The organism is Zobellella denitrificans, assembly GCF_002407485.1.
GTDB lineage: Bacteria > Pseudomonadota > Gammaproteobacteria > Enterobacterales > Aeromonadaceae > Oceanimonas > Oceanimonas denitrificans.
This window is the reverse complement of sequence record NZ_CP012621.1, coordinates 792501-907843: the sequence shown is the minus strand read 5'-3', so window position 1 is coordinate 907843 and position 115343 is coordinate 792501. Positions and strand designations below refer to the sequence as shown.

At 63.7% G+C, this 115343-nt stretch carries 103 protein-coding genes, 5 tRNA genes and 2 rRNA genes (1 of these 110 only partly in view); 46 read left to right on the top strand and 64 right to left on the bottom strand.

Annotation, left to right across the window (positions count from 1 at the left end; translation table 11 throughout):
* A protein-coding gene (locus AN401_RS04320) for a thiol-disulfide oxidoreductase DCC family protein (protein WP_232513382.1) crosses the window boundary here: on the top strand, nt 1–101 show its 3' portion. Its footprint begins 280 nt before the window's first position; only the last 101 of its 381 coding nucleotides appear in the window; the start codon falls outside the window, past its left edge; it ends in the stop codon at nt 99–101.
* A gap of 19 nt (nt 102–120) precedes the next feature.
* On the opposite strand, the gene AN401_RS04315 is transcribed toward AN401_RS04320, so the two are convergent.
* The 10 genes from AN401_RS04315 to ribH form a co-directional block, all read right to left on the bottom strand.
* The gene (locus tag AN401_RS04315) at nt 121–1458 is read right to left on the bottom strand and encodes a hypothetical protein (RefSeq protein WP_096778631.1); all 1338 of its coding nucleotides are present in this window, start codon (nt 1456–1458) and stop codon (nt 121–123) included.
* Nucleotides 1459–1657: 199 nt separating this feature from the next.
* Nucleotides 1658–3751, bottom strand: a complete 2094-nt coding sequence (gene fusA, locus AN401_RS04310; protein WP_094038573.1) for an elongation factor G — start codon at nt 3749–3751, stop codon at nt 1658–1660.
* A gap of 332 nt (nt 3752–4083) precedes the next feature.
* Nucleotides 4084–5019, bottom strand: coding sequence for an ABC transporter permease (locus AN401_RS04305; RefSeq protein WP_198401802.1), 936 nt, complete (start codon nt 5017–5019; stop codon nt 4084–4086).
* A 5-nt stretch (nt 5020–5024) separates the two neighbouring features.
* Entirely contained in the window at nt 5025–5999 is a 975-nt protein-coding gene (locus AN401_RS04300; RefSeq protein ID WP_094038575.1) for an ABC transporter permease, read from the bottom strand.
* Nucleotides 6000–6342: 343 nt separating this feature from the next.
* On the bottom strand, nt 6343–7899 hold the full coding sequence (locus tag AN401_RS04295) for an ABC transporter substrate-binding protein (protein ID WP_094038576.1): 1557 nt from the start codon (nt 7897–7899) through the stop codon (nt 6343–6345).
* 20 nt (nt 7900–7919) lie between these two features.
* Nucleotides 7920–9659 carry a dipeptide ABC transporter ATP-binding protein gene (locus tag AN401_RS04290; protein ID WP_096780297.1) on the bottom strand — a complete coding sequence of 580 codons (1740 nt, stop codon included), beginning with the start codon at nt 9657–9659 and terminating at the stop codon, nt 7920–7922.
* 681 nt (nt 9660–10340) lie between these two features.
* Nucleotides 10341–10820, bottom strand: coding sequence for a phosphatidylglycerophosphatase A family protein (locus AN401_RS04285; RefSeq protein WP_094038577.1), 480 nt, complete (start codon nt 10818–10820; stop codon nt 10341–10343).
* Nucleotides 10820–11785: a thiamine-phosphate kinase gene (gene thiL / locus AN401_RS04280; protein WP_096778630.1), complete on the bottom strand. Its 966-nt coding sequence runs from the start codon at nt 11783–11785 to the stop codon at nt 10820–10822. The genes AN401_RS04285 and thiL overlap by 1 nt, the downstream gene beginning before the upstream one ends.
* Before the next feature lie 47 nt (nt 11786–11832).
* On the bottom strand, nt 11833–12243 hold the full coding sequence (nusB, locus tag AN401_RS04275) for a transcription antitermination factor NusB (protein ID WP_094038579.1): 411 nt from the start codon (nt 12241–12243) through the stop codon (nt 11833–11835).
* A 13-nt stretch (nt 12244–12256) separates the two neighbouring features.
* The gene (gene ribH / locus AN401_RS04270) at nt 12257–12724 is read right to left on the bottom strand and encodes a 6,7-dimethyl-8-ribityllumazine synthase (protein WP_094038580.1); all 468 of its coding nucleotides are present in this window, start codon (nt 12722–12724) and stop codon (nt 12257–12259) included.
* 393 nt (nt 12725–13117) lie between these two features.
* On the opposite strand from ribH, the gene pflB reads away from it, so the two are divergent.
* From pflB to AN401_RS04255, 3 genes are all read left to right on the top strand, one after another.
* Nucleotides 13118–15400 carry a formate C-acetyltransferase gene (pflB, locus tag AN401_RS04265; protein WP_096778629.1) on the top strand — a complete coding sequence of 761 codons (2283 nt, stop codon included), beginning with the start codon at nt 13118–13120 and terminating at the stop codon, nt 15398–15400.
* 287 nt (nt 15401–15687) lie between these two features.
* Complete coding sequence (gene pflA / locus AN401_RS04260; RefSeq protein WP_096778628.1) at nt 15688–16431, top strand: pyruvate formate lyase 1-activating protein; 744 nt, start codon at nt 15688–15690, stop codon at nt 16429–16431.
* Between the two features lie 145 nt (nt 16432–16576).
* Nucleotides 16577–17458, top strand: a complete 882-nt coding sequence (locus tag AN401_RS04255) for a DMT family transporter (protein ID WP_096778627.1) — start codon at nt 16577–16579, stop codon at nt 17456–17458.
* Nucleotides 17459–17630: 172 nt separating this feature from the next.
* Here the strand turns inward: AN401_RS04255 and AN401_RS04250 are convergent, their stop codons facing one another.
* The 12 genes from AN401_RS04250 to glyA all read right to left on the bottom strand — a co-directional run bounded on the left by AN401_RS04250 (nt 17631) and on the right by glyA (nt 27884).
* Nucleotides 17631–17978, bottom strand: a complete 348-nt coding sequence (locus AN401_RS04250; protein ID WP_096778626.1) for a HopJ type III effector protein — start codon at nt 17976–17978, stop codon at nt 17631–17633.
* Between the two features lie 23 nt (nt 17979–18001).
* A complete protein-coding gene (locus tag AN401_RS04245; RefSeq protein ID WP_096778625.1) occupies nt 18002–18661 on the bottom strand; it encodes an alpha/beta hydrolase in 660 nt (219 codons plus the stop codon).
* Between the two features lie 3 nt (nt 18662–18664).
* A complete protein-coding gene (locus AN401_RS04240) occupies nt 18665–19204 on the bottom strand; it encodes a HutD/Ves family protein (protein ID WP_096778624.1) in 540 nt (179 codons plus the stop codon).
* 36 nt (nt 19205–19240) lie between these two features.
* Nucleotides 19241–20029, bottom strand: a complete 789-nt coding sequence (gene siaD / locus AN401_RS04235) for a biofilm regulation diguanylate cyclase SiaD (RefSeq protein ID WP_094038587.1) — start codon at nt 20027–20029, stop codon at nt 19241–19243.
* Complete coding sequence (siaC, locus tag AN401_RS04230) at nt 20022–20399, bottom strand: biofilm regulation phosphoprotein SiaC (RefSeq protein ID WP_094038588.1); 378 nt, start codon at nt 20397–20399, stop codon at nt 20022–20024. Before siaC ends, siaD begins: the two co-directional genes overlap by 8 nt.
* A gap of 20 nt (nt 20400–20419) precedes the next feature.
* Nucleotides 20420–20962: a biofilm regulation protein kinase SiaB gene (gene siaB / locus AN401_RS04225; protein ID WP_096778623.1), complete on the bottom strand. Its 543-nt coding sequence runs from the start codon at nt 20960–20962 to the stop codon at nt 20420–20422.
* A 13-nt stretch (nt 20963–20975) separates the two neighbouring features.
* On the bottom strand, nt 20976–22979 hold the full coding sequence (siaA, locus tag AN401_RS04220) for a biofilm regulation protein phosphatase SiaA (RefSeq protein WP_096778622.1): 2004 nt from the start codon (nt 22977–22979) through the stop codon (nt 20976–20978).
* Nucleotides 22980–23110: 131 nt separating this feature from the next.
* Nucleotides 23111–24220: a bifunctional 3,4-dihydroxy-2-butanone-4-phosphate synthase/GTP cyclohydrolase II gene (ribBA, locus tag AN401_RS04215; RefSeq protein WP_094038591.1), complete on the bottom strand. Its 1110-nt coding sequence runs from the start codon at nt 24218–24220 to the stop codon at nt 23111–23113.
* 13 nt (nt 24221–24233) lie between these two features.
* Nucleotides 24234–24887 (bottom strand): riboflavin synthase, encoded by a 654-nt coding sequence (locus tag AN401_RS04210; RefSeq protein ID WP_094038592.1) that lies wholly within the window; start codon nt 24885–24887, stop codon nt 24234–24236.
* Complete coding sequence (gene ribD / locus AN401_RS04205) at nt 24887–26002, bottom strand: bifunctional diaminohydroxyphosphoribosylaminopyrimidine deaminase/5-amino-6-(5-phosphoribosylamino)uracil reductase RibD (protein WP_096778621.1); 1116 nt, start codon at nt 26000–26002, stop codon at nt 24887–24889. Before ribD ends, AN401_RS04210 begins: the two co-directional genes overlap by 1 nt.
* On the bottom strand, nt 26003–26452 hold the full coding sequence (gene nrdR, locus AN401_RS04200; RefSeq protein ID WP_094038594.1) for a transcriptional regulator NrdR: 450 nt from the start codon (nt 26450–26452) through the stop codon (nt 26003–26005).
* Nucleotides 26453–26630: 178 nt separating this feature from the next.
* Nucleotides 26631–27884 (bottom strand): serine hydroxymethyltransferase, encoded by a 1254-nt coding sequence (gene glyA / locus AN401_RS04195; RefSeq protein ID WP_094038595.1) that lies wholly within the window; start codon nt 27882–27884, stop codon nt 26631–26633.
* A 288-nt stretch (nt 27885–28172) separates the two neighbouring features.
* On the opposite strand from glyA, the gene AN401_RS04190 reads away from it, so the two are divergent.
* The 3 genes from AN401_RS04190 to AN401_RS04180 are packed head-to-tail and all read left to right on the top strand — an operon-like array spanning nt 28173 to nt 29568.
* Nucleotides 28173–28790, top strand: a complete 618-nt coding sequence (locus tag AN401_RS04190) for a chaperone protein TorD (protein ID WP_232513381.1) — start codon at nt 28173–28175, stop codon at nt 28788–28790.
* Nucleotides 28790–29140, top strand: coding sequence for a DUF2956 family protein (locus tag AN401_RS04185; protein ID WP_096778619.1), 351 nt, complete (start codon nt 28790–28792; stop codon nt 29138–29140). The genes AN401_RS04190 and AN401_RS04185 overlap by 1 nt, the downstream gene beginning before the upstream one ends.
* A complete protein-coding gene (locus AN401_RS04180) occupies nt 29140–29568 on the top strand; it encodes a YqaA family protein (RefSeq protein ID WP_198401801.1) in 429 nt (142 codons plus the stop codon). Before AN401_RS04185 ends, AN401_RS04180 begins: the two co-directional genes overlap by 1 nt.
* A 58-nt stretch (nt 29569–29626) precedes the next feature.
* Here AN401_RS04180 and betA read toward each other — a convergent pair whose 3' ends face one another.
* The 5 genes from betA to speB form a co-directional block, all read right to left on the bottom strand.
* Nucleotides 29627–31312, bottom strand: a complete 1686-nt coding sequence (gene betA / locus AN401_RS04175; protein WP_094038599.1) for a choline dehydrogenase — start codon at nt 31310–31312, stop codon at nt 29627–29629.
* Complete coding sequence (locus AN401_RS04170; RefSeq protein ID WP_096778618.1) at nt 31305–32786, bottom strand: cytosine permease; 1482 nt, start codon at nt 32784–32786, stop codon at nt 31305–31307. The genes betA and AN401_RS04170 overlap by 8 nt, the downstream gene beginning before the upstream one ends.
* A gap of 3 nt (nt 32787–32789) precedes the next feature.
* Complete coding sequence (locus tag AN401_RS19935; RefSeq protein ID WP_176441993.1) at nt 32790–32963, bottom strand: hypothetical protein; 174 nt, start codon at nt 32961–32963, stop codon at nt 32790–32792.
* A 102-nt stretch (nt 32964–33065) separates the two neighbouring features.
* Entirely contained in the window at nt 33066–34574 is a 1509-nt protein-coding gene (locus tag AN401_RS04165; RefSeq protein ID WP_096778617.1) for an aldehyde dehydrogenase family protein, read from the bottom strand.
* Between the two features lie 69 nt (nt 34575–34643).
* Nucleotides 34644–35615: an agmatinase gene (speB, locus tag AN401_RS04160; protein WP_094038602.1), complete on the bottom strand. Its 972-nt coding sequence runs from the start codon at nt 35613–35615 to the stop codon at nt 34644–34646.
* A gap of 145 nt (nt 35616–35760) precedes the next feature.
* Between speB and AN401_RS04155 the strand changes: the two genes are divergently transcribed.
* The 15 genes from AN401_RS04155 (at nt 35761) to AN401_RS19670 (ending at nt 49832) form a co-directional block, all read left to right on the top strand.
* Entirely contained in the window at nt 35761–36693 is a 933-nt protein-coding gene (locus AN401_RS04155; protein ID WP_094038627.1) for a LysR family transcriptional regulator, read from the top strand.
* A gap of 211 nt (nt 36694–36904) precedes the next feature.
* Nucleotides 36905–38695, top strand: a complete 1791-nt coding sequence (locus AN401_RS04150) for a DUF294 nucleotidyltransferase-like domain-containing protein (protein WP_096778616.1) — start codon at nt 36905–36907, stop codon at nt 38693–38695.
* Complete coding sequence (locus tag AN401_RS04145) at nt 38695–39303, top strand: 3'-5' exonuclease (RefSeq protein ID WP_094038604.1); 609 nt, start codon at nt 38695–38697, stop codon at nt 39301–39303. Before AN401_RS04150 ends, AN401_RS04145 begins: the two co-directional genes overlap by 1 nt.
* 182 nt (nt 39304–39485) lie before the next feature.
* Nucleotides 39486–41435: an acetate--CoA ligase gene (gene acs, locus AN401_RS04140; RefSeq protein WP_096778615.1), complete on the top strand. Its 1950-nt coding sequence runs from the start codon at nt 39486–39488 to the stop codon at nt 41433–41435.
* Nucleotides 41436–41711: 276 nt separating this feature from the next.
* Nucleotides 41712–42161, top strand: coding sequence for a type II 3-dehydroquinate dehydratase (gene aroQ, locus AN401_RS04135; RefSeq protein ID WP_094038606.1), 450 nt, complete (start codon nt 41712–41714; stop codon nt 42159–42161).
* A gap of 35 nt (nt 42162–42196) precedes the next feature.
* The gene (gene accB / locus AN401_RS04130) at nt 42197–42661 is read left to right on the top strand and encodes an acetyl-CoA carboxylase biotin carboxyl carrier protein (protein ID WP_094038607.1); all 465 of its coding nucleotides are present in this window, start codon (nt 42197–42199) and stop codon (nt 42659–42661) included.
* Nucleotides 42662–42670: 9 nt separating this feature from the next.
* Nucleotides 42671–44011, top strand: coding sequence for an acetyl-CoA carboxylase biotin carboxylase subunit (gene accC, locus AN401_RS04125; RefSeq protein ID WP_094038608.1), 1341 nt, complete (start codon nt 42671–42673; stop codon nt 44009–44011).
* 203 nt (nt 44012–44214) lie between these two features.
* Nucleotides 44215–44580, top strand: coding sequence for a RidA family protein (locus tag AN401_RS04120; RefSeq protein WP_096778614.1), 366 nt, complete (start codon nt 44215–44217; stop codon nt 44578–44580).
* Nucleotides 44581–44589: 9 nt separating this feature from the next.
* Nucleotides 44590–44832: a DUF997 family protein gene (locus tag AN401_RS04115; RefSeq protein ID WP_094038610.1), complete on the top strand. Its 243-nt coding sequence runs from the start codon at nt 44590–44592 to the stop codon at nt 44830–44832.
* Nucleotides 44822–46276 carry a sodium/pantothenate symporter gene (gene panF / locus AN401_RS04110; RefSeq protein ID WP_096778613.1) on the top strand — a complete coding sequence of 485 codons (1455 nt, stop codon included), beginning with the start codon at nt 44822–44824 and terminating at the stop codon, nt 46274–46276. The genes AN401_RS04115 and panF overlap by 11 nt, the downstream gene beginning before the upstream one ends.
* 153 nt (nt 46277–46429) lie before the next feature.
* On the top strand, nt 46430–47305 hold the full coding sequence (gene prmA, locus AN401_RS04105) for a 50S ribosomal protein L11 methyltransferase (RefSeq protein ID WP_096778612.1): 876 nt from the start codon (nt 46430–46432) through the stop codon (nt 47303–47305).
* Between the two features lie 189 nt (nt 47306–47494).
* Nucleotides 47495–48460: a tRNA dihydrouridine synthase DusB gene (gene dusB, locus AN401_RS04100; protein WP_094038613.1), complete on the top strand. Its 966-nt coding sequence runs from the start codon at nt 47495–47497 to the stop codon at nt 48458–48460.
* 26 nt (nt 48461–48486) lie between these two features.
* Nucleotides 48487–48786 (top strand): DNA-binding transcriptional regulator Fis, encoded by a 300-nt coding sequence (gene fis, locus AN401_RS04095; protein ID WP_094038614.1) that lies wholly within the window; start codon nt 48487–48489, stop codon nt 48784–48786.
* A 649-nt stretch (nt 48787–49435) separates the two neighbouring features.
* Nucleotides 49436–49621, top strand: a complete 186-nt coding sequence (locus tag AN401_RS04090) for a hypothetical protein (RefSeq protein WP_096778611.1) — start codon at nt 49436–49438, stop codon at nt 49619–49621.
* Between the two features lie 67 nt (nt 49622–49688).
* Nucleotides 49689–49832 (top strand): hypothetical protein, encoded by a 144-nt coding sequence (locus AN401_RS19670; protein WP_157772155.1) that lies wholly within the window; start codon nt 49689–49691, stop codon nt 49830–49832.
* A 321-nt stretch (nt 49833–50153) separates the two neighbouring features.
* Here the strand turns inward: AN401_RS19670 and AN401_RS19930 are convergent, their stop codons facing one another.
* The 13 genes from AN401_RS19930 to AN401_RS04025 form a co-directional block, all read right to left on the bottom strand.
* Entirely contained in the window at nt 50154–50282 is a 129-nt protein-coding gene (locus AN401_RS19930; protein ID WP_232513380.1) for a hypothetical protein, read from the bottom strand.
* Nucleotides 50283–50284: 2 nt separating this feature from the next.
* On the bottom strand, nt 50285–50449 hold the full coding sequence (locus tag AN401_RS19665; protein WP_157772153.1) for a hypothetical protein: 165 nt from the start codon (nt 50447–50449) through the stop codon (nt 50285–50287).
* A gap of 288 nt (nt 50450–50737) precedes the next feature.
* A complete protein-coding gene (locus AN401_RS04080) occupies nt 50738–51034 on the bottom strand; it encodes an addiction module antidote protein (protein ID WP_096778609.1) in 297 nt (98 codons plus the stop codon).
* The gene (locus AN401_RS04075) at nt 51027–51326 is read right to left on the bottom strand and encodes a type II toxin-antitoxin system RelE/ParE family toxin (RefSeq protein ID WP_456300613.1); all 300 of its coding nucleotides are present in this window, start codon (nt 51324–51326) and stop codon (nt 51027–51029) included. The genes AN401_RS04080 and AN401_RS04075 overlap by 8 nt, the downstream gene beginning before the upstream one ends.
* A 390-nt stretch (nt 51327–51716) precedes the next feature.
* Entirely contained in the window at nt 51717–53120 is a 1404-nt protein-coding gene (locus tag AN401_RS04070; protein WP_096778607.1) for a helix-turn-helix domain-containing protein, read from the bottom strand.
* A gap of 263 nt (nt 53121–53383) precedes the next feature.
* A complete protein-coding gene (locus tag AN401_RS04065; protein WP_096778606.1) occupies nt 53384–53863 on the bottom strand; it encodes a hypothetical protein in 480 nt (159 codons plus the stop codon).
* Nucleotides 53864–53875: 12 nt separating this feature from the next.
* Nucleotides 53876–54064 carry a helix-turn-helix transcriptional regulator gene (locus AN401_RS04060; protein WP_096778605.1) on the bottom strand — a complete coding sequence of 63 codons (189 nt, stop codon included), beginning with the start codon at nt 54062–54064 and terminating at the stop codon, nt 53876–53878.
* 88 nt (nt 54065–54152) lie between these two features.
* Nucleotides 54153–55088, bottom strand: a complete 936-nt coding sequence (locus tag AN401_RS04055) for a hypothetical protein (protein ID WP_096778604.1) — start codon at nt 55086–55088, stop codon at nt 54153–54155.
* 19 nt (nt 55089–55107) lie between these two features.
* On the bottom strand, nt 55108–56331 hold the full coding sequence (locus AN401_RS04050; RefSeq protein WP_096778603.1) for a tyrosine-type recombinase/integrase: 1224 nt from the start codon (nt 56329–56331) through the stop codon (nt 55108–55110).
* A 289-nt stretch (nt 56332–56620) separates the two neighbouring features.
* Nucleotides 56621–57547 carry a sensor domain-containing diguanylate cyclase gene (locus tag AN401_RS04045; RefSeq protein ID WP_096778602.1) on the bottom strand — a complete coding sequence of 309 codons (927 nt, stop codon included), beginning with the start codon at nt 57545–57547 and terminating at the stop codon, nt 56621–56623.
* Nucleotides 57548–57666: 119 nt separating this feature from the next.
* Complete coding sequence (locus tag AN401_RS04040) at nt 57667–58107, bottom strand: Spy/CpxP family protein refolding chaperone (RefSeq protein ID WP_094038616.1); 441 nt, start codon at nt 58105–58107, stop codon at nt 57667–57669.
* A gap of 560 nt (nt 58108–58667) precedes the next feature.
* Nucleotides 58668–60146, bottom strand: a complete 1479-nt coding sequence (locus tag AN401_RS04030; RefSeq protein WP_096778601.1) for a S8 family peptidase — start codon at nt 60144–60146, stop codon at nt 58668–58670.
* A gap of 151 nt (nt 60147–60297) precedes the next feature.
* Nucleotides 60298–60828, bottom strand: coding sequence for a glycine betaine ABC transporter substrate-binding protein (locus AN401_RS04025; protein WP_157772151.1), 531 nt, complete (start codon nt 60826–60828; stop codon nt 60298–60300).
* Nucleotides 60829–61174: 346 nt separating this feature from the next.
* Between AN401_RS04025 and AN401_RS20375 the strand changes: the two genes are divergently transcribed.
* Nucleotides 61175–61900, top strand: a complete 726-nt coding sequence (locus tag AN401_RS20375) for a hypothetical protein (RefSeq protein WP_096778599.1) — start codon at nt 61175–61177, stop codon at nt 61898–61900.
* Between the two features lie 108 nt (nt 61901–62008).
* Here AN401_RS20375 and AN401_RS04015 read toward each other — a convergent pair whose 3' ends face one another.
* Entirely contained in the window at nt 62009–64078 is a 2070-nt protein-coding gene (locus AN401_RS04015; RefSeq protein ID WP_094038620.1) for a BCCT family transporter, read from the bottom strand.
* Nucleotides 64079–64251: 173 nt separating this feature from the next.
* Here AN401_RS04015 and AN401_RS04010 point away from each other — a divergent pair, with 173 nt between their 5' ends.
* Nucleotides 64252–64515, top strand: coding sequence for a hypothetical protein (locus AN401_RS04010; protein ID WP_096778598.1), 264 nt, complete (start codon nt 64252–64254; stop codon nt 64513–64515).
* A 90-nt stretch (nt 64516–64605) separates the two neighbouring features.
* Nucleotides 64606–65094, top strand: a complete 489-nt coding sequence (locus AN401_RS04005) for a Mut7-C RNAse domain-containing protein (protein WP_096778597.1) — start codon at nt 64606–64608, stop codon at nt 65092–65094.
* On the opposite strand, the gene AN401_RS04000 is transcribed toward AN401_RS04005, so the two are convergent.
* From AN401_RS04000 to aspA, 6 genes are all read right to left on the bottom strand, one after another.
* The gene (locus tag AN401_RS04000; protein WP_096778596.1) at nt 65091–66536 is read right to left on the bottom strand and encodes an NAD-dependent succinate-semialdehyde dehydrogenase; all 1446 of its coding nucleotides are present in this window, start codon (nt 66534–66536) and stop codon (nt 65091–65093) included. The two genes, AN401_RS04005 and AN401_RS04000, sit on opposite strands and share 4 nt — an antisense overlap.
* A 184-nt stretch (nt 66537–66720) precedes the next feature.
* Nucleotides 66721–68214 (bottom strand): alanine/glycine:cation symporter family protein, encoded by a 1494-nt coding sequence (locus AN401_RS03995; RefSeq protein ID WP_096778595.1) that lies wholly within the window; start codon nt 68212–68214, stop codon nt 66721–66723.
* 743 nt (nt 68215–68957) lie between these two features.
* Nucleotides 68958–69716, bottom strand: coding sequence for a M15 family metallopeptidase (locus AN401_RS03990; RefSeq protein WP_096778594.1), 759 nt, complete (start codon nt 69714–69716; stop codon nt 68958–68960).
* A 67-nt stretch (nt 69717–69783) separates the two neighbouring features.
* Nucleotides 69784–70809 carry an AbrB family transcriptional regulator gene (locus AN401_RS03985; RefSeq protein ID WP_096778593.1) on the bottom strand — a complete coding sequence of 342 codons (1026 nt, stop codon included), beginning with the start codon at nt 70807–70809 and terminating at the stop codon, nt 69784–69786.
* 139 nt (nt 70810–70948) lie between these two features.
* Nucleotides 70949–72250, bottom strand: coding sequence for an anaerobic C4-dicarboxylate transporter (locus AN401_RS03980; protein WP_094040729.1), 1302 nt, complete (start codon nt 72248–72250; stop codon nt 70949–70951).
* Nucleotides 72251–72335: 85 nt separating this feature from the next.
* Nucleotides 72336–73775 (bottom strand): aspartate ammonia-lyase, encoded by a 1440-nt coding sequence (aspA, locus tag AN401_RS03975; protein WP_094040730.1) that lies wholly within the window; start codon nt 73773–73775, stop codon nt 72336–72338.
* 289 nt (nt 73776–74064) lie between these two features.
* Here aspA and AN401_RS03970 point away from each other — a divergent pair, with 289 nt between their 5' ends.
* The 6 genes from AN401_RS03970 to frdD all read left to right on the top strand — a co-directional run bounded on the left by AN401_RS03970 (nt 74065) and on the right by frdD (nt 78480).
* Nucleotides 74065–74676: a Crp/Fnr family transcriptional regulator gene (locus AN401_RS03970; protein WP_096778592.1), complete on the top strand. Its 612-nt coding sequence runs from the start codon at nt 74065–74067 to the stop codon at nt 74674–74676.
* Between the two features lie 67 nt (nt 74677–74743).
* Nucleotides 74744–74926, top strand: a complete 183-nt coding sequence (locus AN401_RS03965; protein WP_094040732.1) for a YgaP family membrane protein — start codon at nt 74744–74746, stop codon at nt 74924–74926.
* A gap of 116 nt (nt 74927–75042) precedes the next feature.
* On the top strand, nt 75043–76818 hold the full coding sequence (gene frdA / locus AN401_RS03960; protein WP_096778591.1) for a fumarate reductase (quinol) flavoprotein subunit: 1776 nt from the start codon (nt 75043–75045) through the stop codon (nt 76816–76818).
* Entirely contained in the window at nt 76818–77543 is a 726-nt protein-coding gene (locus AN401_RS03955; protein ID WP_096778590.1) for a succinate dehydrogenase/fumarate reductase iron-sulfur subunit, read from the top strand. Before frdA ends, AN401_RS03955 begins: the two co-directional genes overlap by 1 nt.
* Nucleotides 77544–77553: 10 nt before the next feature.
* The gene (frdC, locus tag AN401_RS03950) at nt 77554–77943 is read left to right on the top strand and encodes a fumarate reductase subunit FrdC (protein ID WP_096778589.1); all 390 of its coding nucleotides are present in this window, start codon (nt 77554–77556) and stop codon (nt 77941–77943) included.
* A 168-nt stretch (nt 77944–78111) separates the two neighbouring features.
* On the top strand, nt 78112–78480 hold the full coding sequence (frdD, locus tag AN401_RS03945; protein WP_096778588.1) for a fumarate reductase subunit FrdD: 369 nt from the start codon (nt 78112–78114) through the stop codon (nt 78478–78480).
* Between the two features lie 5 nt (nt 78481–78485).
* Here frdD and yfbV read toward each other — a convergent pair whose 3' ends face one another.
* A complete protein-coding gene (gene yfbV / locus AN401_RS03940; protein ID WP_094040737.1) occupies nt 78486–78926 on the bottom strand; it encodes a terminus macrodomain insulation protein YfbV in 441 nt (146 codons plus the stop codon).
* 280 nt (nt 78927–79206) lie between these two features.
* Here yfbV and AN401_RS03935 point away from each other — a divergent pair, with 280 nt between their 5' ends.
* The 5 genes from AN401_RS03935 (at nt 79207) to AN401_RS03915 (ending at nt 87052) form a co-directional block, all read left to right on the top strand.
* Nucleotides 79207–80409, top strand: coding sequence for an acetate kinase (locus AN401_RS03935; RefSeq protein ID WP_094040738.1), 1203 nt, complete (start codon nt 79207–79209; stop codon nt 80407–80409).
* A gap of 9 nt (nt 80410–80418) precedes the next feature.
* On the top strand, nt 80419–82584 hold the full coding sequence (pta, locus tag AN401_RS03930; protein ID WP_094040739.1) for a phosphate acetyltransferase: 2166 nt from the start codon (nt 80419–80421) through the stop codon (nt 82582–82584).
* Between the two features lie 133 nt (nt 82585–82717).
* The gene (tpx, locus tag AN401_RS03925; RefSeq protein WP_094040740.1) at nt 82718–83218 is read left to right on the top strand and encodes a thiol peroxidase; all 501 of its coding nucleotides are present in this window, start codon (nt 82718–82720) and stop codon (nt 83216–83218) included.
* Nucleotides 83219–83466: 248 nt separating this feature from the next.
* Nucleotides 83467–84375, top strand: coding sequence for a TIGR01777 family oxidoreductase (locus AN401_RS03920; protein ID WP_096778587.1), 909 nt, complete (start codon nt 83467–83469; stop codon nt 84373–84375).
* Nucleotides 84376–84400: 25 nt separating this feature from the next.
* Nucleotides 84401–87052 (top strand): bifunctional diguanylate cyclase/phosphodiesterase, encoded by a 2652-nt coding sequence (locus AN401_RS03915; RefSeq protein WP_096778586.1) that lies wholly within the window; start codon nt 84401–84403, stop codon nt 87050–87052.
* Here the strand turns inward: AN401_RS03915 and AN401_RS03910 are convergent.
* A complete protein-coding gene (locus AN401_RS03910; protein ID WP_096778585.1) occupies nt 87049–89487 on the bottom strand; it encodes an ABC transporter permease in 2439 nt (812 codons plus the stop codon). The genes AN401_RS03915 and AN401_RS03910 overlap by 4 nt on opposite strands.
* Entirely contained in the window at nt 89474–90163 is a 690-nt protein-coding gene (locus AN401_RS03905; RefSeq protein WP_094041168.1) for an ABC transporter ATP-binding protein, read from the bottom strand. Before AN401_RS03905 ends, AN401_RS03910 begins: the two co-directional genes overlap by 14 nt.
* Between AN401_RS03905 and AN401_RS03900 the strand changes: the two genes are divergently transcribed.
* Entirely contained in the window at nt 90162–90764 is a 603-nt protein-coding gene (locus tag AN401_RS03900; protein WP_094041169.1) for an arylesterase, read from the top strand. The genes AN401_RS03905 and AN401_RS03900 overlap by 2 nt on opposite strands.
* Here AN401_RS03900 and AN401_RS03895 read toward each other — a convergent pair.
* The 6 genes from AN401_RS03895 to gltX form a co-directional block, all read right to left on the bottom strand.
* Complete coding sequence (locus AN401_RS03895; protein WP_096778584.1) at nt 90761–91432, bottom strand: DNA-3-methyladenine glycosylase I; 672 nt, start codon at nt 91430–91432, stop codon at nt 90761–90763. The two genes, AN401_RS03900 and AN401_RS03895, sit on opposite strands and share 4 nt — an antisense overlap.
* 193 nt (nt 91433–91625) lie before the next feature.
* Nucleotides 91626–91701, bottom strand: a tRNA-Ala gene (locus AN401_RS03890).
* A gap of 20 nt (nt 91702–91721) precedes the next feature.
* Nucleotides 91722–91797: transfer RNA gene (locus tag AN401_RS03885), tRNA-Ala, on the bottom strand.
* 115 nt (nt 91798–91912) lie between these two features.
* A tRNA-Ala gene (locus tag AN401_RS03880) sits at nt 91913–91988 on the bottom strand.
* 38 nt (nt 91989–92026) lie between these two features.
* Nucleotides 92027–92102: transfer RNA gene (locus AN401_RS03875), tRNA-Ala, on the bottom strand.
* A gap of 258 nt (nt 92103–92360) precedes the next feature.
* Nucleotides 92361–93773 carry a glutamate--tRNA ligase gene (gene gltX / locus AN401_RS03870; RefSeq protein WP_096778583.1) on the bottom strand — a complete coding sequence of 471 codons (1413 nt, stop codon included), beginning with the start codon at nt 93771–93773 and terminating at the stop codon, nt 92361–92363.
* 222 nt (nt 93774–93995) lie between these two features.
* Here gltX and AN401_RS03865 point away from each other — a divergent pair, with 222 nt between their 5' ends.
* On the top strand, nt 93996–94544 hold the full coding sequence (locus tag AN401_RS03865) for a LysM-like peptidoglycan-binding domain-containing protein (protein WP_094041172.1): 549 nt from the start codon (nt 93996–93998) through the stop codon (nt 94542–94544).
* 31 nt (nt 94545–94575) lie between these two features.
* On the opposite strand, the gene ligA is transcribed toward AN401_RS03865, so the two are convergent.
* Together ligA and zipA are read right to left on the bottom strand one after the other, a co-directional pair.
* Complete coding sequence (gene ligA, locus AN401_RS03860; RefSeq protein WP_096778582.1) at nt 94576–96618, bottom strand: NAD-dependent DNA ligase LigA; 2043 nt, start codon at nt 96616–96618, stop codon at nt 94576–94578.
* Nucleotides 96619–96678: 60 nt separating this feature from the next.
* Nucleotides 96679–97725, bottom strand: a complete 1047-nt coding sequence (zipA, locus tag AN401_RS03855; RefSeq protein ID WP_096778581.1) for a cell division protein ZipA — start codon at nt 97723–97725, stop codon at nt 96679–96681.
* A gap of 347 nt (nt 97726–98072) precedes the next feature.
* Here zipA and cysZ point away from each other — a divergent pair, with 347 nt between their 5' ends.
* Nucleotides 98073–98831, top strand: coding sequence for a sulfate transporter CysZ (gene cysZ, locus AN401_RS03850; RefSeq protein WP_096778580.1), 759 nt, complete (start codon nt 98073–98075; stop codon nt 98829–98831).
* On the opposite strand, the gene AN401_RS03845 is transcribed toward cysZ, so the two are convergent.
* Both AN401_RS03845 and AN401_RS03840 read right to left on the bottom strand, forming a co-directional pair.
* A complete protein-coding gene (locus AN401_RS03845; RefSeq protein WP_094039967.1) occupies nt 98795–99343 on the bottom strand; it encodes a DUF882 domain-containing protein in 549 nt (182 codons plus the stop codon). The two genes, cysZ and AN401_RS03845, sit on opposite strands and share 37 nt — an antisense overlap.
* 160 nt (nt 99344–99503) lie before the next feature.
* Nucleotides 99504–101012 (bottom strand): L,D-transpeptidase family protein, encoded by a 1509-nt coding sequence (locus AN401_RS03840; RefSeq protein WP_096778579.1) that lies wholly within the window; start codon nt 101010–101012, stop codon nt 99504–99506.
* A gap of 279 nt (nt 101013–101291) precedes the next feature.
* Here AN401_RS03840 and cysK point away from each other — a divergent pair, with 279 nt between their 5' ends.
* From cysK to dsdA, 6 genes are all read left to right on the top strand, one after another.
* Nucleotides 101292–102260, top strand: coding sequence for a cysteine synthase A (gene cysK, locus AN401_RS03835; protein WP_094039969.1), 969 nt, complete (start codon nt 101292–101294; stop codon nt 102258–102260).
* A gap of 249 nt (nt 102261–102509) precedes the next feature.
* Nucleotides 102510–103019 carry a PTS glucose transporter subunit IIA gene (gene crr / locus AN401_RS03830; RefSeq protein WP_094039970.1) on the top strand — a complete coding sequence of 170 codons (510 nt, stop codon included), beginning with the start codon at nt 102510–102512 and terminating at the stop codon, nt 103017–103019.
* Nucleotides 103020–103085: 66 nt separating this feature from the next.
* The gene (locus AN401_RS03825) at nt 103086–103367 is read left to right on the top strand and encodes an HlyU family transcriptional regulator (RefSeq protein ID WP_094039971.1); all 282 of its coding nucleotides are present in this window, start codon (nt 103086–103088) and stop codon (nt 103365–103367) included.
* Nucleotides 103360–105387: a tRNA(Met) cytidine acetyltransferase TmcA gene (locus AN401_RS03820; RefSeq protein ID WP_096778578.1), complete on the top strand. Its 2028-nt coding sequence runs from the start codon at nt 103360–103362 to the stop codon at nt 105385–105387. The genes AN401_RS03825 and AN401_RS03820 overlap by 8 nt, the downstream gene beginning before the upstream one ends.
* A 73-nt stretch (nt 105388–105460) precedes the next feature.
* A complete protein-coding gene (locus tag AN401_RS03815) occupies nt 105461–106792 on the top strand; it encodes an alanine/glycine:cation symporter family protein (protein ID WP_094041244.1) in 1332 nt (443 codons plus the stop codon).
* 91 nt (nt 106793–106883) lie between these two features.
* Nucleotides 106884–108254: a D-serine ammonia-lyase gene (dsdA, locus tag AN401_RS03810; RefSeq protein WP_096778577.1), complete on the top strand. Its 1371-nt coding sequence runs from the start codon at nt 106884–106886 to the stop codon at nt 108252–108254.
* Here the strand turns inward: dsdA and AN401_RS03805 are convergent.
* A complete protein-coding gene (locus AN401_RS03805) occupies nt 108231–108842 on the bottom strand; it encodes a transglycosylase SLT domain-containing protein (protein WP_094041248.1) in 612 nt (203 codons plus the stop codon). The two genes, dsdA and AN401_RS03805, sit on opposite strands and share 24 nt — an antisense overlap.
* A gap of 212 nt (nt 108843–109054) precedes the next feature.
* Here AN401_RS03805 and AN401_RS03800 point away from each other — a divergent pair, with 212 nt between their 5' ends.
* A complete protein-coding gene (locus tag AN401_RS03800; protein ID WP_094041249.1) occupies nt 109055–111316 on the top strand; it encodes an arginine/lysine/ornithine decarboxylase in 2262 nt (753 codons plus the stop codon).
* Nucleotides 111317–111885: 569 nt separating this feature from the next.
* Here AN401_RS03800 and AN401_RS03795 read toward each other — a convergent pair.
* The 3 genes from AN401_RS03795 to AN401_RS03785 form a co-directional block, all read right to left on the bottom strand.
* Nucleotides 111886–111962 (bottom strand) — tRNA-Asp (locus AN401_RS03795).
* 67 nt (nt 111963–112029) lie between these two features.
* Nucleotides 112030–112144, bottom strand: a 5S ribosomal RNA gene (rrf, locus tag AN401_RS03790).
* An 80-nt stretch (nt 112145–112224) separates the two neighbouring features.
* A 23S ribosomal RNA gene (locus AN401_RS03785) occupies nt 112225–115114 on the bottom strand.
* Nucleotides 115115–115343 lie beyond the last annotated feature (229 nt).

The following is a 115343-nucleotide window of genomic DNA, read 5'->3' as shown; positions in this document are numbered from 1 at the left end:
TCCTGGCCTGGCTTATCGGCCTGCCGCTGATCCGCCCCTGCCTGTCCTGGCTCTACCGCACCTGGGTCCGGCAGCGGCTGGAGCGGGAAGGACGGCTCTAGGCCGCGTCCGCCGGCCCTGTTATCCCTCCACCCCGAGCAGGGCGGCCAGCAACCAGATGGCCAGCACCACCAGCACCGACATCAGCCCCAGATAGCCCAGGTTCCAGCGCATGATGCGGAACGAATCCAGCCCGTAGCGGCCCTGAAACGCCAGGTTAATGCCGGACAGGGGGCCGGCGGAGGTGCCCACCGCCCAGGACGACAGAAACACCAGCGCCAGCAGGGTATGGTCGGGCGACAGCGGCGCCAGCACGGCGCCGGCCAGGGCGATGCAGATGATGGGGTGAATGCCCAGCAGCGCCAGCAGCACCGTGGCCAGGTAGCTCAGGCTCGCCTCCAGGGGGCCGAAGCCATCGAGCGGCAGGGTAGCGCCCCAGGCACCGAGCAGGGTATCCAGGCCATAGCCCAGCACGCCGGCGGCGAGAAACAGCGCCAACTCGTTGCCCATCTGCGGCAGGCGGCCGTTCACCAGTTGCCCCAGCGTCGCCACCGGCGAGCGCCGGCTGGCCACCACCACCGCCAGGCTGAGCGCCGGCGCCAGCAGGGTGATCACCGCCAGGATCGACAAGGCCGGCCGCCACTCATGCAACAGTAACACCGCCGCCGCCAGCAGGGCCGGCAACACCAGGCTGCCCGCATGCAGGGGATAGCCCCTGAACTCCTGTATCGACGCCCGCTCTCCCCCTTGCCGGCTCAGCTGCCAGAAGGTGAGCGCCATGGCCAGCAGGGCCAGCGGCATGCTCACCAGCCAGAGGCGGGCCAACTGCGCCCCGGGCGCCACGCTCAGGGTCACCGCCATGGCGGCGAAGAAGGGGGACCAGAAGGCGGCGGCGGTGAAGCCCCGGATCAGCACTATGGCCTGCTCCCGGCTGACGCTGCCTCGCCGGGCCAGGCGATCGCCGATGATGAACACCGACGACAGGTTGATAACGGAGCCGAACAGGTGCACCGCCCCCAGGGTGGACGCCAGCGCCCGCCGCCCCCGGGGCAGCCGCTCCTCCCGCTCGGCTCCGGGCCGGCTGACCAGTCCCAGAAAGCTCACCGCCACCAGCATCGACAACAGGGCGCTGTTGCTGGCGAGGATCCGCTCCGCTGCCACGGCCGCGCCCTGCCCGGCACTCCAGGCCAGGCACAGGCCGCCAACGGCCAGCAACAGCAAGGCCTGGGTCCGGTTGCGCCGGGCCAGCCCCGGCCACAGCAGGCCCGCCGCCGCCCAGTAGCCCGCCCCGGCCCAGCTCCCCGCCAGCGGCAGGCCCAGCAACCCGGCGGCCACCAGCGCCATGGAAAGCAGGATAAGCCCCCCGGCCAGGCGCCGGCGGGAACAGGAGGCAATGCGGTCGAGCAACAGGGAAAGCACGGTGTGGTTCTCGTCGTCAAGGAGCTGAACAGGCCGACGATGATAAAGCCGGGGCGCCGGCGATGCACACCAAAAGATAAGGACAACCCCGGGCCGCTCCCTCTCGTTCGGCGTCCCACCCTATTAGCCGGTCTGGCGCCCATAAAAAAACCGCTGCCGGGGCAGCGGTTTTTGTTGAATGCAGAGGCTTACGCCGGCATTACTTCTTGGCTTCGGCGGCCTTGCGCTCTTTCACCTGGGCAACCACTTTCTCGGCCACGTTGGCCGGGCAAGCGGTGTAGTGCGAGAACTCCATGGAGAACTGGCCACGACCGGAGGTCATGGTACGCAGGGAGCCGATGTAACCGAACATTTCGGACAGGGGAACTTCGGCCTTGATGCGCACACCGGTCACGCCGGCGTTTTGATCCTTGATCATGCCGCGACGACGGTTCAGGTCGCCGATGACGTCACCCACGTTGTCTTCCGGGCTGAACACGTCAACCTTCATCACCGGCTCCAGCAGTTGCGGCTTGGCTTTGGCGATGGACTGACGGAAGGCGCCCTTGGCGGCGATTTCGAAGGCGATGGCCGAGGAGTCAACGGCGTGGTAGGCACCGTCGGTCAGCTCGAACTCAACGTCCAGCACCGGGAAGCCGGCGATGGTACCGGTGTTCATCATGCTGCCGAAACCTTTCTCGACCGCGGGCCAGAATTCCTTGGGTACGTTGCCGCCGACCACGGAAGACTTGAACACGAAACCGGTGTTCGGCTCGCCCGGACGGATGATGTAGTCGATTTTACCGTACTGACCGGAACCACCGGACTGCTTCTTGTGGGTGTAGCTGTCTTCCACTTCGGCGGTGATGGTTTCACGGTAGGCCACCTGCGGCTCACCCACGATCAGCTCGACGCCGTAGGTACGCTTGAGGATGTCGACCTTGATGTCCAGGTGCAGTTCGCCCATGCCCTTGAGGATGGTTTCACCGGAGTCCACGTCGGTTTCCACGCGGAAAGAGGGATCTTCGGCGATCATCTTGCCGATGGCGATGCCCATCTTCTCGGAGCCGTTCTTGTCCTTCGGCGCAACGGCGATGGAGATCACCGGCTCGGGGAACACCATGGCTTCCAGGGTGCAGGGGTGCTTGACGTCACACAGGGTGTGGCCGGTCTGCACGTTCTTCATGCCGATGATGGCGATGATGTCGCCGGCCTGGGCGGATTCCAGGTCGGTACGCTGGTCGGCGTGCATTTCCACCATGCGGCCAACCCGCTCGGTCTTGCCGGTGGCGCTGTTGAGGATGGTGTCACCCTTCTTGATGCGGCCGGAGTAGATACGCACGAAGGTCAGGGCGCCGAAACGGTCGTCCATGATCTTGAACGCCAGGGCCTTCAGCGGGGCCTCGGGATCGACGATGGCGTACTCGCCGGTTTCCTTGCCTTCTTCGTCGGTCAGCGGCTGCGGGTCGACTTCGGTCGGGCTCGGCAGGTAATCGACAACGGCGTCCAGCACCAGCTGCATGCCCTTGTTCTTGAACGCGGAACCACAGAAGGCCGGGAACAGGGCCATGGTACGGGTACCCTTGCGGATGCAACGCTTGATGTCCTCGATGGAGGGCTCTTCGCCTTCCATGTAGGCTTCCATCAGGTCGTCGTCCTGCTCAACGGCGCTTTCGACCAGTTTCTCGCGGTATTCTTCCACCAGCTCGACCATGTCGGCCGGCACGTCTTCCACGGTGTACTTGTCGGGGTCACCGCTGTCGTCCCAGACATAGGCCTTGCGGGTCAGCAGGTCGACCACGCCCTTGAACTCGTCTTCGATGCCGATGGGCAGCACCATGACCACCGGGTTGGCGGCCAGCACGTCGCGGGTTTGCTGAACCACGCGCAGGAAGTCGGCACCGATACGGTCCAGCTTGTTGACGAAGATGATACGGGCAACGCCGGATTCGTTGGCATAGCGCCAGTTGGTTTCGGACTGGGGCTCAACGCCGCCGGAACCACAGAAGACGCCGATACCGCCGTCCAGTACCTTCAGGGAGCGGTACACTTCAACGGTGAAGTCAACGTGTCCAGGGGTGTCGATAACGTTGAAACGGTTGCCTTTCCAGAAGCAGCTGACGGCCGCGGACTGGATGGTGATACCGCGCTCGGCTTCCTGTTCCATGAAGTCGGTGGTGGATTCACCGTCATGTACTTCACCCAGTTTATGGATCTTGCCGGTCAGCTTGAGGATACGTTCGGTGGTCGTGGTCTTGCCCGCGTCGACGTGAGCAAAGATACCGATATTTCTGTATATGGATAAGTCAGACATGATGCAACTTTATATGGTTGATTGAAAAATAGACGGGCATGCTAAGAGTACCGACACACCGCACCTCAGATTTTGAGGCGCATATTATGCAGTAGAACCCGGGTCTGAGCAAATGGCCAGAATGCCGGTGCGAACATTTTTCACACAAGCAGCGGCCTTCGGCCGCTCTTCCGGCACCCGGCCGGCGTCCGTATCTGCTCCCGCGCTCCGGGTTTCCCCGCTTTCGGCTCCCGGCACCCGTCGGCGGTGGCGCCATCAAGGGCCTGGCCCCCGGCTGACCAGGCCGGCCCATACGCCCCGGCCTGGGCCGGGGCTTATGGACCGGAAGCGGCTCATCCCTTGTACACCTTGGGATTGAACACATCCCGCAGCCAGTCGCCGAGCAGGTTGATCACCAGCACCAGCACCACCAGGTAGATGCCGGGGAAGGCGGTGATCCACCAGGAGCCGGAGAAGATGTAGCTGAAGCCCATGCTGATCAGCGACCCCAGCGAGGGCTTGTCCACCGGCATGCCGAGGCCGAGGAAGGACAGCGCCGCCTCGCTCATGATGGCGTTGGCCACCTGCACCGTGGAGATGACCAGTATCGGCGACAGGCAGTTGGGCAGGATATGGCGGAACATGATGCGCATGGATCTGAAGCCCATCACCCGGGCCGCCTCCACGTATTCCTTTTTCTTCTCCGCCAGCACGGTGGCGCGGATGGTGCGGGCGTACTGGGGCCACTCGGCCAGGCCGATGATCACTACCAGCATCAGCACCGCGTACCGGGCATAGAAGTCGGCGCCCAGGGTGGCCTGGAACACCGCCGAGACGATGATGGCCACCATCATGGTGGAGAAGGACAGCTGCACGTCGGCGATGCGCATCAGGAAGTTGTCGATGCGCCCGCCGAAGTAGCCGGCGGACAGCCCCACCACGATGCCGATGGCCAGCTGAAGCGCCACCGCGCCCAGGCCGATCATCAGCGACACCCGGGAGCCGTAGAGGATGGTGCTGAAAATGTCGCGGCCCTGCACGTCGGTGCCGAGCATAAAGCGCTCGTCGCCGCCCGGCAGCCAGCTCGGCGGCAATTCGGAGTCGAGGATGTCGATACTGGCCAGATCGTAGGGGTTGTGGGGGGCGAGCAGCGGCGACAAAAAAGCCGCCGCCGCCAGCGCCACAAACACCGCAAAGCTGACCATGGCGACCTTGTCGCGCAGAAAGTGATACAAAAAATCCGACCGCTTGAAGCGGGCCCAGCGGCTCAGGCTGACGTCTGTATTCATGGTGCTCATCCCTTGGCGGCCAGGTTGACGGTGGGGTTGACCAGGCCATAGATCAAATCGACGATGGTGTTGGTCACCACGAAGATAAAGCCGACGAAGATCACGTAGGTGGTGATCAGCGGCGTGTCCACCCGGTTGATGGACTCGAGGAACAGCAGGCCGATGCCCGGCCACTGGAACACGGTTTCGGTGAGGATGGTGTAGGCCACCATGGTGCCGATCTGCACCCCACCCACGGTGATCAGCGGCAGCAGGGTGTTCTTCAGGGCGTGGATAAACCAGATGCGGTACTTGTCCAGCCCCTTGGCCCAGGCGAACTTGACGTATTCGGCGCTGAGCTGCTCCAGCATCTCGGAGCGCACCAGGCGGATGAACAGCGGCAGCATGATGGACGACAAGGCGATGCTCGGCAGTATCAGGTTGCGCAGGCCCTGCCAGTTAAAGAGCCCCGACTCCCAGCCGAGCGGGCTGGTGGTGGTGCCCCGGCCGTAGGCGGGCAGCCAGCCGAGTTCGATGGAAAACACGTACATCAGCAGGATGGCGGTGAGGAAGACCGGCACCGAAATACCGATGATGCTCACGCCCATGATCGCCTTGGACAGGAAGGATCTGGGCTTGATGGCCGAATAGACCCCCAGCGGTATGCTCAGGGCGATGATGATAAGGCTGGCACAGAACACCAGCTCAAGGGTCGCCGGCAGCTTCTGGAAGATCACCTCCAGAGTCGGCTGCTTGAAGAAATAGGAAGTGCCGAAGTCGCCCCGCAGCGCGTTGCCGACGAAGCGCCCGTACTTGACCAGGAAGGGATCGTTCAGTCCCATCTCGGCCCGCATCTGCTGGCGCACCTCTTCCGACACCGATTGGCCCACCAGCTCGCGCAGGGGGTCGCCCAGGTTGTCCTGGATGGAAAAGGCCACCAGGCTGATGACAAACATCACGATCAGGGCCTGGAACACCCGTTTCAGTAAAAACGTCAACATGACCTGAAAGTTTCCTTGTAATAAAAAGACGCGGAGGTATCCACATCAGCTTGATGACAACGTCGTTGTCATGGCCGCATAAGTCGGCCAAAGGGCCAACTCCGCCGACACGCCGTAAATCCGTCCCTGGAGGCTCCGCCGCGCCCTCCCTGGCGCGGAGGGTCGGCGGAGCCGTTCCCTTTGTCCGCCAGCTTTGGCATAGGTGTTGCCCGCCTGGGTAAACCTGACGCCTTGTCAGCCGTCTGACGCGGGGGTATCCGCGTAACCGGCGACACCTTCAGGCTCGGTGGCCAGGGACCGGGGATCTGTGACCGTTCCCCGGCCCCGACTCCCCGGTTTTTAATTACTCCTTCACCACCAGATCGCCCAGGTAGGGGAAGTCCATGGCGTTGACGATGGGCTCGGCTTCCAGGTTGTTGCGCGCGCCCCAGGCCAGGTTCTGCCAGTGCAGCGGCACGAAGGCGGCGTCGTCATAGAGGATGCGCTCGGCCTGCTGCAGCATGGCCTCCCGCTTGGGCAGGTCGGTTTCCAGGTTGGCCGCCTCGATCAGGCCGTCCAGCTTGGGATTGGAGTAATGGCCGCAGTTGTACTGGCCGCGACCGGTTTCGCTGTTGCGGGTCATGGTCAGGAACTCGGAGAAGTTGGCGGTGTCCTCGGTGTCCGAGTGCCAGCCGATCATCAGCATGTCGGCATCGCACTTGTCGAACTCGGGCCAGTACTGGGCCACCGGCATGGTCTTCAGATCCACGTCGATATTGATGCGCGCCAGCATCGCCTTCACCGCCTCGGCGATGCGGAAGTCGTTCACGTAGCGGTTGTTGGGGGCGATCATGCTGATCTTGAAGCCGTCCTTGTAGCCGGCCTCCTCCATCAGCTGCTTGGCCTTGTCCAGATCGAACAGCGGCACCAGTTCGGGGTTGTGGCCGAAATAGCCGGCGGGCGGCTGCTGGCCGGCGGTGGTGGCGAAGCCGCGCATGATGCGCTGGACGATGCCGTCCTGGTTGATGGCGTAATTCACCGCCTGGCGTACCCGCACGTCCCTGAACGGCTCGAAGCGGTCCTGGTTGAGCTGGAAGGTGATGATGCGGGTGCCCGGTTCGGTCACCAGTTTGACGTTGGCGGCCGCCTTGACCCTGTCGTGGTCGTTGGGGGACACCGGCTTGATAAAGTCCACGTCGCCGGCCAGCAGGGCCGCCACCCGGGTGGCGTCTTCCTTGATCGGCACCAGGGTAATGTTATCCACGTTACCGGGCGACTGGGTGTCCCAGTAGTCGGCGTTGCGCTCGTATTCCACCTTGACCCCCTGCTGGCGGAACTTGAGCTTGAAGGGGCCGGTGCCGGACACATTGGTGGAGGCGAAGGAGCTGCCGTGCTTGACCACTTCTCCCTTGTCCTTGCCCTCCTCGGTGGTGCCGCTGTAGAACTTGGAGTCCATCGGGAACAGGTAGGTGACGGTGTTCAGCACCAGCGGGAAGGGACCCGAGGTCACCAGATCCACGGTGTGGTCGTCCACCTTCACCGCCTTGACGAAGGGCTCGAAGATGGCCTTGAAGTCGGGGGATTCCTTCAGCCGGTCGAAGGTCCAGATCACGTCGTCGGCGGTCAGCTCGTTGCCGCTGTGGAATTTGACGCCCTGCCGAAGGTGGAAGCGCATGGTTTCTTCGTCGATCCGCTCCCACTTCTCCGCCAGCCGCGGCTCGAAGTCGAATTCCTTGGTCCAGCGCACCAGGGGGTCGAACAGCAGGTGCGACATCTCCAGGGTCTGGCCCGACAACTGCTCGTGGGGATCCATGGAAGTGGGATCCGAGTCGTAGGCGATGGTGATGTCCGCCGCCTGCAGGCTGAAGGCGAAACCGGCGGCAAGCAGCGCCGCTGTTACTTTGTTGAGTCCTTTTTTCATTTCACACTCCGTCGATGGGATTAGTTTTGGCCGGCGGCCACGTCTGAAATATCCAGACCTTCCCGGGACATGCCCTTGAACTCGGGCATCAGGGAAATCAGCGAGCGGCTGTAGGGATCCGCCGCCTTGGTAAACAGCTGTTCGGTCGGTGCCACCTCCACCAGGGTGCCTTTCTTCATCACCCCGATGCGGTCGCACATCTGCCGGATCACCGGCAGATCGTGACTGATAAACAGCATGGTGAGCTTGAGTTCATCCTGCAGATCCTTGAGCAGGTTGAGGATTTGTGCCTGCACCGAGACATCCAGCGCCGAGGTGGGCTCGTCGCAGATCAGCAGCCGTGGCCGGGTGGCCAGGGCCCGGGCGATGGAGATGCGCTGGCGCTGGCCGCCCGAGAATTCGTGGGGGAACTTGACCCCGGCGGCCCGGCCCAGGCCCACATAGTCGAGCAGATCGGCGACGATGCCCCGGATCTGCGCCTCGTTATCCGCCAGTTGGTGGAAGCGGATCGGCTCGGCGATGATGTCTTCCACCCGCATGCGCGGGTTGAGGGAGGAATAGGGATTCTGGAACACCATCTGCATCTGCCGGCGCAGGGGACGGCGTTCCTGCTCGGTCTTGATGGCGGTGAGCTCTATGCCCTCGAACCAGATCTGGCCGCTGTCGGGCGGGTAAAGCCCGGTGATGGCCCGGGCGATGGTGGACTTGCCGGAGCCCGACTCCCCCACCAGGCCGAAGGTCTCGCCTTCGATGATTTCGAAGCTGACGTCATGGGTGGCCTGCAGGTATTCCCGGCGCGAGGGAAAGATGGAGTCCTTGGTCACGAAGCGCAGGTTGCAGTGCTCCACCCTGAGCAGGGCGCCCTGGTATTGCCGCTGATCCTGACGCCGGCCCAGCCAGTGGGTTTTCAGATCCAGGTGCACCATTTCCCTGGCGTCCTCGATATAGGACACCAGCGGAAAGCGCACCAGCTTGACGTCGGAGCGGGGCACAGCGGAGATAAGGCTGCGGGTATAGGCATGTTCGGGGTTGCCCAGCACCTTCTGGGTGGGGCCGATTTCCACCAGCCGGCCGCGGTACATCACCGCCACCCGGTCGGTCACGTTCGACACCACGCCCATGTCGTGGGTGACCAGCATGCAGCCCACGTTGCGCTCCTTGCACAGGGTGCGGATGAGGGTGAGGATCTGATCCTGGATGGACACGTCCAGCGCCGTGGTGGGCTCGTCGGCGATGATCAGCTCCGGATCGCACGACAGGGCGATGGCGATCACCACCCGTTGGCGCATGCCGCCGGAAAACTGGTGCGGATACTGCTTGATGCGCAGCTCGGGCTGGGGAATGCCCACCGCCTCGAGCAGGGACACCGCCTTCTTGCGGGCCTGCTCGCGGCTCAGTTCGGTGTTGGCCAGCAGGGTCTCGACCATCTGGTATTCCACCGTGAACAGCGGATTGAGCGAGGTCATGGGATCCTGGAAGATAAAGCCGATGCGCCGGCCGCGCACGGCGCGAATGGCGGCGGGCTCCAGGTCGGAAATTTTTTCCCCGTCCAGGTAGACGTCGCCGCTGGCGATGCGCCCGGGCGGGCTCAGCAGATCGATAACGGCGTTGCCGATGGTGGACTTGCCGGCGCCGGACTCGCCGACCACCCCGAGGATTTCCCCCTTCTCGATGGTGAAGGACAGATCCTCGACGGCGGCCATGACGCCGTGGCGGGACGGATACTCGATCCGCAGGTGTTTCACTTCTAGCAGGGACATCTTCATCCTTAACCGGGGCAAGCCCCGCTGTACCGCATCCTTTCCAACCGCCCGGGCGGCCGGCCTTTAGTGTCTCTCGCGGCCGGCCCGGGGCTTTCGGCCCGGAGCCGCCTTCCCGCCCGGATCATGGACGGGCGCGAGAAAGTAACATTTGCAAGCATTGTAAGCCTGTTCACGAAAAACTGAATCGCAGTTATCCGGAGCCAGCTCACAATTTTAGCAACAAATATTAAACATGAGTTTTTAATCAGAATTTATGACTAAACCTTCAAATCAAGATAGATCAGCGCGAACCAAAAAAGAATAGAAACTTTGCTCTAAAAAGCAAGTGCGGAAACACCCAAAGGTGATGTCGGCCAGGTAAAAACCGGTGAAAAACGTTTTCCCCGCCTCGGGTTCGGCCCGGAATAAACCAATCCCGGCGAGTTCCCAAAGCAATGGCAGGCTCGGCTTCAGCCGCGTGGAACAACGCCGCTCCCCATCGCCTGCAGGAGCGCGCGGTTGACACCGCGCCCAGGGTGGCTGCCCCAAAATCCGTCATGTCCGCGAAGGCGGACAGCCAGAAGCGGCCTGCACGGGTCTTGCGGCTGGCTGAGTTTGATAGACTCCCGCCTGCGCGGGAGTGACGAGGGGCCGCGGGAGTAACGACAGTGCAGGATCCCGCGGTTAAAAGCGCGGGGGTTACAAGAAGGCGGCCAGCCCCTGCAGGCAGGCCAGGGCGAACAGGCCGGCGATAACATCGTCCAGCATGATGCCGACGCCGCCGTGCACCCGGCGGTCGAACCAGCGGATGGGCCAGGGCTTGGCGATGTCGAAGAAGCGGAACAGCACGAAGCCGGCCGCAATCCAGCCCCAGCCCGCCGGCGCCGCTATCATGGTGATGCCGAAGCCGATGATCTCGTCCCACACGATGGCGCCGTGATCATGCCGGCCGATGGCCCGGGTGGCCGCCTCGCAGATCTTGATGCCGGCCACGAAGCCCAGCACCAATAGCCCCAGATAGGCCCACAGCGGCAACCCCTGCACCAGCAGGTAGAGGGGAATGGCCGCCAGGGTACCCATGGTGCCGGGCATCACCGGGCTCAGGCCGGAGCCGAAGCCCAGGGCCAGCAGGTGCAGCGGGTTGGACAGCTTGAGCGCCGCCAGCTCGGGTTTTCTCATCAGGCACTCCGAAAATGATCCCAGCTCTGGGCCTGCAACCGATAGGGCTTGCCCTCGGCCAGCAGTTCCACGCCGGGTTCGCCGGCCAGGATGCGGCCGATGCGGGTGAACTTGACCCCGCAGTGGGCCAGGGCGGTCTCCAGCTGGCCGCGGTGGGTTTCCGGCACGGTAAAGCACAGCTCGTAGTCCTCGCCGCCGGTCAGGGCCAGCTCCCAGCCCCGTTCCCGGGGCACGGACGCCTTCATGGCCTCGCTCAGGGGCAGCTGCTCCAGCTCCAGCTGGGCACGCACCCCGGAGGCGGTGGTGATATGGGCCAGGTCACCGGCCAGGCCGTCGGAGATGTCCAGGGCGCTGGAGGCGATGTCGCGCAGCGCCTGGCCGGCCAGGATGCGGGGGTGGGGATGTTCGAACTTGGTGCGCACAAAGTCCAGGTGCTCGTCCGGCACCGCGATATGGCCGAGCCGCTGCTGCAAGCCCAGCGCCGCATCGCCCAGGGTGCCGGTGACGTAGACGCCGTCCCCCACCCGGGCGCCGCTGCGCCGCAGGCCCTTGCCCTCGGGCAGGGTGCCGTGCACCGTCACGGTGATCGACAGGGGTCCTTTGGTCATGTCGCCGCCCACCAGGGCCACGTTGTAATATTCCGCCAGCTCGAAAAAGCCGGCGCAAAAGCCTTTTATCCAGCCTTCGTCGACCGCGGGCAGGGTCAGCGCCAGCGAAACCCAGCGCGGATCCGCGCCCATGGCCGCCAGATCCGAGAGGTTCACCGCCAGGGCCTTGTGGCCCAGGGCCACCGGATCCATGTCGGCGAAGAAGTGCACCCCGGCAACCAGGGTATCCGTGCTCACCGCCAGCCAGGTCTGGGGCGGCACCTGCAGCAGGGCACAGTCGTCCCCCGGCCCCATCAGCACGTCCTTGCGGCCGCTGTCGGCGGTAAAATAGTGTCTTATTATTTCAAATTCATTCATAGAAAATGAAAAGCCAGCGGCTGCTGGCTTTTTCCCGATGCTTGTCGTTATTTTTTCAACTGCTTGACAACCTTGTCGAGCACGCCGTTGACGAACTTGTGGCTCTCTTCGGCGGCGAAGGCCTTGGCCAACTCGATGGCTTCGTTGATCACTACCCGATAAGGCACATCCTCACGCCGGGTCAGCTCATAGGTGGCCAACCGCAGCACCGCCTTGTCCACCATATCGAGATCGGCCAGCGGACGGGACAGGTAGGGGGAAAACACCGCGTCCAGCTCGGCGGCGTGTACCGAGACCCCGAACAGCAGATCGCGGAAATAGTCCAGATCCACGCCCTTGGTGTCCTGCTCCAGCAGGAACTGCTGGGCGATGTCGGCCACGTTATCCTTGGTCATTTGCCACTGATAGATGGCCTGGGTGGCGAGGCGGCGGGCCTTGCGGCGTTCAGACGGTTTCAATGCAGTACTCCTCTTAGTCCAGCGCTTGCAGGACGTTGATCATTTCCAGTGCGCTGAGGGCCGCTTCCGCGCCCTTGTTGCCCGCCTTGGTGCCAGCGCGCTCGATGGCCTGTTCGATGTTTTCGGTGGTCAGCACGCCGAAGGCGATGGGCACTTCGAATTCCATCATCACGCTGGCCATGCCCTTGCTGTTCTCGTTGGCCACCAGGTCGAAGTGGTAGGTGCCGCCGCGGATGACACAGCCCAGGGCGACGATGGCGTCGTACTGGCCGCTCTTGGCGAGCTTCTTGCACACCAGCGGGATCTCGACCGCGCCGGGTACCCGTACCAGGGTGATGTTGTCGTCCTGTACCTGGCCCTGACGCTTGAGCACGTCTAGGGCGCCGGCCACCAGGCTGTCGTTGATAAAGCTGTTGAAGCGGGCGACCACGATCGCCACCTTGGCCTCGGGCGCGGCCATCAGCCCTTCGATTACCTTCATGGGAATCCTTGTTTGAACAAAAGTGCGCACATTCTAGCACAACCAGAGACTGACAAAAGCCTGAGTCCGATTAAGCGCTGATAGCGTCCCGCCGAAAAAATGGATCTGTTTTTTATTACCACATTGTATCACTCCAGTTATGTCCAAAGTGGTAGCGCAATGCTTTCTTTACTATGCTGTAACACGGCATGAAGTCTGGTGATTAAAGGAGGGGCTCGTAACGGGCCCATCGATGGCCACAGGTGAAAGTGTAGTAAAATTACATAAATTCAGAAGCCAAGGTTGATCCAGATCAACGGCCGGCCACCCCCTCGGCAGTAGTCTGAAGCCATCAGGTAATGGCGCCCGCACCTTGTCCATTCGGGCGTCGCCAGCCGTTCAGCGGAGGTTTTTATGGCACAGGTCAACAACAATTTCGAGCACGCCTGGCGCGGCTTCGGTGGCGAAAACTGGCAACAGGAAGTCAATGTACGCGACTTCATCCAGGCCAACTACAGCCCCTACGAGGGCGGCGACGGCTTCCTGGCCGGCCCTACCCCGGCCACCCTGGCCCTGTGGGAGCAGGTGATGAACGGCATCGCCGAGGAAAACCGCACCCACGCCCCGCTCGACTTCGACACCGACAATCCGTCCACCATCACCTCCCACGCCCCCGGCTACATCGACCGGGAGCTGGAGCAGGTGGTCGGCCTGCAGACCGAGGCGCCGCTCAAGCGCGCCATCCTGCCCTATGGCGGCGTGCGCATGGTCGAGGCCTCCTGCCAGGCCTATGGCCGCGAGCTGGACCCGCAGGTGAGCAAGGTGTTTTCCGACTACCGCAAGACCCACAACCAGGCGGTGTTCGACCTTTACACCAAGGACATCCTCAACTGCCGCAAGTCCGGGGTGCTCACCGGCCTGCCCGACGCCTACGGCCGTGGCCGCATCATCGGCGACTACCGCCGCTGCGCCCTCTACGGCGTGGACTTCCTGATCCGGGATAAAAAGGCCCAGATCGCCTCCACCCAGGCGGATCTGGAGGCGGGTATCGATCTGTCCCGCACCCTGCAGCTGCGCGAAGAGCTGGCCGAGCAGGTGCGCGCCCTGGCCGATCTCAAGACCATGGCCGCCGGCTACGGTTTCGACCTGGGCCGCCCCGCCGCCAATGCCAAGGAAGCGGTGCAATGGCTCTACTTCGCCTACCTGGCCGCCATCAAGTCCCAGAACGGCGCCGCCATGTCGCTGGGTCGCACTTCCACCTTCCTCGATGTGTATATCGAGCGGGATCTGCGTGAAGGCAGCCTCACCGAAGCCCAGGCCCAGGAGCTGGTGGATCACTTCATCATGAAGCTGCGCATGGTGCGCTTCCTGCGTACCCCCGAGTACGACGAGCTGTTCTCCGGCGATCCCATCTGGGCCACCGAGTCCCTGGCCGGCATGGGCCTGGACGGCCGCCCCCTGGTCACCAAGACCAGCTTCCGCTACCTGCACAGCCTGTACAACATGGGCCCCAGCCCGGAGCCGAACCTGACCGTGCTCTGGTCCGAGCAACTGCCGCGGGCGTTCAAGGAATACGTGGCCAAGGTCTCTATCGACACCTCCGCCATCCAGTACGAGAACGACGATCTGATGCGCGCGGACTTCGACTCCGACGACTACGCCATCGCCTGCTGCGTGTCGCCCATGGTGGTGGGCAAGCAGATGCAGTTCTTCGGTGCCCGCGCCAACCTGGCCAAGACCCTGCTCTACGCCATCAACGGCGGCGTGGACGAGAAGCTGAAAATCCAGGTCGGCCCCAGGGCCGAGCCGCTCAAGGGCGAGGTGCTGGACTATGAGCAGGTGATGAGCCGCCTCGACAGCCTGATGGACTGGCTGGCCACCCAGTACGTGACCGCCCTCAACGTGATCCACTACAGCCACGACAAGTATGCCTACGAGGCCATCCAGATGGCGTTCCACGACAAGGACGTGGTGCGCACCATGGCCTGCGGTATCGCCGGGCTGTCGGTAACCGCCGACTCCCTGAGCGCCATCAAGTACGCCAGGGTGAAACCGGTGCGCGACGAGTCCGGACTGGCGGTGGACTTCGAGATAGAGGGCGACTTCCCCAAATTCGGCAACAACGACGACCGGGTGGACGACATCGCCTGCGATCTGGTGCGCCGTTTCATGGACAAGATCAAGGCCCATCCCTGCTACCGGGATGCCATTCCGACCCAGTCGGTGCTGACCATCACCTCCAACGTGGTGTACGGCAAGAAAACCGGCAACACCCCGGACGGCCGCCGCGCCGGCGAGCCCTTCGGCCCCGGTGCCAACCCCATGCACGGCCGGGATGAAAAAGGCGCCCTGGCGTCGCTGACCTCGGTGGCCAAGCTGCCCTTCAGCCACGCCAAGGACGGTATCTCCTACACCTTCTCCATAGTGCCGAAGGCGCTGGGCAAGGATGAAGGGGGCCGGCAGCGCAACCTGGCGGCGCTGATGGACGGCTACTTCCATCACGAGGCCGGACGCGAGGGCGGCCAGCACCTCAACGTCAACGTGATGAACCGGGAGATGCTGCTCGACGCCATCGAGCATCCGGACAAGTACCCCCAGCTGACCATCAGGGTGTCGGGCTACGCGGTGCGCTTCAACGCCCTGACCCCCGAGCAGCAACGGGATGTGATCACCCGGACCTTTACCGAGTCGATGTAAAAGACGGGGGCTGGGGACTGGAGACTACAGTTATATCAGTGAAACAGACTGTCAGCCATTCTCCAGGCGGTCTCAAACAGACAACACTCAAGTCAAATCAGAAGGCCAAAGGGAGCGGCTCCGCCGACCGTCACATGCCAGGGATGGCATGTGCGAGCGTACAGGGAGGTATTTACAGCGTGTCGGCGGAGTTGGCCCTTTGGCCGACTTTCTCTTTAATGGCAAGCCATGCCGAAAATCCTGAACTCGGCATTTGGGCATGGCACCGACACTCCTGGGGAGGAACCATGGCCATTAGCGGACGAATCCATTCCACCGAAAGCTGCGCCACCGTCGACGGTCCCGGCATCCGCTTCCTGGTGTTTATGCAGGGCTGCCTGATGCGTTGCCTGTACTGCCACAACCGGGACAGCTGGGACACCGACGCCGGCCGCGAGGTCACGGTGGCCGAGCTGATGCCGGAGCTGCTCAGCTACCGGCCTTTTATGCGGGCGTCCGGCGGCGGCATCACCGTGTCCGGCGGCGAACCTCTGCTGCAGATGCCCTTCGTCACCGAGCTGTTCGAAGCCTGTAAGGCCGAGGGCCTGCACACCTGCCTGGACACCAACGGCTTCGTGCACCATCACGACGCCGCCCTCGACCGGCTGCTCGACAGCACCGATCTGGTGCTGCTCGATCTCAAGCATATCCGCGACGAACAGCATATCCCGCTGACCCAGGTCAGCAACCGCTTCGCCCTGGCGCTGGCCCGTTACCTGGCCGAACGGGGCCAGGCCATGTGGATCCGTCACGTGGTAGTGCCGGGCTGGAGCGACGACGAGGCCGACATCGACGCCCTGGGCCGCTTTATCGCCAGCCTGGGTCCGGCGGTGGAAAAGGTGGAGCTGCTGCCCTACCACAATCTGGGCAGCCACAAATGGGCCAGCTTCGGCCAGGCCTATCCGCTGGAAGGGCTTATGCCGCCCGGCACCGAAAAAATGGCGGCGCTCAAGGCCATCATGGAACGCCACCACCCCAACGTATCCGTTTGAGATCCTACCTTGCGCATGTGGCCGAGATTCGCGAGTGTGAAAATGCTCACGAATAACATAGAGTAGACGACTCAGTTACCATCGAAACTGTCGATGGCCATCACCACCGCCCGCCGGGCGGACTCTCTATATCGGGGTGTCGAGTATGCTGCCGGAACGGCGAGGCGATCTGTTCATTCTCACTGCCACCCTGCTGGCCTCCGCCGGCTGGCTGTTTTCCAAGGAAGCCCTCAACGGCCTGCCGCCCGCCGGCTTCGTCGGCTGGCGCTTCCTGCTCGCCGCCCTGCTGCTGCTGCCCTTCTGCTGGCGGCAGTTGCTGGCCATTCCCGCCGCCAACCTGCTCAAGGCCGGCGCCGTCGGCACCATCATGGGCATGAACCTGCTGTTCTGGATACTGGCGGTGTCCCACAGCGAGGGCATCGGCGAGGGAGCCTTTATCATGAGCCTGTCGATGCTGATGGTACCGCTGGTGGCCTGGCTGCTGTTCAAGGAGCGGCCCAACCGCGCCTTCTGGACCGCCCTGCCCATCGCCGTCTCGGGCCTGTTCCTGCTCACCATGGGCAGCGGCCTCAGCCTGTCCCTCGGCCAGTTGCTGTTCCTGCTGGCGTCGCTGTCGATGGCGCTCTATTTCAACCTCAACAGCCGCTTTGCCCGCCGTATTCCGCCGGTGGCCCTGACCTTTCTGCACCTGGCGGTGACCGGGGTGATGAACCTGCTCTACTCCGCGCTGTTCGAGCAGTGGCCGGAGCGGATACCGTCCCAGACCTGGGGCTGGTTCGCCGCCAGCGTGCTGCTGGCGACCTCGCTGCGCTTCGCCTGCCAGACCATGGGCCAGAAGTTCAGCAACGTGGCCAATGCCGCCATCATCATGATGCTGGAGCCGGTGTGGACGGTATTGATCAGCGTGTTCTGGTATCTGGAGCCGATGCCGCCCCAGAAAATCGCGGGCTGCGTGCTGATCCTGCTGGCCCTGCTCAGCTACCGCAGCCGCAACCTGCTGGCCTGGTACCGCACCAGGTGGAAGTGAGCAGGCTCCCGCTGCAGGGTCGAATTTATTCGACCGAACCCCGGCGCCGTTGGTGGGTGGTCCACTGAAGTGGACCCTACGGCAGGCTCCGGTGCATCCTGTAGGGTCGAATTTATTCGACCAGAAGCAGCTCCGGGTATTCGGACGGTCGATTGAAACCGACCCTTGGGCCTTACGCCTTGGGAGCCAGCGGCTGAGCCGAAAACTCGATGCCGAGCCAGCCGGTTTTGATAAAGTTGCGGATATTCTGGTGGTCCCGGCCCTCGGGGTTGCCAAGCACGTCGTCACGGTAGAAGGCGCCGAAGCAGGCCAGGGTTTCTTCCTCGCTGAAGCCTTGCAGGCGGGCGAAGGCGAACAGCTTGCAGGAGCCGTTGTTCTGCCCCGCCGGGTTCTCCTGATCGCCGTTGGTAAAGGCGGTGGGAGTGAAGTCATAGAGGCTGTCGACCAGGGCGATCACCTCGGCGAATTCGATTGTTTCGGGGGCCTGCTCGAGCTTTTGCTGCAATTCGTTGATGTTCATTTGCTTACCTTGGTTATTGCGGATTAGGCCGGCGCCAGGGCACGGCACAGAAAACGGGAAATATCCCGGATCTCGGCGGCACAGACGCTGTGCTCCATGGGGTAGCTGTGGTATTCGGGCAGGAGGCCGAGCCGCTCCAGCTCCCGGCAGGCCTTCTGCCCCAGCAGCTCGGGCACCACCGGATCCCGGCTGCCATGCAGTACCTGCACCGGCAGTTGCCGGTTGGCGTCATTGAGTTCCAGGCTGGCGGCGGTCGCGAAATAGGTGGACATGGCGACCAGGCCGCCCAGGGGCCGGTCGAAGCCGAGCGCCGCCTCGTAGGCCACGGCGCCGCCCTGGGAAAACCCGGCCAGCACGATGCGGCGACTGTCGATGCCCTGCCCGATTTGTTGCTCAATCAAGGCCTGCACCGCCCGGGCCGAGGCCCGCAGCTGGGTCTCGTCCACCTTGCGCTCTATCTCCAGCGACAGGATATCGTACCAGGCCGGCATCACGAAGCCGCCGTTGACGGTGACCGGAATGGCCGGCGCATGGGGAAAGAGAAAACGCACCCGCAGCTCGGGTGGCAGCCCCAGCTCGGGCACTATGGGGGCGAAATCGTGGCCGTCGGCGCCCAGGCCGTGCAGCCAGATCACGCAGGCATCGGGCTCAGGCCCGGTCTCTCGTTCGATATAGGGCAGCATGGTTCAGGCTCCGTCAAGGGGATAAAGGGTGATTTCCACCAGCACCTCGGCCTGCTCCCCGGCCGCCAACGCCAGGGCTTCCCCCGGCGCCAGCACCCAGAGCTCGGGCACGTCGGCATGCCGGTACAGCAGGCGGGCCCGGGGGTGCTCGCTGCGGTAGCGCTGGCCGGGCGCCAGACGGTGAACCGCCGTTTCGGCCCGGCCCCAGTGGCGGGCGGCCATCACATTGAAGTCCAGGCAGGCACCGCCCAGCAGCCGGCAGTCCACCGCCGTCTCGCCGTTGAAGTGCAGGGGGACAAAGGGTTCCGTCATCCGCCGCCGTTCGCCGGCCATCTCCAGTTCGAAACCGTCGCCGTCCACCAGCATCAGAGTGCGATCGATGCCGGGAAAGAAGGAAAAGGGGCCGCTTTGCCCCACCCGGGCCATGGAGACCCGCAGTTCGAGATCGCCCTCGACGGGTTGCCGGTACAGTTCCCGGGTGGTGCCGCCGCCGTTTTTCCAGGGCATGTCGACGAAGTCCGCCGGCCCCAACAAGGTTGCCATTTGTCTCTTTCCTGAATTGAAGTTTGCCTGTCCCGCTCAGGGGACGGCCACCTGCAGCCGGTCCCGGCCGCTGCGCTTGGCCCGGATCAGCTCGCCGTCGGCCCGGTTGATGGTCCTGTCCAGCGCTTCATGGGGCTGATAGGCGGTGAGCCCCACGCTCACGCTGAGCAGCAGTTGCTCGTCGATGTCCGCCAGCCGCAGGCCGCGCACCGCTTCCATGATCCGCTCGACCAGTTGCCGGGCCTGCTCGAGGCGGGTATCCGGCAACAGCAGCATGAATTCCTCGCCGCCCCAGCGGGCACAGAGATCGTAACCGCGCAGCTGGCCACCGATGGCCTGGGCCAGCAGGCAGAGCACCCGGTCGCCCACGTCGTGACCGAAGGCATCATTGATGCGCTTGAAATGATCCACGTCCAGCATCGCCAGGCAGAACGGGGCACTACCGCGCCGGCAGCGTTCCTGCTCCTCTCCCAGCCGCTCCATCAGCAACCGGCGGTTGGCCAGGCCGGTGAGGGGATCGCGCAGGGCCGCCTGCTTGAGCCGGTCGTTGAGTTCGAGCAGGCTGCGCTGGTAGCGATCGGAAATGCGGGTGATCTTCTCCAGCCGGCGCAGTTGCCTGTCGTACTGCTGCAACAGATCCTCGGTCTGGGAGCGGGCCAGATCATAGCTGCAGTCGGAGATGCGCAGCAGCCGCTCCAGCCGGAGGCGATGCTCCCTGTCCCGCTCCAGCAGCACCTTCAATACCGGCAGCAGGGGGTTGTCCCTGTGCTCCGGGGCGCTCAGCAGCCGTTCCAGCTCGGCGTCGTCGGGCAGCCGGCTAGTCATGGGGCAGGATATCGAAGGGGAAGCTGCAGTCTTCCCTGAACTCCTCGGCCAGCTCCACCACCCGTTCGTTGTCCGGATCGTAGAACCACTGCACCAGCACCTGCCGGCCCTGCCCGAAGGCCGCCTCCAGCAGGTCGAAGATGTCCATCATGGCCTTGACGCTGCTGGTGTTCATGTAGATGAGCCTAAGCTCCAGGCGCAGCGGGCGCTCGGCCTGTGCCAGAAACTGTTCCACCCATTCGATCACCTCGTTGAAGAACTCGAAGGAGTTTTCGGGATAGGAGTCGCCGCTCATGGCGACCACGCCGGTATCCGGGTTGCAGAGAATGTCCGGGGTGGATCGGGTTCCTGTGATATTCAACGACTTCATAGCTAATTCCGGGTTCACGCTCATATTACCGCCAATAAACTGAAAAACCCCCGGCCTTCGCCGGTGTCCACCAGCTTGGCCGTCATCGGCCGGGAAGACTTCCTGGCCACGTCCAGCAGGCCCAGACCGGCACCGGTGCCGCTGTCTTCCGCCCTCGGCTGGCGCAGCTGGGTCTTGTAGGCCGCCTTCAGCGCCGCCTTGTCCATGCCGGCCAGCTGTTCGATACGCCGGCACAGGGCCTGGCCATCGGCCAGCTCGACCCGGTTGCCCGCCAGCACCATATAGTGGCCGTCCTCTCCCCGCGCCACCACCACGGTGGCGGCGCCGTCGCGCTCGCTGTAGCCCATGCGGCCGGCGTAATGGCGGATGTTCTGGGTCAGTTCGATATAGACCCCGAACACGTCCATGGCCGCGGCGGGCAGGGCATTCTCCGCCTGCAGGTAGTTGCGCAGGGCATTGCCGATTTCCTCGATAAGACTACGGGAAATGGGACCGTTGAAACAGAGCAGTATCTGGTTTTCGTTGAATTGCTCCCGGATCGAAAGCAGGTCTATGGCTGGCATCGGAATCCCTCGTTCAGCATGCGTCGATTTTAAAGGCGAGCAGGGTAATGTCGTCCCGCTGCGGATGGCTGCCCCTGTAGTCGTCCAGCGCCTGGCGCAGCGCCTCGGCCTGCTCCGCCAGGGGCAGCCGGGAATGGGTACGCAGCAGCTCCCGGAAGCGGCTGCCGCCCAGGCCAAAGCCCTTGGTGCCGCCGGCCTGATCCAGGTAGCCATCGGTGGCCAGGTAGTAGATATGGTCGGCACTCAGGGGAATGCGGCTGTCCTCGAAGCGGGCATCGCGCCTGTCCAGCAGGGTCCGCCGGCTGCCCTTGCATTCCTCCACCCGCTCGCCGTCGCTGTAATAGAGCGACATCTTGGCGCCGGCGAACACCAGTTGGCCCGCGCCCGGATCCACGCAGGCCAGGCCCACGTCCATGTTGGTGGCCAGGCCCCGCGGCAGATCGCAGTCCTGCAGCATGCCGCGCAGGGTCGCATCCGCCAGCGTCAGCACGGCCGCCGGTGACGTCATGCCCCGCTCGCGGATGGCGTGATCCAGCGCCGCCCGGGCCAGCATGGTCATCAGCGCGCCCGGCACCCCGTGGCCGGCGCAGTCGACCACGCCCACCAGGAAGCGTCCCTCCTCGCCGGGATGGAACAGGTAGAAGTCGCCGCCTACCACGTCCCGCGGGTGCCAGAGCACGAAGTGGTGCTCGCCCAGCACCTGGGTCAGTTGTTGATCCGGCAGTATGGCGCGCTGGATCAGGCTGGCGTAGTCGATGGAGTCGTTGATCTGCTGGTGGGCCTGGCGCATCCGGCGGTTGGCCTCTTCCAGCTCGCGGGTACGGTGTTGCACCTTCTGCTCCAGCTCCCGGGTGTGGCTGCGCACCTTGTCGGCCATCACCCCGAAGGCCTGGCTGAGATCGCCGATTTCATCCCCCGAGGGCGGCGGCAGGGAGACATCATAACGGCCCTGGGCGATGGCGGTGGCCGAGCCCTGCAGCCGGCGCAGGGGCCTGAGCATGATCCTGTCCACCGCGTAGACCAGGGCCAGCAGCAGCACCGCCAGCATGACGACGAAGGCCGCGAGGGCGCTGTTGACGAAGCCGGCCTCCAGCACCTGGGCCGCGTTCATGTCCACCGCGGTCACCAGGTACCAGCCCAGTTCGGGAATGAAGCTCACCGCCAGCAGCTGGCGCCGTCCGTCCAGGCTGAACCAGCCGGTACCGACGGTGTCGGGGGCCGACGCGGCCTCGCGCATCAGTTGGCCCAGGCGTTCGCCCTCGGCCGTTGAACCGAGCAGTTCGGGCAGGGTGCGCTGCTCGCCGCGGATGCCGGCGGCCGACCCCAGGGCGATCAGCGCAGGGTCCGGATGAGCCTGGAAGGCGCCCCGCTCGTCGATGATCATGGGCGTCACCCCCAGCTCGTCGGTGGCGATGAACTCCTGGATAAAGCGGGTCAGATCGATGCCGGTACCGGCCAGGCCGAGGGGACGCCCCTCCTCCTCCACCAGCACGTTCAGCCACACCCGGGTGGTGCCGAGGCGGCTGTCGCGGTTGACGTTGATATTGAGCTTGTCGCCGCTGGCCAGGATATTGAAAAACCATTGGTCGTCGGCGCTGTCGGGGTCGAGCCGGTACTGGGGGGCGCCGGTAAAGGGCTTGTCCGGCTCCCGGTAGTAGTAGTCGCGGCTGCCGGCGCTGATCAGGAAGTAGGAATGACTGCTGAAATCAGCGGCGAAGCCTTCGGCTTCACGGAACAGCAGGGCCTTGCCGGCCTCGTCCGCCTCGTCCCGCAACCATTGGCGGGTCAGCACCGAGTCGGCGAAACGCCGGGCCAGGGCCAGATCCCGGGACAGGGGCACCAGCAGGTTCTGCCGGTTGAGCTGGGTGAAATTGCGGGCATAGGCCTGGCCGAAATGCTCCTGCACCGAGGCCAGCATCCGCCAGCCGATGCCGCCGGCCGGGACGAAGGCGAGCAGGCAGGCAATCAACAACGCGAGCACGGACTTTGCCCTGAGTCCCCGACCCCAGATGGCCATAGGCTCTCCTGTTACCTTGATTGGCTGTTCCTTTGGTGAGGCGGCCATTGTTGCCCCATCCGGACCAAAACTCAATCGGCGCCGAATAAAAAGCCCGCTCGGAAGCGGGCTTCGTGATCGGGGGCCGGCCATCAGTCGGTGATGTAGTCCACCACTTCCAGGCCGAAGCCGGACAGGGCATGGTAGCGCTTGGGCGAACTCAGCAGCCGCATCTTGCCCACACCCATGGCACGCAGGATTTGCGAGCCCACCCCCACCCGGCGGGAGGTGCCCTGCCACTTGGCGCCCTCGGGCCGCTCGCCCCGGTCCACCGCCTCGAAGGTGCGCACCAGGGACAGCAGGTGATCCGGGGTTTCCTCCTTGCCGAGGATCACCAGCACGCCGCCTTCCTCGGCGATGCGGGCCATGGACTTGGTCAGCGGCCAGGTGCGGGCGGCGTGGCGGTCGGTCATCAGCACGTCGGTCAGCACGTCGTGGATATGCACCCGCACCAGGGTCGGCTGCTCGGCCTGGATCTCGCCCTTCTTCAGGGCGAAGTGCACCTGGTTGTCGATGGTGTCGCGGAAGGTAACCAGTTCGAAGTCGCCGTATTCGGTGGGCAGATGGCAGCGGGCCACCTGCTCGATGGTGGTCTCGTTCTGGTTGCGGTATTCGATCAGATCGGCGATGGTGCCGAGCTTGATGCCATGCTGTTCGGCGAACTTCTCCAGATCCGGGCGCCGGGCCATGGTGCCGTCTTCGTTCAGGATCTCGACGATCACCGCCGCCGGCTCCAGTCCCGCCAGCCGCGCCAGGTCGCAGCCCGCTTCGGTGTGGCCGGCGCGGGTCAGCACGCCGCCGTTCTGGGCCTTGAGCGGGAAGATATGGCCCGGCTGCACCAGATCCGCCGCCTTGGCATCCCTGGCCACCGCCGCCTGCACGGTGCGGGCCCGGTCGGCGGCAGAAATGCCGGTGGTAACGCCTTCGGCGGCCTCGATGGACACGGTGAAGGCGGTGGAGAACTGCTCGGTGTTGCGGCTGACCATCAGCGGCAGATCCAGCTGGCGGCAACGGGCCTCGGTCAGGGTCAGGCAAATCAGCCCCCGGCCGTATTTGGCCATGAAGTTGATGTCTTCCGGCCGCACATGCTCGGCGGCCATGATCAGGTCGCCCTCGTTTTCCCGGTCCTCGTCATCCATCAGGATGACCATTTTGCCCTGACGAAGATCGTCGATGATTTCCTGGGTACTGCTTAAGGCCATGGTGTTCTCCTTGTTATTTCACGAATCCGCTGGCGGCCAGGGTCGCCAGCGTCAGTCCGCCCTGTGGTGATGCGGGCGCACCGCTCAGCAGGCGCTCCAGATAACGGGCTATGATATCCACCTCCAGGTTGACCGACCGGCCCGGTTGCCAGTCGTCCAGGGTGGTTTCTTGTAATGTATGGGGTACCAGGGTCAGTTTAAAGGCCGCCCCGGCCACCGCGTTCACCGTCAGGCTGATGCCGTCGACGGTAATGGAGCCTTTTTCGGCGATATAGCGGGCCAGCTCCCCGGGCGCCTCCACCCACAGCTCCAGGCTGCTGCCGAGCCGGGCGCGGCTTTTCACCCGCCCCACCCCGTCCACATGGCCGGAGACGATATGGCCGCCCAGCCGGCTGGTGGGCAGCAGCGCCTTCTCCAGGTTGACCCTCTGCCCCGCCTGGTAATCGGCGAAGCCGGTGCGGGCGATGGTTTCGCCGGACACGTCGGCACAGTAGTAGTCCTTGCCCAGTTCGGTGACGGTGAGGCAGACGCCGTTGGTGGCGATGGAGTCGCCCAATTTGACGTCGGACAGGTCCAGCCCGGGACAGTGGATCCTGATCACCGACTCCTTGCCCTGACGGCGGATGGCCGCAAGCAGGCCCGTGGCTTCAACGATACCGGTAAACATCAGTTTATTACCCTTGCAGTCAGTTTAAGATCACCACCCACCCGGCGGCAGTCGCGCCATTCGAGCCGGGGCACGGCATCCATGGCGGTCAGCTCCGGCAGCTCGAACAGGCCGCGGGCGCCGCTGCCCATCAGCTTGGGCGCCTGGTAGAGCACCAACTCGTCCACCAGCCCCTGGCCGAGCAGGGCGCCGCACAAGGTAGCCCCCGCCTCCACCCACAGTTGGTTCAGCTGGCGCCGGCCCAGCTCGTCGAGCAGCAGCGGCAGGTCGAGTTTGCCGTTGTCGGCGAGCGGCAAGACGCATTCTTCCACCTGGGGGCCGAAGCCGCCGCTCACCCGGCCGCGCAGCAGCAATACGGGGCCGGGCACGGCGAACAGCCTCAGCCCCGGATGCAGCCGGTTGCGGCTGTCGATCAGGATGCGCAGCGGCTGGCGCAGCCCGGCCTCGGGGTACTGCTCCCGCACCGAGGCGGGCAGCTCATGCCAGCGCACGTTGAGGGCGGCGTCGTCGGCCAGCACGGTGTCGGCCCCGGACAGCACGGCGCAGCTCAGGGCCCGGTGGCGCTGTACGTCCCGCCTGGCCTCGGAGCCGGTGATCCACTTGCTCTCGCCGTTGGCCAACGCGGTACGGCCATCGAGGCTGGCAGCCAGCTTGACGGTCACGAAGGGCCGGCCGGTGCGCATGCGGTGCAGAAAGCCGACGTTGACCGCCTCCGCCGCCGCCGTCATCAGGCCGGCCTCGGCCCGGATGCCCGCCGCCTGCAGCATGGCCAGTCCCCGCCCGGCGACCCGGGGGTTGGGATCCACCATGGCCGCCACCACCCGGGCCACTCCGGCGTCGATCAGGCCCTGGGCACAGGGCGGGGTGCGGCCGTGGTGGGAGCAGGGCTCCAGGGTGACGTAGGCGGTGGCGCCCCGGGCTCGGGGGCCGGCCTGGCGCAGGGCGAACACCTCGGCGTGGGGTTCGCCGGCTTTTTGGTGATGGCCCTCGCCGACCAGTTCGCCTTCATGGACGATAACGCAGCCCACCGCCGGATTGGGGCTGGTGGTAAAGCGGCCACGACCGGCCAGGGTTAGCGCCCTGGCCATCCAGGACGCATCTTCTTTGCTGAACACTTATTGCTCCAGACGGGCTATTTCCTCGCCGAATTGGCGCAGATCCTCGAAACAGCGGTAAACGGAGGCGAAGCGGATATAGGCGACCTTGTCGAGCTGCTTGAGCTCTTCCATCACCAGGTTGCCGATAAGCTCTGACTTGACTTCCCGCTCGCCGGTGGCGCGCAGCTGGGACTTGATGCGGCTGATGGCCTGCTCGATGGCCTCGGTGCTGACCGGCCGTTTTTCCAGCGCCCGCTGCATGCCGGCTTCCAGCTTGTCTTCGTTGAAGGGCTCGCGAATGCCGGTGGTCTTGATCACGCGGGGCATCACCAGCTCGGCGGTCTCGAAGGTGGTAAACCGCTCCCTGCAGGCATTGCATTCCCGCCGCCGGCGTACCTGCAGGCCGTCCCCCACCAGACGGGAGTCGATGACCTTGGTTTCGGTTGCGTTACAGAAGGGGCAGTGCATGGTGCCTCCGCGGAGCCGGCGATGGCCCTAGTGTAAAGAAGCGGGTTGGAGATTGCCAGTGGGACGGGGACTGGGGATTAGGGACTCGGGATTAACCAGTCCCCAATCCCCAGTCCCTAATCCCGGCCCTAACAAAACGGGGTCCGAAGACCCCGTTTGATATTGCCGTCAACGACAATCAGGCATAGACCGGGAAGCGGCGGCAGATATCCAGTACCTGCTCCTTCACCCGGGCGATGGTGGCGTCGTCGTTGATGTTGTCGAGCACGTCGCAGATCCAGTTGGCCAGCTCGCGCACCTCGGCTTCCTTGAAGCCGCGGCGGGTCACCGCCGGGGTACCGATACGGATGCCGGACGTCACGAACGGAGAGCGCGGATCGTTGGGCACGGCGTTCTTGTTCACGGTGATGAAGGCGCGGCCCAGGGCGGCGTCGGCTTCCTTACCGGTGATGTCCTTGTCGATCAGGTCGAGCAGGAACAGGTGGTTGTGGGTACCGCCGGACACCACCTTGTAGCCGCGCTTCTGGAACTCGTCGGCCATGGCCTGGGCGTTCTTCAGCACCTGGCCCTGGTACTCCTTGAACTCGGGCTCCATGGCTTCCTTGAAGGCCACCGCCTTGGCGGCGATGATGTGCATCAGGGGACCGCCCTGGCCGCCGGGGAAGACGGCGGAGTTCAGCTTCTTCTCCAGCTCTTCGTCGTTGGAGGCGGACAGGATCAGGCCGCCACGGGGACCGGCCAGGGTCTTGTGGGTGGTGGAAGTCACCACGTGGGCGTGGGCGATCGGGCTCGGGTAGTGACCGGCGGCGATCAGACCCGCCACGTGGGCCATGTCCACCATGAACCAGGCACCGACCTTGTCGGCGATTTCGCGCATGCGCGCCCAGTCGACCAGGCCGGAGAAGGCGGAGAAGCCACCGATGATCATCTTGGGCTTGTGCTCGACCGCCAGGCGCTCCATCTCTTCGTAATCCAGCACGCCCTGCTCGTTGATGCCGTAGGGGATGATGTTGTACATCTTGCCGGAGAAGTTGGCGGGAGAGCCGTGAGTCAGGTGGCCACCGTGAGCCAGGTTCATGCCCATGACGGTGTCGCCGGGCTTGACCAGGGCCATGAAGACGGCGGCGTTGGCCTGGGAGCCGGAGTGGGGCTGGACGTTGGCGTAGGTGGCGCCGAACAGCTGCTTGGCGCGCTCGATGGCCAGCTCTTCGGCGATGTCGACATACTCGCAGCCGCCGTAGAAACGCTTGCCCGGGTAGCCTTCGGCGTACTTGTTGGTCAGCTGGGAACCCTGCGCCTGCATCACCCGGGGGCTGGTGTAGTTTTCGGAAGCAATCAGCTCGATATGCTCTTCCTGACGCTGGGTTTCATCGCTGATGGCCTGCCACAGCTGGGGATCATAATCGGCGATATTCATGTCACGCTTTAACATCCGTTTCTCCTGACTCGTGCGGTTATCACTGTTGGGGCTAGAGTTTACCCCCAAGGCGCGGCCCGGCCTAGCCCCGGCGAGGAAGTTATCAACATTTTTTTATCTTTATGTTGAAAAGTTCACAAAAAGTTGAAGGAAGCATAACAAGCTCATCATGCTCCCGCTACCGGGCCACGGGCTGGATATAGCGCCCAAACCCGATAGAATAGGCGTTTTCGCCCGTGGCGACGGGATCCGCCGGCCGCGCCGGGCACCCAAACAAATGTTGAGGGGAATATGCAAGATTTCATGGTTACCTCGCACCGCCGAGCCGAACTCTATCACTGGTTTACCGCCCTCTTCGCCGCCCCCCTGGCCGACAGCGAGATCCGCGAGTTCAGCGGCTACGACATGCACGCCTTCCTGGACAGCCTGGCCACCCTGGATCCCCTGAAGGCCGCCACCGAGGCCTTTCGCCGGCAGGCCGAGCGGGTGGCCCGGCTGAAAAAGCCCCATGCGGAACTGACTGAGCAGTACGGCCGGCTGTTCGGCCAACCCTCGCTGCTGGACACCTCGACCCTGGCACCGCCGGAAGACGAAGCCCTGGTGCTGATGTCGGTGCTGCTCAAGCAGCATGGCACGCACTTGGACGATGACGATCCACTCAATATCTGCAACCAGCTGGAAATGATGGGCACCCTGGCCCTGGCCGCCGCCGGTGCCGCCGAGCGGGGGGACGAGCCGGCACGCCGGGCCCTGCTCGACCAGCAGCGGGAGCTGGCCAACCAGCTGATCATCGGCTGGCTGCCCACCTTCGCGGCCGCCTGCCGGGAGCAGGACGAGTTCGGCTTCTATGCCGCCGCCGCCGAACTGCTGCAGGCCATGTTCAGCATGGATCTGCACTACCTCAACAACGTGGCCGACTGATGCGTTACCAAAAGAACAGGCCCGCCGAGGCCTCGCCCCAGACCCAGAGCGAGGCCGAGCGCATCGCCCGGGCCACCCAACGCCCGGGCCAGACCAAGGAGCAGACCCGACTGATCGCCCAGGGCATCCAGAAGGGCATAGAGGAATACAAGAAGCAGCAGAAGGCGAAGGCCCGCGCCGCCGACAAGGCGCGCAAGCAGCAGGCCCGCCGCCAGGATGAAGATGCGGCGGACGAGGCCTTGCCGCTGGACGAGGCGCCGGCCCCGTCATCCAGCGCCCTGCTGCCCTGGCTGCTGCTGGCGCTGAGCTGGCTCGGCTTCGGCCTCTATCTCTGGCTCATGCGCGGCTGATGGATTTTTTTATCGTCTTCGCCAGCAGCCTGCTGGCCGCCACCGTGGCGCCCTTCGCTTCCGAGGTGGTGCTGACGGCGGTGCTCAGCCGCCAGCCCGACGCCGCCGTGCTGCTCTGGGCCCTGGCCAGCGTGGGCAACACCCTGGGTTCGGTGGTCAACTGGTGGCTGGGCAAGTACCTGCTGCACTACCAGGACAGGCGCTGGTTTCCGGTCAAGCCGGTGCAGCTGGCCCGGGCCCAGCACTGGTTCAACCGCTTCGGGGTCTGGACCCTGCTGCTGGGCTGGCTGCCGGTGGTGGGCGATCCCCTCACCTTTATCGCCGGGGTGATGCGGGTGCGGCTGGCCCTGTTCGTGACCCTGGTGTTTATCGGCAAGGCCGGCCGCTACCTTACCGTGATCTGGTTCGCCGAGCGGTTGTTGCTGTAACCCGGGCAAGCGTCGCCCCCCGACCGGATGTCAGTCCACCCGGCAAGTCACGGGCGAGTCAGTTTCCCACCTTGCGCACCGGCTCTCGGCTGCGCTGTGCTGTTTCCCAGTTGGGGGCAAGCCCGATCTCCACTTCCGACGCGGTCAAGGGTTCACACCCGCGGACCAAATCGGCAGCTCGCTCGGCCAGCATAATGGTCGGCGCATTGAGATTACCGTTAGGCTCGGTGGGGAACACCGACGAATCGATCACCCTCAGCCCCTGGAGGCCGTGAACACGCAGTTCGGAGTCGACTACCGCCATCTCGTCTTCGCCCATGCGGCAGGTGCCGCAGGGGTGATAAGTGCTTTCCAGGTTGTCGCGCACGAAGGCATCGATCTCCGCATCGCTTTGCACCTCGGGGCCGGGGGCGATCTCCCGGTCGCGGAAAGGATCCATCGCCGGCTGGCCGATGATTTCCCGGGTCAGTCGCACACAGCGGCGAAAGCCTTCCCTGTCCTCTTCCCGTTGCAGGTAGTTGAAGAGGATCCGCGGATGCTCGTAAGGGTCGGCCGAGCGGGCCCGTACATATCCCCGGCTCTTTGGCTTGTTCGGCCCGGTCAACACCATGAAACCATGGCCCTTGATCGGCTTGTTGCCATCGTAACGCATGGCGGCGGGTAAGAAATGAAACTGGATGTCGGGCCAGCGCAGTCCCTGCTCGGAGCGGATAAAGCCCCCCGCCTCAAAGTGATTGGTGGCACCCAGGCCATCCTTGAACAACAGCCAGCGCAGACCAATCATCAGCTTGCTCAGCGGATCCATCTTGCCGTTCAGGGTCAGCGGTTGCTTGCAGCCAAACTGGATGTAGACCTCCGCATGATCCTGCAGGTTCTCACCGACGCCGGGCAGCTCATGCTGCAGTTCGATACCGGCCTGACGCAGCACGTCGGCCGGGCCTATGCCGGAGCGTTGCAGCAGATGCGGTGAACCTATGGGTCCGGATGCCACCAGCACTTCACGGTTGCAATAGACCCGGTGCATCCTGCCCGCGCAGTCGTATTCGACCCCGACCGCGCGCTTGCCTTCAAGGAGGATCCGCCGCGTCATGGCCTGGGTGACCACGGTCAGGTTGGGCCGTCCCATTGCCGGTCGCAGGTAGGCGTTGGCGGTAGAGCAACGCACCCCGTTTTTCACCGTCATGTGCATGGCACCGAAGCCTTCCTGCATAAAGCCATTGGTGTCCTCGGTCTTGATATACCCCGCCTCGACCCCGGCCTCGACCCAGGCGCGATACAATGGGTTCTGCATCCGATTGCCGTTGGTGGTGCCAAGGGGACCGGCGTCCCCCCGATAGTCGTCCCCTCCCAGTTCGTAACTCTCGGCCCGCTTGAAATAGGGCAGACAATGGCGGTAACCCCAGCCTCTGGCGCCGAGCTGCTCCCATTCATCAAAGTCATAGGCATGGCCCCGAATGTATACCAGCCCATTGATCGACGAAGACCCCCCCAACACCTTTCCCCTTGGGCAGTGCACGCGCCGCCCGTTGAGAAAGGGCTCCGGCTCGGTCTGATAGCGCCAGTTGAACTTCTTGGTATTCATTGGAATCGAGAAGGCGCTGGGCATCTGGATCAGCACACTGCGATCGCTGCCGCCATACTCCAGCACCAGCACCGAGGTGGCGGGGTCTTCGCTCAGGCGGTTAGCCAGCACACAGCCGGCAGAGCCCGCCCCCACTATGATGTAGTCGTAATGCTTAGTCATTGCTGAAACCTCGTACATTGGAATCGAGCATCTCGGCCCGCCCTTGGTCGCCCTGAGGGTAGGCCCCCCAGCCCAGGCGGGCGGCAAGCGCCCGGGTCAGGCCATAGTGCAATAGCCCGGCGAGGGCGCAGGACGGGATGGAAGCCGAAATGAAGGTGAACAACTCGGTGTTGGCCAGGGTCTGCGGGTTAAACAGCACCACGTAGATGGCGAAACCGGCCACCAGTGCCACCAGGGCTATCGGATTGAAGCCTTTCCAGTAGTGATAGGGCGATTGCCGCTCATGGGTATAGAGGTAGCGCAGGTTCAGGCGTTGACGGCGCAGAAAAAAGTAATCGGCAATACCGATCCCCGCCAGCGCACTGTTCAGCGCGGAGGTCCATACCAGGAAGATAAAGAAGCCGTCGTAGATGCCCGGGCCAAGGAGCACGATCAGCACCGGCACTATGCAAAACGCCACCACCAGCAATTCCCACTTCAGCGCCCGTAGCCCGGCACCGGCGAGCTGACGCAGCCCGACAATAGCGGTGTAGAGGATGTTGATCATGCTGGTCACGTTGGCGAAGGCCACAAAGCCCAGGGCGATAATGCCGAACACCAGACCACCGATGTGCGTCATCCACACCGTCGGATCACTGTTGCCGAGTGCCGCCGCCGCCAGCAGGCCCACCACTTCGCCCAGCGCCGCCGCACAGAAGATACCAATGATGTTCGGCCAGAACGCCGTCCGCTGGTTCTTGCTCAACCGGGCCAGGTTGCCGATATAGGGCCACCAGGAAAAGCCGGCCGCCATGTTCACTTCCACCGCGATCATGAAGTTGACGCGTTTACTGTCGAAGGGCGCATCCAGAGCCGGCAGAGCCATCAGTTCGGCAAACGAATGCTGGCCAAGGATCAGATAAAGCATGACCCCCATGATCAGCACCAGGGCGGGAGCGACTATGGTATTGAACACCTTGATCGAGGTCGGTCCCCTGGCCACCACCAATGCGGTGAGCAGGATGGCAAAGGCACCGGCTGCCAGCACCAGGACACCATTGGGATCCGTCTGGTGATCGCTGATCAGCGAGCCCAGGCCATCGATGGAACGGCCGAACATCAGCCCCAGTACGGCCAGCCAGCCCATGGTCAGCAGTACCACCGCCAGGACGTAGACCAGACGGCTGCCATTGGCGCCGAACATGCTGCGCAGGAAGGTGAACTGCTCGGTGCCATACTTGCCGCAGGGCACGCAGGTCGAGAAGGTCGCCAGCAATACCCCCAGAATATTGCCGATGATGATGGCGGCAATACCTTCCCTCGGACCGACAAACAGCGCGGTCGCACCGCCGATCAGGAAGGCCCAGGTAGCAATGGCCAGGGCCGAGTTGGCATAGCTGAACTCCCAGAAGCCCCACACCCGCTCGGAGGGCAGCAGCGGCGTGTCACCGCGTTCCGCCTCCAGGCTGTGATTGATGTGCTCATGCTGCGTCATGACTCAGTACCCCCACAGGTAGCAGCCGATGACCAGTACCAGCGTCATCAGGATGATGGCGATGTAGTCCGCCGCGCGCAGCGCACCAGGCCATTCATCGTTCTTCTCCATTTCCTCGTAGACGCGTATACGCCTTTCCAGCTCCTGAGCCCTTGCGATGTCTGCTTGATTTTTCATCGGGGTATAACCTCCTGGTTGTTTCCGGTGGTGCTCTGGCGAGCGCCGCGATGCATCCGGCATCTGATGTCTGTGCTGGCTGGTGATGGCCTGGCGTGCTGCTCAGGGCAGCGTTATCCAGACCGCCTTGGTCTCCAGCAGGTAGTCGAGCTGTTCAGCGCCAAGATCCTTGCCATAACCGGACTGCTTGTAGCCGCCGAACGGCATGGACGGATCTATGGTGCTGTGCGCGTTGACATACACGGTGCCTGCCTGCAACAGCGGGATCAGGCGGTGAACTCGCCCGAGATCGTTGGAGTAAAGGGCCGCCGCCAGCCCGAAGGGCGAGTCGTTGGCCAGCGCCACGGCTTGCTCTTCATCGTCGAAAGGAGCCGTGACCAGAACGGGACCGAAAATTTCTTCCCGCACAATGCGCATATCATTACGACAGTTCACGAAGACGGTCGGCTCGACGAAATAGCCGGGCCCCTCGGCTGGCTGCCCCCCGTAGTAGAGTTCGGCGCCTTCTCGCCGGCCGATCTCGATATAATCCAGCACCCGTTCCTGCTGCTGCCTGGAGACCAGCGGGCCGATAAAACAGTCGGGGTCCAGGCCCGGCGCCAGTTTCAAAGTGCGGGTGTAGTCAACGAGCTCGCGCAGGAACTGGTCATAGATACTGCGATGGACATAGGCCCGGGTACCGGCATCACAGACCTGGCCGGAATTGAAGAAGGCGCCATTGGCCACGGCCCGGGCGGCAGCGGCGACATCGGCGTCGGCCAGCACCAGCACCGGCGACTTGCCGCCCAGCTCCAGGGTCAGCCGCTTCATTTGATCCATGGCCGCCTTGCCCACGGTGCAGCCCACCGGAGTGGAGCCGGTAAAACTCAGCTTGTCGATACCCGGATGGGTCGACATGGCCTCACCCACCACGCTGCCGCGACCGGTGACGATATTGACCACCCCATCCGGAATGCCGGCTTCCTGCACCAGTTCGGCGAAGCGCAGCGCTGACAGCGAGGTCAGCTCGGCCGGTTTGACCACCAGGGTACAACCGCATGCCAGTGCCGCCCCAAGCTTCCAGGACAGGGTCTGCAACGGGAAGTTCCAGGGCACGATGACACCGACCACGCCAACCGGCTCCTTGCGCGTGTAGGCCAGATAATTGCCCGGCAGAGAAGGCTCTGCGGTGCGGCCGTGGATCTTGCTGGCCCAACCGGCGAAATATCGGAAGGTGTCGATGGTGCCCTGGATATCAACCTCCCGGGCCTGGACAACGGATTTGCCCGTGTCGATGGACTCGAGTTCGGCCAACTCCGCGGCATTCAGCTCGATCAAATCGGCCAGCCGATGCAACAGCCGCTCCCGCTCGAGCGGTTTGAGCCGACGCCAGGCTCCACCGTCGAACTGGGCGCGGGCGGCCTGCACAGCCCGTTCAAGATCGGCCCTGGTGGCCATGGGAATACGAGTCAGCACACCCTCGGTATAAGGCTCGACAACCTCGGCGCTGGCGCCGTCGCTGGCCTCCACCCAGGCACCACCGATAAACATCTTCTGGGGCTTGGTGAGGAATCGCTGCGTCGCTTCGCTGATCCCGAAATGCTGTAAGTAGTGCTTTACCTTGCTGTCCATGTCGTGTTCTCCAGTCTGCGCACGTCGGCGCTGGCACATAGTGATTGTCTGGAAGCCCTGCGGGCGCACTCAGCGCGCCCGTGCCCGCTCGTGAAAAATGAAGCCGATGCTGTTCATCAGCAGTTGCGCCGCCAGGATCGACGTCATCCCTGTCGGATCGTAGGGTGGCGCCACTTCCACCAGATCCATGCCGACGATACGCCCCCGGCTGCGCCTGGCCAGCGCCTGTATGATTTCAAGCACCTCGTAATAGAGGAACCCGCCATGGCTGGGGGTACCGGTGCCGGGGGCAATGGAGGGATCGAACCCGTCGATGTCGATGGTGATGTAATAATCGATGCCCTGGGGGATCGTCTCCAGTACGCCGGCGGTACCGAGATGGCGCACATCCCGTACCGAAAGAATGTGCGAGCCGGCATCTCGGGCGGCCTGGTAGTCGTCGCGGTTGGAAGAGGAAACGTTGCGGATGCCCAGCTGCGTCATGCCGGTGATATGCGGCATCTCCGACGCACGCCGCAGCGGGTTTCCATGGCCGTAGCGCACGCCATGACGCTCATCGACAAAATCCAGGTGGGCATCGAAATGGATGATGTGAATGGGTCCCTGCCCCTCATAGGCCTTGATCACCGGGGCATGAATAGAATGATCTCCTCCCAGCACCACCGGCATGGCTCCGGCTCGCAGGATCTGGCGCACCGCGTACTCGATATTGGCATTGCTCCGATTCATATCGGTATGCACGATGTCGGCATCCCCCACGTCGACCAGGCGGACATCCTCCGCGGTCAGATAGAGCACATCGTCCTCGTGGTCGTAGGCGCCCGCGTGTCCGAAGGAGAACAGGGTGGATGCCTCCCGGATCCCGCGCGGCCCAAAACGCGCCCCGGGCCGCCACTGGGTGCCCATGTCGTTTGGCGCACCGAGAATCGCCACGTCCGCATCGATGGCTTCCCAATCGGTGCAGACCGGCGACTTGGCAAAGGTGCAATGCCCCACAAATGGCAGGTTCAGGCGGCCGGATTCGTAACTGTTGTTCGACATCGTTAGGCATCTCCATTGACTGACGGGAGCGACGCTGAAGCGCGACGCCGTTGACGTGACTATATGCGTGGATATTTGTAAAAAAAATGATAAATTCCAGATGTTCATATCGCATTTACCGATGCAATTAGTAGAGGAAACGGGCGTGATACAGCTGCATGATGTCGATCTGAAACTGCTCAGGGTGTTCGCTACCATCGTCAAATGCGGGGGGTTTTCCGCCGCCCAGGCGGCGCTCAACTCCGGTCAGTCGACCATCAGCGAACAGATGGCCCATCTGGAAGCCAGGCTGGGGGTCAAGCTCTGCCAGCGCGGGCGCAGCGGCTTTCGGCTGACCGAGCAAGGCGTGGCGGTGCACGAGGCGACCCTGCGGCTGCTCGCGGCGGTCGAAAATTTCTGTATGGACGCCGACGTGCTCAAACAGCAGATCAGCGGTAGGCTCAACCTGGGGATTATCGACAGCACCATCACAGATCCCGACTCCCCCATACCGCAAACCACCCAGCGCTTTGTGTCCAGGGGCCACGACGTCCATCTCAACGTGTACATCGGCTCGCCGGCGGAGCTGGAGGAGCGAGTGCTCGACGGGCGCCTGCATCTGGCCGTGGGGCACTTCCCTATTCATGTCTCCGGACTGTGCTATTCGAGGATCTATCAGGAAGTATCCGGACTGTTTTGCGGACGCCGCCATCCGCTTGACAGCCATCCGGCAGAGGGGGCCGAGCTGCTCAGGCAAATTGGCAACAGCCGTATCGTTGTCAGAGGCTACATGCAGGATCAGGAACTGGATCTGCTCAGGGTCGACAAGGCGGCCGCGACGGTGGACAACATAGAAGCCCTGGCTATCCTGATTATCTCTGGCGCCTATCTGGGTTTCCTGCCCGTGCACTTCGCCGCTCAGTGGGTAAAAACCGGCGACATGCGTCAGTTGGCCGCCACAGAGTTGCGGTTGATATCGCCCTTTGACGTTGTCACCCGTCGTGGCGTTACCCCACCGCCTATCCTGCGTGCCTTTCTTGAGGATCTCTCGGCCTGTTCACGCAACGGCGGGCATTCAATTTCTCCGGGGCGGCCATAGAGTAGAAGGCAATGTGAAAATTCAGATAAATACGTCCACCCTTAACGATTCCCCGATAAGGCTGGCCAGTGGCCGGAGGTTTGTCTTTTCGTCGTCAGTTTTTAGATAGTCACGCCTCCGGTCGAGGGCTCCTGTACTGCGACTAAAGTCGGCTGGACAGCCCCCGGGCGGCGGCGATACTGGAGGTGAACGCCGGGGCAAGGAGCCGCACATGCAGGATCAGTTCAACTTCGATCATCCCCCCTTCGACACCCTGACCGCCGAGCAGCGCCAGGACCTGCTCGATCAGACCGATATCGCCTATTTCGACCGGGGCGAGACCATACTGCGCCCGGGCCAGCTGATCGACAGCCTGCATATCATCCTCAAGGGGGTGGTGGAGGAACGCCACGCCGAACGCAACGAGATCTACGCCCACTACACCACCGACGATCTGTTCGACATCCGCGGCCAGTTCGACGGCGAGTGCCGCCACAGCTACGTGGCGCTGGAAGAAACCCTGTGCTTCGTGCTGCCCACCCAGGCCTTTCTCACCCTGATGACCGACAACCCGGATTTCGCCGCCTGGTTCCAGCGGGATCTGCAGGGCCGGCAACGGACCGTCTCTTCCCAGAAGAACCTGTCGGAATTCATCCTCACCCGCATCGACAACGGCAATATCCAGCCGGCCATGGTGATCGACGGCCAGACCTCCCTCTACCAGGCCACCCTGCTGCTGAAAACCCATCACCTGGAGTCGCTGATCGTCACCCACGACGGCAGCTTCGGCATGCTGACCGGCACCGATCTGCTCTACGGCGCCGTGCTGGAGGAAAAGCCCAACACCGAGCCGGTGCACGAGCTGGCCAGCTTCAACCTGATTGCGGTGCAGAAGGGTGACTTCCTGTTCAACGCCCTGATGCTGATGATCCGCCACAAGATAGAGCGGGTGGCGGTCAAGGAGCAGGAACAGCTGGTGGGCATACTGGAGATGACCCAGCTGCTCAGCCAGTTCTCCACCCATTCCCATGTGCTGGGGCTGCGCATCCTGCGGGCCGGCAGCATCGACGAGTTGGCCGAGGCCGCCGCCACCCTCGGCATGCTGGTGGAAAACCTGCACAACAACGGGGTACGCCTGCCCTTTATCATGAAGCTCTTGGCCAGCCTCAACGAGCAACTGATGCGCAAGGCCTTCGAGTTCGCCTTTCCGGCCCGCTACCACGAGCGGCTGGCGCTGATGGTGCTGGGCAGCGAAGGCCGGGGCGAGCAGATCCTGAAGACGGATCAGGACAACGCCCTGGTGCTGGAGGACGGGCTGGACGCGGCCGAGATCCTGCCCTTCGCCGAGCAGTTCAGCCGCTACCTGGAGCGGCTCGGCTACCCGCCCTGCCCGGGCAAGGTGATGGTCAACAACCCGGAGTGGGTACACTCCTTGAGCGCCTGGCAGGAACGGATCCGCCTCTGGGTTCGCCAGAATACCCCCCACAGCCATATGCAACTGGCCATCCTCAGCGAGCCGCATTTTATCGCCGGGCGGGAATCCCTGGTGCGCCAGCTGCAAAAACAGCTGCTGGAGGCGGTGCGCGGCCAGGAGCTGCTGCTGAGCGAATTCGCCGCCCAGGCGCTCAGGTTTCACACGCCGCTGACCTTCTTCGGCGATATCAAGCAGTCCGAGCAAGGCCTGGACATCAAGCGCGGCGGCATCTTCCCCATAGTACAGGGGGTACGGGCCCTGGCCCTGGAGCAGGGCATCACCGAAAACGGCACCCTGGAGCGAATCCGCCTGCTCACCGACAAGGGTATCTTCGAGCCGGACTTTGCCGACAACCTCAGCGCCGCCCTCATCCTGTTCTGGCAGTTGCGGCTGGAGCAGCAACTGGCCCGGGGTGGCGACGGCCTGAGCCAGCAGATAGACGCCGCCCGCCTGCCCCGTCACCACCGGGACCTGCTGCGCCACGCCCTGCACGTGGTGAAGAAGCTCAAGCAGCAGCTGGAGTTTCACTTCCAGATCCGGGACCTCTGATGCTGCCGCTCAAGCGCCTCTGGCTGGCCCGCAAGTTCGCCCACACCCCCTGGCGGCACCTGTTCGAACCCTACAAGGGTGACGAGATCATCGCCCTCGACACCGAAACCACCGGCCTGGATCCCCGCCAGGCGGACGTGCTCAGCATCGCCGCCGTGCCCGTCAAGGGCAACCGGGTGCTTACCAGCCAGCGGCTGGAGTTGACCCTGGCCGCCAGCCCCAAGCTCACCGGCGACAGCATCCGCATCCACGGCCTGCGCCACCAGGATCTGCGCCAGGGCCTGTCGCCGGAGCAGGCCCTGACCCAGTTGCTGGGCTTTATCCAGAACCGCCCCCTGCTCGGTTATCACGTGCTGTTCGACATCGCCATCCTGAGCCGGCTCACCCGGGAGCGGTTCGGCTTTCCCCTGCCCAACCGCCATGTCGAGCTGGCCCATCTCTACCGCCGGCGACGGCTGATGCAGAATCCGGAGGTGGAGCCCAACCTGGGTTTCGAGCACATGGCGTTCGATCTCGGCGTGCCCCTGCTCGAGCGCCACACCGCCTTCGGCGATGCCCTGACCACGGCGCTGATGTTCCTCAAGCTGCGCCAGCGCCGGGCGGCCTGAAACCGGGCCATTCCGGGCTGGATTGTCGACAACAAGACCGTATACTGGGGTAAACAAAACGGCAACAAGCCAGCACCGGGTTGTGATGGCGATGTTGCATCGCTAGCCGAAAGTCTAATTGAGCCAGGCGACCATCTGCGTCACCTTGTTACACAATGGTTATTGCACCAAGGAGCGGAATAATGAGTGAAGTCAAGGTTCATCCGGTCAAGGCCCATATCGCCCAGCACGCCCTGCTGGACGAGGCCGGCTATCAGTCCATGTATCGCCAGTCCATCGAGGATCCCGATGCCTTCTGGGGCGAGCAGGGCAAGCAAATCGACTGGATCAGGCCCTACACCAAGGTCAAGAACACCTCCTACGACCCCGGCCATATCAGCATCAAGTGGTTCGAGGATGGCACCCTCAACCTGTCCGCCAACTGTATCGACCGCCACCTGGCCACCCGGGCCGACGACATCGCCATCATCTGGGAAGGCGACAGCCCCGAGGAAGACAAGAAAGTCACCTACCGGGAACTGCACGAGCAGGTATGCCGCTTCGCCAATGTGCTCAAGGCCCAGGGGGTGAAGAAGGGCGACGTGGTCAGCATCTACATGCCGATGGTGGTCGAAGCCGCCGTGGCCATGCTGGCCTGTACCCGCATCGGCGCCGTGCACTCGGTGGTGTTCGGCGGCTTCTCCCCCGACGCCCTGGCCAGTCGCATCATCGACTCCAGGGCCAAGGTGGTGATCACCGCCGACGAGGGCCTGCGTGGCGGCCGCCGGGTGGCGCTCAAGGCCAATGTGGACGAGGCCCTGACCAATCCCAAGGTGGACACGGTGGAAAAGGTCATCGTCTACCGCCGCACCGGCGGCAACATCGCCTGGCACCCGCACCGGGACCTCTGGTGGCATGAAGCCACCCAGGCCGCCCGCCCCGACTGTCCGCCCGAAGAGATGAACGCCGAGGATCCGCTGTTCATCCTCTATACCTCCGGCTCCACCGGCACCCCCAAGGGCGTGCTGCACACCACCGGCGGCTACCTGGTGTACGCGGCCATGACCTTCAAGTACGTGTTCGACTACCACCCGGGCGACATCTACTGGTGCACCGCCGACGTGGGCTGGATCACCGGCCACAGCTACCTGATCTACGGCCCCCTGGCCAACGGCGCCACCACCCTGCTGTTCGAGGGGGTGCCCAACTACCCCAAGACCAACCGCATGGCGCAAATCGTCGACAAGCACCAGGTCAACATCCTCTACACCGCCCCCACCGCCATCCGCGCCTTTATGGCCAAGGGCGATGAGGCGGTGGAAGGCACCAGCCGCGCCAGCCTGCGCATCATGGGCTCGGTGGGCGAACCCATCAACCCCGAGGCCTGGGAATGGTACTACCGGGTGATCGGCGACGAGCGCTGCCCCATCGTCGACACCTGGTGGCAAACCGAGACCGGCGGCATCCTGATCACCCCGCTGCCCGGCGCCACCGATCTCAAGCCCGGCTCCGCCACCCGTCCCTTCTTCGGCGTGCAGCCGGCGCTGGTGGACGGCGAAGGCCAGGTACTGCAGGGCGCCACCGACGGCAACCTGGTGATCCTCGACTCCTGGCCGGGCCAGATGCGCACCGTGTTCGGCGATCACGACCGCTTCGAGCAGACCTATTTCTCCACCTTCCCCGGTACCTACTTCACCGGTGACGGCGCCCGCCGCGACGAGGACGGCTACTACTGGATCACCGGCCGGGTGGACGACGTGCTCAACGTGTCCGGCCACCGCATGGGCACCGCCGAGATCGAATCGGCCCTGGTGGCCCATCCCAAGATCGCCGAGGCTGCCGTGGTCGGCGTGCCCCACGAGATCAAGGGCCAGGGCATCTACGCCTATGTCACCCTCAACGCCGGCGAAGTGCCCTCCGCCGAGCTGCACAAAGAGGTGAAGGACTGGGTGCGCAAGGAAATCGGTCCCATCGCCACCCCGGACGTGATCCACTGGGCCGAGGGCCTGCCCAAGACCCGCTCCGGCAAGATCATGCGCCGCATCCTGCGCAAGATCGCCACCGGCGAGACCGACTCCCTGGGCGATACCTCCACCCTGGCCGATCCGGGCGTGGTCGACCGGCTGATCGAAGAACGCAGCCGGGTCGCCTGAGCCAGGCTCCGCTCATCCAACGCCGCCTTCGGGCGGCGTTGTCGTTTCCGCCCTTGACCAACGGACAAAAGCTGACCAAAGCAGCCCGCCTTGCCCTGCCCCGTCACACTTTATCAGGTCATTAGACCAGTAAAATGCTGTCAATTTTCATGAAATCACTATAATTGGGCGCACCGAGCCAAACGGCACGATTTTGGTTGCCCATCGGGGCCAAAACCGGCTAGGCTCCATGTGACCCGATGTGTAACCCGCAAGATTGACGAGGATTGCTGCATAATGGCCGATAAATTCCGAATTCTGCTGCTCAACGGTCCCAACCTGAACCTGCTGGGCCAGCGCGAACCCGGCATTTACGGTCAGGACAGCCTGAGCGACATCGTGGCCCGGCTGACCGAACAGGCCGGCAAACGCGATATCGAACTCAGCCACCTGCAATCCAATGCGGAATACCAGCTTATCGACGCCATCCACCAGGCCTTTGGCAAGCAGGATTTCATTATCATCAATCCCGCCGCCTTTACCCACACCAGCGTGGCCATTCGCGACGCCCTCCTGGGGGTGAAGATCCCCTTTATCGAGGTGCACCTGTCGAATGTGCACGCCCGCGAGCCTTTCCGCCACCATTCCTACCTGGCCGACAAGGCGGTGGGGGTGATCTGCGGCCTGGGCGCCGATGGTTACGAATTTGCCCTTGAAGCGGCGGCCCGTTATCTGGCCCGCCGTTGATTTCTGCACAGCACCAACAAACAAAGAGAACGCTCATGGATATTCGTAAAATCAAAAAACTGATCGAACTGGTTGAAGAATCCGGCATCGCCGAGCTGGAAATCTCCGAAGGGGAAGAGTCCGTTCGCATCAGCCGCTACGGCGCCCCGGCGCCGGCCATGGCCGTACCCCAGTATCATGTGCAGGCCGCCCCGGCTCCGGCCGCACCCGCCAATCCGGGCAATCCCGCCCCGGCCCCGGTTGCCGAAGCCGAGCCCGAACTGAGCGGCCACGTGATGCGCTCCCCCATGGTGGGCACCTTCTACCGCGCGCCCAGCCCGGGCGCCAAGAACTTCGTGGAAGTGGGCCAGAGCGTCAAGGCCGGCGACACCCTGTGCATCGTCGAAGCCATGAAGATGATGAACCAGATCGAAGCCGACAAGTCCGGCGTGCTCAAGGCCATCCTGGTCGACAACGGCCAGCCGGTCGAGTTCGACGAGCCCCTGTTCATCATCGAATAAGGAATTGCCATGCTGGATAAAGTAGTCATCGCCAACCGCGGTGAAATTGCCCTGCGGATACTGCGCGCCTGCAAGGAGCTCGGGATCAAGACGGTGGCGGTGCATTCCACCGCGGACCGTGAACTCAAGCATGTGCTGCTGGCCGACGAGTCCATCTGCATCGGTGGCAACCAGGCCAACCAGTCCTACCTGAACGTGCCCTCCATCATCGCCGCCGCCGAGGTGACCGACGCCGTGGCCATCCACCCCGGTTACGGCTTCCTGGCGGAAAACGCCGACTTCGCCGACCAGGTGGAGAAGTCCGGCTTTATCTTTATCGGTCCCCGCGCCGACACCATCCGCCTGATGGGCGACAAGGTGTCCGCCATCGAAGCCATGAAGAAGGCCGGCGTACCCTGCGTACCCGGCTCCGACGGCCCCATCGGTGAGGATGCCAAGAAGAACGCCACCATCGCCAAGCGCATCGGCTACCCGGTGATCATCAAGGCCGCCGGCGGCGGCGGTGGCCGCGGCATGCGGGTGGTGCGTGCCGAGAGCGAGCTGGAGAAGGCCATCGCCATGACCAAGGCCGAGGCCGGTGCCGCCTTCGGCAACGACATGGTGTACATGGAGAAGTTCCTGGAGAACCCACGCCATATCGAAATCCAGGTGCTGGCCGACGGCCAGGGCAACGCCATCCACCTGGCCGAGCGCGACTGCTCCATGCAGCGCCGCCACCAGAAGGTGGTGGAAGAGGCCCCGGCCCCGGGCATTACCGCCGAGATGCGCAAGTTCATCGGCGAGCGCTGCTGCAAGGCCTGTGTCGATATCGGCTACCGCGGTGCCGGTACCTTCGAGTTCCTCTACGAGAACGGCGAGTTCTACTTCATCGAGATGAACACCCGTATCCAGGTGGAGCACCCGGTGACCGAGATGATCACCGGCGTGGATCTGATCAAGGAGCAGCTGCGCGTCGCCGCCGGCCAGCCCCTGTCCATCACCCAGGAGCAGGTGGTGGTGCGCGGCCACGCCATCGAGTGCCGCATCAACGCCGAAGATCCGCAGACCTTTATCCCCAGCCCGGGCGAAATCAAGCGCTTCCACTCGCCGGGTGGCCTGGGCGTGCGCTGGGACTCCCACATCTACGCCGGCTACCGGGTGCCGCCCTACTACGACTCCATGATCGGCAAGCTGATCTGCTACGGCGAAAACCGCGACATCGCCATCGCCCGCATGAAGCACGCCCTGAACGAGCTGGTGATCGACGGCATCAAGACCAATATCCCGCTGCACAAAGAGATCATGAGCGATGAGAACTTCCGCAACGGCGGAACCAACATCCACTATCTCGAGAAGAAGCTGGGTCTGTAAGACTGGCGGCCTCAAGCCCCTCGCAACGGCGCCGCAAGGCGCCGTTGTTGTTTTCGGCAGGGTCGGCCTCATCGACTGCCCCCCCCCCCCGGTTTATTCCGCATCCTGACGCAATACATGGGCATCATGGCCCGGCTGCCTTTTCCCACCCCTTCCTTTCCCGCTAAAATAGCCGCCCGAAGCCCACCTGACAGAGTCATAGCATGAAGATCCATCGCATCAACCCGGCCCAGCGCTGGTCCGACATTACCGTGTTCAACGGCATCGCCCATTTCGTCGAGGTGCCGGAAGGCGACCTCGGCGCCGACATCCGGGGGCAGACGGCCCAGGTGCTGGCCCAGGCCGAGCTGGCCCTGGCCAAGGTCGGCAGCGACAAGACGCGGCTCTTGTCCGCCACCATCTACCTGACCGACTTCGCCAACCTGGCCGCCTTCAACGCGGTGTGGGACGCCTGGTTCGCCCCCGGCACGGCGCCCAGCCGCGCCTGCGTCAAGGCGGAGCTGGCCAGCCCCGGCTACCTGGTGGAAATCGCCTTCGTCGCCGCCGCCGGCGAGGAATACCAGGCTTAAGCCCGCATAATGAATCCCATTGTATCCGTGGCCCGGCGCGAAGCCCTGCTCAGCGTGCTGCTCGCCCTGCTCTATCTGGCCGGCTGGGCCGCCACCGCCTATCTGGTGCCGCCCGGGCTGACCCTGGCCGGCTGGCCGCTGTGGTTTGTGCTGAGCTGCCTGTTCAATCCGCTGCTGTTCGTGCTGCTGTGCGCCCTGATGGTACGAGTCTGCTTCAGGCCCGTCGCCCTGGGAGACCACCATGAATCCTGAGCTGCTGCTCCCCCTGGTCATCTACCTGGCCGCCATGCTGGGCCTGGGCGTCTGGCTCGGCCGCCGCCCGGCCCGGGGTGGTTTCGTGCAGGACTACTTCCTCGGCAACAGATCCATGGGCGGCTTCGTGCTGGCCATGACCATGGTGGCCACCTATGCCTCCGCCTCTTCCTTTATCGGCGGGCCGGGCGCGGCCTACCGGCTGGGACTGGGCTGGGTGCTGCTGGCCATGATCCAGGTGCCGACGGTCTGGCTCACCCTGGGCGTGCTGGGCAAGCAGTTCGCCCATATCGCCCGCCGGGTGGAGGCGCTCACCATCAACGACATGCTCCGGGCCCGCTACCAGAGCCCGCTGGTGGTGGTGCTGGCGGCGCTCGGCCTGCTCGCCGCCTTCGTCGCCACCATGGTGGTGCAGTTTATCGGCGGCGCCCGGCTGCTGGAAACCGTGACCGGCCTGCCCTACGAGGGCGGCCTGGTGCTGTTTGCGGTGACGGTGCTGCTCTATACCCTGATCGGCGGCTTTCGCGCCGTGGTGATCACCGATGCGGTGCAGGGGGTGCTGATGCTGCTCGGTACCCTGGTGCTGCTGGCCGGGGTACTGCACGCCGGCGGCGGGGCGGCGGCCCTGTTCGCCGGGCTGGCCGAGATCGATCCCGGCCTGGTCCGCCCGCAAGGGCCGGACGAGATGCTCGGCATCAGCTTTATGCTGTCATTCTGGGTGCTGGTGTGTTTCGGGGTCATCGGCCTGCCCCATTCGGCGGTGCGCTGCCTGGCCTACAAGGACAGCGCCGCCATGCACAGGGGCATCGTCATCGGCACCCTGGTGGGCGCCCTGCTGATGTTCGGCATGCATTTCGCCGGCGCCCTGGGGCGGGTGCTGGTACCCGATCTCACCGTGCCCGACAAGGTGATGCCCACCCTGATGCTGGCGGTGCTGCCGCCGCTGGTGGCCGGGCTCTTCCTGGCCGGCCCCATGGCCGCCATCATGTCGACCATCGACTCCCAGCTGATCCAGGCCTCGGCCACCCTGGTCAAGGATCTCTACCTCAACTACCTGAGCCGCACCCCGCCCTCGCCCGCCGCCATCAAGGGCGCCAGCAGGCTGGTGACCCTGGTGCTGGGGCTTGTCGTGCTGTGGGCGGCCCTGAGTCCGCCGGACATGATCATCTGGCTCAACCTGATGGCCTTCGGCGCGCTGCAGGCCATCTTCTTCTGGCCGCTGGTGCTGGGGCTCTACTGGTGGCGGGGCAACAGCGCGGGGGCACTGGCTTCCATGGTCACGGGGGCGCTCGGCTACGGCCTGCTGCTGCACTTCGGCATCAAGCCCCTGGGCCTGCACGCCATAGTGCCGAGCCTGGCGCTCTCGGGCCTGGCCTATGTGCTCGGCTCCCTGCTGACGGCGCCCCCGCCGGACGAGGTGCGCCGCCTGTTCGGCCGGCACTGAGACCGCCACCGGCCACCATGAAAAACGCCCCGGCCGCAATGCGCGGCCGGGGCCGAATCCAGTCCGATTCACAAGGTAAGGTCTGCCTGCCGACAGGACAGCAGGCCACACCGATGGTAGAATCTTCCCTTTACAGATTCATGAAATGACGCCATGCCCTGGATACAAATTCGCATCAACGCCACCGAAAAGACCGCCGACAAGGTCAGCAACATGCTGATGGGGCGCGGCGCCCAGGCGGTGACCTACATGGACGCCGAAGACAAGCCGGTGTTCGAGCCCCTGCCCGGTGAAACCCTGCTGTGGGACGACACCGTGGTGATCGGCCTGTTCGACGCCGAGACCGATCCGGCGCCGGTGATCGACTTTATGCGCAAGTTCTACCGCAAGGATCTGGTGTACAAGGTGGAGCAGCTGGAAGACAAGGACTGGGTGCGGGAGTGGATGGACAGCTTCCATCCCATGCGCTTCGGCCGGCGCCTGTGGATCTGCCCGAGCTGGCGCGAGGTGCCGGAGCCGGAGGCGGTCAACGTCATGCTGGATCCGGGGCTGGCCTTCGGCACCGGCACCCACCCCACCACGGCGCTGTGCCTGGAGTGGCTGGACGGCCAGGAGCTGGCCGGCAAGACGGTGATCGACTTCGGTTGCGGCTCCGGCATCCTGGGACTGGCGGCGCTCAAGCTGGGTGCCAAGGAGGTGATCGGCATCGACATCGACCCCCAGGCGCTGCAGGCCAGCCGGGACAACGCCGAGCGCAACGGCGTGGCCGAGCGGCTGCGCGTCTACCTGCCGCAGGATCAGCCCGAGGGGCTGCAGGCCGATCTGGTGGTGGCCAATATCCTGGCGGGACCGCTCAAGGAGCTGTCGCCGCTGATCAGCTCGCTGGTCCGGCCCGGCGGCCAGTTGGCCCTCTCCGGCATACTGGAGACCCAGGCCGAGGGCCTGAACCAGGTGTACCGGCAGTGGTTCGACATGGAAGCCCCGGTGTTCCGGGAGGAGTGGTCCCGCCTGAGCGGCCACAAGCGCTGACAGGCCGTTCCGGCGGCCGGCCCAGCCGCCGCCAGGCCGCACCGGCAAGGGCAACCAGCCGGTTTTTTACACAAAAAATGCCCCTGCATCTTGACTTATAAAAAAATGCGATCCGGTCAATTTGTGACCTTTTCAGCATCCCAAAAAATGCGTAAGATACGCGACCCTGAGCCGAGACAGCCCCGTCCCATGGAAATTGGTCCTTACAAATTGTCCGCGCCGCTGCTGGTGGCGCCGATGGCCGGCGTGACCGACAGGCCTTTCCGCACCCTGTGCCTGCGCATGGGGGCCGGTATGGCCGTGTCGGAGATGATGTCGTCCAATCCCCTGCTGCGGGATTCCGACAAGTCGCGCCGGCGTATGGATCATGAAGGGGAAACGGGTGTCCGCTCCGTACAGATTGCCGGTGCCGACCCGGAACTGATGGCCGATGCCGCCCGGTTCAACGTGGACCAGGGCGCGCAGATCATCGACATCAACATGGGTTGCCCGGCGAAGAAAGTGAACAAGAAGATGGCAGGCTCCGCCCTGCTGCAGTACCCGGATCTGGTCGAGTCTATCGTCAGCGCCGTGGTCAAGGCAGTGGCGGTTCCGGTGACCCTGAAGATACGTACCGGCTGGGATCCGGACCACCGCAACGGCGTGCAGATTGCCCGCATCGCCGAAGACTGCGGCATCCGGGCCCTGGCCGTGCATGGCCGCACCCGCGCCTGCATGTACAAGGGGGAAGCGGAATACGACACCATCAGGGCAATAAAGCAAGCCGTCTCCATTCCCGTTGTCGCCAACGGGGATATCGACAGCCCGGAAAAGGCGCGTTTTGTACTGGATTACACCGGCGCCGATGCCATCATGATTGGCCGGGCTGCCCAGGGACGGCCATGGATTTTCAGAGAAATCCGCCACTATCTTGAGCAGGGCACCACTCCCGCACCGCTCCCCAAGGACCAGGAGCGGGCCATGATCCGGGAACATGTTGCCGCATTGCACGAGTTTTACGGTGAGGCGATGGGCGTACGGATCGCCCGGAAACATGTGGGGTGGTACCTGCAGGGAAGTGACGCGGGCCGTGACTTTCGCAGTGATTTCAACGCCCTCGAGGCAGCCGGGCAGCAGCTCGACGCCTTGGAGCGATATTTCGCGAATATAGCTTAAACGAACAAAAGAAGAGCAGACCCGATATGTTCGAACAAACTACGACTTCCGATGCACTGGTTACTACTACTAAATCTCCGACCTCCGAGCAGCCTACCCAGCGCCCGCTGCGCAACTCGGTGGAGCAGGCCCTGCGCAATTACCTGGCCCAGCTCAACGGCCAGGAAGTAACCGAGCTGTATGAGTTGGTCCTCGCCGAAGTCGAAGCGCCCATGCTGGACGTGATCATGCAATACACCCGCGGCAACCAGACCCGCGCCGCCAACATGATGGGCATCAACCGCGGCACCCTGCGCAAGAAGCTGAAGAAATACGGCATGAACTGATAGCTTGACTGCAAGTTATTGACAGTAAAGGCGCTTTACCTAAAAGGTGGGCGCCTTTTCTGTTTTATGTGATACCCCATGTGATACCCGGTGCCGTGTGATACCCCATAAGGCGGTTATCCCCTCCCCCTCACGCTCCCCAGTCTCCAAGCTCCAGTACCCCACAAATCCGCGCCCTATTCGGCTCTGACACTCGCTGCTCAGTCGCTCGGCCCGGAAAAAGTTTCCCAGCCTGCGGCGATACGGAAAGAGTTGGGCTGCGGTCCCGCTAGCCTTAATGGTCCACAGGATAAGATCCCCGCATCTGGGGAGGTGGTGTTCATCTGCCCAGATGATAAGGTGGCCCGAAGCAACCAAGACAAAGTCAGAAACCCACGTTGCAACCATCGCGCTTTTACGCCCGTAGCCTTCCGGTCGGACCGTCGGGTAGAGAGTGATCCAACTGAAGGGCGAGAAACGATAGGGGTGTTTGTAGATCAAAATCTTAACAGTTCTTAACACATCTCCCCTAAGCAGAGCTTGCCCCAAATCATTACGTCCCTGCCCTCGCGCCCCTTTTATGGACTGCAGAAATACAACTAAATGACCATTCAGAGAATATAAACCATGGGGAAATGATGATAGATTTCAGCTATCGTCCGGCTGCTTGATGAACGCCGAGCTCATTCACCAGCTACAGAGGACCGTTGATGAAGAGGCCAGCGGCGCAGCAACCCATCCTCTGAAGATTGTCGAGGCGGGGTGCTTTGACGCTGGCAAGCACGACTATCAGCTTGAGATCGAGCACCTGAATGCTAAGCTGGGGCGGATACTGAAACGACTGGAAGAAAAATAATAAGCTTCGGATGAAACGGAGCTTAACCACCGAGCCGGTACAGGCGCAAACCAACAAGGAGTCTCCTATGGACGCCGCCAGCGTGCCTTTGTTCTACCTGCTCGATCCGGGCTTCCTACTGTTCTTACTGGTCGGTGGGGTCGGTTATGGCCTGATCAAACTGCTGTGGTGGCTGTATGGGTGGTTTTCTGACTGGCGGGCCAGCCGCTGACCCTGAGCCGGCGGCCCAGGGGTTATTCCGCTGCCGCCCCCCACCCGCCGGTAGATGCTGGGGCTGGTCTCGCCGCGGATGCGCTCTTCCAGCCGGGGGTTGAGGCTAATGCCACCATCCATGCGCTCGCTGGTGCGAATGCGGGCGCGCAGCGACTACCGTACCGCCCCGGCGTCCACCTGGTAATCCGGGTGGGCGTCGTTGAACTTGCCCTGCTCGGCATAGGCCCGGTCTTCCGTCTGGTCGTTACCGGCCTTGATCGCTAGCACCAGCTTTGTTCAGCACCTTGCTATGCTGGCGGTGCCTGACGTTAAAGCTCAGTCAGTCCTGGGCGATCTCGTTGTATTGACCGTGTTTCTCACTGCGGTAGGTGTCCATGGCACGCTTGGTGTTCAGGTGCTGCTTCAACACCGGGATGGCTCGCCCCACTTCCTCGAACATCCGGTCCATCGTTACCGTGCCCAGCAGCTTGGGGTAAGGTTGGTCAGCTTGCGGCTGAACCTGCCGTCCACATGCTTATAGGTCGGCATCCTGGCGGCCTTGGTCAGGGTGGCGCACAACCAGTCGGCCTGCACCGCCAGCAGGCCGAACTCTTCCTCGGTAATATGAACGAACACCTCTATCCGCCTGCTGTAATTCGTCCAGGGTACCGCAGTGCCGCTCCGCTGCCACAGATGCTTGAGGTCGGTTTGGTTCCTAGCTTCGACTATTCGCCCAGGAATTTGGCGGAGAACCAGCTCTTCAAACGTGCCCAGACCGAAATATCCAAGGACTTCATGTCGAAAGGTTCCCCTCGCCCGAAGCCGTGATTGCAGATTCTCGGCGGCAAGGGTAAATGCTCCGAGGTAGGCGCCTTCGATGACGCGTCCACATCTTGCGGGTTCTGTTTTATGTCCATCAACTTCTTAACCATGTTCAACATGGGCACGGGCGGTAATGTCCACGCCCAGCGCCTTGGTCACGGCCATGATGGTCTTCAGGGTCGGGTTGCCCCGTTCGCTGAAGCTCCGGTAAAGCTGCTCGCGGGACAGGCCGGTTTCCCTGGCCAGCTCGCTCATGCCCCTGGCGCGGGCGGCAATGCCGATCGCCTTGGAGATATAGGCGGCGTCCCCGGTCTCCATTGCATCGGCGATAAACTCGGCGATGGCCTCCGGGCTGCTCAGGTACTCGGCGGGGTCGAACTCGGTGAATGCTTCAGCCATGGTGCTGTTCCCTCCATTCCTTCAACAACTGGTGAGCGGTCTCAATATCCCGGCGCTGACTTCCCTTGTCGCCGCCGCATAGCAGCAACACCAGCACCTCACCCTGCTGGTAGTAGTAAACCCGGTAGCCCGGCCCGTAGTGAATACGCAGTTCGCTAACGCCCTGCCCCACCGGGGCCACGTCGCCGGCCAGGCCGGCAGCCAGCCGGTTGATCCGGGACACTACCCGGGCCCTACCGGTATCGTCCTTCAGCTTCTTCAGCCACTGCCGGAACTTGGTTGATTCGATCACCTTCATGGCGTGAATTGTAGTTTATAACCTACATGGTAACAACAGGCGCCGACATAGGATTCACCCGGGCGGCCATGGCTGTTATGCTGCGACTCAGCCCGTGAACCCAGTCCACACGGCCAAAGCCCTGAAGCCTGCCCAGCGTCAGGGCTTTTTCTTGCCTGTGGCTCCCGGCTGCGTTCGCCGGCGTTGCCGGCCAAGCCGCCCGGCACGCGGTGCCGGTAGTAAGGCGCTGCGGTCGTTGTTGGCCTTTCGCCCAAATTTCGCCGCCGGCGGCCAATTGTGCTGGCACCCCTTGGGAATCCCCTTAATGACAAAGGGCTGGTATATAAACATATAAGAGCACACATCATGTCCACCTCTACCCGGCTGACCATATAAGGGGACACATCATTTCACCCCCTCACAGCTCCAGGCATTCAGCGCCCGCTGTACGGTCTTGGTTGAGATCCCCAGCCGCTCGGCCACTTGCTGCCGGCTCAAGCCCTGGGCGGCCAGCTCCCGCGCTCGCTGCCGGCGTTCCACCTGGGTGCGCTGGCGCTCCTGCTGATACTGGGCGGCAGCCCTGATACCCTGGCTTCTTCTGCGCTTCTCCATTCGTTTGGCGTGCCGTAAAAGTTTCTCCGGCTTGCCGATCAGGATCAGCATATGGGCCTGCTCCTGCTCGGTAATGGCCAGGTCGTCGATAATGCGGGCATTGGTCAGCCGGTAACGCTGGTTCCTCCCGCTGCTGGCCGGGTGCCCCACGCTTTCCCGAAATCGCGCCAGCAGGGTGCCCAGCCGCACCGGCAGCCGCTCGAGAGCATACTTGCCGTGCGGGTCGTTGAAGCATTCGGCGGCGTACTGCTGGCACTCCCTGAGTAGCGTCCGCTCGTCGTGGCAGAAGTCGGCGGCGGCCTGGGCAAAGGCAAACAGGGCCCGGGCCCGGTGATCACTCAGCCCTTCCCGCAGGGCCGCCAGGGTTTTCAGATCCTCCATTCGGGCGGCGGCCAGGGTGCGGGCATTGAGCAACTGCCTCACGCTCTGCCGGTCCCCCTCTGGCTGCCGGCGCTCGCCCGGGGCCCGCTTCACCGGGGCCGGGTAAGTGCGCTCGTACCACCGGAGCAAGGGCCGCTCCAGCTCGGCGAAGTCTACGGGCTGCGCCAGCTGCGCATAACTCACCTGGTGGCCGTTGCGCTGGTTCACACTGCCGGCCAGCCGCAGCACCCGGGCGGCGTCCCGTGCCTTGGGATCGGCGCCAAAGTCCGCCAGCCGCCGGATAAGCAGATCCTCCACCCGTTGCCAGCGGCCAAGGATCTTGGTTCTCAGCTCGGCCTGGGCGCTGCCTTTGCCCTTGTCGGTACCGATGAAAAAGGGCGCCTTAAGCGCCCATATCAGGTAGATGCCCCGGCCACTGTCGGCGGCCAGGGTCGGCAAGGGTAAATCCCCCGCATTCTCCAGCACGGCCTGTAACCGCTCCCGGTAGCTCAGCCCGACCAGGGCCGGGATCTGGTATGTGTCCAGATCCACAAAGCAGGCGTTCAGGTGTACCACATTCGCCACACTACGCCGGCGGAAAGGGGCCATGCCGTTCTGGCTCATGTACACATCGGCAGCTTCCAGAGCAGCCAGTTGCTCAGCCTGTTCCGAGGCGGTGGCCAGCGGGCAGCATTGTTCACGCCAGCTATCCCCATTTACAGCAAGGGTCACATGGCTGGCGCGTGCCTGTGGGGAGCCGTGGATCAGCTGGACATGCTCGCGGGGCCCAAAGTCCAGGGCGTACTGATTCAGACGAGCTTTTCGTGCTGCGCTCATGGTGCCCCCTTGCCAGTGGCAAGCAGAGGTAATAGCCCCTTGGCCTTGTCCCTCAATCCATACCCAAAGCACATGGACGCCGACAAGCCGGGGGCCTGCATGGCGGGAATGGGATCAAATTGTCCTGACTGCCTCACAGCCTGCGGGTATCTAATCCGCCTGCCTTGCCAGGTGTCTAACTCGGCATCGGTGATGACACACGGGGAAACCGGGGGACACAATGCCCCCTCGTGGGAATAGCGATTCATGGGGAAAGCTCCGGGTCAGGCGCTGGCGGTGGCTGCAGTGATAGTGGCTGTAGTGGTGGTGGATAAATCTGGATACTGGCCGGCGATGCGGGTCATTCGTTCCGGCGACAAAGTCGGCGCATTGCGCTTTCGCCGCTGGCGGTTTACATCCGCCAGCACCTTGAGGCAATCGGCCCGGGTCTGAATCCGCCAGCGGTTATGTCGCCCTTCGTTGGTGCCGCTGGCATCCTGGCCCGCATCCAGTTTAATCCCCAGCTCACGCTCAAGCAGCGACGGTATATTCCTGCTGGACGTGGCCCCGCTATGGTTCAGCATACTGAGCACGGTCACACCCTCCGGAGACTCGGCCAGGAACAAGGCAACCCGCTCCCGAATTGTTGCCGGGCTGCTCACTGGCTCCCGTTCGGTGCCGGTGCTACCATTACCGAGCGTTATGCTGCTGTGTTGAAGGGCTTGGACTTGTGCGGAGTTCAGGCCCTTTTTGCTGTCGGTCATGCGGCGTCCCCCTTATGCGGCCTTCAGGCCGGAAATCCATTTTTGAATATCCGACTCGCGCCAGCGGATCACGCCGCCCAGCTTTACGCTTTTTGGAAACTTGCCGGCTTTCTCCCAGCGCCAGATCGATACCCGGCTGGCGGGCACCAGAGCCTGAACCTGTTTGACATTTAACAGACGATCTTGATTCACAGCGTTCATAAATCCCCCTCGTGGGTTACTTGTTGTTACAAGGGGTATTCTGTGGTTTATGGGCAGGGAAGAGTGGAAGTTATGGAAAACTTCCGTGCTAGTTTGAAAACTTCCGCGATCTCTCCATCCAGTCAATAAACGATTTATATGTCATTGGACAGGCTATCCCCTTGGCTGCCAATGCTTTTGATAGCACCTCATCGAAAAACGTCTTGTGTTTCATGTCACCAAGGCGCTTACCTTCCTGGGTAAAGTGCAAATCAATCAGTGCGACAATCAGGTCAGACTGCTTCGCGGTTACCTTGGGTTCTCTCGTGGACTGTTCTGCCGCTTCCCGCTCTCTGGCCTGCCGCGCCAGTTCGGCGTCGTTGTAGATGTTGGGCAACGGCTCGCCAGTGGTGATGCTATGCCATAAGCCCTCTAGGTCTGGACGCAGAACCCATAGGTCTCTTTTAGTGAAAGTAATGACCTCCTTTGTATGAAACCTAAAGGTGCGGCAACCGCCATTACCAAAGCCATATGCCGGTTCAAAATAGTGGTACATAAAAAAGCCACCAAAATCTAAAGGCTCCAGATTCAGCTGTTCATCAACCTCAAAGTCTTTAAAATTACCAACTGTCCACATTCCAACCACAGAGGTTGGGATACGTAAAAGTGGCTCAGCATATTTATCTTCAGCCAGTTCAATAGGGTTAACTCTTGACAGCTCATCTATGCATTTTTCTACTGAAGCTTCCAAATCCTCCCTTGGGGGGCAGACGAAAGAGGAATAGCCACCAGGTGCGCCACTCAACCACAGCCTCTCAACTCCCTCAAGTAGCGACTGAGCATCTTTACAGTCTGATAAACCCACTTCCGATGGCCTAAAATCCAGCTCACCTACAAACCTATCCATCTGTACAGCTAGCTGAATCGCACTTATCTTATGCCAGTGAATAATATCCTCCACCTCACAGCCCAACATTCGGGCGGCTCGGTCGATACGGCAATACTCCAGGGGGAGCAACGGCGCTAACTCTCTACCTTTGGTCATGGTGTTGTGCTCTCTACGGTTATGCGGTGCGGCTGAATGAAGCCGGGATCACGTTGTCCGGGGCCTCGGCCAGCAGTTCCAGGCGGTCGAGCCAGCGGTTCAGCACCTCCAGCTTTTCCGGCAGGTACTGGCTGCGGTTGTACACGGCGAACACGCCGCCCAGTTCGTGGCCGGCCAGCAGCTCCACCACATGGGGCGGGGCGCCCAGGTCGGCGTTCTTGGTGATGAAGGTGTGCCGCAAGTTGTGCAACGTCCAGGGCTCCCTGTGCTTCAGCCGCTTGTGAAAGGTGCGGCCCTGCTGGCTCACGGCCTCGGGCTTCTTGAGCGGGCCCAGCAGGTAAGGGCCATCATTGGAGCGGCGCATTTCTTCCAGCCAGGGAATGACCCGTTCGGGAATGGGCCGGACAATGCGGGTGCCGCTCTTGCTGTTGGCCTCGGGCACGGTCCACAGCCGGGCGTCAAAATCCCACTCTTCCCAGGTTGAAAGCCTGATCTCCTGGGTGCGGGCGCAGAACACGATGATCAGCCTGAGCAGATCCCGGTAATAGGGCTGGACGCCGTTGTTATCGAGCCAGCGCCACAGGCCGCCCAGTTCGGCATCGGTGAGCACCCGGTCCCGCTTGCCCTGCTTCTTGCCCACGTCCGGTATTGTCAGCCCTTCCAGGGCGGTGCTGGTGGCGTAGCCGCGGCGGTCGCAGTAGCGCAGCGCCTGCTTGCACATCTGCAGCACATAGCCGGCGGCCACCGGGGAACCGTTGTGGCTGATCCGCTCCAGGGCGGTGAGCCACTGGCGGCGGTCGGCCAGGTTGAGCGGTAGCTTGCCGATATGGGGGAAGATGTGGACCTCGAGCTGGCGCCGGTGCTTGTCGTGGTTAGCGCGGTTGTGGGCGGCGTAGTTGTCCAGCCAGTATTCCAAGGCATCCCGTACCGTGACCGGCTTCAATGCCTCCTGGGCGGTAGCATTGAGCTTGAAGCGGGGATCCTCGTTGTTGGCCAGCCACTCCCGGCACTGGTCACGCAGCTTGCGGGCGGCGGCCAGGGACAGCTCCGGGTACTTGCCCAGCAGCAGCCGCTCCAGTTTTCCGCCCCTGCCGCCCAGCCGATAGCGGAAATACCAGGACAAGGAGCCTGACTTGATCAGCCGGGCGGATAACCCGTCACCATCGGTAATCCAGGTTTCCCGCTCGGGCGGCTTGCGGATCAGTCCCTTTATCTTGTTGTCGTTCAGCTGGTTGGTGGCCATGCTTCACCATGTCATGTGATACCCCGTGTGATACCCCAATCATAGTATTTCGCAGAAAATAAGGGAATCAACATGAAACAACATGAGCCACAAAAGCCAACTAATTCCTTATCTATCAAATGGTTGCGTCAATCAACATGGAATGACATGAACAGCACTGAAACAGGTTATGTGGTAATACGGCATGAACTGATAGCTTGACTACAAGTTATTGACAGTAAAGGCGCTTTACCTAAAAGGTGGGCGCCTTTTCTGTTTTTGAACCCACACCAGACGAGGCATCCTCCGCTTAGCCGGCCTCGATACGGTTGCGCCCCGACTGCTTGGCCCGGTACAGCAGCCTGTCCACAGACTCGATAAAAGCCAGGGGACAGTCTTGCTCTCCGGGCACCAGGCTGGACACCCCCAGGCTGAGGGTGACGGTCGGCGTGGCAAGCGCCGCCGGATGGGGCAGGGCCTGCTCGGTAAGCAACTGCCGGCAGCGCTCGGCCACGGTGCGAGCGGCGCGGGCATCGCTCTCGGGCAGGATCAGCGCGAACTCCTCGCCGCCGAAGCGGCCGACGAAGTCCCGCGGCCGGGTCGCAGCCCGGCTCAGGATCCGGGCCACCGTCCGCAGGCAATCATCCCCCTGGAGGTGGCCGAAATGGTCGTTATATTCCTTGAAATTATCGATATCCAGCAGGATCAATGCCAATGGTTGGCATCGGCGCCGTGCGTCGTTCCACTCCTGCTCCAGGGTGGCGTCGAACATGCGCCTGTTGGCTATTCCGGTGAGACCGTCCTTGTAGGACAGCTCCTCGAGTTCCTTCTGCAGCCGGATCAACTGCTGCTCGGTATGCTTGCGCTCGCTGATGTCGAACATAAAACCGACCAGCGACTCCACCCCGCCCTCTTCGTTGCGCACCACGTGCACCACATCCCGGATCCACACATAGTCCCCGTCCCTGGTCAGGGCCCGGTAATCGGCCTCGTGATCGGTGCCCGCCTGGGACTGGCTGACGCAAAAGCCCACCACCCGCTCCCTGTCCTCCGGATGCATGCGCTCCACCCAGTCGTTGACGCTGACCCAGCTGTCCGGCGACCAGCCCAGCAGCGTTTCTATCTGGGGGCCGATATAGCTGAAGGTCATGCTGTGCCAGTCTATCTTCCAGGGAATCGCCTTGGTGGACTCCAGCAAGGTGCGGTAGACATCCCGGTCGGCATCAAATCCATTCATACCACTCATTGCGACATCTCGTTGGCAGGGGCAATAAGCGCCAGCTTATGACGGAGAGCGTCATGAGTCCATGACAATACACGGGCGGCGGACAAGGCCGCCCGTATCCTGGTGGGCGGTTATTGTGGTTTCAGGATCTCGTTCATTTTTTCCTGGGCATCGAGCCGCAGCTCCAGCATCTTGAGATGGATATCGCTCATCTTGCGGTGCATCTCCAGGATGGCAGCCTTGTCCGCCGGGGCGTCGGGCATCATCTGGCCAGCCTGCAGCTTGTGCATTTCCTGCATCAGCTCCCAATGGGAAGCGTGCAGTTCCTGCTGCAGGGCCGCCAGCGCCTGCCGCTGCTGCTCGGTCAACGGCCCCTGGGCCCCCGCCATCCAGCCCGGATGCATGCCCATGGGGCCGCAGGGCATGCCGCCCCCCATCATGGGCCCCATTCCCATGCCGGGGCCCTGCATCATGCCCATGCCCGGTCCCATGCCTTGGGCCAGGGCTGTGCCCCCCGTTCCCAGCGCCATGGTCAGCACCAGTGCCCGCTTCCATGAAAATCGCCTGTTCATAGCTTGTCCTCCAAAGGGTATAGACGGCGCCTCGCGGTCACCGCCCGCTTAGGCTAGCCCGGCTTTCCGAATACCACCATGACCCAGGTCAAGCCTGGCCGGCTTTCGTCTGTGCCCAATCGCAAGATCATGACCCATTTGGCCTTGCTCCCGCCGCCAGCTTCGGATAGATAACGCGCGCCGAATTTCCGGCATCACGGTAGAGATACTCATGGAACCCAGTAGTTGTAGCTTACAGACAACCACTTCCGAACCTATGACAGGTCGGGGGCTGGCCCTGGTGCGCCGGACCGCGCCGGACGCCGAGACCATCTACCAGCTCTATGTGCTGGACGAGCGCCGCCGGCTGGTCGGTACCCTGTCCCTGCGGGAGCTGATCCTCAACAGCCCCGCCTCCAGCGTGCGGGCGCTGATGACGAGCTGGTGCAGGCCGAGGTGGATCTGCCCCAGGAAGAGGTGGCGAGCCTTATCAGCCGCTACGACCTGCTGGCCCTGCCGGTCTGAGCCGATGGCTCCGAGCAGGGCGTCCGCCAGGCGGACACCCTTTCCCCTGAGCCGTTTTAGTTGCAGGGTTGGGCGCCCACCGTGGCCGGGGCCCAGGCAATCCCTTCCCTCTCCCCATCGAAAGACTGGCTGATAAAAGGATGGGACAGGGGGGCCTGACCGCGCCGAGTGGCGTGACAGCCGATAAGGGTACGTACCCCGTCCGGGGGCAGGGCTGCGTCAGCCTGCAGCATCAGGGCCGCCAGCCCGGCCACATGGGGCGCCGCCATGCTGGTGCCGTTCTTCTCGGTGGTGCCGCCGCCCACCGCCAGGGACAGTATGCCCTTGGGCTGGATGCCGCCGCAGGTGTTGTCCTCCCGGGTCGAGCCGGGCGCCGATACCAGCACGCCGGCGCCGTCGGTGGTGAAGTAGGAGGCGGTGTCCGCCAAAATGCTGCCGCGCAGGGCCCGGCACTTGTTGGTGCCATCCATTGCGGTGGTGCTGGCCACGGCCATCACCTGGGGACAACCGGCGGGCACCAGGTCGGAGATCTCCTTGTTGGGATCGTTGCCAGCGGCGGCCACCACCACCACGCCCCACTGGTTCAGCAAGGTCAGGCTATCGCTGATCAGGGCGGCGCCGCTGTCTTCCTCTCCGAGCTGGCAGTTACCCGGACGAGCCAGGCTCATATTGACCACATGCAGGCCCCCGGTGGCGGCCTGACTGGCAATATACTCCAGCCCGGCGATCAGGTTGGAATCGTAGCCGTTGCCGGTGCTGTCCAGTACCTTGACCGAGGCGATGGCCGAATCCGGCGCCACGCCCACCACGTCGATATCGTTATGGCGGGCACCGACGATACCCGCCACATGGGTGCCATGGCCATTGTCGTCGATGCCGCCATCCGTTACGCAACTGGCCGTCGAGGCGGTGCCCAGGCAGCTGACGCCGCCGATATAGCCGCCAATACCGGTGCCGCTGTCTGGCTGCAGATCCGCATGGCTGCCATCCACCCCGGTATCCACCACCCAGACGGTCACGCCCAGTCCGGTGGCGCTGGGCCCGGTGGTCCGGTTCCACACCTGATCGGCACCGATACGCTGGACCCCGGCGGGGATGGGGTTGGAAGTGCCCGGCTCGGGAGGCTGGGCTCCACCATCATCATTCTTGCAGGAGGGCCAGGGACTACACCTGTTGGGCGGGGCGGCTATGCCCAGCCGCCGGTCGGGGAGCAGCCGGGCGATGCGCTGATCATTGACCAGGGCCCAGTAGACCCGCTCGTTCGGCACCAGCACGGCGGCGCCGTTGAGGGCGGGAAAATCGAAGCGCACCACGGCGCCGGCTCCCCTCAGCAGCTGTGCCCCCCTGCCCGGCGCCTGGGCCTCGCCGAACTGCACCAGGGCCATGCAGGGGGTGGCCAGGGATTCGATAGCCTGGCCGGGATCGGGGCAGGGCTCGAAGTCCGCCCGCATCAAACCTTGCGCCGGCTGTGCCGAAACGGCACCGGCCAGCAACAGTCCCGCCATCCCGAGCAGGATGTTCCGGATATAAGACATGCCATGTTACTCCTTTAACATTGAAATACCGCCAGCCTGGCAGCCGGTCCTGTTATCCCGCTTGTCCCTCTCTCCAGTAAAACTTAGCCGCCCCGTGCCGGTCCGGACAGCCGGCGGGCAACATTATCCTCGGCCCGGGCAGCAAACGATTTCATTCGGCACCCTCTTTGCGTGCCAGCCAGGCCCTGGCCGCCCGGGCGGGGTCGCCGGTTGCCTGCCACTCGGCCAGCACCCACTCCAGCTCTTCCCGTTGCCAGCGCATTCCGGCCAGCAGCTCGAGCGCCCCGGGCGCGCCCTGTTCCAGGGCCCGGCGGGCCAGGGTATGGGGCCTGTCGCCTTCGGGCCACTCCCCTTCCTCCAGCCGTGGTCCCAGGTAGTTGGGGCCCAGATCGTGCAGCCGCTCGAAAAAGCGCTCCACAAAGGGGGCCGAGGCTTCGGGCATCCAGATACTCAGGCTGGCGTCCGCCTCGCCGGCCCACAGCCGCTGCCAGCGCTGGCCCAGGTTGGCGGACGCCACCGTCACCTCGAAGCCGGCCCGCTCCAGCACGGCCGCGGCCATATGGCTGCTGGCCAGCTCCTGCCGGCTCTCGCCGCTGAGCAGGCGGATCTCCTGCTGCGGCTCGCCGCCACAGGCGCTCAGTAACAGGGCCAGCACGGCCCCCAATCTTGCCATCCGCGTCATCGCCGTCTCCTGAAAAGGGACAAGAATGCCAAAAAGCCGTCCCCGGATCATGCCTTCCGTTGCTGCCCACCGGTCGCGCCTGTCACAGGACGCGACAAGCACCGCTGCACGCAGGGACTGTCGCACCACCGCCGCTCGCCCCTGCCGCCGGGAAAACCGCCTTGGCCATTGAACCGACAGGGCTTTTCCGCGGCCGTGCCGCCAGGCAGGGGACTATTTTTTTACCCCCCTGGCCTCTTTTTGGTCAATTTATGGTAACGTGCGCGCGCCTGTTCCATGGAGTGCGGCCCTGCGCCGGACTCGTATAGGTAAACCCTTGTTTTTAATAAATTAAATGGATTCTCAGATGCGTCTGTTAACCCTGCTGAAAGCGGCCGTGCTCAGCCTGCTGCTGAGTGCCTGTGTGGCCCCCATGCTGGCCATGGGCCAGGGCCAGTTGATGTGGGCCCTGCTCAAACCCATGGTGGGGCTGGATCCCAACACCACCAACCTGTTCGAACAGCCGGTGATCAAAACCCGGATGACCGGCCTGCTCGGCCCCCATTACGATACCACCATCAACCTGCTGCGCACCGCCACCGAGCTGCAGCAGGAAGGTCCGCTGTTTTACCTGGCTTCCCGCTATAACCCGCTGGAAGGTCCGGAACGGGCCGGTCTGGTGTGGAACTCGGAAACCAACCAGATGGCGGCCCTGCTCAACACCGGCGAGCAGACCAAGGTGTTCACCGAATCCCATACCGGCCGGGCGGCAGTCTGGCCCGCCGCCCTGCAGGACTGGCTGAACCACAACACGGCCCCGGCCATGCTGCCCCTGGCCGGCCCCGATACCAATGCCGAGGCACCGGCGCTGGCACCGCAAACCCTGCAGCCGCCAGCGCCGCAGGCCGAGCCCGCCCTCAGCCAGTTGCAGGCCGAGCTGGCCGCAACCCGCGCCCAGTTGCAGGCGGCGGAGCAGCAATTGAAGCAGCTGGAAACCGCCCCTCAGCCCCAGGCACAAGCGCAGCCCCAAGCCCAACCGGCCGCCGGAGACGACAAGGAAGCCGCCATGGAAGCCATGTTCAACGGCAACTGAGTTCCCCTCCCGGCTCGAATCGACTCGTGTACCACCCGGGCTGCTCCTCTGCAAAAAGGGCAAGCCCGCACAGCCTGCCCCTTGGTGTTAACAACCTAAAGATCCCGGTCACGTTTTGGCCGGGCTTTCCTCCCCTTCCCGGGCGGGCGGGGTGTCATCGTCGTGCTCTTCCATCTTCCAGGGCAAAATCCCCGGCGAGATATGCAGGAAGTGCAGGTACTTCTCGAACTGATCCAGGATGTCGCTGATGATGTCCGGTTGATCGTAGCCATAAACGTCATAGGCCTGGCCACCCCGGCGCAGGAACACTTCGGCCCGGTAGTAATGGTCGTCGCCGTCCAGATCCCGCTCCGTCTCGGGGAAGGCGAAGTCGGGCATGGCATAGGCGCGCAGGCGGATCTCGTAGATAAACTCCACCTGCCCTTCCTTGAACACCTCGAAGCGGGCCCGGCACAGCTCCTCATCCAGGTTGACCTCGGCTTCCCAGCCCTGCTGTTCCAGCTCCTGCTCCACTTTCTTCATGCTTTCCAGTGCGGTACCGAGAATAAAACCCTCGACCTTGTCCCGGGGTGGAAAATCCACCAGGCTGGCCAGCCGTTTCTTCCAGAAACCGGGCCCCTGCCTGCCCGCTCCCTGACGGGAATGCATGTGGTGCTGCAGGCTGACCTCGTGATGGCCTTCGATGATCAGGGCCCGCCACATGCCGATGGCGGCGATCAGCATGATGATGGCAAACGGCAGGGCGCTGACGATGGAAGCGGTCTGCAATGCGCTCAGCCCCCCGGCCAGCAGCAGCGCCGCCGCCACCAGCCCTTCGGTGCTGGCCCAGAACACCCGCTGCCAGGCAGGGGTATGCTGGGCACCGCCCGAGGCGAGGGAATCGATCACCAGGGAGCCGGAGTCGGAGGAGGTGACGAAGAAGGTGATGATCAGGAAAACGGCCACAAAAGACACCATGCCGGTCAGCGGCAACCGCTCGAACAGCTTGAACAGGGCGATGGCGTGGTCCGCCTGCACCTCGTCGATCAGCCGGGTGTAGCCTTCCACCATGATCATGTGCAGGGCGGTGTCGCCGAACACCGAAAACCACAGGAAGGTGAAGAAGGTGGGCACCACCATCACCCCCACCACGAACTGGCGGATGGTACGGCCCCGGCTGATCTTGGCGATAAAGAGGCCGACGAAGGGCGCCCAGGCGATGGTCCAGCCGAAGATGAACAGGGTCCAGTTGCCGATCCAGTCGCTGGCGGTGTAGGCCTGCAGGTTGAAGGTGCGCTCCACTATGTTGCTCAGGTAGCTGCCGGTGTTCTGCATGAAGGTGTTGAGGATGAAGACGGTCGGCCCCACCGCAAACACGAACAGCATCAGCGAAATGGCCAGCACCATGTTGAGGATCGACAGCCGCTTCACCCCCTTGTCCATGCCCGCCACCACCGAGAAAATGGCAAGGGCGGTGATCACCACTATGGCGATGATCTGCACCCCCGTACTGACCGGAATGCCCGGCCAGAGGTAGTTGAGGCCGGCATTGATCTGGGCCACCGACAGTCCCAGGGTGGTGGCGATGCCGAACAGGGTGCCGAGAATGGCGAAGGTGTCCACCGCATGCCCCAGGGGACCGTGGATGCGATCGCCGATCAGCGGATACAGGGTGGAACGCATCGACAGCGGCAGACCGTGGCGAAAGGCGAAATAGGCCAGGGCCAGCCCCACCAGGCCGTAGATGGCCCAGATATGAAAGCCCCAGTGGAAAAAGGCGATCTGCATGGCCTGCTTGGCCGCGTCCACCGTCAGGGCCGGCCCTTCGGGGGGAGAGGCGTAGTGCAGCACCGGCTCGGCCACGCCGAAGAACAGCAGGGCGATGCCGTAGCCGGCGGAAAACAGCATGGCGAACCAGGCGGGAAAGCTGTATTCCGGCTCGGCGTGATCCGGCCCCAGCTTGATATTGCCCCAGCGGCTAAAGGCCAGGGAGACGATAAACACCAGGAAGATGGCCACCGACAGCATGTAGAACCAGCCAAAGTGGGTGGTGATATAGGCCAGGGTACGGGAAAAAATCTCTCCCGCCAGTTGCGGGTTGCTCATGGTGCCGACCACCATCAGGGCGATAACGATCACCGCCGGGATAAACACCGGCATCAGCAGGGTGGACGAGGGTCGGGATGACGCTGTACTCATGGCGGCTCTCCTGTGATGGAAATGGAAACACCAACAAGTGCCATTAGACACCCGCCTTGTAGAGTGTAGCCAGTTCGCCGGTAAATTCCGTTCGGTCTCCTCTTCCGTCAGCCCGCTCTCCATCGGCAATGCTAGATTTAAAGGGCAGAGCCCATCCCCGGAGGATCATAAAAATGAAGCTATATAGCCTGCTGTTTGCCGCTTGCTGCCTGCTGGCCCTTCAGCCCCAGGCCCAGGAGTCCCGCTCCGTGGTGGTGCTGAAAGGCACCACCCAAAGCATAGAAGTATTGGGAGAAGAGCCGGCACCGGCGGCGGGAGTGGAAATGGACGTGGGCATGGACGTGAAAGAGGCAGACGCAGCCCTCCCCGATAAGGAAGAAGAGGTTGAAGTGCCGCCGGCAGAGCCAGAGGATGAGAACGAAACCAGTTCCGACTGAGCCACGCAGAATAGATACGATGACAGTGCCAGCCAGGAGAACAGGAGCGACATGACCGCAAGCGCAAAGACGGCATGGAGATGAGAGTGGATGGGCAGACACCAGGCTCCCCGCTTTGTGGCCGACGCCATGCTGGGGCGGCTGGCGCGCTGGCTGCGGGTGCTGGACTACGACACCTGCTACCAACCCGAACTGGACGACCACCAACTGGTGGAACTGGCCAATGCCGAAGGGCGGATACTGCTCACCCGGGACAGGCACCTGGTACGCTTTCTGCGCCCGGCCCGGGTCCTGCTGATAGACGCATCGGTTCCCCTGGAACAGCTGGAGCAGGTGATCCTGGCTTGCCGGCTCCCACCGCCGACGGCACTGTTCCGCCGTTGCCTGCTGTGCAACACGCCCCTGTGCCCGGCCCGGCCCGGGGAGCTGAGCGGCCACCCGCCGCCACTGCCCCCCGAGGGCACGGCGCCGGTGTTCCAGTGCCCCCGTTGCTGCCGCCTGTACTGGCCGGGCTCCCATACCCGGCGCATGCGCGAGGCGCTGTACCTCGCCCTGCCCGGCTGGCTGCCCGGTGGCTAGCCCAGCCCGCCCAGGTTGATGTATTTGGTTTCCAGAAACTCCTCCAGGCCGATGCGCGCACCTTCCCGGCCCAGCCCGGATTCCTTGACCCCGCCGAAGGGGGACACCTCGTTGGAGATGATGCCCTCGTTCACCCCCACCATGCCCGATTCCAGCGCCTCGGCCACCCGGATCACCCGGTTCAGATCCTTGGTGTAGAAGTAGGCGGCCAGGCCGAAGGGGGTGGCGTTGGCGCGGCGCACGGCCTCGGCCTCGTCCTGGAAGCGGAAGCAGGCCGCCACCGGGCCGAAGGTTTCCTCCTGGGCCAGTTGCATGCCTTCGTGGGCCTCGCGGATCACGGTGGGCTGATAGAAGGTGCCGCCAAGCTCATGGCGCGCACCGCCACACACCAGTTGGCCGCCCTGGGCCAGGGCGTCCGCCACATGGCGCTCCACCTTGGCCAGCGCCGCCGGGTTGATCAGCGGCCCCTGCTGGGCGCCGGGAGTCAGGCCATCGGCCACCTTCATGGCGGACGCGGCCTCGGCCAGGCGGCTGACGAAGGCATCGTAGATGCCGTCCTGCACGAAGAAGCGGTTGACGCACACGCAGGTCTGGCCGGTGTTGCGGAACTTGGAAGCCAGGGCCCCGGCCACGGCCGCGTCCAGATCCGCGTCGTCGAACACGATAAAGGGGGCGTTGCCACCCAGCTCCAGGGAGAGTTTTTTCACCGTGTCGGCGGCCCTGGCCATCAGCAGTTTGCCCACCCGGGTGGAACCGGTAAAGGACAGCTTGCGCACCGCCGGGCTCGCCATCATGGCCTCACCGATGGCCGGCGCATCGCCGGACACCAGGTTGAGCACCCCGGGTGGCATGCCCGCCCGCTCGGCCAGCACCGCCAGCGCATTGGCACAGAGGGGGGTTTCTTCCGAGGCCTTGGCCACGGCGGTGCAGCCGGCGGCGATGGCCGGCCCCACCTTGCGGGTGAGCATGGCGAAGGGGAAATTCCAGGGGGTGATGGCGGCGATGACACCCACCGGCTCCTTCACCACCCAAAGCCGGTTTTCCTGCCTGGGACTGGGGATGGTTTCGCCGTAGGCGCGCTTGGCTTCTTCCGCGAACCATTCGAGGAAGCTGGCAGCATAGGCCACCTCGCCTTTGGCCTCGGTCAGGGGCTTGCCCTGCTCCAGCACCATCAGCTCGGCCAGCTCATCCTGGTGCTGCATCATCAGTTCATACCAGCGGCGCAGCACGGCGCCCCGCTCCTTGGGCGTGGTCTTGCGCCAGCTGACCAGGGCCCGCTCGGCGGCGGCGATGGCCTCGTCGGTTTCGGCGCCGCCGCAGCGGGCCACCCTGGCGATGACCTCGCCGCTGGCCGGGTTGCGCACCTCGTAACTGTCGGGGCTGGTACGCCACTGGCCGTCACAATACCAGCCGGTTTGCCACAGGGGGTTGGAAGTATCCATCTCTCGCCTCTCCTTAAGGGGGAATATGCAGCCATTTCTTTGTTAGAGAGTAACGTCAGCTGAACAGGGTGTATAGGTGCACGCGGGGTCCCGGGGTGGGACCAGCAGGATGAGACTGACGCTGGCATAAAGAAAAGGCCGGGAGGATGACTCCCGGCCTTGCAACAAAGGTTTTCGATTTGGCTTAGCTGCGTTCCGCCTCGGCGTCGGCAACCACGTCATCACCAACCTGAGCAGCCTTGGGCTTCTTGTCCTTGACCCAGTGATCGGCGTTCTTGATACCCAGCTTGGTGGGATCGAAGGTGGGATCCAGGCCCTTGGCCTTCTGCGCCTCATAGTCCTTCAGGGCGATCAGCGCCGGCTTTTGCAGCAGCAGGATGGCGACGATGTTCAGCCAGGCCATCAGACCCACACCGATGTCACCCAGGCCCCAGGCCAGCTCGGCGGTACGGACGGCGCCGTACACCACAGAGGCCATCAGTGCGATTTTGAGGGCGAAGATCAACCAGGGACGGTGTACCTGACGGTTGATGTAGGCCACGTTGGTCTCGGCGATGTAGTAGTAGGCCAGGATGGTGGTGAAGGCGAAGAAGAACAGCGCCACCGCCACGAAGATGCTGCCGAAGCCAGGCATCACCGACTCGACCGCCGCCTGGGTGTAACCCGGGCCGGCAGACACGCCCGGCAGTTTTTCAACGATGGCTTCGCCGGCCTTGCCCATGACGTTGTAGGCACCGGTGATGATCACCATGAAGGCGGTGGCGGAGCATACGAACAGGGTGTCGATGTACACGGAGAAGCTCTGCACCAGACCCTGCTTGGCCGGGTGAGACACCTCGGCGGCGGCGGCGGCGTGAGGACCGGTACCCTGACCCGCTTCGTTGGAGTAGATACCGCGCTTCACGCCCCACTCGATGGCCAGGCCCAGGATGGCACCGAAGCCGGCCTGCAGGCCGAAGGCGCTACCCACGATCAGGCTGATCACGCTGGGCAGCTGGCTGACGTTCATGATGATGATCACGAAGGCCACCAGGATATAGCCCAGCGCCATAAAGGGCACCACCACCTGGGTGAAGTGAGCGATACGCTTGATACCACCGAAGATGATCAGGCCCAGCAGCACCACCACGGCGGCGGCAGACACTGAAGTGGGAATGCCGAAGGCATTCTCGATACCGGAAGCGATACTGTTGGCCTGTACGCCCGGCAGCAGCAGACCGCAGCCGATGATGGTGGCAAAGGCGAAGATCCAGGCGAACCACTTGATGCCCAGGCCTTTCTCGATGTAGTAGGCGGGACCGCCACGATACAATCCGTTGTCGTCTTTTTCCTTGTAGATCTGCGCCAGGGTCGACTCGATAAAGGCGGTACCGGCACCCAGGAAAGCCACGACCCACATCCAGAACACGGCACCGGGACCACCGAAGGTGATGGCGGTGGCCACACCGGCGATATTACCCGTACCAACCCGGCCGGACAGCGACAGCGCCAGGGCCTGGAAGGAGGAAATACCGGCGGGAGAGGATTCGCCCTTGAACATCAGGCGGACCATTTCTTTGATGTGACGGACTTGCAGGAAGCGGGTACGCAGAGAAAAGTACAGACCTACACCCAGACACAGATAGATCAGGGGCAGGCTCCAGATATAACCATTAATGGCATCGACTAATGCACTCATACTAACGTCCTTTGTTCTGATTTAGGATGTCTGCTTGGGCAGAACATTGTCCTGACAGGGGCTTTCTATTAACGATCAAACCTAGTCCAATCGATAAGTGCAGAGAAAATTACTCCGCTATCCGGCTTAACACAAGTAGGACTACCGATTAGAATTTCTTATCAATAGCCCACCCGATGGTTAACAACAGGGCAACAGCCCGCAGCAAGCCGGTTACCCTGCTTATACCCCAGTCCCGCAAGAAACTTCAACCCATTGTTTTTAAAGAAATAAAATTAAAACACCCCGTTTACCACCCGGCTTCAAAAAAGCGTCTTCCGGTTTACATAAGGTAAAAACTGTCTGGGTTTTGCCACCGGTACAATTTTAAAATATGTAAGCAATATCACATTTTCATTTGCTAAAAAGTAAGCGGTTGTAAGTGGAATTAACAAGTCGTTCGCCAGAACCAGCGTTTTTAATGAATAAAAAATCAACCGAAACAGTATAAAGTATCGTCATCCATGCCCCCCGCTCGCCGGCGTGGCCCCCAGAAGCTGCGCCACCGGAAAGCAACAATAATAGAGCAAAAGCACAAAAAAAACAGAACACAGCTCCACGCGCGGATCCCTCGCCCCGCCACTCAGGGCGGCAGGAAAACACCGCCCTGTGCAGATCTATGCCTTGCTGGTGAAGCGCAGGCGAGCCGCCCGCGCCCCAAGAGTGGTCGCCGCCCGAGTTTTACACCATGCGGTGCTCTTGCTCTAGCGGGGAAAAACCGCCACCTGCCGCTGCCAGCGCTGTTGCAGGCCGGGCAGTGACATGGCCCCGAACAGGGCCTGGGGAGCCTGGCTGTACCAGGCCCAGGACTGGTTGCCGTAGTCGAAGTGCCACCACTCGCTGGGCAGGTTGGTGAAGCCGGCGCGGATCATCACGCTGTGCAGCAGGCGGCGGTTTTCGATCACCTCTCCCTCCCGCGGGCCGGGCCGGGCCACCGCCTCGAAGGCGGCGCTGTAGGACCAGGGGCTGATGTCGTCGAACTCGGTGCCCATGTCGAGCAGCCGTCCTTCGCCGTCGCACAGGGTCACGTCGACGGAGCCGCCGGTCAGGTGCGGGCTGGGGGCGCGCGGATCGGCGCTGGGCGGGGCCACGAAGTGGCGGGCCCGGGCCTGGTGCTCGGCCTCGCTGCCGGCCGGATCATGGTCGCGCATGGCCGCCAACAGGGTGTCGAACAGATACTGCTGTACCGCCAGCGGGCGCCAGCCGTCCAGCACCACCAGCTCGATGCCGGCCGGCAACAGCCGGGCCGCCTGCTGCAATCGGGTCAACACCGGAGCACGCACATGGCACTCGGCCAGGGCGCCCGGCACCCCCAGGTGAAAATAGGCCGGGTAGACCCGGATGGGCGAAGTGACCAGGCCGAGCGGCACCAGGGGATCGCCCGTCTCCTCGATGGGCAGGGCCTGCAGCCGGCTCCAGTCCGGCTCGGGATGGGATGGGATCGGCTGGGACAGGAAATTCATAGGGACTCGCGGTACTTTTGGGAATGCCCCAGACTGGCCAATGCCGGCCGTTTTTGCAAGCCCGCCGTCAGTCCCCCTTTTCGGGCTCGGCCGCCCGGGCCTGGTAACGCTGCATCAGCCAGCCGCCGCCCAGGCTCAGCAGCACGATGCGCACCACATGATGGAAGATCACCCAGGAGGGCTCCTCGCCGGTGACCAGCGCCAGGTAGATCATCGCCTCCAGCCCGCCCGGGGCATAGGCCAGCCACACCTGGAACACCGACAGATCCAGTTGCCAGGCCACCAGAGCGGCCCACAGCAGGGACACCAGCGAGCTGGCCAGGCAGATCACCAGGCCGATGCCCAGCAGCCCGACCAGTTCCCGCGGCGGCAGGGGGCGGATGCGGCAGCCCAGCAGGGCGCCGAGCAGCAGCATGGACAGGGGCAGCATCCAGCCGGCCAGCACCATGCCCTGGGGATGCTGGCCGGCGAAGACGCCGCCCACCAGCATGCCCCCCAGCAACGGGCTCACCGGCAGCCGCAGGCGACGCAGGCCCCGTCCCAGCACCAGGGCAACGGCCAGCAGCAGCAGGCTGAGCCCGTGGGACAGGGCCTGTTCGCCGGGCAGGGGCACCTGGTTGACCCAGCCCAACCAGAGCACCAGGGTGACGCCGCTTATCAGCAGCATCACCCTTACCGTCTGCGACAGCACCACCCGCAGCGGGTTGTCGAGCTCCGACGCCAGCGCCGCCATCACCGACAGGGCCCCCGGCGAGGCCGCCAGCATGGCCTCTTCCCGGGACCAGCCGAGCCGGCGCAACAGCCCCTGCACCAGGGGCAACTGGGTGGCCAGGCACAACAGCAGGCCGCCCAGGCTGATCAGCAGGGAAGATCCCGCCGGCAATTCGGTGCTGACGCGCAGGCCCACACTCAGGCCCAGCACCAGTTGCACCAGTTCGAGGCTGTGCGGCGGCACCCGGGTGGCGAGGCCGCGCATGGAGCAGAAGGCCACCAGCACCATGGCGCCGACCAGCCAGTCGGAGGGAAAGCCGAGCCAGTGGGCGGCACCGCCCCCGGCCCCCGCCAGCAACAACGTCAGGAGGATAGATCGCATCGGGGTATCCGGGCCGGCCACCTCCTGTGCCCGGCCTGTTCAGGCATGGGCGGCCGGAGAAGATCCCGTTCGCAGCAGGCCGCCGAGAGAAAACAGGAAAGGCGATTATTTCCCTTTCTCGGTCAAAGCTCAACCAGGACTAGAGCAGCAGGCCGCCGAACACAAAGCCCAGCATCACGCTCACCGCTATGGTCACCACCCCGGGCACGAAGAAGGGATGGTTGAACACCGCCTTGCCGATGCGGGTGGAGCCGGTGTCGTCCATCTCCACCGCCGCCAGCAGGGTCGGATAGGTGGGCAGCACGAAGAGCGCGCTGACCGCCGCGAAGGAGGCCACCGCGGTCAGCGGATCCACGCCGATGGCCAGCGCCGCCGGCATCAGCGCCTTGGTGGTGGCGCCCTGGGAATAGAGCAGCATGGAAGCGAAGAACAGGGTCACCGCCAGCAACCAGGAATAGGTTTCGAGCAGGCCGCCGGCGACCAGCTTGATGTCGTCGATATGGTTGGACACGAAGGTGTCCCCCAGCCAGGCCACCCCCAGTACGCAGACGCAGGCCGACATGCCGGACTTGAAGGTGGCCATATTGGAAATCCGGCTCGCATCCAGCTTGCAGCCCAGGGTGATGGCGCCGGCGGCCGTGAGCATAAAGATCATGATGGCCGCATCCCGCGGCAGCACCGGATTGGTGATCAGTCCCACCTTGTCGGAAATGGCGGTGGCATAGAGCACCACGGCGCCGATGGCCAGCAGGAAGTAGAGCACCGAACGCCGGGCGCCCGCCTTGATCTCGACGGCGCTCCCGCCCCGGAGTTTGACCAGCCCCTTGGCCAGTCGCTCCCGGTACACCGGATCCTCCGCCAGCGGCGCCCCCAGCAGGTTGGCCACCAGGGCGCCCACCAGGCAGGCCAGGAAGGTGGCCGGAATGCAGATGGCCAGCAGGGTCAGGTAGTCTACCCCCAGGGGCTCGAGGATGCCGGAAAAGAACACCACCGCCGCCGAAATGGGCGAGGCGGTAATGGCTATCTGGGAGGCGACCACCGCGATGCTGAGCGGGCGGGACGGGCGTATGCCCTGCTCCTTGGCCACCTCGGCAATCACCGGCAGGGTGGAAAAGGCGGTGTGGCCGGTGCCGGCGAACAGGGTCATGGTGTAGGTGACCACCGGCGCCAGAAAGGTGATGTATTTGGGGTGTCGGCGCAGCAGCCGCTCGGCCAGGCTGACCAGGTAGTCCATGCCGCCGGCCAGCTGCATGGCGGCGATGGCGGTGATCACCGACATGATGATCAGGATCACCTCCACCGGAATGGCGCCGGGAGTCAGCCCCAGCCCCAGGGTCAGCACCAGCACTCCCAGGCCGCCGGCAAAGCCGATGCCGATACTGCCCATCCTGGCGCCCAGGGTGATGGCCGCCAGCACAATCAACAACTCGAAGATAATCATTTCCACTCTCCCGCCGACCGACCCGCCTCCCTGCCGGTGATGAGCAGCATAAAAACGGGCTCCGTCTTGAGCCCGTCGCTTCAGGTTAGTCCTGGGCCCGCACGTAGCGCCTGGCCCGGTATTGGGGACGCATCAGGTTGTCGATGGACAGGATCTCGTCGAGCTGAGCGGGAGTGAGCAGGCCCCGCTCCAGCACCACTTCGCGCACGCTCTTGCCGGTTCTGGCGCAAATCTTGCCGACGATGTCGCCCTCGTGATGGCCGATATAGGGATTGAGGTAGGTGACGATGCCGATGGAGTTGAGCACATAGTCCCGGCACACCTCGGGGTTGGCGGTAATGCCGGTCACGCACTTGTCGCGCAGGGCCACACAGGCCTTCTCCATCAGGTTGAGGGATTCGAACATGGCCTGGGCGATCACCGGCTCCATCACGTTCAGCTGCAGCTGGCCGCCCTCGGCGGCCAGGGTGACGGTGACGTCGTTGCCGATCACCTTGAAGGCGGCCTGGTTGACCACCTCCGGGATCACCGGGTTGACCTTGGCCGGCATGATGGAGGAACCCGCCTGCAGCTCGGGCAGGTTGATCTCGTTGAGCCCGGCGCGGGGACCGGAGGACAGCAGCCGCAGATCGTTGCAGATCTTCGACAGCTTCACCGCCAGCCGTTTGAAGGCGCTGTGCAGCATCACGTAGGCGCCGCAGTCGGAAGTAGCTTCAATCAAGTCTTCCGCCGGCACATAGGCCTGGCCGGTGATCTCCGCCAGTTTGGCGATGGCCAGGCGGGAATATTCCGGCGGGGTGTTGAGCCCGGTGCCGATGGCGGTGGCCCCCAGGTTGACCTCCAGCAGCAGCTCCCGGCACAGGCGGATGCTTTTCACTTCCTCGCGCAGGGTGACGGCGAAGGCATGGAATTCCTGACCCAGGCTCATGGGCACCGCGTCCTGCAACTGGGTGCGTCCCATCTTGAGGATGTCCGCAAACTCCGCCGCCTTGGCCTCGAACGCCTCGATCAGCCGCGCCAGGGCCGTCAACAGGTGTTCGCAGCTGTTGAACAGGGCCACCCGGAACCCGGTGGGATAGGCGTCGTTGGTGGACTGGCACTTGTTGACGTGATCGTTGGGGTTGACCACGTCGTAGCGCCCCTTGGGCAGCCCCATCAGCTCCAGGGCGATATTGGCCAGCACCTCGTTGGTGTTCATGTTGACCGAAGTGCCCGCCCCGCCCTGGAAGACGTCGACGGGAAACTGATCGAAACCCTTGCCGGTGCTCAGCATCAGGTCGCAGGCGTCCACTATCCGGTCGGCAATGCGCGGCTCTATGGTGCCCAGTTCGCCGTTGGCCAGGGCCGCCGCCTTTTTGGTCAGCACCATGCCACGCACCAGATCGGGAAAATCGGAAATTTTCTGGCTGCTCAGGCGGAAATTGTCCAGCGCCCGCTGGGTATGGATGCCGTAGTAATGGTGGTTGTCCACCGCCAGGGTACCCAGCAGGTCTTCTTCGATACGAATGGGGATCATGTCGTTCATGTCCGGCCTCGACGTTATTCTAAATTGGCGGGCCCGGAGCGGTCGGCTCGGGGCATGGCGTCATGCTACCCCCAAGGGGGTAAGGAAATATTGATCCAGGGCACTAAAAGCCACCCTTTGAATCCATAGCCACACAATCAACCGAAATCAACAAACGATAAAGACGGATAAGCCAAAACGTAACCGGATGACGCCATAGAAGACCGGCTCCATCCTGGCGAGAGAGATTCCGTCCGGAGCCCGCCCGGACTACCATGGTCCTTCCCTCGTCCGGTTTAAGGAGACCCCCATGACCCCCCTGCCCGCCCCCCTGGCCGATTTGCGGCAATACTGCCATCAGTTGGAGCTGCCCGCCGGCCAGCAGCTGATGTCCCCGGGCCAGGCCTGCCAGGGGTTTATCTGGGTACTGTCCGGACAGGTAGCCGTCAGCCTGCTCGGTCGACAGGGCCGGGACGTGGAGCTGTACCGACTGAACCCGGGCGACAGCTGTGTACTCACTACCTCCTGCCTGTTCGGCAACAGCCCCTTTCCCGCCACCGCCGCCACTACCCGCCCCTGCCGCCTGCTGCTGTTGCCCGAAGCCGAGTTCAACCGGGCCCTGGAACAGTCGCCGTCCTTTCGCCGGTTGGTGTTCGCCAGCCTGGGGGAACGGCTGGCCGCCCTCATGGCCCAGATTGAGAGCATCGCCTTCGACTCCATCGACAGCCGGCTGGCCCGCGCCCTGCTGGCGCCAGGCCACGACGAGCTCGCCGTCACCCACGAGCAGCTGGCCCAGCGCATCGGCTCCGCCCGTGAAGTGGTGTCGCGCCGGCTCAGCCATTTCTCCCGTCAGGGCTGGCTGAGCCTGTCCCGCGGCCATATCCGGTTGCTCAATGCCGATGCCCTGCGACGGCTGTTGTGACTTTGTCACTGAGCCAGGGCGTTACCGGTGCCATACTGGCAGCACCATCCCCGACGGAGAGAACGACATGGTGAAGAACATAGGCAGTGTGGACAAGGCGTTGCGCATCCTGCTCGGCCTGGTGCTGATCGCCCTGGTCTTTGTGGGACCCCAGACCCCCTGGGGCTGGATAGGCCTCATTCCGCTGGCCACCGGCCTGATCAACTTCTGCCCGCTGTACCGACTGCTCGGGATCAGCACCGGCAAATAATCGAAAGGGCCTCATTCAAGGCCCTTTTTACTCCCGCTTTATGACGCATATCAAGGCGGCCTCGAGCAATTACTACTAAAGTGGTGCACAGTAACTCCCAGCTACAGGAGAGACCTGTGCAAACCCTGACCCTCGATATCGCCGTGGTCGGCGCCGGCGGCGCCGGCCTCAGGGCCGCCATCGCCGCCGCCGAGGCGGATCCCTCACTGTGTATTGCCCTGCTGTCCAAGGTCTACCCCATGCGCTCCCACACGGTGGCGGCGGAAGGCGGCGCGGCCGCCGTGATCAAGGACGAAGACAGCCTCGCCCAACACTTCGACGACACCGTTTCCGGCGGCGACTGGCTGTGCGAGCAGGACGTGGTCGAGCGCTTCGTGGCCGAATGCCCGCGGGAAATGACCCAGATGGAACTTTGGGGTTGTCCCTGGAGCCGCAAGGAGGACGGCAGTGTCAACGTGCGCCGCTTCGGCGGCATGAAAACCGAGCGCACCTGGTTCGCCGCCGACAAGACCGGCTTCCACCTGCTGCACACCCTGTTCCAAACTTCGATAAAGTACCCGCAGATCAAGCGCTTCGACGAGTTCTTCGTGCTCGACCTGGTGGTGGCCGAGGGGCGGGTGCAGGGTCTGGTGGCGCTGCACCTGGCCGAAGGGGAGCTGGTGCTGATCCGCGCCCGGGCGGTGATCCTGGCCACCGGCGGCGCCGCCCGGGTGTTCCGCTACAACACCAACGGCGGCATCGTCACCGGCGACGGCATGGCCATGGCCTACCGCCATGGCGTGCCCCTGCGCGACATGGAGTTCGTGCAGTACCACCCCACCGGCCTGCCCGGCTCCGGCATACTGATGACCGAGGGCTGCCGGGGCGAGGGCGGCATCCTGCTCAACCGCCACGGCTACCGTTACCTGCAGGACTACGGCCTGGGCCCGGAAACCCCGCTCGGCGAGCCGAAAAACAAGTACATGGAACTGGGCCCGCGGGACAAGGTATCCCAGGCCTTCTGGCACGAGCTGCAAAAGGGCAACACCATCCCCCACCCCCTGGGCGAGGTGGTGCATCTGGATCTGCGCCATCTGGGCGAGAAAAAACTGAAAGAACGGCTGCCCTTTATCTGCGAACTGGCCAAGGCCTATGTCAACGTAGATCCGGTGAAGGAGCCCATCCCCATCCGCCCCACCGCCCACTACACCATGGGCGGCATCGAGGTGGACAAAGAGAGCCAGACCCGGATCCGGGGCCTGTTCGCGGTGGGCGAATGCGCCTCCAGCGGGCTCCACGGCGCCAACCGGCTGGGCTCCAACTCGCTGGCCGAGCTGCTGGTGTTCGGCCGCCAGACCGGGGAAGCGGCGGCCCGGCTGGCGGCGGAGAAGCGCCCCTTCGACGAGGCGGCCATCGCCGCCGAGGCGGGCCGGGTGCAGCAGGGAGTCGAGGCGCTCAGGCAACAGCAGGGGGATCAGAGCTGGGCCGACATCCGCGACGAGCTGGGCCGGACCATGGAGGAAGGCTGCGGCATCTACCGCCGGGAAGATCTGATGCAGGCCACCATCGACAAGATTGCCGAGCTGAAGGCGCGCTACCGCCATATCGCCATCCGGGACCCGGGCCGGGTGTTCAACACCGATCTGATCGGCGCCATCGAGCTCGGCTACTGCCTGGACGTGGCCGAGGCCATGGCCCACAGCGCCATCCGGCGCAAGGAATCCCGCGGCGCCCACCAGCGGCTGGACGAAGGCTGCCGGGAGCGGGACGACGAGCGCTACCTCAAACATACCCTGGCCCACTACCGGGCCGACGGCGCGCCCGACATCGGCTACAGCGAGGTCCGCATCACCCGCTCGCGGCCGGCCAGACGGGTTTATGGCGCCGAAGCGGAACAAGGGGAGAAAGCCTGATGAGCCAGCTGAAAACCGTGCAGATACTGCGCTACGATCCGGAGCGGGACGACGAACCCCGCCTGCAGCGCTACGACATCCCCTGGAACGACACCACTTCGGTGCTGGACGCTCTCAACCATATCAAGGACCAGATAGACCCCAGCCTGACCTACCGCTGGTCCTGCCGCATGGCCATCTGCGGCTCCTGCGGCTTTATGGTCAACGGCGTGCCCAAACTCGGCTGCAAGACTTTCCTGCGGGACTACGACGAATTGCGCATCGAGCCGCTGGAGAACTACCCCATCGAAAAGGATCTGGTGGTGGATCTGGCCCCCTTTGTGGAGCGGATCGAAGCCATCAAGCCCTATATCATCGGCAACGACAGAACCGTCGAACAGGGGCCCAATACCCAGACCCCGGCGCAGATGGACACCTACCACGGTTTCTCCCAATGCATCAACTGCGGCCTGTGTTACGCCGCCTGTCCCCAGGTGGGACTCAACCCCCGCTTCCTGGGACCGGCCGCCATCACCCTGGCCCGCCGCTACAACCTGGACAGCCGGGATCGAGGCAAACACGAGCGGATGACGCTTATCAACGGCGACGACGGCGCCTGGGGCTGCACCTTCGTCGGTTACTGCTCCGAGGTCTGCCCGAAGGAGGTGGACCCGGCCGCCGCCGTCAACCAGAGCAAGATAGACTCGGGCGTCAGCTACCTGCTGGCCGCCCTGCGTCGCAACTGAGGGGAAAACCATGAGTGTCCGCAAACCCTATATCCGGGAGATGAAGGCCGACTGGTGGCTCAAGAAGCGACCTTACCGCTTCTACATGCTGCGGGAAGCCACAGTGCTGCCGCTGACCTTCTTCAGCCTCTGCCTGCTGGCCGGGCTGTGGAGCCTGGGCCGGGGCCCCGAAGCCTGGGCAGGCTGGCTGGCCTTTATGGCCAGCCCCCTGGTGATAGTGCTGAATCTGCTGGCCCTGGCCGGCAGCCTGTTCCACGCCGCCACCTTCTTTCTGATGATGCCCCAGGTGATGCCGGTGAAGATCAGGGGCGAACGGCTGCCGGCGGTGAAGGTGGCGGCGGCGCAATGGGCGCTGACCGCCGCCATCAGCCTGTTCTGCCTGCTGTGGTTTTTAAGCTAAATACCGCTTCTTAAAAGTAAATTCATTATCGGCAGCGACCGGGTGCTGCTAAGCAGACCCTTCGCGCCAGGGATGGCGCGGCGGAGCCCCCAGGGATGGGTTTACGGCGTGTCTGTGTGCAGCACACGGTCGATGTGGCCTGATTAGGACAACGACTTAGGAGTCGATATGAAACCCATCCATCCCCATCCCCGCCGCTCGGAAGAGCCCATCTGGTGGAGCCTGTTCGGCGCCGGCGGCAGCTGGTTCGCCATGATCACCCCCATTACCGTGCTGCTGGTGGGCGTACTGGTGCCGCTGCGGCTGCTGAGTCCGGAATACCTGGCCTTCGAGCGCGTTTACGGCTTCGCCACCGGTTGGATCGGCGCCCTGTTCATCCTGGGCTCCATCATACTGCCCCTGTGGCACGCCATGCACCGCCTCCACCACGGCACCCACGATCTGCGGCTGAACCTGGGGGTCATGGGCAAGGTGCTCTGCTACGGCTTCGCCGCCCTGGTGTCGCTGCTGGCCGTTATCCTGGTGCTGGGGCTGTAGCCGGCTTAAATATCGTTGATAAAGGACTTGTCCAGCTGTTTGAAGGCCAGGTTGAGGGTTTCCCCCAGCTCGTAGTAGCGGGGGCGGGATACCGGCTCCTTGACCGGGATGCCGGCGGCGGCGATCTTCTCATGCAATTGCCAGTACCAGTTGACCAGGGCCGGCGGCAACAGGGTATCGGCCCGTTTGCCGAGCCAGTACAGCCCCTGCAGCGGCAGGCTGGCCAGAAACATCACCGAGGCCACCACGCTGGGCCAGTACTGGGGCGCGCCGAACTGGAACTGGAGCAGCAGGCTCAGGGTCACCAGCGCCGGCATGGTACGCATGCCCACGCTGGTGGCGGCGATCACCCGGTATTCCGGAAACAAAGGCGCCAGCCGCCGCTCCCTGGGCCAGATCCCCAGATAGGCCTTGCCTCTATGCAGGGTAGTGGTGAAAACGCCCATGATACCTCCCGGGGCCGACAGCGCCATTTTGTTGGTAAGTTACAGTTCATCAATGCAGATCAAAAAACCGCTCTAATATTCTGTTATTTTATGACAAAAACAGGGTATTATCGCCCCCTAAAAATTACCGGTACCCCCGGTACCGTCAGGGATGGTAACGGCGTTATTCCCGCTTGGGAATGCGTCTAACCTTAAGGATAGAGTTTAACCGACATTTATTGCCCGGAAATCGCCTCCGGACAGCAAGATTTTCGTAACCCCTGACGAAAAGGTTCCATACATGACTAGCAAGCTGGTACTCGTCCTCAACTGCGGCAGCTCCTCGCTCAAATTCGCCATCCTCGACGCCGAAACCGGCGATGAACGCCTCTCCGGCCTGGCCGAGTGTTTCTACCTGCCCGAAGCCCGCATCAAGTGGAAACTCGACGGCGAAAAGGGCAACGCCGAGCTGGGCGCCGGTGCCGCCCACCAGCAGGCCCTGGACTTTATCGTAACGAGCCTGCTCAACCCCAACCCCGAGCTGCTGCAGGGCCTGGTGGCCGTGGGCCACCGGGTGGTGCACGGCGGCGAACAGTTTACCCATTCGGTGCTGATCGACGAGACGGTGATCAAGGGCATCGAAGACTGCGCCAGCCTGGCCCCCCTGCACAATCCGGCCCACCTGGTGGGCATCGCCTCGGCGCGCAAGTCCTTCCCCGCCCTGCCCCAGGTGGCGGTGTTCGACACCGCCTTCCACCAGACCATGCCCGAGCAGGCCTACCTCTACGCCATTCCCTACCGGCTGTACCGGGAACACGGCATCCGCCGCTACGGCATGCACGGCACCAGCCACTATTTCATCGCCCAGGAAAGCGCCCGCCTGCTGGACAAGCCGGTATCCGAGCTGAACATCATCAGTTGCCACCTGGGCAACGGCGCCTCGGTCTGCGCCATCAAGAACGGCGAGTCGGTGGACACCTCCATGGGCCTGACCCCGCTCGAGGGGCTGGTGATGGGCACCCGCAGCGGCGATATCGACCCGGCCATCATCTTCCACCTGCACGACGTGCTGGGCTACAGCACCGACCGCATCAACACCCTGCTGACCAAGGAGTCCGGCCTGCTGGGCCTGACCGAGAACACCAGCGACTGCCGCTTCGCCGAAGACAACTACCACAGCCTGCCGGAAGCCAAGCGGGCCCTGGATATCTTCTGCTATCGCCTGGCCAAGTACATCGCCGGCTATACCTGTGCCCTCGACGGCCGCCTGGACGGCATCGTCTTCACCGGCGGCATCGGCGAAAACTCCGCCCTGGTGCGGGAACTGACCCTGTCCTACCTGGGGCTGCTCGGCTTCAAACTGGACGCGGACGCCAACCTGGCTGCCCGTTTCGGCAAGGCCGGCCGCATCACCGCCGAGGGCAGCACCCCCGCCTGGGTGTTGCCGACCAACGAGGAATGGGTGATCGCCCAGGACGCCCTGGCCCTCAGCCGTCAACAGTAAGGGGATATCATGGCCAGAACCATAATGCTCATTCCCGTCAGCAGCGGTGTCGGCGCGACCTCGGTCAGCCTCGGCATGGTGCGCGCCATGGAGCGCAACGGGGTCAATATCAGCTTCTTCAAGCCGGTGTCCCAGCCGCGCTCCCGGCGCAAGGGGCAGGATCATTCCACCGCGGTGATCGCCAACGCCTCCAACCTCACGCCGCCGGAGCCCTTCGCCCTGAGCTACGCCGAGAGCATGATCTCCGCCGGCAACCTGGACGTGCTGCTGGAAGAAATCGTCGCCCGCTATGAAAAGCACGTGAAGGACAGCGGCGCCGAGGTGGTGGTGGTCGAGGGCCTGATCCCCACCGACAAGCAACCCTTCGCCAACCGTATCAACTACGACGTGGCCAAGGCGCTGGACGCGGACATGGTGTTCATCACCCAGCCCGGCAGCGACAGCAGCCAGCAGTTGAAAGAGCGGCTGGAGCTGGCCTGTGCCAACTTCGGCGGCGTGGTCAACAAGCGCATCGTCGGCTGCATCATCAACAAGGTGGGTGCACCGGTCGATGAGCAGGGCAACACCCGCCCCGATCTCACCGAGATGTTCAATCCCCACACCAAGGGCGAGGTGTCCCCCAACCTGGAGGTGCTGCAGGTGTTCGGCAAGACCCCGCTGCGCATCCTCGGCTGCATTCCCTGGAACACCCCGCTGGTGGCGCCGCGGGCGGTGGACCTGGCCCGCCACCTCAACGCCGTCGTCATCCACGAGGGCGAGCTGAACAGCCGCCGGCTGCAGAGCGTGACCTTCTGCGCCCGCGCCATCCACAACATGGTGGAACACTTCCGTCCGGGCAGCCTGCTGGTGGCCTCCGGCGACCGTTCCGACGTCATCGTTTCGGTCTGCCTGGCGGCCATGAACGGGGTCAAGATCGGCGCCCTGCTGCTCACCGGCAGCTACCATCCCGAGCCGCAGATCATGGCCCTGTGCCAGCGCGCCATCGAAACCGGGCTGCCGATCCTGATGGTCAATACCAACACCTGGCAGACCGCGGTCAGCCTGCAGCACTTCAACCTGGAGATACCGGTGGACGATCTCGGCCGGATCGAGCTGGTGCAGGACTACGTGGCCGGCCATATCGACAAGCACTGGATCGAATCGCTCAGCGCCAAGTCGGCCCGCAGCCGCCGCCTGAGCCCGCCCGCCTTCCGCTACCAGCTCACCGAGCTGGCCCGCCGCGCCGCCAAGCGCATCGTGCTGCCGGAAGGCGAGGAGCCGCGCACCATCAAGGCCGCCGCCATCTGCGCCGAGCGGGGCATTGCCCGGCCGGTGCTGCTCGGCAACCACGACGCCATCATGCGGGTGGCCGCCCAGCAGGGCGTGGTGCTGGATGAAAAGGTGGAAATCGTGGATCCGGTGCAGGTACGCGGCAACTATGTGGAGCGCCTGGTGGAGCTGCGCAAGTCCAAGGGCATCACCGAGGTGGTGGCCCAGGAGCAGCTCGAGGACAACGTGGTGCTGGGCACCATGATGCTGGAGCGCAACGAGGTGGACGGCCTGGTGTCCGGCGCCATCCACACCACCGCCAACACCATCCGCCCGCCGTTGCAGATCATCAAGACCGCCCCCGGCAGCTCGCTGGTGTCCTCGGTGTTCTTTATGCTGCTGCCGGATCAGGTGCTGGTGTACGGCGACTGTGCCATCAACCCGGATCCCACCGCCGAACAGCTGGCGGAGATCGCCATCCAGTCCGCCGAGTCGGCCCAGGCCTTCGGCATAGAGCCACGGGTGGCGATGATCTCCTACTCCACCGGCACCTCCGGTACCGGCGCCGACGTGGACAAGGTGCGCGAGGCCACCCGCATCGCCAAGGAGAAGCGCCCGGATCTGGTGATCGACGGCCCGCTGCAGTACGACGCCGCCATCATGGAGAACGTGGCCAAGTCCAAGGCCCCCAACTCGCCGGTGGCGGGCAAGGCGACGGTGTTCATCTTCCCGGATCTGAACACCGGCAACACCACCTACAAGGCGGTACAGCGCTCGGCCGAACTGGTGTCCATCGGCCCCATGCTGCAGGGCATGCGCAAGCCGGTGAACGACCTGTCCCGGGGCGCCCTGGTCGACGACATCGTCTACACCATCGCCCTCACCGCCATCCAGGCGGCCCAGCAGGCGGCCAAGGCCCACGGCTAAACCGCTCTTCACGCCGCCCTCCCCGGGCGGCGTTTTCATTTGTCCGTGCCGGCGAGTCCAGCAAAAATAAAAACCTTTTCCTTATCGTGAAAACTGGTAACTTAGCCTTAACTTTCACAGAAGGAGAAAAACCATGTCCGCAGTGACCTTCCAGGGCAATCCCGTGGCCGTGTCCGGCCAGTTCCCCCAGGCCGGCCAGGCCGCTCCCGACTTCATCCTGACCGGTGCCGATCTCACCGATATCCGCCTGGCCGACTTCAAGGGCCAGAAGCTGCTGCTCAACATCTTCCCCAGCATCGATACCGGCGTCTGCGCCACCAGCGTGCGCAAGTTCAACGAGAAAGCCGCCACCCTGGCCAACACCAAGGTGCTGTGCGTGTCCATGGATCTGCCCTTTGCCGCCAGCCGCTTCTGCGCCGCCGAAGGCATCGAGAACGTGCAGGTGGCCTCCGCCTTCCGTCACCCCGAGTTCCTGAAGGCCTATGGCGTGGCCCTGAGCGACGGCGCCCTGCGCGGCCTGTCCGCCCGTGCCGTGGTGTGCATCGACGAGCAGGGCCAGGTGGTGCACGCCGAGCGCGTGGCCGAGCTGACCGAGGAGCCCGGCTACGAGGCGGCCATCGCGGCCCTGTCCTGATCCTGCCGGATCCCTGCCCGTTCCGTTTTTTGTTTTAATATCAAGAAACTAGCGGCTATCCCCGGGGTAATCTACAGACTTACTCACAGTTTGTGTGGATAACCCCGGGTATTTTCCTCGCTGCCCGCCCCCTTATCCCCCGAGTCTCTTCCCCGGCAGAAGTCGTGGGGAATATCCTTAAGTCTCTGTTATCCTGATGGGATACTATCCCTGAGAGCCACATCGTCACGGGCGCAAGGAGCAGGACCATGAAGATATTGATCACCGGCGGAACCGGCTTTATCGGTCATCGCCTGATGAGCCACCTGCGGACACACCACCAGATCACCGTGTTGAGCCGCTCACCCAACAAGGTGTACCAGCGCCTGGGCCACGATGTCGAGGCCCTGGCCTCGCTGCAGGAGCTGGACAACCTCGACGCCTTCGACGCGGTGATCAACCTGGCCGGCGAACCCATCGCCGACAAGCGCTGGAGCCCGGCCCAGAAGGACATCATCTGCCAGAGTCGCTGGCAGATCACCCGGCAACTGGTGGACAAGCTCAAGGCCGGCAGCCGCCCTCCACGGGTGCTGATCAGCGGCTCGGCGGTGGGCTATTACGGCCGCCAGGGAGACGCCCTGGTGGACGAAGACTCCCATCCCCATCCCGAGTTCAGCCACGAGGTGTGCGCCCGCTGGGAAGAACTGGCCATGGCCGCTGCCAGCGAGCAGACCCGGGTCTGCCTGATCCGCCTGGGCGTGGTGCTGGGCGCCGAGGGCGGCGCCTTGCGAAAGATGCTGCCCAGCTACCGGTTGGGACTCGGCGGCCCCATCGGCTCCGGCAAGCAGTATCTGTCCTGGATCCATATCGAGGATGTGGTGAACCTGCTCCTGTTCCTGCTGGAGCACGAGGAATGCAGCGGCGCCTTCAACGCCACCGCCCCCGAGCCGGTCACCAACGAGCTGTTCAGCCGCACCCTGGCCCGGGTGCTGGGCAAGCCCCATTTCGCCCGTGTTCCGGCCTGGGCAATGCGGCTGCTGTTCGGCGAAATGGCGGAGCTGCTGCTGACCGGGCAAAGGGTGATGCCGGTGCGATTGCAACAGGCGGGGTTTCATTTTCGTTATCCCACCCTGGACAAGGCCCTGAAAGAAACCCTGGGTGGCAAGCGCAACGCCTGAACACCCGAGCATTAAAGGAAGAGAGATGCCCCCACCCCGGAGCCGCCTGCCCAATGCCGCCCTCGCGCTGGTCGTACTGACCTTTCTGTTCAGCCTGCTGCTCGGCTCGAGCCTGGTCTGGCGGCACTCCAGCCAGGAGGCGAACCAGCAGAAGCTCGCCGCCATCGATATCGCCCGCTTCCATATCAACAGCCTGCAGGTGCAGCTGGAGCGAAACCTGTCCTCGGCCTATGCCCTGGCCGCCCTGGTCAAGCAGGGCGGGGGCGAGATCCGGAATTTCGACGCGGTGGCCGGGCAACTGCTGCCCTACTACCCCCAGGTCAAGGCCCTGGCGCTGTCGCCGGACGGCATCATCCGCCACACCTATCCGCTGGCCGGCAACGAGGGGTCGCTCGGGCTCAACCAGTTGACCCACCCGCTCCAGGGACCGGAGGCGGAACTGGCCCGGGACTCGCGCCGCCTGACCCTGACCGGGCCGGTCGAGCTGGCCCAGGGCGGTGTCGGGCTGATCGGCCGACTGCCGGTATTTATGGACGACGCAAGCGACGACTTTTGGGGCTTCGTCAGCGTGGTGATACTGCTGCCGGACCTGCTGGCCGATACCGATCTGCAGGCGCTGGAGCAACGGGGCTACGCCTTCGAACTCTGGCGCCAGCTCGCCACCGCCACGGGCAGCATGCACCGCCAGATCATCGCCGGTTCAGCCCTTCCCCTGCCCGATGATGCCATGACCGAGTCCCTGCGCCTGCCCAACGGTCACTGGCAGCTCAGCCTGGCCCTGCCGGGGGGCTGGCGCGATACCCAGAGCCTGGCCCGGCACCTGCTGGCCGCCCTGGTATTCAGCCTGATGCTGGCCTTTCTGGTGTACCTGCTGGCGAAAACCCGCTGGCAGGCCAGCCGGCTGGAGCAGGAAGTGGCGGCCCGCACCCGGGAGATCTCCGCGGCCAGAAACCAGCTCGAGGCCAACCTGGCCCGCCAGCAGTCGCTGATCACCGCCTCCAACACCGGCGCCTGGGAATACGACAGCCGCAGTGGCGAACTGCACTGCAGCAAGGAATATTTCTCCATGCTGGGCCTCGACAAGCACGACTACGAACAACGCCATGGCAACGCACTGCTGCCGGCATGGGAGGCGTTACTGCACCCGGATGACAGGGTAGAGGCCAGGCAGGCCTTCGCCGACCATCTGGCCCGTGCCGACGACAGCCTGTATCAAAGCCAGTTCCGCATGCGCCACGCCAACGGCGGCTGGGTATGGATACTGTCCCGGGGCAGGACCCTGCGGGATCCCCAGGGCAAGCCGGGGCCGCTCACCGTGGGTACCCATATCGACATCACCGAGCAGATCAAGGACAAGGAGCAGATCCACTTCCTCGCCCACTTCGATCCCCTCACCGGCCTGCCCAACCGCAGCCTGCTGGTCGACCGCACCCGCCAGGCGATCCAGATGGCCCGGCGCGAGCAGGGTTCCCTGGCCCTGCTGTTCCTGGATCTGGACAGGTTCAAGAGCATCAACGACTCCCTCGGCCACAAGGTCGGCGACAAGCTGCTGGTTCAGGTGGCGGAGCGCCTCCGGCAGTTCTGCCGGGAAGAGGACACCATTTCCCGCTTCGGCGGCGACGAGTTCATCCTGGTGTTGCCGCTGACCGATGCCGACGGCGCCGTCCACTTCGCCCAACGGCTGCTGACGGTGATGACGGAGCCCTTTCGTATCAGCAAACACGATATCCGGCTGTCGGTTTCACTCGGCATCGCCCTCTATCCCGATGACGGGCTGAACTTCAACGAACTGTACCACCACGCCGACATCGCCATGTACCAGGCCAAGGAGGCGGGGCGCAACGGCTACCGCTTCTTTACCGCCGAGATGCAGCGCCGCTACAGCCGCATGCTGTTGCTGGAGAACGGCCTGCGCCAGGCCATGGAGCGGCAACAGCTGCGGCTGCTGTACCAGCCCCAGTTCAGCCTGGACGAAGGGCGCCTGATCGGTTTCGAGGCCCTGCTGCGCTGGCAGCATCCCGAGCTCGGCATGGTGTCGCCGGCGGAGTTCATCCCCCTGGCGGAGAAAAACGGCTTTATCGTGCCCTTGGGTGAATGGGTGCTGGCCAGCGCCCTGCAGCAGCAGGCCAGCTGGCGGCGGCAGGGTCTGCCCGTGGTACGGGTGGGCGTCAATGTCTCGGCGGTGCAATTCCATCACCCCGGCCTGTGCGAGCGGATCCAGGCCCAACTGGCGGACAGTGGCCTCCCCCCCGCCCTGCTGGAGCTGGAGCTGACCGAAAGCGTGATGATGGACAACCCCGAGCGGGCGGTGGAGGTGATGGGGCAGCTGCACCGGCTGGGGCTGCAACTGGCGCTGGACGACTTCGGTACCGGCTACTCGTCGCTCAGCTACCTGAAGCGCTTCCGCCTGGCCCGGCTGAAGATCGATCAGGGCTTCGTCCGGGATCTGCTGGACGACGAGGAAGACAGGGCCATTGTCGGCGCCATCATCAGCCTGGCCCGCAACCTGGGGCTGCAGACCATCGCCGAGGGGGTGGAGCACGCCAGCCAGCTCGCCCTGCTACGGCAGATGGGCTGCGACCAGGCCCAGGGCTACCACCTGGGCCGGCCACTGGAAGCGGAGCAGGCCGGTGCCCTGCTGGCCTCGCAGGTCCCGGTAGCGGAGTCCAGCGGCTAACCCAGCCCCTGGGCCAGCTGGCGCAGGCGCTCGCCCAGGGGGCCGCGCACTATGCCGCCGGCACGGCCGGTAAGCAGCAGCAGGACCGCCCCCAGCAGCGGCAGGCCGAACCAGATACGGGGGTGGGGCTGCCAGGGCAAGTCCAGCCACCAGGGCAAGAGCACCGCCACGCACAGCTCCACCGCCAGCGCCGCCGCCAGCCCCGCCGCCAACCCCGCCGCCAGCCATTCCCAGCGCAGCGAGGCCGTGATCAGCCGCTCGCCGGCGCCCAGGGTGCGCAGCAGCACCAGCTCCCGCCGGCGGCTTTCCAGGGTGGTCTCCACCTGGGCCAGCAGCACCAGCAGGCTGGCGCCGGTCACCAGCGCCATGATCACCAGCAAGGCCTGGCTGACCTGGGCCAGCACCTGGCGCAGTTGATCGAGCAGGGCCTCCACATCGAACACCGTGATGGTGGGGAAGGCACGGATCAGCTCCACCTCCAGGGCCCGCTGTTCCGGCGGCAGGTAAAAACTCGCCAGCCAGGTGGCCGGGTAATCCGCCAGCACGTCGGGGCTGAAGATAAGATAAAAGTTGGGCTTCATGCTGTCCCAGTCCACCTGGCGGATGTTGCGTACCTCGGCCGACACCTGCTGGCCGGCCAGATCCAGGGTCAGCCGGTCGCCAATCGACAGCGCCAACCGTTCGGCCAGGCCCGACTCCACCGACACCCCGCCGGGGGCGGCCGACCACTGGCCGCGCAGGAGGCGGTTGCCCTCGGGCAACTGCTCGCCAAAGGTCAGATTGAGCTCCCGTCCCAGCCCGCCACCCCGCTCGCTGTCCACATCCGGCGCCGCCGGGACACCGTTGATCTCGGTCAGACGGCCGCGCACTATGGGGTAGAACAGGGAAGTATCCAGCCCGGCCTGGTACAGCCGCGCCCGGATGGGCTCCCGCTCCTCGGTGGCGATATTGATCAGGAAGCGGTTGGGGGTATCCGGCGGCAGCCGGGCCAGAAAACCGTCCACCAGCTCGCCGCGCACCACCCACAGCAGGGTGCCGAGAAAGAGCGCCAGGGCCACGCCGCCGAACTGCACCAGGGTCGCCAGCCGCGCCCGTTGCAGCCGGCTGACCGCCAGCCGGAAGGCGATGCCGCCGCCGCTGCGGCGGGCCAGGGCCAGCAGCAGCCAGCACAGGCCGCCGAGCAGCCCTCCCAGGGCCACCAGCCCCAGCAGCAGCCCCACCGCCAGCCCCGGGCTGCCGGCGAACAGCCAGCTCAGACCGAAGGTGCCCGCCAGCAGTATGCCGGCGCTCCACCACGGAGAGATGCGGGCCTCGGCCTCATTGCGCAGCACCCGCAGGGGCGGCACCCGCAACAGCCGCAGCAGGGGCACCACCGACAGCATCAGGGTGGTGAGCAGCGCCAGCCCCGCCGCCACCGCGAAGGGCATGATGGACGGCGGCGGCAGCGGGATGTCGAGCACCTCCCCCAGGCTCAGCAGGATAAGCTTGTGCAGGCCGTAGCCCGTCAGGGCACCCAGGCCGGCCCCCAGCAGCAGCAGACCGGCCAGCAGCCGGCCGAGCCAGGCCAGCAGTTGCCGGCGCCCCGCGCCCAGGGTCTTGAGCAGGGCGATGCGATCCTGCTCCCGGCGGGAGAAATAGCCGAGGGCGATGGCCATGGCCAGGATGCCGAGCAGCACCCCGGTGAGCGACGCCAGCCGGAAGAACTGCTCGGCCCGGCCGATGGAGCGGGCCACCGGGGTATCGGCGTCGTCCGGGCCGCGCCAGCGCTGGCCCTGCTGCAGCTGCGGCCGCAGCCAGTCGGCATAGGCCTGCAGCCCGGCCTCATCGCCCCGGAACAGGTAGCGGTAACGGGCCCGGCTGCCCTCCATAAAGATGCCGGTGGCGGCCACGTCGTCCAGGTGGATCAGCGCGCGCGGCGCCAGCAGGAAGGGCGAGAAGCCCTCGTCCGGCTCCTTCACCAGTTCTCCCGCCACCTCGAGCTCGATATTGCCGAGTTCGACCTTGTCGCCTGGTTGCAGTTGTAGCAGCGCCAGGAGGCGGGCGGACAGCCAGATGGTGCCCGGCCGTACCCGGCCGGCGGGGCTCAACTGGAGTTCACCGTAAAACGGAAAGGCGTCGTCCACCGCCCGGACGCTGGCCAATTGCAGCTCGTCGTTGGCAAACAGCACACTCTGGAACGACTGGGTACGGGACACTCCCAGTCCCCGCCCTTCCGCCTCCCGCAGCCAGTCTTCCCGGGCCGCCCGGCTGCCGGTAAGGATACGATCGGCGGCGATATAGTCCCGCCCCGACACCTTGAGCGCGCTGTTGAGGCGGTCCGCCACCAGGCTCACGCTGAGAATGCTGGCCACGCACAGGGCCAGGGCCAGCACAAACAGCCGGAGCGGCCCCCGCCCCGCCTCGCGCCAGATCAGGCGCCAGCTAAGACTCTGCATGCTGCTCCTCCAGGCGACCGGCACTCATCAGCAGGCGCCGCTCGCAACGGCCGGCCAGGGCCTCGTCGTGGGTGACGATCACCAGGGTGGTGCCGTGCTCCCGGTTCAGGCGGAACAGCAGCTCGATGATCTGGGCACCGGTATGGTGATCCAGGTTGCCGGTGGGCTCGTCCGCCAGCAGTATGTCCGGCTCGGTCATAAAGGCGCGGGCGATGGCCACCCGCTGCTGCTCGCCGCCGGACAGCTGGCTGGGAAAGTGGCGCACCCGCTCGGCCAGTCCGACCTGTGCCAGCAGCTGCAACGCCCGTTCCCGGCACTGGCTGCGGCCCTGCAGCTCGGCGGGCAGCATGACGTTTTCCAGGGCGGTGAGGGTGGGCAGCAGCAGGAAGGACTGAAACACGAAACCGATATGCCGTGCCCTGAGCAAGGCCCGCTGCTCTTCGTCCAGGGCGGCCAGGGACTGGCCGCGGATCTCGATGTCGCCCTCGCTGGCGATGTCCAGGCCGGCCAGCAGCCCGAGCAGGGTGGACTTGCCGGAGCCGGACGCCCCCACCAGGGCCAGGCTCTGCCCGGGCTTGACTTCCAGCCCTATCCCCTGAAGGATGGTCAGTGATGTGTCGCCCAGACCGACCCTGTGGGTCAGGCCGGCCACCCTGATGATCGGAGAAGTTGTCATGCCTCGTATCCTTTTGACGATACTGCTGTTGGTGTCATCCGTCGCCCATGCTAACACCGTTCTGATCCTCGGCGACAGCCTGAGCGCCGGTTACCGGATGAATGCCGACCAGGCCTGGCCCCGGCTGCTGGCCGAGCAATGGCGCCGGGAGGGGCGCAATGTGGAAGTGGTAAACGCCAGCGTCAGCGGCGATACCACCCAGGGCGGCCTGCAACGGCTGCCGCCCCTGCTGGAACGCCACCAGCCCAGCCTGGTGGTGCTGGAGCTGGGCGGCAACGACGGCCTGCGCGGGCTGCCGCCCCCGCTTATCGAGCGCAACCTCGACACCATGATAGCGCTCGCCGACCGGGCCGGCGCCCGGGTGGTGCTGACCGAAATTCGCCTGCCCCCCAACTACGGCCGCCGCTACCTGGAGCAGTTCGAGGGCATCTTCGACAAGCTGGCCAAACGGCACGAACTGCCGCTGCTGCCCTTCTTCGTGGCCCCGCTGCTCAATGAGCACGGCATGATGATGGACGACGGCATCCACCCCACCGCCGAGGCCCAGCCGCTGATCGCCCGCCAGGTGCACGCCTTCCTGACCCCCTACCTGGAGCCCTAACCGAGGGAGCAGGCCAGGGTCTTGCTGATCTCGCCGAAGCCGAACCCGCTCTGGCGGCGCCACTCGTTGAAGGCCGCCTGGGCCTGCTGCATGCCCTTGCGACTGCCTAACCCTGCGTCGACCACCCGGTGGTTGATCAGGTAGGCGGTGACGTCGGGGGTAAAGATAAAGGTGTCCACCCCCAGACGGCGCAGGCCATAGGCGGCGATATTGCCGCCCAGCAAGCGACCATGGCGTTTGATCTCCTGCCAGAGTCCCACCCGGTCCGCCTCGGGCCAGTTGGCCACGAAGGCGCCGAAGCCGCCGTGGGGCTTCCCCAGTTCCAGCACCATGCGGGCATTGACCGGCACGGCGGCAATTTTCTTCGCATGGCGCACTATGGCGGCGTCGTTGTTGAGCCGTTCCAGGTGATGCTCGTCGAGCAGCAGCATCTTCTCCGGCGCGAAGCCGAAAAAGGCCCGCTCGAAATCGGGCCACTTCTGGCGGATCACCTCCCAGACGAAGCCGGACTGGAACAGGCTCATGGTGAAGGAAGACAGCCAGCGGTCGTCGGGAATGGCCGCCAGTTGGTCGGGGGTGCAGCGCGGGGTGGCGATACGCTGCCGGAGCGCGGCCTCGCCGCCGTGGCGGGCGCAGGCCCGGGCAAAGATATCGGCGAACGCCTCCATAAAACCAGCCTCGTTTGAGTTTTTTCCATTGTGCGTGGCGGCGGCAAAAAAGGCCAGAGGCGGAGGAACCACGGAAAAGCAAAAAGCCGCTGCATCTCTGCAGCGGCTTTCTGTTTGGTGGAGCCAGGCGGGATCTAACGGGGCAACCTTTGTCGCCGACCTCGTTCAATGCACTCTAACCACCGACTAAATATGGTGGAGCTAGGCGGGATCGAACCGCCGACCTCTTGCATGCCATGCAAGCGCTCTCCCAGCTGAGCTATAGCCCCGAATTCGGGTCAGATTGTTTTGGTGGAGCTAGGCGGGATCGAACCGCCGACCTCTTGCATGCCATGCAAGCGCTCTCCCAGCTGAGCTATAGCCCCAAAACAATGCTGTTTTACTGGTGTTTTTCTGCCGCCTGGTGGAGCTAGGCGGAATCGAACGGGGCAACCTTTGTCGCCGACCTCATTCATTTCCACTGTAACCACCGACCAAATTTGGTGGAGCTAGGCGGGATCGAACCGCCGACCTCTTGCATGCCATGCAAGCGCTCTCCCAGCTGAGCTATAGCCCCATTTGGCAGAAATGACTTAAGGGGTTACCAAGAAATCTTGGTGGAGCTAGGCGGGATCGAACCGCCGACCTCTTGCATGCCATGCAAGCGCTCTCCCAGCTGAGCTATAGCCCCGCTTAAGTCTCTCGGGGACCTTGTCCCTGCGAGCGAGGCGCATAATAGGCAGGGGGCACTTTAGTGTCAACCACAAAATAAAAAAAGCCGTTCAACCAGTCATTTTTTAAGCGATGGAAGCCGGAAGCCGGAAGCCGGAAGCCGGAAGCCGGAAGCCGGAAGCCGGAAGCCGGAAGCCGGAAGCGTAATAAAATACGGCGCCGTCTCAAGGCGCCGTTTGTTTTTCTTCTGGCTTACAACTTAAGGCTTTGAGCTGTTTTATCCTTGGGCCCGTTCGGCGATAAAGGCCAGGGCCATGTCGATACGCGCCAGTACCCTGTCCTTGCCGAGCAGCGCCATAACGCCGTCGATGGCCGGCGACTGGCCCACGCCGGTGACCGCCACCCGCAGCGGCATGCCCACCTTGCCCATGCCCAGCTCCAGCTCGGCGGCGACGGCGTTGACTGCCTCGTGGATGGCGCCGGCCCGCCAGTCGGCCAGCTCCGCCAGCCTGGTGCGGGCCAGGGCCAGGGGCTCGGCCGCCACCGGACGCAGGTGCTTCTTGGCCGCGCCCTCCTCGAAGGCGGAAAAATCCTCGAACAGGTAGCGGCTCTGGGCCGCCAGCTCCTTCAGGGTCTGGCAGCGTTCGGCGTACAGGCTCACCACCTCGGCCAGAGCCGGGCCCCGACCGAAGTCGATGCCCTGATCGCGCATATGCCATTCCAGGTGGCCTGCCACTTCCTCGGCCGGCAGGGTCTTGATGTAGTGCTGGTTCAGCCACAACAGCTTGTCGGTATTGAAGGCGGAAGCCGACTTGCTGATGGCGTCGAGGGAGAACAGGGACACCATCTCCTCCAGGGAGAAAATCTCCTGGTCGCCGTTGGACCAGCCCAGCCGCACCAGATAGTTGAGCAGGGCCTGGGGCAGGTAGCCGTCGTCCCGGTACTGCATCACGCTGACGGCGCCGTGGCGCTTGGACAGCTTGGCGCCGTCGTCGCCCAGGATCATGGACACATGGGCGAACTCGGGCACGGGCGCGCCCAGGGCATGGTAGATGTTGATCTGGCGGGGGGTGTTGTTGATGTGATCCTCGCCACGCACCACATGGGTGATGGCCATGTCCCAGTCGTCCACCACCACGCAGAAGTTGTAGGTGGGCGCACCGTCGGTGCGGCGGATGATCAGGTCGTCCATCTCCCGGTTGGCGATCTCGATATGGCCGCGCACGTGGTCCTCGAACACCACGGCGCCGTCGGTCGGGTTCTTGAAACGGATCACATGGGGCGTGCCGGCGGGATGCTCATGCCCACCATGGCGACAGGTACCGTCGTAGCGGGGCTTTTCACCGTTGGCCATCTGCTGCTCGCGCAGGGCTTCCAGCCGCTCCCTGGAGCAGTAGCACTTGTAAGCCTTGCCTTCGGCCAGCAGCCGGTCGATCAGCTCGTTGTAACGGTCAAAACGCCGGGTCTGATAGTAGGGACCCTCGTCCCAGCCCAGGCCCAGCCAGTTCATGCCCTCGAGAATGGCGTCGATGGCCTCCTGGGTGGAACGCTCCAGATCGGTGTCTTCGATGCGCAGGACGAACTCGCCCTGGTGATGACGGGCGTAAAGCCAGGAGTACAAAGCCGTGCGTGCGCCACCGACATGGAGGAAACCGGTGGGGCTGGGAGCAAACCGCGTTTTAACTGTCATTTTTCTGCCTTAAGCTGGTGAAAAGCCCAAACGAGCCTGAAACGTTAGAAGTGGCGACCATTTTAGCACCCGGCCGGGGCGGGTTAAACGCTTTGTCGAAGCGGGCCGGGATGGCGGCCGGAGACGGGCGGGACAAAAGCGGACATGGCGGAAAAAGGGCCTTATCCGCCGCTTGTCGGGCGACCGGCCCACGGATACACTTGTGCCCGCGAGGGCCTATACATGACCAGACGAAGACCAGTCACCAAACGTAATACGCCGGAGTCCTTCGGCACCAAATTGAACCAGTTGACCCTGCCTGCCCGGCAAGGGGTGGGCAGGGCCTTGTCGGCACTGCGCCAGCTGCCCAGGACACACCGCACCGGCCTGATGGTGCTGGTGCCGCTGTGGCTGTTGTTGCTGGCCTGGCAACCGGCGCCGCCGGCCCCGCAGGGGCCCGTTACCGGCAGCCTCACTATTGCTCTGGAGCCTTCCCTGACCCGGGAAATACCGGTGCCCGAGGGCGGCCGGCGCATCGACCATACCCTGGGCCAGGGGGATACCCTGGCTGCCCTGTTCCGCCAGTGGCAGCTGCCGGGCCAGGATCTGATCGCCCTGGTGCGGGCCGAGCCGTCCTACAAGCCGCTCAGCAACCTGCGCGCCGGCCAGGACATGACCCTGGTGATCAGTGCCGACGGCAGGCTGCACTACCTGGAAATCCGGGACAAGGGCCTGACTCTGAACGCCTTCCGCCGCATGGGCCAGGACTTTACCGCCGTCACCACCCCCTGAGGTAACCAAAGGGGCTGGCAGCCCCTCTCCGTCAGGGCTGCCAGCCGTGTCCGGCCAGCAGCGCCAGCAGCCCGTCCTCATCCATCACCGGCACGCCCAGTTCCTGGGCCTTGACCAGCTTGGAGCCGGCGGCCTCGCCCGCCACCACCTGGCTGGTCTTGGCCGAGACCGAGCCGGCCACCTTGGCGCCCAGGGCCTGGAGCGCCGCCTTGGCGTCGTTGCGCGACAACCGGTTCAGGGTGCCGGTAAGCACGAAGGTCTGCCCCGCCAGCGGCTGGGCGGCGACCGGCACGGCCTCGATCGCCGGCCAGTGCAGACCGCAACCGCCCTGCTCCCGCGGGCTCACCAGCGCCCGCACCACCTCCTGGTTATGGGGTTGGCGGAAGAAGTAGTAGATATGCTTGGCCACCACCTCGCCCACGTCCGGCACCGCCAGCAGGGTCTCTACCTCGGCCTGCATCACCGCCTCCAGGGTCAGGAAGTGGCGGGCCAGGTTGAGCGCCGTGGCCTCCCCCACTTCGCGGATCCCCAAGGCATAGAGAAAGCGCGGCAGCGTGGTGGTACGCGCCTTGTCCAGGGCGGCCAGCAGCTTGGCGGCGGACTTCTCGCCCATCCGCTCCAGTCCGGCCAGGGTCTCCTGGCTCAGGTGGAACAGATCCGCCGGCGTCTTCACCTGCTCCTGATCCACCAGTTGTTCCACCAGCTTGGTGCCCAGGCCCTCGATGTCCAGGGCCTTGCGGGAGGCGAAGTGGCGGATGGCTTCCTTGCGCTGGGCGGCGCAGAACAGGCCGCCGGTACAGCGGGCCACCGCCTCGCCCTCGATCCGTTCTATCTCGGCGTCACAGACCGGGCAATGATCGGGGAACACGATGGGCTGGGCGTCTGCCGGACGCCGCTCCAGCACCACGCCCACCACCTGGGGAATGACATCCCCCGCCCGGCGCACGATCACGGTGTCGCCCACCATGACCCCCAGCCGGGCGATTTCGTCGGCATTGTGCAGGGTGGCGTTGGACACCGTCACCCCGGCCACCGGCACCGGCTCCAGCTTGGCCACCGGGGTGATGGCCCCGGTGCGCCCCACCTGGAACTCCACCTTCAGCAGCCGGGTCAGCTCTTCCTGGGCCGGAAACTTGTGGGCGGTGGCCCAGCGCGGCGCCCGGGCCACGAAGCCCAATTGCTGCTGCAGGGCCAGCTCGTCCACCTTGTAGACCACGCCGTCGATCTCGTAGGGCAACCGGTCGCGTCGCGCCAGGATATCGTCATGGTAGGCCTGACAGCCGGCCCGGCCCTGCACCCGCTTGATCTCGGGACACACCGGCAGTCCCCAGCCCTTCAACTGTTGCAGGATGTCGAAGTGGCGCTCGGCCAGGGCGTCGCCCTCCACCAGGCCGACCCCGTAGCAATAGAACGCCAGCGGTCGCCGGGCGGTGACGCGGGAGTCGAGCTGGCGCAGGCTGCCGGCGGCGGCATTGCGCGGGTTGGCGAACACCTTGCCGCCCTCGGCCCGGGCATCTTCGTTCATTTTCTCAAAACCGGCCCGGGGCATGTACACCTCGCCGCGCACCTCGAGCCGGGCCGGCCAGCCCTCCCCTTTCAGCTTCAGCGGCACGGCACGAATGGTGCGCACGTTCTCGGTGATGCCCTCGCCGGTGCTGCCATCGCCCCGGGTGGCCGCCTGCACCAGGCGGCCCTGCTCGTACACCAGGCTGACCGCCAGGCCATCGAGCTTGGGCTCGCAGCAGAAATCGAGCGGCTCGGCCCGGTCCAGCCGGTCCATCACCCGCTTTTCGAAAGCGGCCAGCTCCTCGTCGCTGAACACGTTGTCGAGGGACAGCATGGGCAGGGCATGCTGCACCTCGGGAAAGGCGGACACCGGTGCCCCGCCCACCTTCTGGCTGGGAGAGTCCGGGTCCAGCAGCTCGGGGTGGGCCTGCTCCAGCGCCACCAGCTCCCGCATCAGCCGGTCGTACTCGGCGTCGGGCACGCTGGGCGCGTCTTCCACGTAATACTGGTAGTTGTAGCTATCGAGTTGCTCGCGCAGGGCAAGGATTCGGGCTTTGACGTCGCTCATGGGATCTTCGCTCAAACAAAAAGTGCGGCACCCGGCCGCACTTTGACAACAGAATGGGGGTTAGCGGGCCTGGCTGTCGTAGTCCCGCAACTGCTCGCGGCAGTGGGCCAGGTAGTCCGGACTCAGGGGCGAGCGCTCGGCGTCGAACAGCAGGGCATCCAAATCCTCGGCCAGGTTTTCGGCGGTCTGCACCATCAGGTTGAAATGGTTCTTGGCCATGCCGGGTTTGGGCAACTGCATGAAGATCGACACCCCGGGCGTGCTGAAGCCGGCCATGGCGTTGGGATTGAAGGTGCCCGGCTTGACCATGTTGATCAGGCTGAACAGCACCTCGCCCTGGCCGGTCGGGGTCTGGTGACGGTGGAAAATGTCCATGTCGCCGAAGCAGAAACCGGAATCGGTCAGGGCCCGCATCAGGGCGTGGCCTTCCAGTTTCTGGTTGGGTCGGGCCATCAGGTTGATCACATAGACATCCTGCCAGGTCTTGGGCACCTCGCGCAGCACCGGAGCCGGCTCGGGTTCGGCCAGGGGCTCGGGCTCGGGCGTGAACGCCGGCTGTGGTTCGGGTTCGGCCACGGGTTCGGCTTTCGGCTGGGGCGCAACAACCACGGGCTCGCCCATCGGGGCCGGTGCCGGCGGCTCGTCGAACAGGGGATCGATTTCCCCGTCCTGATACTGGCGCTCACGCTGCCGCTGCTCGGCCTGGTCGCCCGCGGGGCGGAGTCCAGGTTGTGCCGCAGGGCGGGCCGGCGCCGGTTTGGGCCTGGTCGCCGTGGCGGCCGCCGAGGCCGGAGACAATCCCAGGCTGGGCTCGTCTTCCTCATCGTCGTCGTTGATGGCAGAGAAACGCGGCGACAGCTGCCAGTCATCCTCGTCCTCATCCTTGCGGCGGGCGGGCTCGGCCTTGCGGGTGGCGACCACGCGCACCTTGCCGATACCGTCGCGGTCAAAATCCTCGCCATCCGCCGGCTCGCTCGCCATCTTGCCGATCGGCTTTTCACGCATCGGTTTCTGGCGTCCTTTCTGGCTGGTCCACAGGCCGTGGATCAGCAAGGCGGCGATGGCGACCGCACCCAGGATGATCAAGATAATTCGCAAATCCTGCATTATCGTTTCTCTAAAATTTTTGCTTATGTATCAGCCGTAGTGCCGACGCAAGCCGGGAGCCTGCTGCTCGAGCCGGGATATTGCCAAAGGTACCGACAAGGGTATGTTTACCATGCGCCTTTGACAAGAGTCATCTCCGCCGGCATCGGATAAAATACTCGTTTTTCACGCCGTTATTCGCCGTTGAACGCGAAAATGGCCGTCGTTGCCACCCCATGCCCAGGCGCGGCGTTCAAAAAACGTCCGTCGCGGCACGACAGCCTGCTTCGCGCTGGCCGCAGGCTCCGGGCTTGGCACCCGGGGTGGTGCTCTTTAGAATGGAGGACTTTCTGAATCCGGGAGTTGCCATGTCCGCCTCTTACCATCTGGCCAGCGGCCCTCAGTATCTGCTCAGGGGATGGGCACTGATGTGGGAGCCAGACCTGCGGAGTTTTGTGCTCATTCCCCTGGCGGTCAACCTGCTGTTGTTCGGCGGGGCCTTCTATTTCCTGTTCCTGCAGCTCGGGCAGCTGTTTGCCTGGTTCGAACAATGGCTGCCCGACTATCTGCACTGGCTGAGCTACCTGCTCTGGCCCCTGGCGGTGGTGACCATAGTATTGGTGTTCTCGCTGCTCTTCACCAGCGTGGCCAACATGCTGGCCGCCCCCTTCAACGGCCTGCTGGCCGAACGGGTGGAACAGAAGCTGACCGGCACCAGCAGCGACGAGGGCTGGCTCGCCCTGCTCAGGGATACGCCCCGCATGCTGGGGCGGGAATGGCGCAAACTGGCCTACTATGTGCCCAGGGCCCTCGGCTGCCTGCTGCTGTTTCTGGTGCCGGCCTTCGGCCAGACCCTGGCCCCCTTGCTCTGGTTTGCCTTCAGCGCCTGGATGATGGCCATCCAGTACTGCGACTATCCGTTCGACAACCACAAGGTCGATTTCGACCGGATGCGCCGGGCGCTGGCAGAGAAACGACGGCTGACCTGGAGCTTCGGCGCCAGCGTCAGCCTCTGTGCCAGCCTGCCGCTGGTCAACCTGCTGATCATGCCGGTGGCGGTGTGCGGTGCCACCGCCCTCTGGGTGGAGCACTATCCCCAGCTGCGTACCGGCCCGGTGTCCAGATGAACGAAATCCGACCCGGGGTAGTAGCCCACGCCGCCCGCTCCCAGTTGGCGGGCGGCCCGGTTGAGCTCGGCCAGGGGCACCCCGGGCAGGCGCAAGTCGATGGCCTGTCCCAGCATATGGTAGCTTTTCTTGGCCACGCCCTTGCCCTGCCTGTGCAGCAGGGCATTGGTCCGGGGGGAGCGGTAGCCGGAGATGACCTGGATTTCCCCTTGCCGGCCCAGCCGTTGCTGCAGCAGAAACAGCTGGTCGAACAATCTGGGATCGATGGGAAAGGCTTCATCACGGCGCAGGTCGCGCATCAGGCGGCTGAAGGAGCCGAGCCCCTCGTCGAGGTAGCGGCCCTGCTCCCAGAAAGTGGCGGTCACCTTCTCCCCCGAGTGCAGGTTATACAGGCTCAATCGGCGTACCGGCGCCGACAGGCTGGCCCCTGCCGGCAAGGGCAACAGGGCGGCAGCGCCCAGCGCCCCCAGCCCGAGTAAAAAACGACGACGTTCCGTACCGCATTCCCGCATGACAACCCCTCGCGTTTCGTTCAGGAGAGCATCGGTGCGCCGAGGAGAAACCCGCCGGAAGGGCCCGATTTCATGGACGGGGCGCCTCTCGGACAGCCGATGTCGTAGCAAACCGCAAGGACCTTATCCCAGGGCCGGACAAAACATCAACCGTCTTTGGTTACAATGTGTGCGCCAGACGGGAAAGTTGTGACAACCGTCCCTGTTCTATGCCAAGCAGCCCCAGATCGAGCTGACCCGCCTCAAAGGGCGCACGGAGGCGGTGGTCGAACTGGTAGATGTCATCACGAAAACGGGGCAGGCCGTCCTGTCCCAGCCAGCCGGGCCAGTACACCATGAACACCGGCAACGGCTTGTTGACCCGGAGCCAGCGGGTGTGCCGGTTGGCCTTCAGATCCGCCAGCCGGGACGGGCTCCACTGCTCGCTGAGCAGCCAGAGTGCCAGTTGCTCGGCCTCCTCCACCCGCACACAGCCCGAGCTCAGCGCCCGGCTGTCCCGGCTGAACAGCCCGCGGGAGGGCGTATCGTGCAGGTAGATGGCCTCGTTGTTGGGCAGATGGAACTTGTAGGCCCCCAGGGCATTGCGGCTGCCGGGTCGCTGCCGCAGCCGATAGGGGAAAACCCCGTCTTCGTAGAGCACCGCCTGCCATTCCTCCCGGGGCACCAGCCGCTCGCCGGCGTCCAGCACCTCGAATTCCTCGCGCTCGATATAGCCGGGATCCTGGTACAGCCGGGGCAGTATGTCCTTGGTGAGGATGGAACGCGGCACATGCCAGGGAGGATTGACCACCACATTGGTGATCTCGCTGGCCATGATCGGGGTCTTGCGGCTGTCCTTGCCCACGATCACGTCGCTTTCCAGCACCATGGCCTGATCCTGATAGAGACGCAGCCGGTACTCGGGAATATTCACCAGCAGGTAGGCCGGGGGCAGGGTATCGCCGATCAGGGTGCGCAGCATGCTGCGCATCAACAGCTGGGCCCGGGCCAGGGGGGACACATCCAGCCAGGAATAGGTATGGGGCCCGATGACCCCATCCACCTGCAGGCCGTGACGTTGCTGAAAGTGTCGTACGCCCTGCTCGAGGGCACTGTCGTAATAGTCATCGCCATCCATTGCGCTCGCGGGCAGGTCCCCCAGCAGTTGCAACCGTTCCCGCAGCCGGGGCACCACGGCCGCCCGCTCGCCGGGCCGGAGCGTGGCCGTTTTGAGACTGGGCCAGGGTTGCTCGGCCAGGGCCAGCAACCGCGCCAGTTGCCGCTGCAACTGATCATGATCCCCATAACCGGGCACCAGACGTTGCACCAGTTGATGGCGGCTGCCGTTTTGGGCCGCCTGCCGCAGTGCCGCGTCGTCCTCCGCACTGGGCATCAGGCCGGATTGGGGGATACGCAGATGCTGGCGATCGACGAAAGACAGGCCGGACCACTGCCGCCAGAAAGCACTCAGCCCCAGCAGCAGCCGGTCATCGGCCTCATCAGAGGCAGTCGACACCGCCTGCCGCCACCACAGGGTCAGCTCCGGGTGCACGTCCGCCAGGGCCAGTTCCAGCCCCAGCCGGTGCAGTTGCAACCGGGCCTCGGGCTCATCCCGCCAGGACGAGGCCGTGGCCCCCAGGCTCAGACAGAGTAACAGCCACAGCCAGGTTGCTGTTCGGCACCTTTTCATCTCGCTTTCCTAACCCGCATCCAGAATCTACTATCTATTGGGCCCTGCTACAGGGGACCCGGACCAGCGCCGGGGTCGTTCACGCCGGCACTGCCTTGATAGCAGAGTTGCAGCCAAAGCACCAGCGTCCGGAGCCTGATAAGCCCCGGGATAAAGGAATATCATTTTATCATTTAATAACATATTGTTATAACAAATCGTCACTTCTCATTCCGGCAGGAAGGGTTAAGCTGACGGTGTAACGATTTTTGGTGACACTGAACCTTAGGGATAGCCACGATGAGCAAGATTTTCGAAGACAACTCACTGACCATTGGTCGTACTCCTCTGGTCAAACTGAACCGGGTAAGCCAGGGCAAGGTTTTTGCCAAGGTAGAGAGCCGCAACCCCAGCTTCAGCGTCAAGTGCCGTATCGGCGCCAACATGATCTGGGACGCGGAAAAACGCGGTGAACTGGTCCCGGGCAAGGAGCTGATCGAGCCCACCAGCGGCAACACCGGTATTGCCCTGGCCTTTGTGGCGGCGTCTCGCGGCTACCCGATCACCCTGACCATGCCCAACACCATGAGCCTGGAGCGTCGCCAGCTGCTCAAGGCGCTGGGTGCCAACCTGGTGCTGACCGAAGGCGCCAAGGGCATGAAGGGTGCCATCGAAAAGGCACTGGAGCTGAAAGAGTCAGCTCCTGAAAAATACGTGCTGCTGCAACAGTTCAACAACCCGGCCAACCCGGAGATCCACGAAAAGACCACGGGTCCCGAGATCTGGGAAGACACGGACGGCGAAATCGACGTCTTCGTGGCCGGCGTGGGTACCGGTGGCACCATCACCGGGGTGTCCCGCTACATCAAGCACACCAAGGGCAAGGCCATCACCTCCGTTGCCGTAGAGCCGGTCGAGTCCCCTGTAATCACCCAGGCCCTGGCCGGTGACGAAATCAAACCCGGCCCCCACAAGATCCAGGGCATCGGCGCCGGCTTTATCCCGGGCAACCTGGACCTGTCCCTGCTGGATCGGGTCGAGCGCGTCAGCAGTGAAGACGCCATCGAGATGGCCCGTCGCCTGATGAAGGACGAAGGCATCCTGGCCGGCATCAGCTCCGGCGCCGCCGTGGTGGCCGCCAACCGCATCGCCGCCCTGCCCGAGTTCGCCGACAAGAACATAGTGGTGGTACTGCCGAGCTCCGGCGAGCGTTACCTGAGCAGCGCCCTGTTCCAGGGCATCTTTACCGAGCAGGAACTGCAACAGTAACTCAAAAAGGCGCCGAACGGCGCCTTTTTTAATCCCGATGATCGTGTAATAACGACAAAACCTCCCCCTCCTTTGACCGGGCGCAGGTGCCATTCCCCTGAACCGGCTATCATGAGCACCATCCCTGCCCTTGCTACACTAGTGGAAGCCTTGTGCCGGCCAGGCGGCTTTCGACGGGCTTTGCCTCTTTGTTTTGAGAAAGTCCGTCTGTTATTATTACGCGTTAAATAACTCCAGGAGCTTATGACTATGGGTCTGTTCGATAAACTGAAAAGAATGGTATCTGACGACAGCAGCGACACCAGCGGCATCGAGATCTTCGCCCCCCTGTCCGGCGAAATCGTCGCCATCGAGGACGTGCCGGACGTGGTGTTCGCAGAAAAGATCGTCGGCGACGGCATCGCCATCAAGCCCAGCGGCAACAAGATGGTCGCCCCCTGCGACGGCACTATTGGTAAGATCTTTGAAACCAACCACGCTTTCTCCATCGAATCCGATTCCGGACTGGAGCTGTTCGTGCACTTCGGCATCGATACCGTCGAGCTCAAGGGCGAAGGTTTTACCCGTATTGCCCAGGAAGGCCAGCAGGTGAAGAAGGGCGACACCGTGATCGAATTCGATCTGGCCCTGCTGGAAGCCAAGGCCAAGTCCACCCTGACCCCGGTCGTTATCTCCAACATGGACGAGGTGAAGGAACTCAGCAAGCAGAGCGGCGCCGTCACCCTGGCCCAGGACGTGGTGCTGCGGGTCAAGAAGTAATCCCCCGTTTCTGTTGCAAGGCGCCGTCAGGCGCCTTTTTTATCGGCGAGAATAAAGGTAGGCACCATGTTCAACTGGTTGAAGAAACTGGCCGGCAAGGCCACGACCGACGATGGCCCTCGCTTTGAACCCCAGTCCTATCGGGGATTCGACATCTATCCCGAGCCCAGGGCCGAAGGCGGCCAGTACCGGCTGCAGGGCCGCATCGTACAGGAGCAGGACGGTAACCGGCGGGAATACCTGCTGATCCGCTCGGATCTGCTGCCCACCGCCGAGCAGGCCGCCGAACTGATGGTGGCCAAGGCCCGGCGGGTGATCGACGAAAACGGCGAGCGGCTGTTTGACTGAGTGGGAAGACTGGCGCCGGCACCTGCGACGGATCGGCGAGCGCCGGCTGCTGGTGCTGAGCGGCAGCGAAACCTGGGCCATGGCCCGGGCCGCCGAGCTGTGCCCGGAAGACAGCCTCTGGCTGGGGCCGGCCCCCGCCGGCCATGAGGCCCGGGATCCCGCCCGCATCCTGCGTTACCTGGGGCGGGAATATCCCTGCCTGGTGTACAACGCCTACGGCGGCCTGCACCCGGATGCCTTCGGCGCCCTGCTGGGCACGGTCGCCGCCGGCGGCCTGGTGCTGCTGCTGTGTCCGCCCCTGGCCGACTGGCCGTCCTATCCGGATCCCGATCTGGCCCGTTACGTGGCCCTGCCCGAGCAGGCCGACGGGCTGGAAAGCCGCTTTATCCGCCGCTTTGCCGCCCTGCTGCAGCAGGATGAGCAGGTCTGGCTGTGGCGGCAAGGGCAGCCGGCTCCCGCCCTGCCCGCCCTGCCCGATACCCCCTGGCAGCGCCGGCGCGACCGCCACGGTTGCCTGAACCGCGAACAGCGCCAGGCCCTGGCCTGCATGCTGCACGCCGCCCGCCGCCGCCAGCCCCTGGTGCTGACCGCCGATCGGGGGCGGGGCAAGTCCAGCCTGCTGGGGCTGGCCGCCGCCCGCCTGCTGGACGCCGGTTACCGGGTGCTGCTCACCGCCCCCAGCCCGGCCGCCGCCGCCCGGGCACTGGAGCACAGCGGCCAGCGCCTGCCCTTTATGGCACCGGACGCCTTGCTGGCCCGCCGACCCGAGGCGGATCTGTTGCTGGTCGACGAGGCCGCCGCCATTCCTTCCGCCATGCTGCTGACCCTGGCCCGGCGCTACTGCTGCCTCTTCGCCAGCACCGAGCACGGCTACGAGGGCACCGGCCTCGGCTTCCAGCTCAAGTTCCAGCCTGCGTTGGCCCGTCTGTCCCCGGGCTGGCGGAAATATCACCTGAGCGAGCCCGCCCGCTGGAGCCCAAGGGACCCGCTGGAGCCGCTGGTGTTCCGGCTGCTGGCGCTGGATGCGGATCCGGTGACGCCGCCGGCGGGCGGCGAGCTGCGCATCCATCGGCTCGAACCGCGGCAGCTGATCGAGGATGAATCCCTGCTGCGCCAGCTGTTCGGCCTGCTGACCCTGGCCCACTACCAGACCCGCCCCAGCGATCTGCGTCAGCTGCTGGACGCGCCCGGGCTGGAGCTGGTACTTGCCCGTCTGGGCGGCATACCGGTGGCCGCGGCCCTGCTGGTGCGGGAGGGCGAGCTGGATCCGGCCCTCGGCCAGGCCATCTGGGAAGGACGCCGCCGCCCCCGCGGCCATCTGCTGCCCCAGTCCCTGGCCTTCCACGGCGGCTTCCGGGAGGCCTGCCGCCTCAGTTACCGGCGCATCATGCGCATAGTGGTACACCCCCGCTGCCAGCAGCAGGGCATCGGCTCCCGCCTGCTCGACTGGCTCAAGCGGCAGGGCGGGGCCGATTTCCTCGGCACCAGTTTCGGCGCCAGCCCGGAGCTGCTGCGCTTCTGGCGGCGCAACGGCTTCCAGCCGGTGCGCATCGGCCTCGGCGTCGACGCGGTCAGCGGCCTGCACGCCGCCATGATGCTGTGGCCGCAAAGTCCGGCGGCCCGAGCGCTGTTGCCGGCCTGGCTGGGCCAGTTCGGTGCCGATCTGCGCCATCATCGCCAGGGGTTGCTGCGGGCGCTGCCGGACGCCTGCTGGCGGGAGCTGGACCTGCCTCTTCCAGCGGTCAGCCCCGGCCAGGACGAGCCGCGGGTACGGGATTTTGCCTTTGCCCACCGGGATCTGCCCGCGGATCAGCCTGCCCTGGTCCGCTTTTTGCGCCGCACTCCCCTCCCCGCCACGCTGCCAGCACACCAGCTCGCCCTGCTGGAAGCCCTGCTGGCTCCCGGCGCCAACCCGGCCGAGGTGGCCAGGCGCCTGGGGCTCAAGGGACAGAAGGACGCCATCCAACAACTGCGCCAGGTGGTGCAACAGTTGCTGCCTCCGCCGGCAACGGATTGTTAAAGCCTCCCGATTGGAACTAGGCTATAGAGGAAAAGCCTTTCTATTCAGTCACCTTTATTCAAGGAAGATGCAGATGGAACTTCTCACAGAGCTACTCTCCGATATCAATACCCTGGTCTGGGGGGTGCCCATGCTGGTGGGCATACTGGGCATAGGCCTGTACCTGCAGTTCGGACTCGGCTTTATGCCCATCCGCCGGCTCGGCACCGGCTTCCGCCTGCTGTTCACCAAGGTAGAGAAAGGCAGTGGCGAGATCTCTCCCTTCAATGCCCTGATGACGGCCCTGTCCGCCACCATAGGCACGGGGAACATCGCCGGTGTGGCCACCGCCATCTTCTTCGGCGGACCCGGCGCCCTGTTCTGGATGTGGATGACCGCCCTGGTGGGCATGGCCACCAAGTATTCCGAGGCGGTCTGCGCCGTGAACTTCCGGGAAACCGACAAGCTGGGCAACCACGTGGGTGGTCCCATGTACTACATCAAGAACGGGCTGGGACCAAAGTGGGCGTGGCTCGGCGTGGCCTTCGCCATCTTCGGCGGCATCGCCGGCTTCGGCATCGGCAATACGGTGCAGGCCAATTCGGTGGCCGACGCCCTGCGGGCCTCCTTCGGCCTGTCCACCCTGGCCACCGGCGTGGTGTTGATGATACTGGTCGGCGCCGTGCTGATCGGCGGCATCCGCTGGATCTCCGAGGTGGCGGGCAAGCTGGTGCCGCTGATGACGGTGTCCTACTTCGGCGCCGGCCTGGTGGTGCTGGCGCTCAACATCAGTGCCATTCCCTCCGCTTTCATCCTGATCGTCGAACACGCCTTCACCCCCATCGCCGCCCAGGGCGGCTTTGCCGGGGCCGCCGTCTGGGCCGCCATCCGTTTCGGGGTGGCCAGGGGCGTGTTCTCCAACGAAGCCGGCCTGGGCAGTGCCCCCATCGCCCATGCCGCCGCCAGGACCGACAGCCCGGTGCGTCAGGGGCTCATCGCCATGCTCGGCACCTTTATCGACACCATCATCGTCTGCTCCATCACCGGCCTGGCCATCATCGTCACCGGCAGTTGGACCAGCGGCGAGGCCGGCGCCTCCCTCACCACCCTGGCCTTCTCCAGCGCCATTCCCGGCGGCCAGTATGTGGTGTCGCTCGCCCTGGCGGTGTTCGCCTTTACCACCATCCTCGGCTGGAGCTTCTATGGCGAGAAGTGCGTGCAATACCTGTTCGGCATCAAGGCCATAGTGCCCTTCCGCATCGCCTGGATACTGGCGCTGCCGGTGGGGGCCACCCAGTCCCTGGAGTTTATCTGGCTGCTGGCCGACACCCTCAACGCCATGATGGCCATCCCCAACCTGATCGCCCTGGCGCTGCTGAGCCCGGTGGTATTCCGGCTGACCCGTGCCTACTTCGCCAAGTCGTGAAATAGGGTGATATCGCCGGTATTGCTGGCTACAGCTATACCGGCCGCCACTGGTATACTGCCCCCAGCCAACCACCAGGATCAGATGACATATGCATCCCCACCCAAGCTATTCGGCACAAGCCATCGCCGACCTTCGCAAACGGTATCCCCTGCTCACCCCGCTGATGGCCCTGCAGCCGGTGAGCTGGTTCAACCCGGAACGGGCGCCGGTGGAGCTGGCCCTGCCGGCCCTGAGCCTGACTGCGGGTGATGTGGCCGATGCCAGCCGGCGACTGACCCGCTTTGCCCGCTACTTCTGCGCCGCCTTTCCCGAGACCCGGGAACAGCAGGGCATCATCGAATCCCCCCTGCGCCCCATTCCCGCCATGCAGCAGGCGATGGCCGAGCACTACGGCCAGCCGCTCGGCGGCAGCCTGTTGCTGAAGCTGGACAGCCAGTTGCCCGTGTCCGGTTCCATCAAGGCCCGCGGCGGCATCTACGAGGTATTGCAGCATGCGGAAAAGCTGGCGCTCAAGGCCGGCCTGCTGCACCTGGACGACGACTACGCCAAGCTGCACAGCGAGGAGTTCCGTGACTTCTTCGGCCGTCATGCCATCGCCGTGGGCTCCACCGGCAACCTGGGGCTGTCCATCGGTATCATCGGCGCCAGACTGGGCTTCAGGGTCAGCGTGCACATGTCGGCCGACGCCCGTCAGTGGAAGAAAGACCTGCTGCGGGCCCAGGGGGTGACGGTGGTGGAATACGACAGCGACTACTCGGTGGCGGTGGCCCGGGGCCGGGCACAAGCCGAGCAGGATCCGCTCTGCCACTTCGTCGATGACGAAAACTCGGTGCAGCTGTTCCTGGGCTATGCGGTGGCCGGCGAGCGGCTCAAGGCCCAACTGGCCCAGCAGCAGATAAAAGTGGACAAGGAGCACCCCCTGTTCGTGTACCTGCCCTGCGGCGTGGGCGGCGGTCCGGGCGGGGTGGCCTTCGGCCTCAAACTGGCCTTCGGCGATGCCGTGCACTGCATCTTTGCCGAGCCTACCCACTCCCCCTGCATGCTGCTGGGGGTCTATACCGGCCTGCACGACGATATTTCGGTACAGGATCTGGGCATCGATAACCTGACCGCCGCCGACGGCCTGGCGGTAGGCCGTCCTTCGGGCTTCGTCGGGCGCACCATGGCTCCCATGCTGGACGGCTTCTATACCCTGGAGGATGAGGAAATGCTGTTCCTGCTGGGGCTGCTGGCGCGCAGCGAAGGCATCAGGCTGGAACCCTCCGCCCTGGCGGGCATGCCGGGACCGCTGCGGGTATTGACCGAAGCCGAAGGCTACCGCCAGCGGCTGGGATTGACCCCGGCCCGCCTGGCCCGGGCCCACCACCTGGTGTGGGCCACCGGCGGCGGCATGGTACCGGCGGCCGAGATGGAAGCCTACCTGGCCCAGGCGGCCTCAGCCAAACCAGCCGCGGTTTAGGCTGTCCTTGCACTGCCAGTACTGCTCGGCATAACGCTGGGCGCGGCCCTCGACCTTGCGCGAGGTATTCAGCAACCAGCCCTTGCGCCGGTGGCTGCCGCGCCGATAGCCGCCCCAGCCTTCATGGTAGTTAAGGTACTGACCGTAGGCGTCCCACTTCGACACCCCATTGATGGTGCTGGTTTTATTCATGTACCAGCCCATAAAATCGAGGGCGTCGTCGAAATTGCTGCGACTGGCCCAGCGATTGCCGCTTTCCCGCTGGTAGTCGGCCCAGGTCGCCTTCTTGGCCTGGGCATAGCCGTAGGCATCGGAAGCCCGGCCATAGGGAATGAACAGGAAATAACGCATCGGCGGCCGGGCATCGTGGCGGAACATGCTTTCCTGGTACATCATCGCCATGGTCACGTGTACCGGCGCCCCCCACTTTTCCCGTGCCTTGTTGGCGGACTTGTGCCAGCCCTTGTGTTGTTCGAAAATGGCGCAGATATTCTCGGGATTACGCGGTGGCGAGGCGGCACAGCCTGCCAGGAGGCTGGCCAGCGCCAGTATCAGCCACTTGCCTTTATTCTGCCATCTCACCTTCATCTGTCCGGGATAAGCTGTTCTGTATGAGAACCATAGTGCCCGCTTCCGGCGATGAATGCCAGCCGGCTGGTGACAGCCCCGAGTCAAATAAATTTTTAATCACAACAGATGCATAACTATTTTTTGTCACCCGACGGCATAGGGATTAGAATTGGTAGCGGCCCAGCCGCCGTGCCGCCACCACCTTCAGACGCTCAACCAAAGGAAAGCTGATGCACTTTTATTTTCCCATCGTCATCATCGATGAAGACTTCCGCTCCGAGAACACCAGCGGCTCGGGCATCCGTGAACTCGCCTCCGCCATCGAGAAGGCGGGCATGGATGTGGTGGGCTATACCAGCTATGGCGATCTGACCTCCTTCGCCCAGCAGCAGAGCCGGGCCGCGGGGTTCATCCTGTCGATCGACGATGAGGAGTTTGACGGTGGCCAGGAAGAAGCCCAGGAAGTGCTGGGGCAACTGCGCCGTTTCGTGGATCAGATCCGCCACCGCAACCCGGACATTCCCATCTACCTCTACGGCGAAACCCGCACCGCCCGCCATATCCCCAACGCCATACTGCGCGAGCTGCACGGCTTTATCCACATGCACGAGGACACCCCCGATTTCGTGGCCCGGCACATCATCCGCGAAGCCAAGAGCTACCTGGATTCCCTGGCTCCGCCCTTCTTCCGTGCCCTGACCCACTATGCCCACGACGGCTCCTATTCCTGGCATTGCCCCGGCCACTCCGGCGGCGTGGCCTTCCTGAAGTCGCCCGTCGGCCAGATGTTCCACCAGTTCTTCGGCGAAAACATGCTGCGCGCCGACGTCTGCAACGCGGTGGACGAGCTGGGCCAGTTGCTGGATCACACCGGCCCGGTGGCGGCCAGCGAGCGCAACGCCGCCCGTATCTTCAACGCCGACCACCTGTTCTTCGTGACCAACGGCACCTCCACCTCCAACAAGATAGTGTGGAACTCCACCGTGGCCCCGGGCGACATAGTGGTGGTGGATCGCAACTGCCACAAGTCGATCCTGCATGCCATCATGATGACCGGCGCCGTGCCGGTGTTCCTGATGCCGACCCGCAACCATTACGGCATTATCGGCCCCATTCCCCGCAGCGAGTTCGAGCCGGCCCGCATCCGCGAAAAGATGCAGGCCAACCCCTTCTGCCGCGAGATCCTGGCCAGGAACCCCAAGGCCAAGCCCCGGGTGCTGACCATCACCCAGTCCACCTACGACGGCATTCTCTACAATGTGGAAGAGATCAAGAGCCTGCTCGACGGGGAAATCGAAACCCTGCACTTCGACGAAGCCTGGCTGCCCCACGCCGCCTTCCACGACTTCTACGGCGACTATCACGCCATCGGCGAGGGCCGGCCGCGCTGCCAGGACTCCATGGTGTTCTCCACCCAGTCCACCCACAAGCTGCTGGCCGGCCTGTCCCAGGCTTCCCAGATACTGGTGCAGGACGGCGAGGCCAACAAGCTCGACCGCCATCTGTTCAACGAAGCCTACCTGATGCATACCTCCACCAGCCCCCAGTACGCCATTATCGCTTCCTGCGACGTGGCGGCGGCCATGATGGAAGAGCCGGGCGGTACCGCCCTGGTGGAAGAGTCCCTGGCGGAAGCCCTGGAATTCCGCCGCGCCATGCGCAAGGTGGATGACGAATACGGCGACGACTGGTGGTTCACCGTCTGGGGTCCGGATGACCTGACCGACGACGGCCTGGACGAACGGGATGCCTGGATGCTGCAGGCCGACGCCGGCTGGCACGGTTTCGGCGACATCGAGCCCGGCTTCAACCTGCTCGACCCCATCAAGGCCACCATACTGACCCCGGGCCTGAACATGAAAGGCGACTTTGCCGAAACCGGCATTCCGGCGGTGGTGGTCACCAAGTACCTGGCCGAGCACGGTATCGTCATCGAGAAAACCGGGCTCTACTCCTTCTTCATCATGTTCACCATCGGCATCACCAAGGGCCGCTGGAACACCATGGTGACCGAGCTGCAGCAGTTCAAGGACGACTACGACAACAACGTGCCGCTGTGGAAGGTGCTGCCGGAATTCGTGCAGAGCCATCCCCGCTACGAGCGGGTAGGATTGAAGGATCTGTGCGATCAGATCCACCAGATCTACAAGGAAAACGACGTGGCCAAGCTGACCACCGAGATGTACCTGTCGGATCTGGTGCCGGCCATGAAGCCGGCGGATGCCTTCGCCAGGATGGCCCACAAGGAAATCGAGCGGGTCCCGCTGGATGAACTGACCGGTCGCACCACGGCGGTGATGGTGGCTCCCTACCCGCCGGGTATTCCGCTGCTGATCCCGGGTGAGGTGTTCAACGACATCATCGTGAATTACCTCAAGTTCGCCCGGGACTTCAACCAGCGCTTCCCCGGCTTCGAGACCTATATCCACGGCCTGGTGGCCGAGGAGCACCAGGGTGAAACCCGCTATTTCGTGGACTGCGTCGCCCGCTAACGCCATCAGGCACAAAAAGCCACCTTCGGGTGGCTTTTTTGTGTAGCTTGATGACAAAGTAGTTTGCTCTAAAGGTAGTTTGGAATTTGAGCACTCCTGGTACGTGGCCTGCCGCCATGGTTTGGGAGTTGTACGCCCTTTTGGGGCGCGGGCGGCCCGCCCGCATGGAGTGTAACGCCGGTGGTTTGGGTGTGACGTCGGGGCCCGGCGGTTCCCGCATTGCGGGAATGTAGGCAGGCCGCCTGCGCTCCAGGACGTTCGCTTCATGCCCACTTGAAACATCGCTGTCGTCCGAACCCAAAAGCCACCCAAAGGTGGTTTTTGGGTCTGTGATGGCGGAGCGGCAAAGGCACCGCCTTTGCAGCGGAGGCGCAGCGCGCCGACATCATCCAGCCGTCCGGCGCAGCCAATACGAAAAAAAACCCAGCATTTCTGCTGGGGTTTTGAGTGATGGCGGAGCGGCAAAGGCACCGCCTTTGCAGCGAAGGCGCAGCGCGTCGACATCATCCATCCGTCCGGCGCAGCCAATACGAAAAAGCCCTGACCTATTGGTCAGGGCTTTGAAGTGATGGCGGAGCGGACGGGGCTCGAACCCGCGACCCCCGGCGTGACAGGCCGGTATTCTAACCAACTGAACTACCGCTCCGCAAAAGCGGTTTGTAGGGTCCTCTTCAGTGGACCGGTCGAATCTCATCGACGCTACAAATTTGGGTGCCTGGCAGTGACCTACTTTCACATGGCAGCTGCCACACTATCATCGGCGCGGGTGCGTTTCACTTCTGAGTTCGGCATGGGGTCAGGTGGGACCACAACGCTATCGCCGCCAGGCATAAACTTTCAATCCGGAAAAGCTGTCTTCGATGAATTCGTTCTCGAAACCGCAAGGTCTCACACTTCTTGGGTGTTGTATGGTTAAGCCGCACGGGTCATTAGTACAGGTTAGCTGCACGTATCGCTACGCTTCCACACCCTGCCTATCTACGTCCTAGTCTCGGACGGCCCTTTAGAGAGCTCGAAGCTCTAGGGATGACTCATCTCGGGGCTCGCTTCCCGCTTAGATGCTTTCAGCGGTTATCGATTCCGAACTTAGCTACCGGGCAGTGCCATTGGCATGACAACCCGAACACCAGCGGTTCGTTCACTCCGGTCCTCTCGTACTAGGAGCAACCCCCCTCAATCATCCAACGCCCACGGCAGATAGGGACCGAACTGTCTCACGACGTTCTGAACCCAGCTCGCGTACCACTTTAAATGGCGAACAGCCATACCCTTGGGACCGACTTCAGCCCCAGGATGTGATGAGCCGACATCGAGGTGCCAAACACCGCCGTCGATATGAACTCTTGGGCGGTATCAGCCTGTTATCCCCGGAGTACCTTTTATCCGTTGAGCGATGGCCCTTCCATTCAGAACCACCGGATCACTATGACCTGCTTTCGCACCTGCTCGACCTGTCCGTCTCGCAGTTAAGCTGGCTTATGCCATTGCACTAACCGTACGATGTCCGACCGTACTTAGCCAACCTTCGTGCTCCTCCGTTACGCTTTGGGAGGAGACCGCCCCAGTCAAACTACCCACCAGGCACTGTCCGCAACCCCGATCAGGGGCCTACGTTAGAACATCAAACATACAAGGGTGGTATTTCAAGGTCGGCTCCACGGCAACTGGCGTCACCGCTTCTCAGCCTCCCACCTATCCTACACATGTAGGGTCAATGTTCAGTGCCAAGCTATAGTAAAGGTTCACGGGGTCTTTCCGTCTAGCCGCGGGTACACCGCATCTTCACGGCGATTTCAATTTCACTGAGTCTCGGGTGGAGACAGCGTGGCCATGGTTACACCATTCGTGCAGGTCGGAACTTACCCGACAAGGAATTTCGCTACCTTAGGACCGTTATAGTTACGGCCGCCGTTTACCGGGGCTTCGATCAAGAGCTTCACCTTGCGGCTAACCCCATCAATTAACCTTCCGGCACCGGGCAGGTGTCACACCGTATACGTCCTCTTACGAGTTTGCACAGTGCTGTGTTTTTGATAAACAGTCCCAGCCACCTGGTCACTGCGACTGGCTCAGGCTCCATCCGCAAGGGACTTCACCCGCTCCAGCGTACCTTCTCCCGAAGTTACGGTACTATTTTGCCTAGTTCCTTCACCCGAGTTCTCTCAAGCGCCTTGGTATTCTCTACCCGACCACCTGTGTCGGTTTGGGGTACGGTTCACACACATCTGAAGCTTAGAGGCTTTTCCTGGAAGCCGGGCATCAATGACTTCGTCACCGTGGTGACTTCGTCTCGGGTCTCAGTGTTATGCGTCCGGATTTGCCTAAACGCACCACCTACATCCTTTCACCAGGACTACCAACGCCTGGCCCATCTAGCCTTCTCCGTCCCCCCATCGCAATGTGTGTCAGTACGGGAATATTAACCCGTTTCCCATCGACTACGGCTTTCGCCCTCGCCTTAGGGGCCGACTCACCCTGCCCCGATTAACGTTGGACAGGAACCCTTGGTCTTCCGGCGAGGAGGTTTTTCACCCCCTTTATCGTTACTCATGTCAGCATTCGCACTTCTGATATCTCCAGCATGCCTCACGACACACCTTCGCAGACTTACAGAACGCTCCCCTACCACTCAGAATAAATTCTGAATCCGCGGCTTCGGTGCCTGGTTTAGCCCCGTTACATCTTCCGCGCAGGCCGACTCGACCAGTGAGCTATTACGCTTTCTTTAAATGATGGCTGCTTCTAAGCCAACATCCTGGCTGTCTGAGCCTTCCCACCTCGTTTCCCACTTAACCAGAACTTGGGGACCTTAGCCGGCGGTCTGGGTTGTTTCCCTCTTCACGACGGACGTTAGCACCCGCCGTGTGTCTCCCGGATAGTACTTACTGGTATTCGGAGTTTGCATGGGGTTGGTAAGTCGGGATGACCCCCTAGCCCAAACAGTGCTCTACCCCCAGTAGTATTCGTCCGAGGCGCTACCTAAATAGCTTTCGGGGAGAACCAGCTATCTCCCGGTTTGATTGGCCTTTCACCCCCAGCCACAGGTCATCCCCTAACTTTGCAACGTTAGTGGGTTCGGTCCTCCAGTTGATGTTACTCAACCTTCAACCTGCCCATGGCTAGATCACCGGGTTTCGGGTCTACTCCTAGCAACTCATCGCCCAGTTAAGACTCGGTTTCCCTACGGCTCCCCTATACGGTTAACCTTGCTACTAAAAGTAAGTCGCTGACCCATTATACAAAAGGTACGCAGTCACCCCACAAGGAGGCTTCCACTGCTTGTACGTACACGGTTTCAGGTTCTATTTCACTCCCCTCACAGGGGTTCTTTTCGCCTTTCCCTCACGGTACTGGTTCACTATCGGTCAGTCAGGAGTATTTAGCCTTGGAGGATGGTCCCCCCATGTTCAGACAGGATAACACGTGTCCCGTCCTACTCGATTTCACAACAAGGGCGGTTTGGTGTACGGGGCTATCACCCACTATGGCCGGCCTTTCCAGGGCCGTTCCACTACCGCCAATGCTGCTTAAGGGCTGGCCCCCGTTCGCTCGCCGCTACTAAGGGGATCTCGGTTGATTTCTTTTCCTCGGGGTACTTAGATGTTTCAGTTCTCCCGGTTCGCCTCGCTGCGCTATGTATTCACGCAACGATACCGCACAAGTGCGGTGGGTTTCCCCATTCGGACATCACGGGCTCAAGCGCTTCTTACCAGCTCACCCGTGCTTAACGCAGGTTAGCACGTCCTTCATCGCCTCTGACTGCCAAGGCATCCACCGTGCACGCTTAGTCACTTAACCATACAACCCCAAGAAGTGTGTATCGGACCCGAAGGAACCGACAGCACTGACTTCGGCGGAGTCGCTGCATCAGTGACTGATGCTTACAACATTGTTTCGCCAAGAAGTTCCAAGACACTTGCAGTATCAAGAACTACTTTTATTCATCAGCTTTTCCGAATTGTTAAAGAGCGTGACGCAAAACGTCAAAGTGATAAGCTACCGATGGCAACCCATGACTTTGTCGTCT

Coding starts and splice junctions, on each gene's coding strand:
- fusA (WP_094038573.1), bottom strand. CDS start 3,751: ATGTCTGACTTATCCATATACAGAAATATCGGTATCTTTGCTCACGTC.
- AN401_RS04305 (WP_198401802.1), bottom strand. CDS start 5,019: ATGAATACAGACGTCAGCCTGAGCCGCTGGGCCCGCTTCAAGCGGTCG.
- AN401_RS04300 (WP_094038575.1), bottom strand. CDS start 5,999: ATGTTGACGTTTTTACTGAAACGGGTGTTCCAGGCCCTGATCGTGATG.
- AN401_RS04295 (WP_094038576.1), bottom strand. CDS start 7,899: ATGAAAAAAGGACTCAACAAAGTAACAGCGGCGCTGCTTGCCGCCGGT.
- AN401_RS04290 (WP_096780297.1), bottom strand. CDS start 9,659: ATGTCCCTGCTAGAAGTGAAACACCTGCGGATCGAGTATCCGTCCCGC.
- AN401_RS04285 (WP_094038577.1), bottom strand. CDS start 10,820: ATGAGAAAACCCGAGCTGGCGGCGCTCAAGCTGTCCAACCCGCTGCAC.
- thiL (WP_096778630.1), bottom strand. CDS start 11,785: ATGAATGAATTTGAAATAATAAGACACTATTTTACCGCCGACAGCGGC.
- ribH (WP_094038580.1), bottom strand. CDS start 12,724: ATGAAGGTAATCGAAGGGCTGATGGCCGCGCCCGAGGCCAAGGTGGCG.
- pflB (WP_096778629.1), top strand. CDS start 13,118: ATGGCACAGGTCAACAACAATTTCGAGCACGCCTGGCGCGGCTTCGGT.
- pflA (WP_096778628.1), top strand. CDS start 15,688: ATGGCCATTAGCGGACGAATCCATTCCACCGAAAGCTGCGCCACCGTC.
- AN401_RS04255 (WP_096778627.1), top strand. CDS start 16,577: ATGCTGCCGGAACGGCGAGGCGATCTGTTCATTCTCACTGCCACCCTG.
- AN401_RS04250 (WP_096778626.1), bottom strand. CDS start 17,978: ATGAACATCAACGAATTGCAGCAAAAGCTCGAGCAGGCCCCCGAAACA.
- AN401_RS04245 (WP_096778625.1), bottom strand. CDS start 18,661: ATGCTGCCCTATATCGAACGAGAGACCGGGCCTGAGCCCGATGCCTGC.
- AN401_RS04240 (WP_096778624.1), bottom strand. CDS start 19,204: ATGGCAACCTTGTTGGGGCCGGCGGACTTCGTCGACATGCCCTGGAAA.
- siaD (WP_094038587.1), bottom strand. CDS start 20,029: ATGACTAGCCGGCTGCCCGACGACGCCGAGCTGGAACGGCTGCTGAGC.
- siaC (WP_094038588.1), bottom strand. CDS start 20,399: ATGAAGTCGTTGAATATCACAGGAACCCGATCCACCCCGGACATTCTC.
- siaB (WP_096778623.1), bottom strand. CDS start 20,962: ATGCCAGCCATAGACCTGCTTTCGATCCGGGAGCAATTCAACGAAAAC.
- siaA (WP_096778622.1), bottom strand. CDS start 22,979: ATGGCCATCTGGGGTCGGGGACTCAGGGCAAAGTCCGTGCTCGCGTTG.
- ribBA (WP_094038591.1), bottom strand. CDS start 24,220: ATGGCCTTAAGCAGTACCCAGGAAATCATCGACGATCTTCGTCAGGGC.
- AN401_RS04210 (WP_094038592.1), bottom strand. CDS start 24,887: ATGTTTACCGGTATCGTTGAAGCCACGGGCCTGCTTGCGGCCATCCGC.
- nrdR (WP_094038594.1), bottom strand. CDS start 26,452: ATGCACTGCCCCTTCTGTAACGCAACCGAAACCAAGGTCATCGACTCC.
- glyA (WP_094038595.1), bottom strand. CDS start 27,884: ATGTTAAAGCGTGACATGAATATCGCCGATTATGATCCCCAGCTGTGG.
- AN401_RS04190 (WP_232513381.1), top strand. CDS start 28,173: ATGGTTACCTCGCACCGCCGAGCCGAACTCTATCACTGGTTTACCGCC.
- AN401_RS04185 (WP_096778619.1), top strand. CDS start 28,790: ATGCGTTACCAAAAGAACAGGCCCGCCGAGGCCTCGCCCCAGACCCAG.
- AN401_RS04180 (WP_198401801.1), top strand. CDS start 29,140: ATGGATTTTTTTATCGTCTTCGCCAGCAGCCTGCTGGCCGCCACCGTG.
- betA (WP_094038599.1), bottom strand. CDS start 31,312: ATGACTAAGCATTACGACTACATCATAGTGGGGGCGGGCTCTGCCGGC.
- AN401_RS04170 (WP_096778618.1), bottom strand. CDS start 32,786: ATGACGCAGCATGAGCACATCAATCACAGCCTGGAGGCGGAACGCGGT.
- AN401_RS19935 (WP_176441993.1), bottom strand. CDS start 32,963: ATGAAAAATCAAGCAGACATCGCAAGGGCTCAGGAGCTGGAAAGGCGT.
- AN401_RS04165 (WP_096778617.1), bottom strand. CDS start 34,574: ATGGACAGCAAGGTAAAGCACTACTTACAGCATTTCGGGATCAGCGAA.
- speB (WP_094038602.1), bottom strand. CDS start 35,615: ATGTCGAACAACAGTTACGAATCCGGCCGCCTGAACCTGCCATTTGTG.
- AN401_RS04150 (WP_096778616.1), top strand. CDS start 36,905: ATGCAGGATCAGTTCAACTTCGATCATCCCCCCTTCGACACCCTGACC.
- AN401_RS04145 (WP_094038604.1), top strand. CDS start 38,695: ATGCTGCCGCTCAAGCGCCTCTGGCTGGCCCGCAAGTTCGCCCACACC.
- acs (WP_096778615.1), top strand. CDS start 39,486: ATGAGTGAAGTCAAGGTTCATCCGGTCAAGGCCCATATCGCCCAGCAC.
- aroQ (WP_094038606.1), top strand. CDS start 41,712: ATGGCCGATAAATTCCGAATTCTGCTGCTCAACGGTCCCAACCTGAAC.
- accB (WP_094038607.1), top strand. CDS start 42,197: ATGGATATTCGTAAAATCAAAAAACTGATCGAACTGGTTGAAGAATCC.
- accC (WP_094038608.1), top strand. CDS start 42,671: ATGCTGGATAAAGTAGTCATCGCCAACCGCGGTGAAATTGCCCTGCGG.
- AN401_RS04120 (WP_096778614.1), top strand. CDS start 44,215: ATGAAGATCCATCGCATCAACCCGGCCCAGCGCTGGTCCGACATTACC.
- AN401_RS04115 (WP_094038610.1), top strand. CDS start 44,590: ATGAATCCCATTGTATCCGTGGCCCGGCGCGAAGCCCTGCTCAGCGTG.
- panF (WP_096778613.1), top strand. CDS start 44,822: ATGAATCCTGAGCTGCTGCTCCCCCTGGTCATCTACCTGGCCGCCATG.
- prmA (WP_096778612.1), top strand. CDS start 46,430: ATGCCCTGGATACAAATTCGCATCAACGCCACCGAAAAGACCGCCGAC.
- dusB (WP_094038613.1), top strand. CDS start 47,495: ATGGAAATTGGTCCTTACAAATTGTCCGCGCCGCTGCTGGTGGCGCCG.
- fis (WP_094038614.1), top strand. CDS start 48,487: ATGTTCGAACAAACTACGACTTCCGATGCACTGGTTACTACTACTAAA.
- AN401_RS04090 (WP_096778611.1), top strand. CDS start 49,436: ATGAACGCCGAGCTCATTCACCAGCTACAGAGGACCGTTGATGAAGAG.
- AN401_RS19670 (WP_157772155.1), top strand. CDS start 49,689: ATGGACGCCGCCAGCGTGCCTTTGTTCTACCTGCTCGATCCGGGCTTC.
- AN401_RS19930 (WP_232513380.1), bottom strand. CDS start 50,282: ATGGACCGGATGTTCGAGGAAGTGGGGCGAGCCATCCCGGTGTTGAAG.
- AN401_RS04080 (WP_096778609.1), bottom strand. CDS start 51,034: ATGGCTGAAGCATTCACCGAGTTCGACCCCGCCGAGTACCTGAGCAGC.
- AN401_RS04070 (WP_096778607.1), bottom strand. CDS start 53,120: ATGAGCGCAGCACGAAAAGCTCGTCTGAATCAGTACGCCCTGGACTTT.
- AN401_RS04065 (WP_096778606.1), bottom strand. CDS start 53,863: ATGACCGACAGCAAAAAGGGCCTGAACTCCGCACAAGTCCAAGCCCTT.
- AN401_RS04060 (WP_096778605.1), bottom strand. CDS start 54,064: ATGAACGCTGTGAATCAAGATCGTCTGTTAAATGTCAAACAGGTTCAG.
- AN401_RS04055 (WP_096778604.1), bottom strand. CDS start 55,088: ATGACCAAAGGTAGAGAGTTAGCGCCGTTGCTCCCCCTGGAGTATTGC.
- AN401_RS04050 (WP_096778603.1), bottom strand. CDS start 56,331: ATGGCCACCAACCAGCTGAACGACAACAAGATAAAGGGACTGATCCGC.
- AN401_RS04045 (WP_096778602.1), bottom strand. CDS start 57,547: ATGAATGGATTTGATGCCGACCGGGATGTCTACCGCACCTTGCTGGAG.
- AN401_RS04040 (WP_094038616.1), bottom strand. CDS start 58,107: ATGAACAGGCGATTTTCATGGAAGCGGGCACTGGTGCTGACCATGGCG.
- AN401_RS04030 (WP_096778601.1), bottom strand. CDS start 60,146: ATGTCTTATATCCGGAACATCCTGCTCGGGATGGCGGGACTGTTGCTG.
- AN401_RS04025 (WP_157772151.1), bottom strand. CDS start 60,828: ATGACGCGGATGGCAAGATTGGGGGCCGTGCTGGCCCTGTTACTGAGC.
- AN401_RS20375 (WP_096778599.1), top strand. CDS start 61,175: ATGCGTCTGTTAACCCTGCTGAAAGCGGCCGTGCTCAGCCTGCTGCTG.
- AN401_RS04015 (WP_094038620.1), bottom strand. CDS start 64,078: ATGAGTACAGCGTCATCCCGACCCTCGTCCACCCTGCTGATGCCGGTG.
- AN401_RS04010 (WP_096778598.1), top strand. CDS start 64,252: ATGAAGCTATATAGCCTGCTGTTTGCCGCTTGCTGCCTGCTGGCCCTT.
- AN401_RS04005 (WP_096778597.1), top strand. CDS start 64,606: ATGGGCAGACACCAGGCTCCCCGCTTTGTGGCCGACGCCATGCTGGGG.
- AN401_RS04000 (WP_096778596.1), bottom strand. CDS start 66,536: ATGGATACTTCCAACCCCCTGTGGCAAACCGGCTGGTATTGTGACGGC.
- AN401_RS03995 (WP_096778595.1), bottom strand. CDS start 68,214: ATGAGTGCATTAGTCGATGCCATTAATGGTTATATCTGGAGCCTGCCC.
- AN401_RS03990 (WP_096778594.1), bottom strand. CDS start 69,716: ATGAATTTCCTGTCCCAGCCGATCCCATCCCATCCCGAGCCGGACTGG.
- AN401_RS03985 (WP_096778593.1), bottom strand. CDS start 70,809: ATGCGATCTATCCTCCTGACGTTGTTGCTGGCGGGGGCCGGGGGCGGT.
- AN401_RS03980 (WP_094040729.1), bottom strand. CDS start 72,250: ATGATTATCTTCGAGTTGTTGATTGTGCTGGCGGCCATCACCCTGGGC.
- aspA (WP_094040730.1), bottom strand. CDS start 73,775: ATGAACGACATGATCCCCATTCGTATCGAAGAAGACCTGCTGGGTACC.
- AN401_RS03970 (WP_096778592.1), top strand. CDS start 74,065: ATGACCCCCCTGCCCGCCCCCCTGGCCGATTTGCGGCAATACTGCCAT.
- AN401_RS03965 (WP_094040732.1), top strand. CDS start 74,744: ATGGTGAAGAACATAGGCAGTGTGGACAAGGCGTTGCGCATCCTGCTC.
- AN401_RS03955 (WP_096778590.1), top strand. CDS start 76,818: ATGAGCCAGCTGAAAACCGTGCAGATACTGCGCTACGATCCGGAGCGG.
- frdC (WP_096778589.1), top strand. CDS start 77,554: ATGAGTGTCCGCAAACCCTATATCCGGGAGATGAAGGCCGACTGGTGG.
- frdD (WP_096778588.1), top strand. CDS start 78,112: ATGAAACCCATCCATCCCCATCCCCGCCGCTCGGAAGAGCCCATCTGG.
- yfbV (WP_094040737.1), bottom strand. CDS start 78,926: ATGGGCGTTTTCACCACTACCCTGCATAGAGGCAAGGCCTATCTGGGG.
- AN401_RS03935 (WP_094040738.1), top strand. CDS start 79,207: ATGACTAGCAAGCTGGTACTCGTCCTCAACTGCGGCAGCTCCTCGCTC.
- pta (WP_094040739.1), top strand. CDS start 80,419: ATGGCCAGAACCATAATGCTCATTCCCGTCAGCAGCGGTGTCGGCGCG.
- tpx (WP_094040740.1), top strand. CDS start 82,718: ATGTCCGCAGTGACCTTCCAGGGCAATCCCGTGGCCGTGTCCGGCCAG.
- AN401_RS03920 (WP_096778587.1), top strand. CDS start 83,467: ATGAAGATATTGATCACCGGCGGAACCGGCTTTATCGGTCATCGCCTG.
- AN401_RS03915 (WP_096778586.1), top strand. CDS start 84,401: ATGCCCCCACCCCGGAGCCGCCTGCCCAATGCCGCCCTCGCGCTGGTC.
- AN401_RS03910 (WP_096778585.1), bottom strand. CDS start 89,487: ATGCAGAGTCTTAGCTGGCGCCTGATCTGGCGCGAGGCGGGGCGGGGG.
- AN401_RS03900 (WP_094041169.1), top strand. CDS start 90,162: ATGCCTCGTATCCTTTTGACGATACTGCTGTTGGTGTCATCCGTCGCC.
- AN401_RS03905 (WP_094041168.1), bottom strand. CDS start 90,163: ATGACAACTTCTCCGATCATCAGGGTGGCCGGCCTGACCCACAGGGTC.
- AN401_RS03895 (WP_096778584.1), bottom strand. CDS start 91,432: ATGGAGGCGTTCGCCGATATCTTTGCCCGGGCCTGCGCCCGCCACGGC.
- gltX (WP_096778583.1), bottom strand. CDS start 93,773: ATGACAGTTAAAACGCGGTTTGCTCCCAGCCCCACCGGTTTCCTCCAT.
- AN401_RS03865 (WP_094041172.1), top strand. CDS start 93,996: ATGACCAGACGAAGACCAGTCACCAAACGTAATACGCCGGAGTCCTTC.
- ligA (WP_096778582.1), bottom strand. CDS start 96,618: ATGAGCGACGTCAAAGCCCGAATCCTTGCCCTGCGCGAGCAACTCGAT.
- zipA (WP_096778581.1), bottom strand. CDS start 97,725: ATGCAGGATTTGCGAATTATCTTGATCATCCTGGGTGCGGTCGCCATC.
- cysZ (WP_096778580.1), top strand. CDS start 98,073: ATGTCCGCCTCTTACCATCTGGCCAGCGGCCCTCAGTATCTGCTCAGG.
- AN401_RS03845 (WP_094039967.1), bottom strand. CDS start 99,343: ATGCGGGAATGCGGTACGGAACGTCGTCGTTTTTTACTCGGGCTGGGG.
- AN401_RS03840 (WP_096778579.1), bottom strand. CDS start 101,012: ATGAAAAGGTGCCGAACAGCAACCTGGCTGTGGCTGTTACTCTGTCTG.
- cysK (WP_094039969.1), top strand. CDS start 101,292: ATGAGCAAGATTTTCGAAGACAACTCACTGACCATTGGTCGTACTCCT.
- crr (WP_094039970.1), top strand. CDS start 102,510: ATGGGTCTGTTCGATAAACTGAAAAGAATGGTATCTGACGACAGCAGC.
- AN401_RS03825 (WP_094039971.1), top strand. CDS start 103,086: ATGTTCAACTGGTTGAAGAAACTGGCCGGCAAGGCCACGACCGACGAT.
- AN401_RS03815 (WP_094041244.1), top strand. CDS start 105,461: ATGGAACTTCTCACAGAGCTACTCTCCGATATCAATACCCTGGTCTGG.
- dsdA (WP_096778577.1), top strand. CDS start 106,884: ATGCATCCCCACCCAAGCTATTCGGCACAAGCCATCGCCGACCTTCGC.
- AN401_RS03805 (WP_094041248.1), bottom strand. CDS start 108,842: ATGAAGGTGAGATGGCAGAATAAAGGCAAGTGGCTGATACTGGCGCTG.
- AN401_RS03800 (WP_094041249.1), top strand. CDS start 109,055: ATGCACTTTTATTTTCCCATCGTCATCATCGATGAAGACTTCCGCTCC.